This window comes from Mycolicibacterium phocaicum (assembly GCF_010731115.1).
Lineage (GTDB): Bacteria > Actinomycetota > Actinomycetes > Mycobacteriales > Mycobacteriaceae > Mycobacterium > Mycobacterium phocaicum.
Map to the genome: position 1 here is coordinate 2,280,723 of NZ_AP022616.1, position 115,343 is coordinate 2,396,065.

General features: G+C 64.0%; 95 protein-coding genes, 1 tRNA gene, 3 rRNA genes and 1 pseudogene (1 of these 100 only partly in view). 41 read left to right on the forward strand and 59 right to left on the reverse strand.

Features of this window, described 5'->3' with window-relative positions; all coding sequences use genetic code 11:
• Positions 1 to 15: the final stretch of an IS256 family transposase gene (locus tag G6N46_RS10945; RefSeq protein ID WP_163692717.1), read on the forward strand. 1,299 nt of this gene lie to the left of the window's left edge; the window shows 15 of its 1,314 coding nt (coding positions 1,300–1,314); its start codon lies off the left edge, out of view; the stop codon is at positions 13 to 15.
• Between the two features lie 225 nt (positions 16 to 240).
• On the opposite strand, the gene G6N46_RS10950 is transcribed toward G6N46_RS10945, so the two are convergent.
• Positions 241 to 1,254 (reverse strand): hypothetical protein, encoded by a 1,014-nt coding sequence (locus G6N46_RS10950; RefSeq protein WP_138251355.1) that lies wholly within the window; start codon positions 1,252 to 1,254, stop codon positions 241 to 243.
• A 38-nt stretch (positions 1,255 to 1,292) separates the two neighbouring features.
• Entirely contained in the window at positions 1,293 to 2,150 is an 858-nt protein-coding gene (locus G6N46_RS28655; protein ID WP_234880835.1) for a hypothetical protein, read from the reverse strand.
• 145 nt (positions 2,151 to 2,295) lie between these two features.
• On the opposite strand from G6N46_RS28655, the gene G6N46_RS10960 reads away from it, so the two are divergent.
• The 9 genes and pseudogenes from G6N46_RS10960 to G6N46_RS10995 all read left to right on the forward strand — a co-directional run bounded on the left by G6N46_RS10960 (position 2,296) and on the right by G6N46_RS10995 (position 7,134).
• Positions 2,296 to 2,679, forward strand: a complete 384-nt coding sequence (locus tag G6N46_RS10960; protein ID WP_138251356.1) for a vWA domain-containing protein — start codon at positions 2,296 to 2,298, stop codon at positions 2,677 to 2,679.
• 64 nt (positions 2,680 to 2,743) lie between these two features.
• Positions 2,744 to 3,887: pseudogene (locus tag G6N46_RS10965) on the forward strand (IS3 family transposase).
• Positions 3,888 to 3,963: 76 nt separating this feature from the next.
• Complete coding sequence (locus G6N46_RS10970; protein WP_138248291.1) at positions 3,964 to 4,212, forward strand: hypothetical protein; 249 nt, start codon at positions 3,964 to 3,966, stop codon at positions 4,210 to 4,212.
• 274 nt (positions 4,213 to 4,486) lie between these two features.
• On the forward strand, positions 4,487 to 4,774 hold the full coding sequence (locus G6N46_RS29065; RefSeq protein WP_407665191.1) for an SEC-C metal-binding domain-containing protein: 288 nt from the start codon (positions 4,487 to 4,489) through the stop codon (positions 4,772 to 4,774).
• Positions 4,710 to 5,114 carry a hypothetical protein gene (locus G6N46_RS10980; RefSeq protein WP_138248290.1) on the forward strand — a complete coding sequence of 135 codons (405 nt, stop codon included), beginning with the start codon at positions 4,710 to 4,712 and terminating at the stop codon, positions 5,112 to 5,114. The genes G6N46_RS29065 and G6N46_RS10980 overlap by 65 nt, the downstream gene beginning before the upstream one ends.
• Positions 5,115 to 5,161: 47 nt before the next feature.
• Entirely contained in the window at positions 5,162 to 5,821 is a 660-nt protein-coding gene (locus tag G6N46_RS10985; protein ID WP_167526407.1) for a hypothetical protein, read from the forward strand.
• Positions 5,822 to 5,837: 16 nt separating this feature from the next.
• Complete coding sequence (locus G6N46_RS28260; protein WP_167526408.1) at positions 5,838 to 6,092, forward strand: hypothetical protein; 255 nt, start codon at positions 5,838 to 5,840, stop codon at positions 6,090 to 6,092.
• A gap of 230 nt (positions 6,093 to 6,322) precedes the next feature.
• The gene (locus tag G6N46_RS10990) at positions 6,323 to 6,610 is read left to right on the forward strand and encodes a type II toxin-antitoxin system TacA family antitoxin (RefSeq protein WP_163692719.1); all 288 of its coding nucleotides are present in this window, start codon (positions 6,323 to 6,325) and stop codon (positions 6,608 to 6,610) included.
• Positions 6,607 to 7,134 (forward strand): GNAT family N-acetyltransferase, encoded by a 528-nt coding sequence (locus G6N46_RS10995; RefSeq protein WP_138248288.1) that lies wholly within the window; start codon positions 6,607 to 6,609, stop codon positions 7,132 to 7,134. The genes G6N46_RS10990 and G6N46_RS10995 overlap by 4 nt, the downstream gene beginning before the upstream one ends.
• Positions 7,135 to 7,381: 247 nt before the next feature.
• Here G6N46_RS10995 and G6N46_RS11000 read toward each other — a convergent pair whose 3' ends face one another.
• From G6N46_RS11000 to G6N46_RS11010, 3 genes are all read right to left on the reverse strand, one after another.
• Positions 7,382 to 9,139 carry a DUF6398 domain-containing protein gene (locus tag G6N46_RS11000; RefSeq protein ID WP_138248287.1) on the reverse strand — a complete coding sequence of 586 codons (1,758 nt, stop codon included), beginning with the start codon at positions 9,137 to 9,139 and terminating at the stop codon, positions 7,382 to 7,384.
• Positions 9,140 to 9,467: 328 nt separating this feature from the next.
• Positions 9,468 to 9,626, reverse strand: a complete 159-nt coding sequence (locus tag G6N46_RS11005; RefSeq protein ID WP_163692721.1) for a hypothetical protein — start codon at positions 9,624 to 9,626, stop codon at positions 9,468 to 9,470.
• Positions 9,610 to 10,221 carry a DUF4143 domain-containing protein gene (locus tag G6N46_RS11010; protein WP_138248286.1) on the reverse strand — a complete coding sequence of 204 codons (612 nt, stop codon included), beginning with the start codon at positions 10,219 to 10,221 and terminating at the stop codon, positions 9,610 to 9,612. The genes G6N46_RS11005 and G6N46_RS11010 overlap by 17 nt, the downstream gene beginning before the upstream one ends.
• 66 nt (positions 10,222 to 10,287) lie before the next feature.
• Here G6N46_RS11010 and G6N46_RS11015 point away from each other — a divergent pair, with 66 nt between their 5' ends.
• The gene (locus G6N46_RS11015; RefSeq protein ID WP_138248285.1) at positions 10,288 to 10,557 is read left to right on the forward strand and encodes a hypothetical protein; all 270 of its coding nucleotides are present in this window, start codon (positions 10,288 to 10,290) and stop codon (positions 10,555 to 10,557) included.
• Here G6N46_RS11015 and G6N46_RS11020 read toward each other — a convergent pair.
• The 4 genes from G6N46_RS11020 to G6N46_RS11035 form a co-directional block, all read right to left on the reverse strand.
• Complete coding sequence (locus tag G6N46_RS11020; RefSeq protein ID WP_138248284.1) at positions 10,554 to 11,057, reverse strand: hypothetical protein; 504 nt, start codon at positions 11,055 to 11,057, stop codon at positions 10,554 to 10,556. The two genes, G6N46_RS11015 and G6N46_RS11020, sit on opposite strands and share 4 nt — an antisense overlap.
• A 73-nt stretch (positions 11,058 to 11,130) precedes the next feature.
• Positions 11,131 to 12,096 carry a metallophosphoesterase gene (locus G6N46_RS11025; protein ID WP_138248283.1) on the reverse strand — a complete coding sequence of 322 codons (966 nt, stop codon included), beginning with the start codon at positions 12,094 to 12,096 and terminating at the stop codon, positions 11,131 to 11,133.
• A 40-nt stretch (positions 12,097 to 12,136) separates the two neighbouring features.
• A complete protein-coding gene (locus G6N46_RS11030; protein ID WP_138248282.1) occupies positions 12,137 to 12,736 on the reverse strand; it encodes a DUF2510 domain-containing protein in 600 nt (199 codons plus the stop codon).
• A 151-nt stretch (positions 12,737 to 12,887) separates the two neighbouring features.
• Positions 12,888 to 13,247, reverse strand: a complete 360-nt coding sequence (locus G6N46_RS11035) for a DUF732 domain-containing protein (protein ID WP_138248281.1) — start codon at positions 13,245 to 13,247, stop codon at positions 12,888 to 12,890.
• Positions 13,248 to 13,549: 302 nt separating this feature from the next.
• Between G6N46_RS11035 and G6N46_RS11040 the strand changes: the two genes are divergently transcribed.
• Positions 13,550 to 14,749, forward strand: a complete 1,200-nt coding sequence (locus G6N46_RS11040) for an IS110 family RNA-guided transposase (protein WP_138248280.1) — start codon at positions 13,550 to 13,552, stop codon at positions 14,747 to 14,749.
• Positions 14,750 to 14,858: 109 nt separating this feature from the next.
• On the forward strand, positions 14,859 to 15,965 hold the full coding sequence (locus G6N46_RS11045; RefSeq protein WP_138248279.1) for an HNH endonuclease: 1,107 nt from the start codon (positions 14,859 to 14,861) through the stop codon (positions 15,963 to 15,965).
• Here the strand turns inward: G6N46_RS11045 and G6N46_RS11050 are convergent.
• Together G6N46_RS11050 and G6N46_RS11055 are read right to left on the reverse strand one after the other, a co-directional pair.
• Entirely contained in the window at positions 15,916 to 16,260 is a 345-nt protein-coding gene (locus tag G6N46_RS11050) for a hypothetical protein (RefSeq protein ID WP_138248278.1), read from the reverse strand. The two genes, G6N46_RS11045 and G6N46_RS11050, sit on opposite strands and share 50 nt — an antisense overlap.
• Positions 16,257 to 18,674 carry an AAA family ATPase gene (locus G6N46_RS11055; RefSeq protein WP_138248277.1) on the reverse strand — a complete coding sequence of 806 codons (2,418 nt, stop codon included), beginning with the start codon at positions 18,672 to 18,674 and terminating at the stop codon, positions 16,257 to 16,259. Before G6N46_RS11055 ends, G6N46_RS11050 begins: the two co-directional genes overlap by 4 nt.
• Before the next feature lie 222 nt (positions 18,675 to 18,896).
• Between G6N46_RS11055 and G6N46_RS11060 the strand changes: the two genes are divergently transcribed.
• From G6N46_RS11060 to G6N46_RS11085, 6 genes are all read left to right on the forward strand, one after another.
• Positions 18,897 to 19,385, forward strand: a complete 489-nt coding sequence (locus G6N46_RS11060) for a hypothetical protein (protein ID WP_138248276.1) — start codon at positions 18,897 to 18,899, stop codon at positions 19,383 to 19,385.
• Positions 19,369 to 19,788, forward strand: coding sequence for a type II toxin-antitoxin system RelB family anti-toxin (locus G6N46_RS11065; RefSeq protein WP_138248275.1), 420 nt, complete (start codon positions 19,369 to 19,371; stop codon positions 19,786 to 19,788). The genes G6N46_RS11060 and G6N46_RS11065 overlap by 17 nt, the downstream gene beginning before the upstream one ends.
• Positions 19,781 to 20,782, forward strand: coding sequence for a hypothetical protein (locus tag G6N46_RS11070; RefSeq protein ID WP_138248274.1), 1,002 nt, complete (start codon positions 19,781 to 19,783; stop codon positions 20,780 to 20,782). Before G6N46_RS11065 ends, G6N46_RS11070 begins: the two co-directional genes overlap by 8 nt.
• Positions 20,783 to 21,139: 357 nt before the next feature.
• Complete coding sequence (locus tag G6N46_RS11075; protein ID WP_163692722.1) at positions 21,140 to 24,502, forward strand: helicase-related protein; 3,363 nt, start codon at positions 21,140 to 21,142, stop codon at positions 24,500 to 24,502.
• Positions 24,499 to 26,457 (forward strand): AAA family ATPase, encoded by a 1,959-nt coding sequence (locus G6N46_RS11080; RefSeq protein WP_163692724.1) that lies wholly within the window; start codon positions 24,499 to 24,501, stop codon positions 26,455 to 26,457. Before G6N46_RS11075 ends, G6N46_RS11080 begins: the two co-directional genes overlap by 4 nt.
• Complete coding sequence (locus tag G6N46_RS11085; protein ID WP_138248271.1) at positions 26,454 to 30,206, forward strand: AAA family ATPase; 3,753 nt, start codon at positions 26,454 to 26,456, stop codon at positions 30,204 to 30,206. Before G6N46_RS11080 ends, G6N46_RS11085 begins: the two co-directional genes overlap by 4 nt.
• A 367-nt stretch (positions 30,207 to 30,573) precedes the next feature.
• Here the strand turns inward: G6N46_RS11085 and G6N46_RS11090 are convergent, their stop codons facing one another.
• The 6 genes from G6N46_RS11090 to G6N46_RS11115 form a co-directional block, all read right to left on the reverse strand.
• A complete protein-coding gene (locus G6N46_RS11090) occupies positions 30,574 to 31,770 on the reverse strand; it encodes an McrC family protein (RefSeq protein ID WP_138248269.1) in 1,197 nt (398 codons plus the stop codon).
• Positions 31,742 to 34,015, reverse strand: coding sequence for an McrB family protein (locus G6N46_RS11095; protein WP_234880567.1), 2,274 nt, complete (start codon positions 34,013 to 34,015; stop codon positions 31,742 to 31,744). The genes G6N46_RS11090 and G6N46_RS11095 overlap by 29 nt, the downstream gene beginning before the upstream one ends.
• 22 nt (positions 34,016 to 34,037) lie before the next feature.
• Entirely contained in the window at positions 34,038 to 37,997 is a 3,960-nt protein-coding gene (locus tag G6N46_RS11100; protein ID WP_138248267.1) for an Eco57I restriction-modification methylase domain-containing protein, read from the reverse strand.
• The gene (locus G6N46_RS11105; protein ID WP_138248266.1) at positions 37,994 to 40,807 is read right to left on the reverse strand and encodes a DUF8741 domain-containing protein; all 2,814 of its coding nucleotides are present in this window, start codon (positions 40,805 to 40,807) and stop codon (positions 37,994 to 37,996) included. The genes G6N46_RS11100 and G6N46_RS11105 overlap by 4 nt, the downstream gene beginning before the upstream one ends.
• Before the next feature lie 4 nt (positions 40,808 to 40,811).
• Positions 40,812 to 45,962, reverse strand: a complete 5,151-nt coding sequence (locus G6N46_RS11110; RefSeq protein WP_138248265.1) for a DEAD/DEAH box helicase family protein — start codon at positions 45,960 to 45,962, stop codon at positions 40,812 to 40,814.
• A 450-nt stretch (positions 45,963 to 46,412) separates the two neighbouring features.
• A complete protein-coding gene (locus tag G6N46_RS11115; protein ID WP_138248264.1) occupies positions 46,413 to 46,727 on the reverse strand; it encodes a hypothetical protein in 315 nt (104 codons plus the stop codon).
• Positions 46,728 to 46,960: 233 nt separating this feature from the next.
• Between G6N46_RS11115 and G6N46_RS11120 the strand changes: the two genes are divergently transcribed.
• Positions 46,961 to 47,296, forward strand: a complete 336-nt coding sequence (locus G6N46_RS11120) for a hypothetical protein (protein ID WP_061007247.1) — start codon at positions 46,961 to 46,963, stop codon at positions 47,294 to 47,296.
• Positions 47,297 to 47,304: 8 nt separating this feature from the next.
• Positions 47,305 to 48,204 (forward strand): hypothetical protein, encoded by a 900-nt coding sequence (locus G6N46_RS11125; protein WP_138248263.1) that lies wholly within the window; start codon positions 47,305 to 47,307, stop codon positions 48,202 to 48,204.
• Positions 48,205 to 48,222: 18 nt separating this feature from the next.
• Here the strand turns inward: G6N46_RS11125 and G6N46_RS11130 are convergent, their stop codons facing one another.
• Positions 48,223 to 48,621 carry a DUF4267 domain-containing protein gene (locus tag G6N46_RS11130; RefSeq protein WP_138248262.1) on the reverse strand — a complete coding sequence of 133 codons (399 nt, stop codon included), beginning with the start codon at positions 48,619 to 48,621 and terminating at the stop codon, positions 48,223 to 48,225.
• Positions 48,622 to 48,833: 212 nt separating this feature from the next.
• On the opposite strand from G6N46_RS11130, the gene G6N46_RS11135 reads away from it, so the two are divergent.
• A complete protein-coding gene (locus G6N46_RS11135; RefSeq protein ID WP_138248261.1) occupies positions 48,834 to 50,123 on the forward strand; it encodes a DUF2786 domain-containing protein in 1,290 nt (429 codons plus the stop codon).
• A 25-nt stretch (positions 50,124 to 50,148) separates the two neighbouring features.
• Here G6N46_RS11135 and G6N46_RS11140 read toward each other — a convergent pair whose 3' ends face one another.
• Complete coding sequence (locus G6N46_RS11140) at positions 50,149 to 51,567, reverse strand: SDR family NAD(P)-dependent oxidoreductase (protein ID WP_138248260.1); 1,419 nt, start codon at positions 51,565 to 51,567, stop codon at positions 50,149 to 50,151.
• A 100-nt stretch (positions 51,568 to 51,667) separates the two neighbouring features.
• On the opposite strand from G6N46_RS11140, the gene G6N46_RS11145 reads away from it, so the two are divergent.
• The gene (locus G6N46_RS11145) at positions 51,668 to 52,258 is read left to right on the forward strand and encodes a TIGR03086 family metal-binding protein (protein ID WP_138248259.1); all 591 of its coding nucleotides are present in this window, start codon (positions 51,668 to 51,670) and stop codon (positions 52,256 to 52,258) included.
• Positions 52,259 to 52,356: 98 nt separating this feature from the next.
• Here the strand turns inward: G6N46_RS11145 and G6N46_RS11150 are convergent, their stop codons facing one another.
• The 12 genes from G6N46_RS11150 to G6N46_RS11205 form a co-directional block, all read right to left on the reverse strand.
• Positions 52,357 to 53,637 (reverse strand): type II toxin-antitoxin system HipA family toxin, encoded by a 1,281-nt coding sequence (locus G6N46_RS11150; RefSeq protein WP_138248258.1) that lies wholly within the window; start codon positions 53,635 to 53,637, stop codon positions 52,357 to 52,359.
• Complete coding sequence (locus G6N46_RS11155) at positions 53,637 to 53,930, reverse strand: helix-turn-helix domain-containing protein (RefSeq protein ID WP_138248257.1); 294 nt, start codon at positions 53,928 to 53,930, stop codon at positions 53,637 to 53,639. The genes G6N46_RS11150 and G6N46_RS11155 overlap by 1 nt, the downstream gene beginning before the upstream one ends.
• 154 nt (positions 53,931 to 54,084) lie before the next feature.
• Positions 54,085 to 55,254, reverse strand: a complete 1,170-nt coding sequence (locus G6N46_RS11160; protein ID WP_138248256.1) for a Wadjet anti-phage system protein JetD domain-containing protein — start codon at positions 55,252 to 55,254, stop codon at positions 54,085 to 54,087.
• Positions 55,251 to 58,634 carry an ATP-binding protein gene (locus G6N46_RS11165; protein ID WP_234880566.1) on the reverse strand — a complete coding sequence of 1,128 codons (3,384 nt, stop codon included), beginning with the start codon at positions 58,632 to 58,634 and terminating at the stop codon, positions 55,251 to 55,253. The genes G6N46_RS11160 and G6N46_RS11165 overlap by 4 nt, the downstream gene beginning before the upstream one ends.
• A complete protein-coding gene (locus G6N46_RS11170) occupies positions 58,627 to 59,220 on the reverse strand; it encodes a DUF4194 domain-containing protein (RefSeq protein WP_061007254.1) in 594 nt (197 codons plus the stop codon). The genes G6N46_RS11165 and G6N46_RS11170 overlap by 8 nt, the downstream gene beginning before the upstream one ends.
• The gene (locus G6N46_RS11175; protein WP_167526460.1) at positions 59,217 to 60,683 is read right to left on the reverse strand and encodes a DUF3375 domain-containing protein; all 1,467 of its coding nucleotides are present in this window, start codon (positions 60,681 to 60,683) and stop codon (positions 59,217 to 59,219) included. The genes G6N46_RS11170 and G6N46_RS11175 overlap by 4 nt, the downstream gene beginning before the upstream one ends.
• Before the next feature lie 188 nt (positions 60,684 to 60,871).
• Positions 60,872 to 61,072: a hypothetical protein gene (locus G6N46_RS11180; RefSeq protein ID WP_061007255.1), complete on the reverse strand. Its 201-nt coding sequence runs from the start codon at positions 61,070 to 61,072 to the stop codon at positions 60,872 to 60,874.
• 318 nt (positions 61,073 to 61,390) lie between these two features.
• A complete protein-coding gene (locus G6N46_RS11185; RefSeq protein ID WP_163693140.1) occupies positions 61,391 to 61,984 on the reverse strand; it encodes a DsbA family protein in 594 nt (197 codons plus the stop codon).
• A 96-nt stretch (positions 61,985 to 62,080) separates the two neighbouring features.
• Positions 62,081 to 63,547, reverse strand: coding sequence for a SulP family inorganic anion transporter (locus G6N46_RS11190; RefSeq protein ID WP_138248253.1), 1,467 nt, complete (start codon positions 63,545 to 63,547; stop codon positions 62,081 to 62,083).
• 29 nt (positions 63,548 to 63,576) lie between these two features.
• Positions 63,577 to 64,326 carry an ABC transporter ATP-binding protein gene (locus G6N46_RS11195; RefSeq protein ID WP_138248252.1) on the reverse strand — a complete coding sequence of 250 codons (750 nt, stop codon included), beginning with the start codon at positions 64,324 to 64,326 and terminating at the stop codon, positions 63,577 to 63,579.
• Entirely contained in the window at positions 64,323 to 65,210 is an 888-nt protein-coding gene (locus G6N46_RS11200) for an ABC transporter permease (RefSeq protein WP_138248251.1), read from the reverse strand. Before G6N46_RS11200 ends, G6N46_RS11195 begins: the two co-directional genes overlap by 4 nt.
• Before the next feature lie 28 nt (positions 65,211 to 65,238).
• Complete coding sequence (locus G6N46_RS11205) at positions 65,239 to 66,588, reverse strand: ABC transporter substrate-binding protein (RefSeq protein WP_234880565.1); 1,350 nt, start codon at positions 66,586 to 66,588, stop codon at positions 65,239 to 65,241.
• A 301-nt stretch (positions 66,589 to 66,889) separates the two neighbouring features.
• Between G6N46_RS11205 and G6N46_RS11210 the strand changes: the two genes are divergently transcribed.
• Both G6N46_RS11210 and G6N46_RS11215 read left to right on the forward strand, forming a co-directional pair.
• Positions 66,890 to 67,258: a YidH family protein gene (locus G6N46_RS11210; RefSeq protein WP_138248249.1), complete on the forward strand. Its 369-nt coding sequence runs from the start codon at positions 66,890 to 66,892 to the stop codon at positions 67,256 to 67,258.
• Positions 67,255 to 67,575, forward strand: a complete 321-nt coding sequence (locus tag G6N46_RS11215; RefSeq protein WP_138248248.1) for a DUF202 domain-containing protein — start codon at positions 67,255 to 67,257, stop codon at positions 67,573 to 67,575. Before G6N46_RS11210 ends, G6N46_RS11215 begins: the two co-directional genes overlap by 4 nt.
• 121 nt (positions 67,576 to 67,696) lie before the next feature.
• On the opposite strand, the gene gyrB is transcribed toward G6N46_RS11215, so the two are convergent.
• The 4 genes from gyrB to G6N46_RS11235 all read right to left on the reverse strand — a co-directional run bounded on the left by gyrB (position 67,697) and on the right by G6N46_RS11235 (position 72,895).
• The gene (gene gyrB / locus G6N46_RS11220) at positions 67,697 to 69,610 is read right to left on the reverse strand and encodes a DNA topoisomerase (ATP-hydrolyzing) subunit B (RefSeq protein WP_407665092.1); all 1,914 of its coding nucleotides are present in this window, start codon (positions 69,608 to 69,610) and stop codon (positions 67,697 to 67,699) included.
• Between the two features lie 62 nt (positions 69,611 to 69,672).
• On the reverse strand, positions 69,673 to 71,025 hold the full coding sequence (locus G6N46_RS11225; RefSeq protein WP_138248246.1) for an arylsulfatase: 1,353 nt from the start codon (positions 71,023 to 71,025) through the stop codon (positions 69,673 to 69,675).
• A gap of 70 nt (positions 71,026 to 71,095) precedes the next feature.
• Positions 71,096 to 71,800: a GntR family transcriptional regulator gene (locus G6N46_RS11230; RefSeq protein WP_138248294.1), complete on the reverse strand. Its 705-nt coding sequence runs from the start codon at positions 71,798 to 71,800 to the stop codon at positions 71,096 to 71,098.
• Positions 71,801 to 72,019: 219 nt separating this feature from the next.
• Positions 72,020 to 72,895, reverse strand: coding sequence for a formylglycine-generating enzyme family protein (locus tag G6N46_RS11235; protein WP_138248245.1), 876 nt, complete (start codon positions 72,893 to 72,895; stop codon positions 72,020 to 72,022).
• 82 nt (positions 72,896 to 72,977) lie between these two features.
• Here G6N46_RS11235 and G6N46_RS11240 point away from each other — a divergent pair, with 82 nt between their 5' ends.
• Positions 72,978 to 73,832, forward strand: coding sequence for an NYN domain-containing protein (locus tag G6N46_RS11240; RefSeq protein ID WP_138248244.1), 855 nt, complete (start codon positions 72,978 to 72,980; stop codon positions 73,830 to 73,832).
• Positions 73,833 to 73,845: 13 nt separating this feature from the next.
• Here G6N46_RS11240 and G6N46_RS11245 read toward each other — a convergent pair.
• A tRNA-Leu gene (locus G6N46_RS11245) sits at positions 73,846 to 73,930 on the reverse strand.
• A gap of 85 nt (positions 73,931 to 74,015) precedes the next feature.
• Between G6N46_RS11245 and G6N46_RS11250 the strand changes: the two genes are divergently transcribed.
• From G6N46_RS11250 to G6N46_RS11260, 3 genes are read left to right on the forward strand one after another with little or no spacing between them, the layout of a single operon-like run.
• The gene (locus tag G6N46_RS11250) at positions 74,016 to 74,792 is read left to right on the forward strand and encodes an LAGLIDADG family homing endonuclease (protein WP_138248243.1); all 777 of its coding nucleotides are present in this window, start codon (positions 74,016 to 74,018) and stop codon (positions 74,790 to 74,792) included.
• A 46-nt stretch (positions 74,793 to 74,838) separates the two neighbouring features.
• Entirely contained in the window at positions 74,839 to 75,210 is a 372-nt protein-coding gene (locus tag G6N46_RS11255) for a hypothetical protein (protein WP_138248242.1), read from the forward strand.
• The gene (locus G6N46_RS11260) at positions 75,207 to 75,548 is read left to right on the forward strand and encodes a DUF3817 domain-containing protein (RefSeq protein WP_138248241.1); all 342 of its coding nucleotides are present in this window, start codon (positions 75,207 to 75,209) and stop codon (positions 75,546 to 75,548) included. Before G6N46_RS11255 ends, G6N46_RS11260 begins: the two co-directional genes overlap by 4 nt.
• A gap of 96 nt (positions 75,549 to 75,644) precedes the next feature.
• Here G6N46_RS11260 and G6N46_RS11265 read toward each other — a convergent pair whose 3' ends face one another.
• A complete protein-coding gene (locus G6N46_RS11265) occupies positions 75,645 to 76,475 on the reverse strand; it encodes an endonuclease domain-containing protein (protein ID WP_174814040.1) in 831 nt (276 codons plus the stop codon).
• A 233-nt stretch (positions 76,476 to 76,708) separates the two neighbouring features.
• On the reverse strand, positions 76,709 to 77,602 hold the full coding sequence (locus G6N46_RS11270; protein WP_138248240.1) for a haloalkane dehalogenase: 894 nt from the start codon (positions 77,600 to 77,602) through the stop codon (positions 76,709 to 76,711).
• Positions 77,603 to 77,658: 56 nt separating this feature from the next.
• Here G6N46_RS11270 and G6N46_RS11275 point away from each other — a divergent pair, with 56 nt between their 5' ends.
• Positions 77,659 to 78,291, forward strand: a complete 633-nt coding sequence (locus tag G6N46_RS11275) for a TetR/AcrR family transcriptional regulator (protein ID WP_073695728.1) — start codon at positions 77,659 to 77,661, stop codon at positions 78,289 to 78,291.
• Positions 78,292 to 78,416: 125 nt separating this feature from the next.
• Here the strand turns inward: G6N46_RS11275 and rdgB are convergent, their stop codons facing one another.
• The 7 genes from rdgB to clpS all read right to left on the reverse strand — a co-directional run bounded on the left by rdgB (position 78,417) and on the right by clpS (position 83,382).
• Positions 78,417 to 79,025, reverse strand: coding sequence for an RdgB/HAM1 family non-canonical purine NTP pyrophosphatase (rdgB, locus tag G6N46_RS11280; protein WP_174814041.1), 609 nt, complete (start codon positions 79,023 to 79,025; stop codon positions 78,417 to 78,419).
• Positions 79,015 to 79,797: a ribonuclease PH gene (gene rph / locus G6N46_RS11285; RefSeq protein WP_073695726.1), complete on the reverse strand. Its 783-nt coding sequence runs from the start codon at positions 79,795 to 79,797 to the stop codon at positions 79,015 to 79,017. The genes rdgB and rph overlap by 11 nt, the downstream gene beginning before the upstream one ends.
• Before the next feature lie 81 nt (positions 79,798 to 79,878).
• Entirely contained in the window at positions 79,879 to 80,646 is a 768-nt protein-coding gene (locus G6N46_RS11290; protein ID WP_138248238.1) for a cyclic nucleotide-degrading phosphodiesterase, read from the reverse strand.
• A 138-nt stretch (positions 80,647 to 80,784) separates the two neighbouring features.
• Complete coding sequence (locus G6N46_RS11295; RefSeq protein ID WP_138248237.1) at positions 80,785 to 81,444, reverse strand: rhomboid family intramembrane serine protease; 660 nt, start codon at positions 81,442 to 81,444, stop codon at positions 80,785 to 80,787.
• Positions 81,445 to 81,469: 25 nt separating this feature from the next.
• The gene (locus G6N46_RS11300; RefSeq protein ID WP_138248236.1) at positions 81,470 to 82,489 is read right to left on the reverse strand and encodes a P1 family peptidase; all 1,020 of its coding nucleotides are present in this window, start codon (positions 82,487 to 82,489) and stop codon (positions 81,470 to 81,472) included.
• Positions 82,486 to 83,067, reverse strand: coding sequence for an oxidative stress transcriptional regulator AosR (aosR, locus tag G6N46_RS11305; RefSeq protein WP_138248235.1), 582 nt, complete (start codon positions 83,065 to 83,067; stop codon positions 82,486 to 82,488). Before aosR ends, G6N46_RS11300 begins: the two co-directional genes overlap by 4 nt.
• 3 nt (positions 83,068 to 83,070) lie before the next feature.
• A complete protein-coding gene (gene clpS / locus G6N46_RS11310) occupies positions 83,071 to 83,382 on the reverse strand; it encodes an ATP-dependent Clp protease adapter ClpS (RefSeq protein ID WP_174814042.1) in 312 nt (103 codons plus the stop codon).
• A 53-nt stretch (positions 83,383 to 83,435) separates the two neighbouring features.
• Here clpS and G6N46_RS11315 point away from each other — a divergent pair, with 53 nt between their 5' ends.
• Both G6N46_RS11315 and G6N46_RS11320 read left to right on the forward strand, forming a co-directional pair.
• The gene (locus G6N46_RS11315; RefSeq protein WP_234880563.1) at positions 83,436 to 84,713 is read left to right on the forward strand and encodes a nicotinate phosphoribosyltransferase; all 1,278 of its coding nucleotides are present in this window, start codon (positions 83,436 to 83,438) and stop codon (positions 84,711 to 84,713) included.
• The gene (locus G6N46_RS11320; RefSeq protein WP_138248233.1) at positions 84,710 to 86,707 is read left to right on the forward strand and encodes an ATP-dependent DNA helicase; all 1,998 of its coding nucleotides are present in this window, start codon (positions 84,710 to 84,712) and stop codon (positions 86,705 to 86,707) included. Before G6N46_RS11315 ends, G6N46_RS11320 begins: the two co-directional genes overlap by 4 nt.
• Before the next feature lie 14 nt (positions 86,708 to 86,721).
• Here the strand turns inward: G6N46_RS11320 and G6N46_RS11325 are convergent, their stop codons facing one another.
• Positions 86,722 to 87,189, reverse strand: a complete 468-nt coding sequence (locus G6N46_RS11325; RefSeq protein WP_235688636.1) for a MarR family transcriptional regulator — start codon at positions 87,187 to 87,189, stop codon at positions 86,722 to 86,724.
• Positions 87,190 to 87,273: 84 nt separating this feature from the next.
• On the opposite strand from G6N46_RS11325, the gene G6N46_RS11330 reads away from it, so the two are divergent.
• Positions 87,274 to 88,488: an FAD-dependent oxidoreductase gene (locus tag G6N46_RS11330; RefSeq protein WP_138248232.1), complete on the forward strand. Its 1,215-nt coding sequence runs from the start codon at positions 87,274 to 87,276 to the stop codon at positions 88,486 to 88,488.
• Here G6N46_RS11330 and G6N46_RS11335 read toward each other — a convergent pair.
• On the reverse strand, positions 88,485 to 89,330 hold the full coding sequence (locus G6N46_RS11335) for a virginiamycin B lyase family protein (RefSeq protein ID WP_138248231.1): 846 nt from the start codon (positions 89,328 to 89,330) through the stop codon (positions 88,485 to 88,487). The genes G6N46_RS11330 and G6N46_RS11335 overlap by 4 nt on opposite strands.
• Positions 89,327 to 91,945, reverse strand: coding sequence for an alpha-glucan family phosphorylase (glgP, locus tag G6N46_RS11340; protein ID WP_138248230.1), 2,619 nt, complete (start codon positions 91,943 to 91,945; stop codon positions 89,327 to 89,329). The genes G6N46_RS11335 and glgP overlap by 4 nt, the downstream gene beginning before the upstream one ends.
• 183 nt (positions 91,946 to 92,128) lie before the next feature.
• Here glgP and G6N46_RS11345 point away from each other — a divergent pair, with 183 nt between their 5' ends.
• Both G6N46_RS11345 and glgB read left to right on the forward strand, forming a co-directional pair.
• Positions 92,129 to 94,195: an alpha-1,4-glucan--maltose-1-phosphate maltosyltransferase gene (locus G6N46_RS11345; RefSeq protein WP_138248229.1), complete on the forward strand. Its 2,067-nt coding sequence runs from the start codon at positions 92,129 to 92,131 to the stop codon at positions 94,193 to 94,195.
• Positions 94,192 to 96,366 carry a 1,4-alpha-glucan branching protein GlgB gene (gene glgB / locus G6N46_RS11350; protein WP_138248228.1) on the forward strand — a complete coding sequence of 725 codons (2,175 nt, stop codon included), beginning with the start codon at positions 94,192 to 94,194 and terminating at the stop codon, positions 96,364 to 96,366. Before G6N46_RS11345 ends, glgB begins: the two co-directional genes overlap by 4 nt.
• Here the strand turns inward: glgB and G6N46_RS11355 are convergent.
• On the reverse strand, positions 96,353 to 96,952 hold the full coding sequence (locus G6N46_RS11355) for a TetR/AcrR family transcriptional regulator (RefSeq protein WP_138248227.1): 600 nt from the start codon (positions 96,950 to 96,952) through the stop codon (positions 96,353 to 96,355). The two genes, glgB and G6N46_RS11355, sit on opposite strands and share 14 nt — an antisense overlap.
• A gap of 43 nt (positions 96,953 to 96,995) precedes the next feature.
• Here G6N46_RS11355 and G6N46_RS11360 point away from each other — a divergent pair, with 43 nt between their 5' ends.
• On the forward strand, positions 96,996 to 97,856 hold the full coding sequence (locus G6N46_RS11360; RefSeq protein WP_234880562.1) for an alpha/beta fold hydrolase: 861 nt from the start codon (positions 96,996 to 96,998) through the stop codon (positions 97,854 to 97,856).
• A gap of 61 nt (positions 97,857 to 97,917) precedes the next feature.
• On the opposite strand, the gene G6N46_RS11365 is transcribed toward G6N46_RS11360, so the two are convergent.
• The 3 genes from G6N46_RS11365 to G6N46_RS11375 form a co-directional block, all read right to left on the reverse strand.
• The gene (locus G6N46_RS11365; RefSeq protein ID WP_138248225.1) at positions 97,918 to 98,805 is read right to left on the reverse strand and encodes a tetratricopeptide repeat protein; all 888 of its coding nucleotides are present in this window, start codon (positions 98,803 to 98,805) and stop codon (positions 97,918 to 97,920) included.
• Positions 98,806 to 98,818: 13 nt separating this feature from the next.
• Complete coding sequence (locus G6N46_RS11370; RefSeq protein ID WP_138248224.1) at positions 98,819 to 99,178, reverse strand: DUF3817 domain-containing protein; 360 nt, start codon at positions 99,176 to 99,178, stop codon at positions 98,819 to 98,821.
• Positions 99,179 to 99,241: 63 nt separating this feature from the next.
• Positions 99,242 to 100,423 carry an acetyl-CoA C-acetyltransferase gene (locus tag G6N46_RS11375; protein ID WP_138248223.1) on the reverse strand — a complete coding sequence of 394 codons (1,182 nt, stop codon included), beginning with the start codon at positions 100,421 to 100,423 and terminating at the stop codon, positions 99,242 to 99,244.
• Between the two features lie 83 nt (positions 100,424 to 100,506).
• Between G6N46_RS11375 and mce the strand changes: the two genes are divergently transcribed.
• Positions 100,507 to 100,983, forward strand: coding sequence for a methylmalonyl-CoA epimerase (gene mce / locus G6N46_RS11380; RefSeq protein WP_061007289.1), 477 nt, complete (start codon positions 100,507 to 100,509; stop codon positions 100,981 to 100,983).
• Positions 100,984 to 100,989: 6 nt separating this feature from the next.
• On the opposite strand, the gene G6N46_RS11385 is transcribed toward mce, so the two are convergent.
• Positions 100,990 to 101,280, reverse strand: a complete 291-nt coding sequence (locus G6N46_RS11385) for an Rv1322 family protein (RefSeq protein WP_374704309.1) — start codon at positions 101,278 to 101,280, stop codon at positions 100,990 to 100,992.
• Positions 101,277 to 101,957, reverse strand: coding sequence for an endonuclease NucS (gene nucS / locus G6N46_RS11390; protein WP_061005370.1), 681 nt, complete (start codon positions 101,955 to 101,957; stop codon positions 101,277 to 101,279). The genes G6N46_RS11385 and nucS overlap by 4 nt, the downstream gene beginning before the upstream one ends.
• A 64-nt stretch (positions 101,958 to 102,021) precedes the next feature.
• On the opposite strand from nucS, the gene G6N46_RS11395 reads away from it, so the two are divergent.
• Positions 102,022 to 103,623: an adenylate/guanylate cyclase domain-containing protein gene (locus tag G6N46_RS11395; RefSeq protein ID WP_138248222.1), complete on the forward strand. Its 1,602-nt coding sequence runs from the start codon at positions 102,022 to 102,024 to the stop codon at positions 103,621 to 103,623.
• Positions 103,624 to 103,666: 43 nt separating this feature from the next.
• A complete protein-coding gene (locus G6N46_RS11400) occupies positions 103,667 to 103,960 on the forward strand; it encodes a hypothetical protein (RefSeq protein WP_226521056.1) in 294 nt (97 codons plus the stop codon).
• A 1-nt stretch (position 103,961) separates the two neighbouring features.
• On the opposite strand, the gene G6N46_RS11405 is transcribed toward G6N46_RS11400, so the two are convergent.
• Entirely contained in the window at positions 103,962 to 106,073 is a 2,112-nt protein-coding gene (locus tag G6N46_RS11405) for a DUF1214 domain-containing protein (RefSeq protein WP_138248220.1), read from the reverse strand.
• A 160-nt stretch (positions 106,074 to 106,233) separates the two neighbouring features.
• On the opposite strand from G6N46_RS11405, the gene G6N46_RS11410 reads away from it, so the two are divergent.
• Together G6N46_RS11410 and G6N46_RS11415 are read left to right on the forward strand one after the other, a co-directional pair.
• Positions 106,234 to 107,754 (forward strand): DNA-3-methyladenine glycosylase 2 family protein, encoded by a 1,521-nt coding sequence (locus G6N46_RS11410; RefSeq protein WP_138248219.1) that lies wholly within the window; start codon positions 106,234 to 106,236, stop codon positions 107,752 to 107,754.
• Positions 107,751 to 108,260, forward strand: coding sequence for a methylated-DNA--[protein]-cysteine S-methyltransferase (locus G6N46_RS11415; RefSeq protein ID WP_138248218.1), 510 nt, complete (start codon positions 107,751 to 107,753; stop codon positions 108,258 to 108,260). Before G6N46_RS11410 ends, G6N46_RS11415 begins: the two co-directional genes overlap by 4 nt.
• Before the next feature lie 109 nt (positions 108,261 to 108,369).
• Here G6N46_RS11415 and rrf read toward each other — a convergent pair.
• From rrf to murA, 4 genes are all read right to left on the reverse strand, one after another.
• Positions 108,370 to 108,483 (reverse strand): 5S ribosomal RNA (gene rrf, locus G6N46_RS11420).
• A 153-nt stretch (positions 108,484 to 108,636) separates the two neighbouring features.
• Positions 108,637 to 111,736: ribosomal RNA gene (locus G6N46_RS11425) — 23S ribosomal RNA — on the reverse strand.
• A gap of 429 nt (positions 111,737 to 112,165) precedes the next feature.
• Positions 112,166 to 113,682 (reverse strand): 16S ribosomal RNA (locus G6N46_RS11430).
• The 16S, 23S and 5S rRNA genes sit together here, the layout of an rRNA operon.
• Positions 113,683 to 114,069: 387 nt before the next feature.
• Positions 114,070 to 115,323, reverse strand: coding sequence for a UDP-N-acetylglucosamine 1-carboxyvinyltransferase (gene murA, locus G6N46_RS11435; protein WP_060998843.1), 1,254 nt, complete (start codon positions 115,321 to 115,323; stop codon positions 114,070 to 114,072).
• Positions 115,324 to 115,343: the final 20 nt, after the last annotated feature.

A 115,343-nucleotide genomic window follows, 5' to 3' on the forward strand; every position in this document is an offset into this window, starting at 1 on the left:
ACGGAGGTCGCCTGAAACAAGCCGATCCACAGGTATTGACAATTCCTCCGATGTACGTTCAGCCCCCGTCGCGCGAACAAGAACTCCGAGCATACTGTTGGGCATGTGCCTCAGAAGGCGGGCTGACGGCGATGTCTGCTCGACGCGTACGCGCGTCTTATCCACCACACGCTGCATCTTCTGATCCCTAGTCAATGGTGATGCCACGAAACGCATTCCCTCCCTTAGCGATGTCTCACCCTAGGCCCACTTGTCGGCAACGGCACGCATATTCGGGTGGACGCTGCCGTAGCTCACCAGACGGACGTCGAGCCCAGCATGCTCCACAATGCTCAGTGCCCTGAGGATGGCGGTGTCGATCCACTCGTCGGCATTACCGAACACTCCCCCACCCAATCGCGTCAACAGCACGATGTTCGAGCCGCCGGCGTTGGCCGCGTCGACCGCCGCCAAAAGGGTTGCCTCGTAGGCGGATTCCAACACCAGCCGAGCGAAACCCTCCCAGTGTCGTTGTGGCACATTCGAATACGCCACGGGCAGCGCCGAGCAGTACGCCTGCGAGACGACCGGCCCTGGCACTCGCGATGCCTCGGTCACCTCGACGTCGAGGTGCAGCCCAATGGTCAGCTCGCCCGCCAGAGCATCGCGCACCTCCGGAGATGCTGCGGCAAGGAAGTCGTTGATCGCCGCCAGCCCGTCAGCGGTGCACAGCGCATAGCCATTTTCCATGCGCCACAACGACGAAACGGATAGGCCGAGGTGCTCGGACAGCGACAGCCCAACGCGTTCCAGCATGTTCAATTGGCGATCGGCCGTCTGGCCCGACTGCCCGTGCACCGACGCGAAGTAGTTCCGGTAGATGGTCCCGGCACCAGCCGCGATCGCACACGCGGGCCCCTGGGTGTGGTCATGGGCGTAGCGGGTCACCCCGTCTTCCGGAGTGACGGTGTAGTGCGTCATCTCCAGCAGGTTGAACTGCGACGCCACCTGGAACAACGCGCCCTCGAACTCGGGATCACTGTGCATCGCGCCAACGTCGCCGACCGTGCACGTGACAATGGTGCGGCCCCGATCGGGGACGGTGACAGCTCGCAGCTCCCCCAGGCTCGGCGTCCGCAACGTCCCGATGCCGTATCGCTTGCCATTCGCCGAGGAGACAAGCTCATCGCCTTCGACGCTCAGACGGGAACGAGTGGCTTCGTAGTCAGACTCAACGAACCCGGTGAGTCGTTCAAACCAAATGCTGGGCGGCATGGGGTCATCGTGGCATAACGCCATTCCGGGACGTCCGCTCATACCCATTCGTGCTCGCACAGCTCGCAGTGCCACTTCTCGTCGCGCACGCAACAACCCGCCTTGTGAAGCCACGGTGCCCAATCGGGACTGACCGGTTCGCCGTAGCCGATCGCCTGGGTCCGTTGCCCGCCGCACCTCGCGCATGCCGGGTGCTGAGCGAATCGAAAGTCGATGAATGATCTGAAGTTTCCGTCGTGCATCCGGTCACGGCACCGCCGGCACAAGACGGCCGGCCAATCTCGCGCGGAATGCCTCATAAGATAGCGATCGGGCCAGCGCTGGGCCGGGCCGTCATCGGTTCTGATCGGCGAAGGCGGTGCGGGGCGCGGCAGCGGGTCGGCGGTGTGGACGTGCACGTGGTCACGCGCATCGTCCTCCGTGAGATCGATCTCGTGGTCGCAACCGTCGCAACGGCCGTTGAACTGCAACAGGTTTCGTGCCGCGGCGACCGAAGAGTGCCCCCACCGATGGTGCATGCTGCCAGGCACCCGGCTCTCGTGCAACGCCAGGATCAGGCGCTCGGCATCGTCGTCATCGAAGCGCCAGGTGACGAACGGATCGTCCAGATCGCACATCATCGCCAACGTGGTCAGGTCAACCAACTTCTGAGACCATCGCCGCGAGCTGACCAGTGCACCACCAAACCCGCCGTCATGGTCGATGCGGCCCAGGGAGGTCAGCACCGACACCGGATCGGTCCCCAGCACCAGCAGAACGCAGTCGCCCGGGCGGGACTCCCCGAACGCGTAGCGCCAGGGGCGGTACGGCGAACGGGGCTCCAGCAGGGTGATGACGCCGTCCTTCCAATCGGCGGCCTCGAGGATGTGCAGGCGATGGTGGATCGTTTGCGGCATATGTCAATTATCTCAGGAGGGTACGACAATTCGGTGGCTCGATAGTTAGCTGAGTGGGCGGCCTCCTCGTTTTCTGTCGGTGGGCTGTGCCATTCTGACCGGCTCACCACAAGGGGGCGATCGAATACGTTGAAGGGAACCCGACATGACCAATCGCGACCTGACCTACATCGGCGTCTTGGTGGACCGCTCCGGCTCGATGGAGGACATGCGGTCCGAGATGGAATTCGCGCTCAACGCATACCTGAAGGGACAAGCCGCACAACCCGGGCCGGCGCGAGTCACTCTCGCGCAGTTCGACAACGCCTACGAAACTGTGTACCAGTGGCAGCCCATCGAGTCGGTCCCGCAGTACCGTCTGGAACCGCGCAATGCGACTGCGCTGTGTGACGCGCTCGGGCGGCTGATTGCCGAGTCTCGCGCCACGATCGCCCACATGGCTGAAGACGAGCGGCCGGGCACCGTGATCATCGTCGTCATCACCGACGGTTATGAGAACTCTTCGGTGGAGCTGGCGTGTTCCCTGTGAATGAGTCCAGCGTGTTTTAGAGTCCCGTGGCCCGGTTTCGGGCCGAGAAGGGACGATGAGATACATGGCTGGACGCAAGCGGCATTCCGCGGAGGACATCGTGCGCAAGTTGCGCCGCGCGGACGAGTTGGCTGCCGAGGGCAAGACTGGCGAGGAGATCGCCGCCGAGCTGGGCGTATCGCCGGCGACGTTGTACAACTGGCGCCGCCTACGGCGGATGGACACCGACGCCGCCCGCGAGCTCAGGAGCTGCGCGAGCAGAACGCCCGCCTCAAGCGGCTGTTGGCCGAGGCTGAGCTGGAGAAGGACGCGTTGCGGGAGGTTGCGAAGGGAAAATTCTGAGCCCAGCTGCCAAGCGCCGCGCCGTGGACATGCTCAAGGACACCTTGAGCATGTCGGAACGGTTGGCGTGCAAGGCCGTTGGGCTGGCCCGCTCCACTTACAGAAACCTGCCGATGGCGCTGACCCCGTCCGATCCGGACGCCGATATGCGGGTTTGGTTGCGCTCGTACGCCACCAAACACCCGTGTCATGGGTTCCGGCGTGCCTGGGCGGCGTTGCGGTACGACGAGCGCCGTGAGGTGAACAAGAAGAAGATCCACCGGCTTTGGCGCGAGGAAGGTCTGCAGGTGAAGGTCACCTCGCCGCGCAAGCGGTCGGGGGTGTCATCGTGCCCACCGGAGGTCATCGCGGATGCGCCGAAGGTGGTGTGGGCCATCGATTTTCAGTTCGACTCCACCGTCGACGGCAAGGCCATCAAGATCGCGTCGATGCTTGACGAGCACACCCGTGAGTCGCTGCTGAACATCGTCGAGCGGTCGATCACCGCGCAGCGACTGGTGGCCGAGTTGGAGAAGGTGTTCGCCGCGGCCGGCGGGCCGCCGATGGTGTTGCGGATGGACAACGGCCCTGAGTTCATTTCGGCTGCGCTGCAACAGTTTTGCGACGGCAAGGTCGGGTTGTCCTACATCCCGCCGGGCACGCCGTGGAACAACGGCTACATCGAATCGTTCAACAACCGACTACGCAAGGAGTGCCTCAACCGCAATCACTGGAACACCCTGATGGAGGCCCGAGTGGTGATCGGGGACTTCAAGGCTGACCACAACCTGCGGCACCGGCACTCGGCGCTGGGCTACCGAACACCCGCCGAGTACGCTGCCGTCTGTACGTGCAGTCACACCCCGATGGCCTGCGAAATCAACTGAATCTGGATCAACAAACCCGACTCTAATTCCGGGTGGACTCAGAATCGGGGACTCGCCAGAGCACACCCAGGGATCCGTGAAGGCGATGATCACGGAGCAACAGGACGAGCACTCGTGGCAATTCGTGTTTCTGGGCGCCAGCATCGATTCGGTGAAGGTCGCCGGAAGCTTGGGTATCAGCGCGGACGCGGCAATGGATTTCGTCGCCGAGGCGGCGCCGATGGCAATGGAGCGGCTAGGGGCCTACACCGCGAGCATGCGCAGTGTGGGACACGCACGGTTCAGCGACGAGGACCGCGCGGTGTCCCGAGGCGAGAGCAACTAGGACGGATGTCGTGCACCGCTCGATCGGGCGGTGCACGACATCACGTGGCGTGCGGCGACCAGTAGGGTTTGAGCATGTCGCGACCGATCGACCTGACGCACCCCGTCGTCCAGCTGCTGACTGAGCACGGACCGCTCAGTCACGACGAAGCACTGCAGAAGTTGCAGGCCAACGGCGTCAAGAACCCGCAGGCGGTATTCGGCGAGTTCGACTCCCACATCGACTGGCCGATGGGCTTTCTGCCCGACGACCGCGTGGTCTGGTTGCCAGCACAATTGACCGGCAAGGTCGCAATGAGCCGTGCTGGTGTGGCTCGGGCCGCAAGTACAAGAAGTGCCACCTCGGCAACGAGCAGGCGACGCTTCTCGAACGGTCAGATTGGTTGTACGCCAAGGCTGTTCAACATGTGATGCACAGCGACTGGGACGAGCTGCTGACCGACGTCCGGGTAACGCGCGCACGGGCCGCGCGGGACGAAGAAACGATGCTCCGTTCTCATGGACGATCCGATGGTGATCGACAGCGTGCTGGTCGAGGGCGGTGGATTCGCCGAATTCCTTGAGCAACGTGGCGCGCTCCTCCCCACGGACGAGTTGGAGCTACTCCGCATCTGGGCGGACGCGGAGCGGTCGGTGTATCAGATCGTGCAAGTCGACGACACCGTGACCGTTCGCGACCTGGTGCTCGACGAGACGTTGACGCTGCTGAGGGACATGGTGGGCGGGACGCTGAAACCGAGTCAGGTGGTCTGTGCCCGGGCCCTGCCGGTCGGTGACGGTGTGCAGTCCGTCGGAGCCCTGGTGGTGGTCAAGCCAGACGACGTCGACGATCTGATCGAGTTGTTGGACGATGAGCCGTCAGCGGTGGACGTGGTGGGGTTCTTCAGTCCACCTGTCGTGTGAAGCCGACGGTCCCGCGCGAATACTACGTCTCGCATTACTGTTGCTCTATGTCCGATCTCGATGTCGTATTGGAATCAGCTGCACGGCTGCAGCGGCTGGTTCCCGACGCCGTACCGGTCGGCAGATCTGCGGCGGCTTTTCATGCGCGGCATCGCGACTCCTTCGACCACGATCACGTCGTGCGGGATCTGGAGCAGCGATTCGGCGCGGTGCTGGACGCTCTCGAATCCGACCCCGAGTGGGTCTTCAACCGCTCGACACCCGGGAAGATCATCTTTGGCGAACTCGGCGGAATCGAAGCCGGTGTCCGACAAATGATCCGCACGGTTCCTCTTGAAGTGGAAGAGGTCTCGTTACCGTCAGGGCAGCGGATCAGAGTGCCTACGGCCGAAGAGGCGTTGCGGATCAAGGGTTGGCTCATCATTCGACGCAACCAGGTACGCGACTATCTTGACGTGGCAGCTCTATCTGGCGAGTTGGGAATTGCCTGGGCTGCATCAACTTTGCGTGATCTCGATACTTTCTATGCGGATGTAAACGCAGGGCCGGACAGCGTCGCTTCGCAGATTCTCCGGCAGCTCAGTGAGCCGCGCCCGAAAGATTCTCGTGTGACAACCCAGCTACCGGCCTACAAGGGACTTCGCGCGCCATGGACGGACTGGGATTGCGTAGTACAGCAGTGTCGCGCAATTGCAGATGCGATGTGACAGAAGGACTGTGAATATGCCTGAACTCAAGTTTCGCAATCTGAACGTGACCCCAGACGATCCCGTCGAGCAATGGGGCGTCGAAGGAATCCTTACTGCGATCGACCGCGGATCAATGAAGCATTGGAAGCGCATCATCGCGGCCGTCACCGCCGACCCTGATGGCGAGGTGGCCAAGGATCTGGCCCAGGCCATCGAGTTGGCCGAAGATGTTGGCGTGGCAGCGCTGATGCGCCGACTCTTGGAACGGGGATCGGGAGCGGCGGGGTAGCACTTCAACCGGTACCGCCCTTCAGAGCCCTAACCCCATGACGTCCAGCATCGCTCTATGCCGATAAAAGCAGGGCTTCTATGCCGATCTTTGCAGAGGCTCTGCACCGACTTTTGCAAGCGGGCTATGCCGATGCATGCAGGCCTGTGAGACACGCAGACAGTTGCGCCGCCGAGTTCGTGGCTCGCCCAATTCGTCCGGACTCTGTCCGGACACAGTGCGCTCGAGCTATGAGCGAACCCGCTGCCAAACCTCGCCGTCATCGGCTGGAAGTTCGCGTCACTGCGGAACAGGACGCACTCATCCGGCAGGCGGCCGACCTCGAGGCCACCACTGTCACCGCGTTCGTCCTGGACACCGTGACAACGCGAGCCAAGGGCGTCGTGAAACGACACCAGGATTTGATGCTGTCGAATCAGGCGTTCGATCGATTCATTGCCGAACTCGACGCACCGGCGCAAACGGTGCCCGAGCTGGTTGAGCTGTTCAAAGGCAACACGAAACTTCATGAGGCGTGAAGCGCACACAACTCGAACGACTCGATGCGCGCCACGACGTCACTGACTTCAATTCCGGAAACGCGACGCTCGACGAGTGGCTTCGTCGGCACGCGCTCGCCGCCCAACTGATGGACTCGGCCAGGACCTTCCTGGTCACCGCGGACGGTGGCATCGTGGGTTATTTCAGCCTCACAATGGGGTCGGTACTACGAGCCGATGCCCCTGACAAATTGGTTCGCGGTAAGCCGGGATATCCGGTCGGCATGGTGTTGTTGGCCCGTCTGGCTGTCGATCGCTCGATGCACCGCAAAGGTTTCGGCGCGTTACTCCTTGCGGAGGCGCTGCGTAAAGCGGTCGCCGCCGGCGAGGTGGCAGCAGCACGACTGGTCGTGGTCGACGCGATCGACGCGATCGACGCGATCGACGCGATCGACGACAGCGCCGCAACCTTCTACGAGCGATTCGGCTTCCTCCGCACACCCGAGCATCCACTCAGGCTGTACCGACGCATGAAGGACATCCGCGCCAGCCTCGGTAGATGATCTGGCCATCAATATCTCGGCGGCGCAGAACATACTCGACGACCGCGCCACGACTGCAAGCGGCGACGATCCAACCGATCTGGCGGCGTTTCTTGCAGCGGCCCAACAGGTCCGCGATGGGTGGAAACATGTGCTGGCCACGATCTCGTGGCCTGTTCACGAAACTGGCACTTGACGAAGTCGCGTCTTCGTCGCCTTGGCCGACTCCCATCTCGAAACGACTCGGTATCGCACTCGAACGCCCCCGTCACATCCCCATGCGGTCGCGGAAGGTGTCCCGGTGCTGCACAATCCATTCCCGGCATTCTGCGACCAGATAGTCAGGCGACCCGAGGTTCACTCCGTAGGCGCTGCCCGTAAGTCCCATGGCACGCAGCATGGTGACCCCGCGCTGAGCAGGGCTCCCGTTGCCGACGCCGAAATGCGCGGCAAGGTCTTTGACGCGCAGGCCCGAACTGTCTGTACCGTCGAACAGACCATTCGCTTGACCCACAATCCAGACCAACCCGGCGGCAGCGGTTTCCGCTCGCCCACGCCTACTGAACACTGCTGGGTCCGCCAAGGCGACACGAGCAAGTAGACGTCGGCAGGCGGTCCGGTACTCAACATCAAGAAGCTCGTTACAGCACGAATCAACCAGCGCGAGCACTTCAGTGACGCGCGGTGCAATATCCTCGGGTATGCCGCCCCATCGAAATACCTCATCTGGCAATGGCTTAACACCCAATCGATCCAGCTGGCGCCGCCCACCGACTGCCTGAGCCAAGTTATTGAGCGCCATCTCGCTGAGCATGTCGTGGTCGATCAATCCTGGAACGCCCGCAATATCAGCATTGCCGCTCAGAGCGGCCAACAATTCGGGTGGCCCCGGTGACGTCGCGGCCTGAATGCCTTGAATAAACCGCCGTCGACAATCATTTATCGCCGACAGCGTCTCGTCCGTCAGCACCTGCGGCATATCGACTTCGTCGTGTACGAAACAGACGAATGCCCGCAGCAGATCGGGCGCCAAGGACAGGAACCGCACGGGGGCAACAACTTTGCGCGGCAGCCAGTCGGTAAGCAGGATCTCGACCTTGACGCTGCTCCACCGCAGCGGGTCCCCAGGCCCGTAGTCAACGGCGTACCACATCAGCGACTCGAGAAGGCTCCGGTGGTCGGCATCATCAAGACGCCGGCCCCACACTGACGCGAAAAAGCGGTTGGCGAGATCGTCCCGCTGCTTCTGTTCCCACTGCGGCCGTTGGTAGCCCGTTCCCCCATCGGGAAGCCGCCGGACAACCCACTCCACCAATGGACGACATTCCGGCCATGATTCGGTCTCGAAAGGTGGAAAGGTTATGGCGCCCAGGCTGATTGCTTCGTCGATCCAGGCACGCGCATCGGCACCACTGAGTTCCTCCCACATCATGCCGGGTTCACCCGCAGTGGATTTCTCATACTCGGCCACGACCACGTCGATCGGTTCGGGCACCACGAAGGCGTCCTTGACCACCGTGCCCATGTTGTGGTCAACGTAAACGAGGAACGTGACCTCATACTCGCCCGCGAGTCGCACGCCCAGCATGACGTTGTCGCCGTCGCCAAAGACATGCCCCATCCGCAGAATCCGGTAGACGGTCGTCTCCGACAGACGGGTCAGCCACACCGGTTCGGCCGCGGCCCGGTCATCGAGAGTTCGGCGGATCCGAGCACGGAGTACCTCGTCGTCACCAGCCAGCTCGGCGATGACCGCCAGCAGCGCCGTGGTCTCGGGCACGTCCACCTCGATGAACGTCCCGGCCAGTTCCCCCAGTGTGGGGATCTCGAAGATAGGGAGGTCAGCCAGTGGCTGCTGGCCGCGAGGATCGAGCGCGGATGCCAGCGCACTGACCAGTGACAACATGTGCAGTGGGTCCGGTTCGGCGAGCGCGGCACGGACGTCGTCGAGCAGGTCGGGTTCAGCCTTATGACGCTTCGAGTGGCCGGACCGTCGCGCCGTGTGTGGTCGCTTCCTCTTCGACATGGCGACAACGCTACGTTGCGACCGGCCCGTCATTGCGCACCGTCACCCGCCGACACGGCCATCGTCGCTCTGAGGAGTCCAACCAAGTCACGAGGTTCGCCAACTCAGACAGCTGGCCAGCCCACTGAATGGTGAATACTCCCGTGAGTGATGGCAGGTACCCGACGATGCCCGCGATCTGCCGACACGGCATCCGGTCGACGATGACGCCTTGTTCCGGCGGGCCCGCGAAATCCCCTGGCGCTGGGATACAGCCTGGTGTTGGCGTGCCACAGATCCCGCTCCAACTGCGGACGATAGAGATCGGCCGCAGCGACGCCCGCACCCGTCACGGAGCCAGCGCGCCCAATGGGCTGGTCACAGTTCCGTCGTCGGCAGTCAGAATCGGGCCTGTGCCGGTGACAACCAAACGGAATGCCGGCTCAGCTACGGCGGTGGTGTCGATCTGGCCGATTGCGGCGCGCAGCGACTCAATACCCGTCTTCATCTGCGCGCCACCAAGTTTGATTTTCGACGGCACCCCATCTTCCGTCGGGCAAGGTTAGGACCGCGTCGATCTCCTTGCCGTTCGAGTCTCGGTAGTGGCGGACTTCACCGCCGTGTACTGAGGCGAGTGCAGTCAGATCGTGAACGACTGAGTTCTCGAAGAGACTGCCCAATGTCGCCAGATCGCGCTGCAACTGCCTCGGCCCGGCACCGAGCGCCGCGGCAGCGAGTGACGCATCCACGAGGTGGAGCTTGGGCGACGTCCGCAGCCGCGCACGGGATCGCAGTTTTGGGGTCCAAGCTGGTTGCGCCTCAATGATTAAGAGCCGCTGTAAGAGTCGGACGTAACCCGCGATGGTTTCGACGTTGATCGTCGGCGCAATCGCCCGTACGTCAGCAGTGAGGGTGCGATGCGTCACTTCCGTGGCGACAGACCGTGCCAGGCCGGCAATGAATTGCTTGATGACGTCTGGCTCATGTTGCACGTCTGCGAGGCGCGCGATATCGGTACGTGCAATGCTCGCCTCATCGACGACCCCCTGGTGATCGACAGCGTGCTGGTCGAAGGCGGTGGATTCGCCGAATTCCTCGAACAACGCGGCGAGCTGCTACCCGCCGACGAACGCGCGTTACTTCGCATCTGAGCGGAAGGGGAGCGCTCGATGTACGAAGTCGTGCGCGTCGCCGACACCGTGACCGTCCGCGACCTTCTGCTCGATGAGACGTTGACGCTGCTGAGCGACATGGTGGGCGGAACGCTGAAACCCGGCCAGGTGGTCTGCGCCCGGGCCCTCCCCGTCGGCGACGGCTTGCAGTTCGTCGGAGCCCTGGTGGTGGTCAAGCCAGACGACGTCGACGATCTGATCGAGCTGCTGGACGGCGAACCGTCAGCGGTGGACGTGGTGGAGTTCTTCAGCCCACCCAACGGCTAACTGGGAATACGCGGCGACACCAACTTGGCCAGCGCCAGCATGCTCTGCTCATCGGCGTCTCCCGTGAGGTTGGCAACCACTTGCACGTAGTTGTGTCGGTTGGACGCCGGAAACTCCAACTGTCCCGAGAAGGAGCGCAGGCCGTCCGGCCCGTCGTGGTAGTGGCTCTCAAACCCGGCTTTCGGGGACGGCAGCGTGTTGCCGGGCGCCGAATCCTCCGGGCCGACGTCGAGCGTCACCGATTTGTAGTTGTCAGGATTTTCCCAATTGCAGCTCGCCGCGTTGTCGACGCCGTTTCCCGTGGGCTTCTTCACGAACGGTTTCGGGATGTAGGCGGCGATCTCGTCGTCCGACAGCAGAGCGCAGGCGTCAATCGCCTCGGCGTGCTTGGCCTTCATGCTGTTGGTCGTCGACTCGATCTGCGCCTTACTACACCCGGCCAGGCTTGCCGTCAGGGTCAGGGCGGCGGCGGTGGCCAGCAGGACGGGCTTGAGGTGCATGGCAGGGTCCTTTGCTCGGGTGATCCGAGCTTAGGAAGGCGACGGCTCCGACGAATCGGGGATTTCCCTATGCTCAGGCCCGCACAGCACAATAATTCTCCACCCGCACAGTCGACTCCCCCGACCATCTGTATGCGGTCAAGGTCCCGCCCTTGACGGCGCTGAAGTCCACGCAGGCGGTGCGGTCGGTCCAATCGAGGCCATGCTCCGGCGTGCCCGTCCGCCAGTAGTGGCCGTAGACGACCGGCACGTCGCCGCGGTAGACGTGGTCGTCGTTGGCCACCTGGAGCGCCGGCAGTTCAGGATACGGCGCGCCGCCCGCGGTCGTGAAAGTGCTTGTCATCTCGGCTAATTCGCGCAGCGTCGAACCGGCGCTCCACCACCGCAGCCGCGCCTGGCTGCGGGCATGCCCGTCCTTGTCGAGGTACGGCAGCTGCCCGTGGTCGGTCAGACTCAGCTCGGGTCCTTTGATGAGCGTCTCGACCGCGTCGTACAGCGGATGACCTTCGGTCGAGGCGTCCGCGAACTGCTTGTCAGTGCTGAATCGATGCGAACCAAGCTCCCGCTCAACAACTTTCATCGACGGCTCGTGCCAGCACGCGTGGACGACCCGCAGTCCACCGAGGTCCAGCCACAGTGGGATGGTGCGGAACCAGTCGAGGTAGTGCTGCTGCTGCTCGTCCGTCAACTGTTCTAAGAACGCCTGGTGCTGTCGAGCGTTCTTATCCGAATGCCGGCGCAGATAGTCACCGTCGGCGCCGAGGGTGCCGTAGCAGACGGCGTTGAACTCGTGATTGCCCATGGTGATCTGCGCGCTGCCGGCGTCGACCATCGCCTTCACAGTCTCGAGCACGCGCAGCTGGTGCGGGCCGCGGTCGATCAGGTCGCCGACGAACACCGCCTGCCGGCTCGGGTGCCGATACGCCCCGTTGGTGTGCTGGTATCCCATTGCGTCCAACAGTGATTCCAATGGGTCAGCGCAACCGTGGATATCTCCGATGACGTCGTAACCGGTCACGGAGTGATCATCGCACTTCATGGCCTTGCCTTCCCGCCGCTCCCTGGCACCACGGCTTGGCTCACAGCGGGTCCGACGGAGGCATGTACCGTCCGTGCATCCCACGCGGATCGCCCTGCTGATAGAGCTGGTCCTCAAAGACGGCGCGATCGGCGAGCATGTCGCGCTGGAACTGCTCGTGGCGCAGCTGCTCCTCTCGCTGCTGTGCAGCTTTCACCGCCCAGAACACGAACCCCGCCAGCATCGCCAGCGCGACGAAAACACCGATGAGCCACGGATGTTTACTCACGGTGCCCAGCACGAACAGTCCGACGAAGACCGCGCCGATGACCTTCGCCCCGGGGTTCGTTGTTCGCACGAGAGCGCCGTTGCCGGCGACGGCCACCGCGGAGGACCCGCCACCGCCGAAGATGGCCGCGAGGATCCAGATCGGCAGCCACAGGCCGCACGTCAACACCGTCAGGACAAGATGCAGTGCATGGCTGGTGCCGCCGCCGGCTGATACCGCCACCGCGACGGCATGCGCGGGTGCCGGCGCGGGCGCAGTCGGTGGGGTCGGTACGAAGTGTGTCGTCCACCGACGACCGTCGTGGTAGCGCTGGCCGGGCTGACCACCGGGGTCCGGATACCAGCCGGGTGCGGGGGTTGAGGGTCTGGTCATTGATCGCTCCTATTCATCGCGGTCGGGGTGTCGTGCTCTCAACCGAGCCGAACAGAATGGCATGGGGCACCGACATTGATCGTTTGGTAGCAAGTGCGGTTCCGTTGCCATAGGCGCGTCCGCCACTGCACATCGCACCGCTCGGCCGACGTCACGCGCGGACGCCTTCACCCGTGGGTTGGTTCAGGAACGCATCGATCACCGGCTCAACGTCAGGGCACATGTTGTCGGCAGCAGCGACGACAATGGTGGCCGACTCATATCGCGCGTAACCCACCCGGCTCAGAAAGCCAAGCGCGCCGGGCACGCCGGCGCCCGAACGCAACAGCCGACAGGTCATCTTGCCGGCATCGATGACGCCCGAGATCGACGAGTAGTAGACGCCGTTGTTGTCCAGGTTCGAAACGAAGTCGTACTGGTCGGCCTCCGCAGGACCCGCCACGAAGAGCCCGACAAGCGCCGTGGCGGTAGCGGCGAGCAACACGCGTACGCGGCTGAGGTTGGTAGTCATCGGGGTCTCCGTCCTTCTGAGAAACGCCCGCTTCCCGCGAGCCCTATAGACTGACAGACCCCACCGACATTGATGATGGAAGAGCGTTACCGCGCTGGTCGTGACTCCTCCACCGACTGACGCCCTGCTGGGTTGTCCATCACTTGATCTGTCCGGCCTGCGTGGTAGCGCGTCTTGTTCACGCCGGACAGGACGGACATGACCTAATCAGGAGCCTGGCCGTTCCTTATCAATGTCTTGTCTGCCCGCCCTGGCCGGTGTGTGCCCCACCCGAATATCAGGTCAGAAGGGACACCATCATCTTGACAGAATCCCTCGATGTCGTCGCCGGCGCGGACACCCACGCCGACACCATCCACGTCGCTGCGATCTCCATGACCGGCGCCACGCTCGGCGATAAGGAGTTCCCGACCACCCGCGCCGGCTACGCGGCGGCCATCAGGTTCCTGATGACCCTGGGCCACATCGTGCGGATCGGGGTGGAAGGCACCGCCAGCTACGGCGCCGGATTCACCCGGGCACTGACCGCCGCCGGCATTGAGGTCGTCGAGGTGACCCGCGCGGTCAAGTCCACCCGCCGCCGCAAAGGGAAGTCCGATCCGCTCGATGCCTACAGCGCGGCCCGGACCGCGTTGGCCGGCGATCAGCTGGCCACCCCCAAAGACGATGCGACCGCGGGGCTGCGCGCCTTGCACATCGCGCGCCGATCAGCGGTCAAGCACCGCACCGCGGTGATCAACCAAATCAAGGCCATGCTGGTCTCAGCACCGGACACGGTGCGCGAAAAGTACAGTGGTTTAACAACATTGACGTTGATCGAGGCGATCGCCCGCTGCCGACCCGACACCCAGGCCGAGCCGTGGGCGCAGTCGCTGCTCGTCGCGGCCAAGATGCTCGCCCAGCGGGTGCAGTTCCTGCAAACCCAAGCCGATGCCCTCGAAGCGCAGATCGATGCGATCGTCACCGCCGCCAATCCCGGGTTGCGGGCGGCTTACGGCGTCGGTCCAGATACCGCCGCCCAACTGCTCATCACCGCCGGCGCCAACCCACACCGGCTGCACAGCGACGCCGCCTTCGCTGCCTTGTCCGGCGCCGCACCGGTGCCCGCGTCCTCGGGCAAAACCAACCGGCACCGCCTATCCCGCGGCGGGGACCGCGCCGCCAACAGCGCACTGCACCGCATCGCCCTGGTGCGCATGTCCAGTCACCAACCGACGAAAGACTACGTGCAGCGACAGAAATCAAAAGGCCACAGCAAGAAGGAGATCCTGCGCAAACTCAAACGCGCGATCGCCCGGGAAATGTTCAAACTGCTGACCCGACAAATCGACGTGCCCGAATACGCCGACCTGCGCCCCGCCCGGCAGGCCAAGAACATCACCGTCACAGCCGCCGCCAACCACTTCGGAGTCTGGCCCACCGTCATCTCCCGCATCGAACGCGGACTACAACGCGACGACGCCTTCGCCGACACCTACAGAAACTGGCTCAACGTGGCTTGACACCAATAGGAGCATCAAGTTCGGTTGTGTGCACGAAGGGCCCGGGTGGCCGGTTCGGACAAACCGAACGCTTTAGTACCGACGGTTCACGACGTGGTACCAAGATCAGATGCCGGACGCCATCGATCCCCTGCTGCTAGGCCAGCGCGTGGTGGCGATCCTGGAGACCGGCGTGCGGGTTGCGACGTACAAGCTCGCCACTCTCATGGCTCTCATCGACCATTGCATCGAGAATCTGCCAGAGCACCCGGCAGATCCGCTCACGGTGCCGATCCCCGATCTTGCGCACCGCGTGATGGAGTTGTACTGGCGACAAGTCCGTCCCTTCGAGGGTCAGCTTCTACGACAGTCGAGCGGCGAGCGCGAGCGAATTCCGCGCGCTGTCAGAGCATTACGCAGCGCGTCGGGCGCTTCATCCCTGAGCGTCGCGATGATTACAACACCGGACATCTATCGGGCAAGCATCGACGAAATCGGTCTGTGTCTCGCGCAGCAACCGCTCTATCGCCTTCAGCGACTACCCGGCTCCGAGGCCAGCGAACCGTTCCTGTACGACGACAGCTTTCTGCACTCCAACGTTTCTCGCCGTGCCCTACGTGACCACGGTGATGCGATCGTGCTGATGCCCGGCGTGGCAACGGGCCTCGCTCGGCTTGCGGGGCTGCTCAAACCTGCGCTGGAGATCATGTGGGTCGACGATGTGCGCCGGCTCAACACGTTCCTACAGGCCGACGTTCCTGACATCGCCGGGCACCTGTTCGGTCGCGACCGCACCGCGTTGACCGCGGTGCGCGGACCGTTCAAGGAGGCGTTCGGCCCGCACTGCTTCTACTGCGACACCCATCTGCCGGCCGACAACCCGATCGACCACGTACTGCCGTGGTCGCTGGTGGGTATCGACGGCCTGGCCAATCTGGTGCTGGCATGCACCCGATGCAACTCCGACAAGCGTCACGCACTGCCGGCGGTTGCCATCGTGAATCGAGTGCTGACGCGCGACCAGCAGGTGCTGGAGCAGATTGCCGAAGAAATCCGTTGGCCTACTGAATACAACAGGGTGGTCGCCGCGGCTCGAGGGATCTATCGCGGCCAGCCGCCGGGCATCGCGACATGGTCGGGCTACAAATCGAGTGTGCGGTTCGATGTCGGGTTCGCACCCGGGTGGATCACTGCGAAGCCGGCAACAGAGACGCGACCACCTCGCACAGATACCTGACTTCAGACGCTGAGGGCTGCAGTTCGAAGGCGTGGACATGGCACGCACTGCTCAGGCCGCTCCAGGCACGCGATGCCCAGTCAGCAGCCTCGGCGGTGTCCAAGGCCCGCAACACAATTAGCCGACTGCGGGCATTGGCCCACGGCACCGCAGCGTCCAGGCTCTCACAGCGCGCCGCGATGATCTCTTCGAGCGCCTGACGCGCCAGGAACGCTGCCATCCGCGGCGCCAAACCGTCGGCGCGCGACTTGGCCAGCATCTGCTGTGCCTGAGCGAGAAGAACAACCGCGCTCACCGCAGGGCCAGTAGATCGTCGACGGCGCGGTCCAGGTCGGTCGCGTCCTCCTTCGAAATCACATGCCCCGCACCGTGCATGCCGGCGTTACCGATGTTGAGGGCTCGCTTCCGCCAGGATTTGGCCTCAACCCATTCGGTGACATCTGCTTTGGAATCGCCTAGTACCGCCAGCGCCAACCTGCTCCGCGTTTTCTTGGCCGATTGCCAGTTGTCCTCTGACTCAACCCGTGAGCGTCCGGCCCGCGACTGCCGAGCGAAATACGCTTGCTTGGCGGCTTCTTCGAGCGCCATCCGGAAGAGGCTGGGTGCCACGCGCCTTTGGACGTCATCAGGTACGTCCTTGTCCCGGACCACTGCCAACGCATCATCGACCAACCGCCTCGCCGGGTTCATGTTGGTTCGTGTCTTGACCTGTGATTCGGTCGAGCGCACCACCTCGACAAGGCGAGCATCCACACCAGTCTCGCGGATCACCGAGGCCAACCGGTCGTCGTGCGAGAACACCACCACCTGATGGGTCGTGGCGATCTCCACCATCACCCGAACGAATCCATCGATCTTGGCTGGGTCCATGGCTTGGATCGGGTCATCGAGCACGATGAAACGGAAGGGACTCTTCCCCGAAGTCGCTCGCGGCAGGAACAGCGCCAAAGCAACGGCGTTCTGCTCCCCCTGGCTCATCACCGACAACGCCTGCGTCGGCTTGCCGTCCACCGAACCGCCAAGCATCACTCGGCGTTTGGTCGCGGTGCCGGCAAGCGTGATGTCGCCGAGTTCGACGTTGCTTTCCTGCCGCAGCAGACTCCATATATGTCGAGCCTGCTCGGCAATCGGTTTCAGCCGCATATTGCGAAATGCGGTGCCGTTGTCGGTGACCCATTTCTTGGCTGCCGTCGTCGCCCTTAGCACACCGTCGAGCTCGCAGGCCTTCTGCTCCAATGGAATCCATGCCGCGACTTGCGCGGCCAACGGCGCCCAGGCATCCTCACGCTCGGCCAACTGCTGCTCGGCCTGAGCCCGCAGCAGTTCCGCGGCGCCGACCACATCGACCAGCTTGGATTCCAGGTGGTCCGCAAGTGCCGCGTCACCGACGGGCAGCTGGCCCGCAGCGGCAACAGCGGTGTTGAACGCTTCCATCGCTGGGAGGTCGATGCCCGGGACTGCCTGCGCCGGCCGGAACCGCGAATTCAGCTCCGCCGCAGCCGTCGTCGCTGCCTTGAGCTCCGTTGTCGTCGCTCGATATTCAGCGAGGGCGGCTTCATCGTCGGAGATGGCCGACCGGGCGCTCTGGGCCCATGCTGCATCCAGCTGTCCGACGCCGCACACCGGGCAGTCGCCGTCGCCGGCCTCGTCGTGGAAATCTAGTGCAGCCTTCAAAACCGAAACTCGTTTGTCTGCAGCAGCGATCACACCCGCGCCGGCGGCTTCCACTGCCGCACTCGCGACCCGTAATCGTGTGGCACACGCCGAGATATCCTCCACCGAAACGACTTCGAGCTGAGTCAACGCGCGCAGCGCATGAATGACACTCTGCTCGGACGTGCCCGACCCAGTGACGATGGCTAAGATCTCATCGACCGGCCGGACGCGCTTGTTGAGCAGCGTCACCAAGCCTGGGGATCGATCGTCGTCAGAATCCGCCAGGGCCGCGAGCGCCTGTCTGCGCGCTGCATCAGCAGCGTCGCGAGCCGACTTGGTGTCTTTGAGGTTGGCAGCCAGCTTCTTCTCGACCTCCGCCAACACCTCCAAGCCCAACAGCTTCGCCAGCGCGTCATACAGTTTCGACGGTCCGCCGTCGAACAGCTGCCCCAGTTCCTCGTAAGACAACACGGGCCGGCATAGATCAAGCGGATGCGCCCAACCGAGCGAGTCAACGCCCGGCACCCGCTCCTGGCTCGGGACCTGGGTCCACATCTCGCAGTCGGCGAGCGCAGCGTCATCGGTCCAGTCGACACCGACGTCGATCGGCCCTGTGCCCTCCCTCGTGAATCCGACGCGCACGGTGGTGGGACTGGGCTTGTGCAGGTTTCGCCACGACTCAGCCCACAGCGCCTGCTTCTCTTTCCACCGATAGCTGGTCCCGGTCAGGGCCAGCTCCAGCGCTTCAGCGAAGCTCGATTTACCCGACCCATTGCGGCCGCTGACCACCGTCAGGCCAGGGGCCGGATGCAGGTCGAGTTTCGCGGTCGATCCGATGCCGCGGAAGCCGGACACTTTGATGCTGGTGAGAAACGTTGGCGACCAGTCTGTTTCGGCGTTCTCTCTGTCTCCGTCTCCGACGTCCGCGAGCGCGGCGAGCACGACCTCCTTGGCTGCTTCGTCGAGTTTCTCATCGTCCTCCAGCAGCCGGACGATGACATCCTGAACCGATTCCTCGCTGCCTGCCGGATTGCCCTGTGATTCTTGAGCCACGCATCGATTGAACTACGAGGCAATGACAGCCTGACCGGAACCCGCGATATTGTCGCTCCCGGCATGCAGGCAGCAGCCAGTCGGATGTCGGTGCACCGTGACACGATGACGCCCATCGTTGACAGCATCAGTTCCCGCGCATGCGCGCCCATCGCACAGGAGCTTGCGTGAACGGTTTAGCGTACGCTAAAGTGAGGGAGAGTCATGAAGAGGCGGTCTATCGTGAAGGGCCAGATGCATCAGGTCGACTGCGCGGTTCGCGAGGACGGACGCTCACCGGCTGGCGAGTTCCTTGACGCTCTGAAGAGCGGCGCATGGGGCCAGACCGGGGACACGGAACCGTTAGATGAGCAGATTGGCGACTATCACTGGTTTCTCAATGCGCTGCGACACTGGGCAAACACTGGCGAGCCGGTCTACCGGGACGCCGTTAAAGCGCTCGACGAAGGCGTGTGGGAGTTCCGCCACGGCGATAAACGCCTTACCTTCTTCGACACCGACGGGCGTGGTGGATACACGGCCAAGCTGCCGATACGCGACTACCGCGATGCCGAGGCGCCCGAAAGCGAGTTCTGGCAGATCCCGAACTTCGATCCGCTGATCCGCGTCGGCCACGCGTTTACCAAAGTCAGCCAGAAGACCCTGCCACACGATCTTTCAGAATCGGAGAAAGTCAGAGAGGAGGATCTCGCTCATGATCGACCCAACTGATCCGACGCTGATCGATGAGGAAGCGGCAACCGACAGCGGTGCTCAGGGTCTGGCGGCCGCCGACCTCGCCGGTCAGGCTATGCGACTTCTGCATCAGGCGCTTGATGTCTCCGACCTAGATCAGAAGGCCCTCGCAGAGAAGCTCGGTGTGACGCAGGGCCGTGTATCGCAGGTGCTGAACGGCGACGGAAATGTGCGGATTGCAGCGCTGGCGCGCTACCTCCGTGCGCTTGGTTACGAGACCCGGCTCTCGGCGACACCGGTAGACCCAGGCCAGCCCGCCCTGCCCCGGGCGTCGCGTCGTCGCCGAACGGAGCCAGAATCGCGACAGGCCGTCGACGAGAAACGCTACGTCGCCCGCCTGCAGAAGAAGCGCTCCCGCGTAAGGACGTCGAATGGGTGACGCGATCGAGACCACGGCGCAGCTCATCGAACTCGCAGATCTTCTCGAGGTCGTTTTCCACGAACTCGTTGCTAGCCGCGTCACCGAGGCGACGGCGCGCGAGCTGACCTTGCGTTCGGAGGAGTTGCATGCGCCCGGCGATCCCGAGTGCGAAGCTGAAGTGAGTTTTCGCACTCGCGTTGAGGACCATAGCCTCGCAGTGGGGGGCCGAGTTGAAACGTGCAACGCCTACGGCAGTTTCGTAGTCGATTGTGAGGCCGTCTTCGCTGTGCCGGTGCCGGTGTCGCGCAACAAGCCGGAGATTGTCCGAGAGTTCGTCGAGCAAGTCGGAGCGTTGGTGGTGTTTCCCTACGTCCGCGCTGCGGTGGCCTCACTCGCATCCCAGATATCAGTACCAGCGCCGCCGCTGCCGCTGCTTCGTGTGGGCGACGTGGTGCTCAGGCCCGACGAGGAGCCAATCGTCGAAGAGCCACCCTCAGACTTCTACATGCGCGGGACGATGTCGGAGACCAGCGACGACGGCAGCCAAGTACAGTTGGCCGAGTTTTTCCTCGACGACGACACCGGATTGGTTTCTCGGTTCGGCGGGGAGGGCGAGACGGCCGACCTCGACGAGCTGCTCAACGGTATCGCCGCGCTGCCACACCCCGACGAAATAACGGCAAAGTGGATGGTGCACCAGTACGGGGAGGAGTCAGCCCGCCAGTCTATGGAGGCACTGCGCGCGGCCCAAGGGGACGCGGCCACTGACGCCGCCTTGGCCGAAATCGACCAAGCTGTCGCAGAAATCGAAGCAGAAGACGCGCTCGTTGCGCTGAATGAGGCGGTCGAGCATCTAAGCGATGTACTCGCAGTGACGAGACAATTCGCCGGCGGCAACGAAGCCGGCGAAGACGTTGATGCACAACGTCTTCCAGCGGCACTATTGGCTGCCGCCGAGAACGTGGTAGATAGTTGGGCGCGCATTAATTCCATGCCGCACGGTGCGGGCTAGCCACTTGAACGCTTGCAATTGAAGTCGCCATAGGCAGATCAACAAGCTCGGAGGTTTGCAAGAACTAAGCCCAAGGCAATGAGGCGGAACGGTCGAACAGCAGGCGCCCAACACGGCCCATTCAGGTTCTCCCGGCAGCCGACTGCCCGGATTAAGGTGCGGCGGGAAACAAGATTGTGGCCGAAGTTTGCAAACTCCAGCGCGAACGCGGTTAGAGTCGATGACTGTGGTGACGGCACAACTTGCAGCAAACCAGGGCGGGGACGAAGGAACGAACATTATCGGGCCGACCGTGAGTCCGCCGGTGTTGGAGCGCCTCGTCTAACGCCGTTTGCATCGCAGGAAGCAGCTTCAGCCATGAGTTTCGTCCCTTCGTCGGCTACCGATAAAGTTCCGACTTTCGGATACCACCCTGACTATGAGCGCACAGACTTGCCGGCCGACGGCACGAGGTTCAGTCGCGCGCTGGTCTTAGATGCACCTGTCAGCAGTCTCGTCGACCGCGCCGATGAGTGCAGGGTGATGTGGAATCCTGACGTCCCACTACCCGAAGGCATTTACTGGTTCGACGGGATCGAGTCACCGATCCTCATGCAGGTCGCCATGGGCGCATCACAAGGTGATGCCACCGTGACGCCCACTGATTCGATCGACGACAGCCACCCGCTCGCCAATGCGTGGGCATGGGCAGAAGACCTCTGGAACAACGCAACCGTGGTCGCGCCGCCAAAATTCGCCATGAACGACACGGCGGTGACACATCCTGGCGACGTAGACGTCACGATCAGTGGCCGCCAGTTCTTTCCTACCGGATGGTCCTATTCGGTGATGGCCCAAGGCCGTTACATGAACATTGTCGAATCCAAGCTGAGACCACGTCCGCAAATGGACGGGCCGGCGATTTGGGTAACGCAGACTCCAACTCCAGCGAGCCGATTCGGCGCGACCCTGACCCGAGCCAAGCTACTTGGCAAGTTCACCAACACCCTGTTCTCCTTCCGCGCTACTCGAACCACCTTTCGCCCCTATCAGTTCAAGCCGGTTCTCAAGCTGCTGCAGACTGGCAAGGCTCGCCTCCTGATAGCCGACGAGGTCGGCCTCGGTAAGACGATCGAAGCCGGTCTCATCTGGACCGAACTGGAGGCGCGTCAGGAAGCAAACCGAGTCCTGATCGTCTGCCCGTCCAGCCTCCTCAACAAATGGCGGCAGGAAATGGCCGACAGGTTCGAGTTTGAGCTGACTGAGCTTGACACGAAAGGACTCGCCGAGTTTCTCGAGAAGCATCGGCAGAACCGCTTGCCCAGCAGGCAAGCACACATCTGCAGTCTCGAACGACTGCGTAGCTGGGATGGCCTCGACGAACTTAGAGAGATCCCACCAGAATTTGACTTGGTCATCGTCGACGAGGCGCATTCAATGCGGAACTCAGATACCAAATCCTACTCGCTGGGAACCGAACTCGCGGACTGGGCCGACAATCTGGTCTTTCTCACAGCAACTCCTATCAATCTCAAACAACAAGACCTCTTGAATCTTCTGGAACTACTCGCTCCTGAGGACTACGGCGACTTGGGGGACCTGGAGCTGCGCCTGGAACCCAACCGAATTACGAACGCCGTCGCAGCTCGACTGGGCGAAAAAGGAGTAAGAGGCCGAGAGCTCCTCAGCGACTTGGAGAAGTTGTCCTCCACTGCACTAGGCGGGCCTTTGATGCAGCGTCCCGACTTTGCTTTGTTGCAGCAGTTACTCGACACAGACGAACTGACTCCGCGCAATATCGTCGACGCGAAGCGATACCTGTCGGATCTGAACACGTTGTCCACAGTCATTACTCGTACAAAGAAGGTCGAAGTCGACGACCAGAAGGCCAAGCGCAAGGAAGACCGCCGAGAAGTCCATTGGACGGCCGCTGAAGAAGCGTTCTACGCCGAGTACCTCACGTGGTGCCGAGCACGCGCAGACGCCACAGGGCTTCCCTTGTACTTCTCAATGCAAATGCCATTGCGGCTAGCCAGCGCATGCCTGCCGATGGCTCGGCGTGCAGTGCTCGACCCCCTCGGATTCGGTGACATCGCAGATGCTGACTCAGATGCGCCGACCATGCGGATCGAGCCGCATAGCGAACTATTTGCAGCCGCACGCGACCTCCCTGAAGACGTCGATACGAAATTCGACGAGCTAAGCGCAGTCCTCTCCAACCTCTATGACGGCGGTCGCCGCGCATTGATCTTCACATTCTCAGTGCCGACGCTTGGCTATCTCAGTAGCAGGCTGAGTGCCGCTTATCGCGTCGCCGTCATGCACGGTGGCGTAAAGCGGGATGCTCGCCTGAAGATAATGGCCGACTTCCGCGGCGGTCTCTATGATTTTGTACTTGCTAACCGAGTTGCGAGCGAGGGCCTCGACTTCGAATTCTGCTCTGCTGTCATAAATTACGATCTCCCGTGGAATCCTATGGAGATCGAGCAGAGGATCGGCCGCATCGACCGCATTGGGCAGAAAGAAGAGACGATACTGGTCATCAACTTTGTCAATGAAAGCACAATCGACGAACGAATACTCGATCGGCTGCTATCCCGCATCGACATCTTCCAGTCATCGATCGGAGCCCTCGAACCAATTATCGCAGCGAGCGCGCCGAAAATCCTTCAGGCCGGGTTCGACTTTACGCTCACCGCCGATGAGCGGGATCAGAAGGTCCATGAAATGCTGACCGCGTTGGCAGAACAACAGGCCGGACTAGAGGATATTTCTGATGCCTCAAGCTCGCTGCTGGTAACCAATGACGTGGACGTCGCTGGCTTAGAGAAGGACCTTATTCGGACGGGGCAATACATCGGCCAACGCGAGTTGGCACTGCTTCTCGATGATTGGGCACGGACCGAGCGTGCCCCAGGGGTCACCTTCATCCAAGATGGCTCGACCATCGAATTCCGCGGAAACCCAGCGATGTCGGCTCAAATAAACGATCTTTCGCGAGCTGGCCAACGGACTCGTGCCGAGACAAGTTCGCTCGCCAGCTACTTGCGCAACGAACTTCCTATCTCCCTCGCGCTCGATCAAGAATTTGCGCGCACCAGCGGCGGAACGCTGCTAACCGCGACGAGTCCTCTCGCTATGGCGGCGGCCGCCGTTCCAGGCCACCGCCAAGCGCGATTCGCCTCGCTGAAGATCACGACATCCGACGATGTCGTACCCGGCGTCTACATTGTGGTGCTAGCTACAGCACTATCCGCCTCACAGGGAGGCGATGAAGTTTGGGGGTGCGCCGTGAATCGAACGGGACGCGATGAGGGTGAAGGGCCAGTGAACGCTTTGCTTGCCGCACTCGCTGACGGGAGGTTGGTGGACGCGCCACTCCCCGCTGTCGACCGCATCGACCGCTTAGCCGAACGCGCGCTGAATCAACTCCATGTCCGGCATGCCGCCGAACAAGCCAAACGAGACGTCGAGTTCGAAGCCCTGCGCGACGCAAAGCTCATCTCTCTCGAAGCACAACACGAACGCAAAAAGGCCGCGATTGAGAACCGCATCTCGACCGCCCGCAGCCGAGGACGGAACGAGCGGAGTATCGAACTCTTCCGCAATCAGCTTCGACGCTCGGAAGAAAGACATTTACAGCTGCACAGCGAAATCACGATGCAAGCTCAGCCCGAAATTCACCTGGAGCCTCTCGCCGCATGTGTAGTCGCCATTACAACGGAGGGAGCGTCGCAGTGACGACTGATGCCAAGAAAGCGTTGGAGCTGGCAGACGAGCAAACGGCCCAAAAGCAATACCGGAAACTCCTAATTGAAAAGGCAGCCGAGCCGGTAGTTTACAGCGGGCCGGCCAACGGGCGATGGACAGGCACAGGTATACCCACACCGCGAGCGGTGGGCGCTGGCGACTTGCTCGGACGTGTGGCTCTCGTGAAACCCGACCAAGATCTTCTCGACGGCGCGTCCGATTTCTACATCGGCGAGACGCACGCAATTATCAACGGAGTGAACGTATTCGGGTGGACCAGCCCGGTCGCTGCTACATTCTTCCGGGGTACTAACCAACATTACTTATGCAAGGAAGTCGCAGTCGTGCGCGCGCTTATCTCGCGCAGTGGCCATATAATTGATTTTGTCGACGAGACCGTGCGACCTGACGCCCCCGAAAGCCCGTTTCGCAAGCGTGGCCTGAAGATTCCCGCACCACCGACGAAACCAAAGCTGACAGCAACACCAGCATCGATGCCACGAATAATCGAGACCAGCTCGAACTCGAGCGCTCCTTCGCTGGCTCATCAGCCGCCACCCGTTTCAGTCTCGACGGACCCTGCTGACGGCCTTCCGCCACTGCGAGCTGAATCGCTGCTACGGCAGCAGCTAAAGGCACCACGCACAAGAAGCCTGGCACCGGTCTTGTCTACGCTCCAACCTGATCAATACGACCTGGTCACAAGGCCTGCGATGGACAGCATCATCATCGAGGGCCAACCTGGTACCGGTAAGACTATCGTCGCGTCACACCGAGCGGCATACCTGGTGAACGACGAGACCCCACCCGAAAACACGCTCGATGGCACGGTCCTCGTGGTTGGTCCGACGTCTGGTTACTCACGGCACGTCCGCGCTGTCATCACTCGTCTTGCTGGCCCGACTGACCGGATAAAGGTGCTGTCGTTGCCCGAGATAATTAACAAGTTGATCGGTATCAAGCGCGAGCCGCGCTCACACCAAACGCGAACTTGGCACGATGGCGACTGGCATCTGGCCCGGCTGACGCGGTCGGCACTTGCAAGGATCAAGAACGCCGATGGGCTCACACCGACGCCTGAAGCAGTCTATGAGTACCTCCGGACGAAAACTCGAAGCGTCACCACCGACCCAGAGTGGTCTCGATACCTACAGCTCCTGCCGCCGTACAAGGCCGCACTGCTGAATGAGCGCCATGCTCCGTTGATCGCATTCATCAAATGGGAGATTCTCGGCCCACGTGAATTCGCCGGTGTCGAGCACATCATTGTCGATGAGGCGCAAGACGTGACACCGTTAGAGTGGTATCTCCTGGATGAGATCAACGAGGCCGACACCTGGACGATCCTCGGCGATCTGAATCAGCGTCGGTCTGACCACACCCTCACCAGCTGGTCCAGTGTCCTGGAAGTTATTGCCATCGAAGAGGACACGCCAATCCGGAGGATGGAGCGGGGCTACCGCTCCACCAGACCGATCCTCGAGTTCGCAAACCGACTGCTGCCACGCCAGCACCGAAAGCTGGTTGCATTACAGGAAACTGGACCAAATCCGACGATCCTCAAGGTACCTGCCAAAGACCTCGCAACGCAGACTGTCGCTGAGATTAAGCGTCTGACTGACACGCATTCGGCCGGTACCGTTGCGGTTGTCTGCACGTCTCCGTCACTCATCACCAAGGCTCTCCGCGGGCACCATTGGAATAATGATCCACTCGAAGAAGCCCTGTGGCGGCACGACAGCCGCGAGGTGCGCGTGACCACCATCGACGAGGCTCGCGGCCTCGAATTCGATGCAGTGGTGGTCGTTGAGCCCGCAGACTTCCCTCTGAACATCGGCCGCCACGGTCCGCTCTACACAGCACTCACACGGGCGAATCGCGAACTCTCGGTGGTGTATTCACGTTCACTGCCGGATGCCCTTCGCAGCAGGCAGGTAGCAAGGTGATTAAACATCTGTCGATGCGCGTCCCCTGGCGCGACCAACCATGGGATCACAGGGTTTGCGCGCATCCGCTCGACAACTCGTCATGCCTACTGCTCAAGGGTATCGGCGACAAACGAAACGACGAGTACGAGGTCACAAACGCGTCGGGCGACATCGGCGCCCTGACGGGGATTCCATGCCTCAGTGAGCGCGGAACATTTATGTCCGCCAACGGATATCAGGTCACGAAACATCACCCCTATGCCTTCAACCAAGCACTGAAGGATCACCTTGAACCGACCGTGCTCAGCATGCCCGGGTTCTCATTCGAAGCGATCCCATATCGATGGCTGGGACGGGAGACATTCGAATCGGAGTTGTGGCAAGCCTGGCGCACCGACTACGACCCAGACGCTGAGGAAAGAGCTCTGCGCATCATGGGAATGAAGAAGAATGCCTGGATCATGGACGGGAAGAATCAGCAGTCCATCATCCGCTCGTTCTTCGAGCCGGTTCTTCCCCAATCCAGTCTGGTCTTCGTATACCTCAAACATTCACCGCTCCAGGAAGAGCGCACCGACCGGCTGCTAGTAGGTGCGGCAATCGTCGAATCGATCGCGCTCCCAGGATTCTGGACTCAGTCGGGCAATCAACCTTTCGATTCCTCGATGTGGGAGACCAAGGTTGTCCACTCTCTCCGCCCAGACCAGACGCACGGCATTCTGCTCCCTTACCAGCAACTCATCGAGAAGTTCGACGCCGGAGGTGACATATCCCGCGCGCTAGCGTGGGCACCGGAAGGCACAAACAGCGAATTCTCTTACGTCACAGAACATGTCAGCAGTGATGTAGCAATCGATGCACTTGGTTCGTTGCGCTCAGCGGCCGAGGGCATGCAGGAGCTCGGCATCGATGTGCCCGCTCACGCGATCAAGTGGGTTGACTCGCAAGTCCATAGGTTGTGGGACGAACGCGGTGCAACTCCAGGACTTCCCGCAGTACTAGCGCATCTGAAGGTTAAACAAGCGCACTTGATCGCCCGCGAGCTGGCAGGACTCAAATCAGACCCCTGGCAGGCGCTCGAAGAAGGATTCGCTGACGCCGCCGCGTGGCCTCAAGAATTGCAAGGCTTAATCCATCAGTCGGTCGGGCTGCAGTGGCGTCATTTGCCTCACGACGAGCGCACAGTGCTCAAACTCATGTCGACCATGGACCTTCGTCCGTCGCAGATCGAGCTCGTGATGTCAGGACGCGCAGCCGAGAAGCTGGATGCTGTTGAACTGCTGGATGATCCCTATCTAGCTGCTATCTGCACCGCGACCGACACAGAGCCCATCGACATTCGGACGGTCGACCGTGCGATGTTTCCTGCCGCACACGCTAAATGGAGTTCATTGGTTCCGGAGGAATGTCGGATCGCCGATCCGGGTGACCGCCGACGTTTACGTGCGTTCATGGCAGAGGGCTTGAGAGTGTCCGCGCGCGAGGGCAACACCATCGCAAGCGAGCGGACGCTCATCGAGTGGGCGAACGGTCTCAATCTCACCGAACCGCTAGGAATAACCCCCGCGCTCCTCGCCGGGCATAGCCTAGACACCGAATCACTCACCAACCCGTCGGATTGGGAACCAATCGTGGGCGCGCGCCTTGGCAATAATGAGCCGGCGTATAAGTTACCCGCGCTCGAGGACGCCAAACACACAATCCTTGACTGGGTGCTGCCGCGCATTGGCGCGCCGGCCTACGACGTCAAATTCGACGCCCGCGATCAAATCGACAACATCCTCCGAGCCAGCGGGCACGACTCCGCCGTAGACGAAGACGAGGAAGCCGCGAGACAAGAGAAGGCGGCAGGCCTCGCGGAGCTGTACCGATCACGACTATCCGTGCTCATCGGCCCTGCTGGTACCGGAAAGACTACCCTTCTCAAGGCCCTCGCCGACCTGCCTGACGTCGCCAACAAGGGAGTGCTGTTACTCGCTCCGACAGGCAAGGCGAGTGTCCAGCTGAGAACCAAGGTTGGGCGCGATGCTCGAACACTCGCCTCGTTCCTTGTGAAGAAACGTGGCTACGACCCGGACCGCGATGTCTATCGCCCCGTAGATGTAAGTCAGGCGGACGATTTCGGACTCGTCGTCATCGATGAAGCATCCATGCTGACTGAGGAAATGCTGGCGTCGACGCTGTCCGCTCTTGGCACGGTCCATCGCCTCATACTGGTCGGCGATCCGCAGCAGCTACCGCCGATCGGCGCGGGCCGGCCGTTCGTTGATCTCGTCAACCATCTCCGCCCCGAATCCTTCGAGTCAACATCCCGAGTCGGCCCTTCGTATGTCGAGTTGACTGTGTCGCGGCGCCAGGGCGGGAGTAGTCGTGACGATGTACTGCTCGCGCAATGGTTCGGCAACGGCGAGCTTGGCGCTGGCGCCGACGGCGTATGGGAGCGACTACGGGCCGGCACAACGTCAACGCATCTTGAGCACCGGCGATGGAGTGACGGCGGAGTGGTCGCTTCTATCGATAACGCGATCAACGACGTCGTCGACTGGTCTGCGCACGACGATCGCGAGTATGCGTTCAGCTTGAGCTACGGTGGCACGCTGTCCGATGACCGCAAGTACATGAACTGGCGGACCGGCAAAGGTGGAGCGGGCGATCGCGCCGAGAACTGGCAGATTTTGAGCCCATACCGATCCCGTGCCTTTGGCACCGTTGAAATAAACCGGCACATCAAGCGGACTCTGAGGACGAAGGACATCGACCTCGCATTCCGGCTCTACAGTTGGAGAAATCCGAAACCCATTGGACCAGAACAGATTGTTCGCGGCGACAAGGTGATGCAAACACGAAATGACTCGCGACAGAAGGCCTATCCAGAGGGCGCCGGACTTAATTACGTGGCAAACGGCGAGATCGGAGTGGTGATCGGTCGCTGGGGCAAGACGAACAGCTTGCCCGCCAACGTCGAATTTTCGTCTCAGATCGGAGCCACATATACGTACTGGCCCTCCGGCGCAGACGACCCGCCACTTGAACTAGCTTGGGCTGTAACAGTTCACAAGTCACAAGGATCGGAGTTTGGAACAACTATCCTGGTCCTGCCTAATCGAGTCAACGTGTCTCGAGAACTCCTCTACACTGCGCTCACCCGCCAACAAGACCGAGTGGTGATACTCCACGACGGCACTGTCGACGAGCTTGTTGAGTTGGCACACCCTCGATACTCAGAGACAGCCCGACGCCTCACCGACCTATTCGTCGCTTCTACGCCCACACTGATTGAGGTCGACGGCGTGCAGCAGCCGTTCGACAAAAACCTCGTCCATGTCGCAGTGGGCGGCGTAATGGTGCGAAGTAAGAACGAGGTGATCGTAGCGGGCATTCTCGACAAGGTCGTACCCGGCAGATGGCGATATGAGGTGCTGCTTGTTGGGGACGATGGCTCCCAACGACGCCCCGACTTCACCATCAGTCGCCCCTCTGGGACACCGGTATATTGGGAGCACCTCGGCATGATGAACCAACCGTCGTACGCACGGAGGTGGGCCGACAAGCTCGATTGGTACCGAGCTAACGGCGTTCTGCCGGCTCTCGACTCTGCAGGTCAGCCGTTGGAGATAATCGACGAAGGCGCCAACGGGATATTGATATGGACCGACGATTCCAATGGCGTTGACATACCTGCGTGGACTGAGATGGCCCAGGCGGTCTTCGGCTCGCGAACTAGGCGAGTCGAACGGCGTCGCGGAAGCCGCGGCGTTCGTGGGTAGTGAGCCGATTAGGGGTTGCTCGCCAGCGCCGTTCGTTCATATTCGACAACGTAGGAAACAGACACATGGCACGCATCCGAAAGCTCATCGCAGACGACGAACCGGCTCGGTCTCCGCGTACGGAAGTCGACTGCATTTACGGCGTAACTCACGCTGCAGACGGGACCAAACTTCTGAGGCTCGCTACCCTAGGTTCCGAAATGCGTAAGAGTGCTCCAAAACCTAGTCAGATCATCGAGATTGACGCTGACATCGCCCAGCAGCTCCTCGAGGTGATTCGGTCTACGTTTCCGGCAATTCGAGAGTGCTAGTCGCTCCAGTCGTCGTTCATCGAGACGACGACTGGGGCGATCTTCCCGCGGCACATTCACCTAACCATCGCCGATTCACTCGCGAGACTCCGCGCCATTTTATCAATCTGCATCAGCAGCTTGGCCGGAGACAGCGCTAAATCCAAAGCATGGCAATGGATCACCACATCAGACCCGCGCACCGAGTGAGCGCTGACGGGCTCGTTTCCCTTCGCGTACACAAGGTGCCCAACCGACAACCGCAGGACAGTGCAGTACGCCAGCATTTGATACAGGTCGGCATTCGGGTAACCATTGGGCTTTTCGGCCTTGTACTTGGCGTCGATGACCACGCGTGGCTCATCGCCGCGATACCAAACCAAGTCGGGCTGCATATCGATCTGATCCGCGTCGTCCAGGTGTAGCGGGTCCTGCGGAATACATCGTCCCCCTAATTGCCCGAAAGCCTCGCTCAGGGCAGTCGTCACGAAGTCTTCGAAGATTCTCCACATATCGAACAAGTAGCCGGTGACGCTCACGTCGCCGACCTGATGTTCGAAAGACTCTGCAGCAAGGATGATTTCGGCGAGTCGTAGCGCAGACTGATAGCGCGTGTTGAGCCGGCTCGGCTGCCAGCTGGGCAGCGCGGTCCCCCGAGGCAAGACAGCGACGTCGGCGAAAGAGCGGCGCAACCGCAGCAGCCGTCGCCGAGCCGTCTCGCTGAGGCGCGGCACGGTTAGTAGCAGCATAGTCGCCATGAGCAACAGCCGGTTCTCGGCGATGTCGACGGTGAAGTCGTCGTATTCAACGGCCAGCGGCACGGGCAGGCCGTACAGACGCGTCATCTGCTCCCCCGCCAGCATCCGCCCGCGCAGCACCGGTAATCGTTCGGAGATCGTTCGATATCCCTGCAACAGACCCTGCTCGACGGCTCGGGATGCGATACGTGCGAACGCTTCGGCGATCCCGGGAAGCAACTCGTCGGCGCCGGCCAGGTCTACCGGATCATCGCGCCAGATATCCGGATCACGTGCGTAGCCCAGCAGAAACAGCAGGCGATTCAGGTCAGCAATCTTCGGGTGGACCAGGATCTGCCGCTCACCCAAGGACACCGCACCGACCTTGCGGCCAGCGGCCAGCTCATAGATGCCCGTTTCCAGCGTAGGCGTGATGGAAACGAAGCCCACCCGCTGCAACGCCACGTATTCCGATGCGCAAAGCGCAAGACGCTCGGCATCACCGCCTTCAATCAGCGTCAGTGTTTGCGGTGTCATCAGTACCTGAACTCGTTGACGTGGGAGAATCGTCAGTGACGCTCCCAGCCGCCGCGGCCTTCGCTGTCACTGCCTTTCGGATTGCATCGAGCCCATATCGGCTTCGCACATCGATGGTGCGGTCACCGTAGTGGTGCTCTTCCAGCAGCGGCAGAATGTCAGTGCGCCACACCCGTTCTAGGCCCTTCCCACTGCTGGCGAAAACTGCCGGCCGCATGAAATAGGACGGCCCGATCTTGAAGTCGGTGTCAGCGATTCGCGAATTGAGTTCGTCGAGCAGGTCGGCGACCTCAGAGTTGTGTCCCTTGGCAGCCAGCCAACTGCGCAGGATTCCGCTGGTGGGTTGTTCCGATGGGTGCAGCGGTAGGAACGCGAACCGACGACGGATCGCAGCGTCGACGAGGGCGATCGAGCGGTCGGCAGTGTTCATAGTGCCGAGGATGATGATGTTCTTCGGCAGTGAGAAGGGTTCGGTGTTATCCGACGAGTACAGCAGATCGATGGATTCGTCGCGGTACTCCAGCAGGAAGTACAACTCTCCGAAGATCTTCGGCAAGTTCCCGCGATTGATCTCGTCGACGATGAGCACATAGACGGCGTCGGGGTTGTCGGTTGCCCGGTCAACTAGCGACCGTAGCGGGCCCGGAGTGAGCGCGAAGCCTACCTGTCCCCCGTTGCCACCTTGCGGCCGGTATCCCTCGAAGAAGTCCTCGTAGGAGTACGCGGGATGGAACTGCACGATGGTGACGTTGGCCGCATCGGTCAGGTATCGGGCGAGTTCCTTAGCGAGGTAGGTCTTTCCGGTTCCCGGCGGGCCGTAGAAGATGAGCTGAGGGCGGTCCCGGAGCAGGTCGATACATTCCTGCAGCCATTCCTTGGACACATGCAGGCGGGTGGCTAACTCGTCGGAGGCGTCGGGCAGGTTCAACGATGATGCACGAGGAGCCGGCGCGCGGCGGTCAGCGAGCGCAAGCAACGTATCGAGATGCTGGCTGAGATCGAGTACCTCACCTTGAGCGCTCATGCGCGCAGCGACTTCACTGGGCAATTCGACCCATGGCAGGGGCCGATCATGCCACCTCACGGTACGACGCAGGTTCGAGCGGCCGTCGTCGCTCTTCACGAACTCGGCATCGCCGGTGACACTTGCGAAGTACACCTGGCCCTGACTCACGGTGACAATCAAGTCTCCGGGGTGCATGCGCGCGAGGAAGGTGTAGAACTCATCGAACTTCTCTTGGCGGGCAGCATAGCCCGAGGAGCGATAATCCTCCTCCACAAATGCTTTGAGCTCTTCCCGACTTACATCGGAATCGACGGCCCGCAGCAGGCTGGCTGCTAGGGAGACGGTGCCCTTCCTACGCCAAATCGGCACCATGTCTTGGCCTTTGACGTTAGAGCCATGCACTTTCCACGCGTGCTGCACATCGGGAGTGGGAGGCGGAGTGATCTGCTGCCACCGTTCGACCCAAGGGGACGCGTAGAGGTCGACTGGCCCTCCTTCTTCGGCCATGATCGCCTCGTTGATGTCATACAGGTCGCTGTCGACATCGCCGACGGGACGGTCGAGGTACTGAGGGGCGAACGCGTCACGAATCGCGCGGCGTTGCGTCCCATTCACAATCGGCAAGAAAAACTTGGGGAATGCCAAGTACAAGAGTGACTGTCGTTGCGCGGCTTGGCCAGTCGACACGGCGTCGACTTCGGCGCGGAAGATCAAGGGGTCGGCGAGTGCGTCCACCAGACGCTGCTCGGGCAGGGCCTTGAAGTGCTGACCTACTTCGATGAGGTAGACCAGCTGCTTCCACCGGTAGTTCCCGAATGCCTGGCCGCCGTGGTAAACACCGCCAGCTGCGAGTACCTGTTCAACGTCGGCGGGTATCTCGATCGGTGGGGTCGCGAGGCTCAATACCCTCCGCACATGCGTTACCTTGAGCGGCCCGCCAAGATTGGTGAGAGGCAACATATTTGCAATCAGCAGTTCGGCAAACAGCTGGACCGCACCAGATGAGCACGGGGCGAGTTGGAATTTTAGTTTCTCAAAAAAGTCGTCGGGCCCTACGTCGGGCTGGTCAACGTAGTACTGCTTCAGCTCGGCCAGATGTTCGGCCGTCCAGACTGGCTGTCCGGGCGTAAGCAACGAATCATCATGTCCGAAGCCGGATTCGATCAGCCGGCGGCCGATCTTCTCGACTTGCGGTGCTGCTTTCCGGCCAAACGAAGCTACTTCTTCATCGACAGTCACGCTGCATCCTCCTCGTAAGCACTCAGCTATCGGCCGCAGCGTCGAACAGTGACGCATACGGCACCCCGGTCCGTTCCGCTTCAGCCATCGCGTCATAGATCTCTAGAATCATCCGCCTGGTGCGATACTCGCCGTGCTGAGCCATGTCCTTACGCATGACGCCTGTAAAGGATTCCAGGATGTAGTCCACGTCATCACGTTTGATCCCGTACAGGTGAAAGAAGGCGGCATCGAGCTCAGCTCGCCGTACCTCTCGTCTGACTGGATCCCAACAGAACGGCTCTAGGCCGAGGTCATATTCGCTCGCAAAAGCGACCATATCTACCGCCGTGTACACCAATTCGGCGACTCGTTGCATCACCCACGCGTCGACAGATCGTCGGGCATCCCAAGGCGTTGGCCCGTTTAGCAATTCCGGTGACAAGACAGGCAGTTGCCGAACATACGTGTAAGTGATATTTACGCCGCCTAGTTTTTGTCGTAGGACATAGTCGAGTGGAAAGCTCGATAACATCGCCAGCAAGGGTGCGCCATTGCATCCAAGTAACAATGGCGAGCTGTTTCCAACAGCGGTTCTCGGGAGCGGATAGGAAATCATGGTGCGCTCGTTGGTTGGACTAGTCACCCACGAATAGCCAACAAACCAGGACGGAAGACCTCCTGGGAGTTCTGCTTCCCGAACCCAGGAGGCGGGTACCGCGAGCCGATTGGGATCGGCCAACTCCGCATCGTCGAGGTACCGAGGCTGATTTTGGCGTTTGGTCGCAGTTGCGCTGCGAACGATATCTGCTGCCCGGTGGTTATAGAAGTCCGCCATCATCCCTTGGTAGAGCGGAAGCATCCGCTGTGTGCCCTGCTCAAATATGTTGCCGTTGAGCACCCATCCGTCGGCTTCCAGTTCAACGCGAGTATGGAACAGATGCGAATCGTTTGAGATGTCAAACATCCGCATAAATTTGATTCCCCAGGGATTTTCGTCGGGATCACCCTCCCTGATAAGTATGGGAACACGACGGTGGATATCGAGGATGATTTCAGCATCACGTCGACTACGGGGAACTGGGCTCGTTTGTGTGTTGGGGTTGAGAATCGCGATTTCGTCTGGCGTCAGCACAAAACGTGCTCCAGGACGTTGCAGGTCAGTCGGATCGTGAGCGAAGAACGCGAAATCCGGTGCTATCTCACGGCTGTGCCGCCCCACTAGAGTCAGCAGGCAGAATTTCTGGCTGCGATGCACACCGCTTTGAAAGAGCGGTTTCGAGTTCTCGAAATCGTAAAGACTGGCGATCGAGGCGTGCTCAACGAGGGCCTTGAAAAAGTACTGAGTCGTCGCGTCCGTGGCGATGCCGGTCGGCACGATTATCCCGAGTCGTCCCGCGCCAGCCAACAGGTTGACATCGGTTTCGGAAAACACCGCATATACGTTGATGTCACCACGCCCCGTCAGCGGGTACCGTCCGGAGTTACGCATGAAGTGCGAAACACCCCCGGCACGACGTTTCTCTGCAATGAAGGCCGCGTACAGGCTGGGGTTGGTGCTCGGTAACTCTTTGATCATTTTCTTGCGCGCTGCGGCGCTAGGTGCGGTCGCGATCTCCGCGTCGCGCGCCGCGAAGAACTCCTGTTCCTGCAATTTCACCCGCTCCCACGGCGGGTTTCCCAGTACGACCGAAAAGCCGCCCGCCCACCCCGTGACCGGGTTGACCGTGTCGCCACCGGCCGCCACGGTTGGGAAGAGATGTGGAAATTCCAAGTGCCAGTGAAAGAACCGGTATTCAGCGGCCAGCCGATCAACTTCGGCCCGAGTTTCTTCGTTCAGCGGGTGCTCACCCTCGGCCAAGGCCGTGATGCTGCTGTGGGTTATCGCCTTGGGTGCATTGGCATACTTGGGCCACACAAAGGCCGCGCACCACGCGTCGGCAGCGAGGCGCTGGCTACGGTAATCCGCCGAATCGGCATAGGCGCGCAGCCGCTGCCGCTGCACATGCACGTCGGCCAACGACAGTGCCGGTGCCGCGACTACCTTGTGGACCTGTTGGCCTAGTTTGGCGTTAGCCGCCACCATGTCAACGTCGAACAAACTGCCCTGCGCGTTGCGTTCAGCCTTGTTCTGCCTGGCCAGCGTCGAGGTGACCCTCCTGTCGTCGCCCTCGATCGGCTTGAACGCGTCGTCGGGCAGGCCATCGGCGAGCAGTTTCGGGGTAACGCCCACCAGCGCGTTGCCCACCTTGATCTGGGCGTCGAGGAACGTCAGAGGACGGCCAGGGTCAAGGGCTTCCATCCACAGCGACACCTTGGCAAGTTCGGCCGCCAGCGGGTTAACGTCGACACCGTAGATGCAGCGGGCCGTCACCTCGCGCATCGCGGCACGCACCGCCTCGGGGGCGGGCTCGGGATCGCCGGTGCGAATCCCGGCCACCCGCTTGGCAATTCGGCGGGCTGCGCCGACCAGGAAATGTCCGCTGCCACACGCTGGGTCGCACACGGTGACGCCCAGCAACGCCTCTTCGGGATTAGCTGACTTCTGGGCGTCATCGAGCACCGGGTCCAGCGCGGTGTCCAGCAGCGACTCGACCAAAGAGGTCGGGGTATAATACGAGCCGGTGTCCTTGCGCTGGTTGCCCGACGCGATGGACAGGCCGTAGGTTTTAGTCGCCGAATCCCAGCGCGGCACGAACTCCAACAACGCCTCGTAGATGCTGCCGAGCTCCTCAGCTCCGAGGTTGCGGTAGTCGACCACCCGCAGCACATGCGAGCCGGGCTCGCGCACCAGCGACAGCGAGCGCACCGCCGACTGCAGTGCCTCGTTGCTCACCGCGCAGTCGAGGAGAAAATCCAACTCGCCGGCCTCGAACAGTCCGCCGATGCCGGGCAGCGCCAGCTCAGGTAGCCCGTTCTCGTCACCCAGCCCCCGCCATACCAGGGTCAGCGCCTGCCATTTGTCGCTGTAGCGGCCGCCGCGGCGGCGACGAGAAGTGCGCCGCAGCCGCTCGGTGGAGAAGTAATCCCGGTAGCGTTGCTGGGCTTGAGGATCGGCCGCCGGGTCCAGCAGCGCGCCGCGGTCCTCGGCGACGAAGGTAAACAGCAACCGGTAGACGACCCGCAACAGCGCGTGGTGCACATCATGCACCGACACCGTGCCTTCAACGAGATTCTTCCGCAGCGCGGCATTGTCCGGGTGGGTAAGGAACCCGGCGCCAAGGGTCTGCAGCGCGTCGATGACTCCGTCGCGCAGCAGATTCAGTGCGCGCGAACCGGATTCGACCGCGCCTTGCCGCCACTCCTCCAACCAGCATGATGCAGGTCCGATCTCGGGGTCACGCACCTCGACCCGCGATACCTGACACATCGTGTACAGCAGCAGAAAGTCGGCGAAGAGGGCGCCGTCGAAAATCGCCTCCAGGTCGAATTCGACATAGGCCGACCCGACCAGCGAGGTGGAATCCCGCAGCAGCCGCATTGTCGAGCCGTTGGCCAGGATCGCCCACAGGTGCTCATCGGAGCGGTTGAGCAGTTCCTGCATCATCGACTGCGGCGAGGCGCCCGCTGCACCGGCGACCCCCTTGGTGCGGGTGTCCAGCGCCACCCGGCCAAGCAGGTGTATCGGCACTGCACCCCAGCGGTGCGACACCGGGAAACTGTGCTGCCCAACGGTAATGCCACCCTTGCCGGTGGTGGGGACACGGCCGTATCCGAGTTGGTCCAACAACACGAGGGTAAACCGTTCGCGCGTCAGCGATGTCGCGGTGTCGTCTTCCGGCAGTGCGGCCAACGCGTCGCGGTATCCGGTCCATGCGCCGCGGAGATAGGCCCACACCCGGTTGGCGGCGTCGCGCACCGATTCCCCGGTGGCCAGGTGAAAGTCCTTGGACGACAATCCCGGAACGTCGACTCCAGCCACCAGTTTTGCCAGCAGGTCTGCCGGCAGCAACCCGCCCTGGACTCGAACACCGATGAAGGTCGCAGTGGCCTCGCTGCTCATTTGGTGGCTCCTCCTGCCGGCGGGACGAACACGAATACCCCGAGCACATCGGCGCCGGGCTCGACAGTGACCTTGAGGCCGCGGACGATCTCGGCGGACGCTTGCCGCACCCGGCGGTGCGCGTCGAGCAGCTGATCGGCCAGGTCTCGGCCGTACTGCTCGAGGTGCCCGACGATGTCGGGAAGGCCGTCGAGGCTGCGGCTGAGGAACTGGGTGGCCTGCGGTCCCGGCACATTCCCGGCGGGGCGAGCGTGCAGCAGCGGCGTCACCGATTCCATTGGCAGCCAACGGGCCTGGGCGGGCGCCCCCTCGAACGCGAGGGTGGCCACATCCTCGGCAACCAGTTGTTTGGCACCCGAACGCGACGGCAGTTCCAGATGGAAGCGGTAGCGCGCCACCATCAGGGTGGTGCGGGTGGAGACCGCGTCGGTGCGTACGACTGCGCAGCGCCGGGCCGGGCGCTGCTCTGCAGGCAGCTGCGGGTCGAGTGCGGATTCGAGGACATACTGTGCGACAGCCTCCACCGTTGCGTCGGTGCGGGTGAGCACCGCATCGCCGCGACGCACCGGCAGATCCGTGGCGAAGTGCAGGGGGTCATTGCGCAGGGGTGGCAGCGCGTCGCGCAGGCCCAATGGCAGCGGCCCGAGCGTGGCCGTGTATCCCGAGTCGGCGGCCGTCACCGTCGATCGCAGTGACCGTATCGCCTGCTCCACGAACTCGGCCACCTCGGCGTTGGTGCCGAGCGCTTCACGCGCTGCACGCAGTTCGGCGCCGACCTCTTCGGGTTTGATGCCGTGCTGGGCGTACTTTGTCTGCGCGACGCGTTCACGTTCGGCGGCCGAATCCCATTGGTTATAGAGGTCCAACTGCTTTTCCTGCACGCCAAGATCGAGGCTGAGCTGTTCGGCGTCCTGGCCGCGCAGCAGCAGACCTTCCATCAGTGCTTCGACAACTGCTTCGGTGTTGTCTGGGACGGGCACCGACACGCCAGTGGCCTTGCGGATGGCTTGATGTTTGCGCAGCAGGACCTCCAGCACGATGCCATCGATCTGATTGTCCCTGCCGTACATGGTGACGGCGCGGACGACGTCGGCCCGCTGCCCGAACCGGTCCACGCGGCCCTCGCGCTGTTCGTGCCGAGTCGGATTCCAGGCCAGGTCGTAATGCACCACCGCCTGAAAGTTCTCCTGCAGATTCACCCCCTCGGAAAGACAGTCGGTGGCCACCAGCACATGCCGGCCCGGCACGGCGGACAACTCTTCGATCCGGGCGACACGTTCGTCGGGTGGCAAGGTACCCGTCACCGCCCGAACCGTCACAGTCTTGCCCAATGCACCGGTGAGCTGTTCGGCGACGTACTCGGCGGTCTCGATGAACCGGCAGAACACGATCGGGTCGCAGCCTTCGGCCTGCAGTTCCTTGACGGTTTTGACCAACGCGGCGATCTTCTTGTCCGGCTTGCCTTCCAGTTTGACCGCCTCGGCGAGGAATCCACGCAGCCGCCGGGTCGTCGGGTCGCTGTCGCCGCTATCGGCACCCGGGGTGGTGTCGGCGGCTTCCAGAGCCTCGTCGTCGGACTGGTCGAGCACGATGGCGCGTCCGATGGCGTCGGCCTCCTCCGGCGTCCCGGCGGCCGCCGAGGCGGCGCGTGTGCGCAAGGTTTGGGCAGCGGCGCGCGGTGAGGAGGCCAGCGCGCGCAGCAGCGCCAGCGCCGACCACCAGTTGACCCGCCGTGCCAGCCCGCCGTCGCCGGTGCGCACCGTTTCTCGGGCGTAGTCAAGGACTTTGGTGAACAGCGCGTGGTACTCGCGGCTCAAGGCGTAAGGCACCTCGGCGGTCAGCCGGTCCGCGGGAAACGGGGTGTCCTCATCGAGGTAGCGGCGGATGTCGGCGCGGCGCCGTTGAACCATGTGCTTGGCCAGCTGTTCGCGCCCGCGACGGTCCTCCAAGTCGACCGTCGCGAGCGCGGGGTCGAGAAGTCCCAGGAGGTTGCGGAAGGCACCTTCATTCCCGCTGTGCGGTGTCGCGCTAGCAAGAATGAGGTGCCGTGAGCGATCACCGGCCAGGTCGCGGATCAGCTCATAGCGTTGGGTGCGCGCCGAGCTGGCGCCCGTGGTGTCGGCGACACAGGTGTGCACTTCATCGACAATCACCAAATCCGGGCAGGTGCGCAGGAATTCGTAGCGTCGCCGTGGGCTCTTGATGAAATCGGTGGAGACCACGGTGATCGGATAGCGCTCGAAAATCGACTCCGCGCCGATCCGTCCACGTTCCAGGCGGCGCACCGTGCTCGGTAGCACCAACTCGGCTTCCAGCCCGAACTTCCCGCGGAGCTCCCCTTGCCATTGCTCGGCCAGTGCCGGGCTGCACAGCACGGTGAGCCCACGCGCGTCGCCGACCTTGAGCAGCTCGACAGCGATCAGCCCGGCTTCGATCGTCTTGCCGATACCGACGTCGTCGGCGATCAGCAGCCGCACCACGTCCTGGCGCAGCGCCATCATCAGCGGCACTAGCTGATAGGCCCGCGGCTCCACCGCAATCGAGGCCAGGCTGCGAAATGGCCCGGCGGTGGAACGGAATCCGATCCTCAGGGCGCTGCGCAGCAGTGAGGCGCTGAGGTGGTCGCCGAGATCGTCGGGTAGCGGCGCCGGGAACGTGGCGGCGCTGACCCCCTCGCTGACCAGAACGCCGGCGATGTCGTCGTCTACCCCACCGAGCGGGCGCAGCACCAGAAAATCATCGGTGCTGTCGGGCAGAACCACCCATTCGCGGCCGCGTGCAGTTACCAAGTTTCCGGGGGCGAATCCCACCGTGTCACACCCTTCCTTCACCAAATGCATAGGAGTGCTCACGCACCTTCGCGAGCCAGTCCTCGCCGGGATGCAGCCGCAGCACTGACCACCCGGCGTCGATCAGTTGATCCTCCACCTCGGCGGCGTCGTGCGGTGCCGCCTGTTCGACGAAGACCGCCAACCCGGCGCCCTCACCGTGAAACACGAAATCGGGGCGAATCTGTGCTGCCCCGGCGGGTTGGCGGACACCATCGGGCAGCGCCAGCTCGTGCTTGACGAGCAACTCGACGAAATCGCGTTCCAACTCCGATTCGCACTGGCGGCGGATCTCGTTGGCCCGGTCATCGCGCGGCTGCTCCTGGATCACCGGCGCGGTCACGGCAGAGGCCAATGCGAGCAACAGGTCTCGCACCACATGGCGATCGATGTTCGCGTGGTCGCCCTGATTCCCATACGATAAAAGGCAGTCATAGCAAGCCTTTTCACAGCGTTCGCGCGCACCTTCGGCATGCCCACGATCTGTTCCGTCAGGGGCGAAATGAGCAATGTCAAGCGCCTGGCGCGCCGCTCGAGCCAGCGCATCGGGTTCGGCGTAAAGCCGCCGCAGCACCCCGGCGCCGCCTTCAGCCGATTCGGTCAACAGCATCCGGCCCCGGCCCTCCTTGTCAGGAAGGGCCTCACTGGCCAACTCGGAGTCCTCTAGCTGGAACTCAGCTTCGATTCCCCGTTCCAAGGCGTATCGCAAGGTGGTCGACACCTCGTCAGGAAGCGAATTGGCGAGCCGCAGCACCATGATGTTGCGGGTGTCCTCCACATACGGAATCACCTTCTGCTTGGTCGGCACATCGGCGGCGTCTTCCAAGGATTCATCCTCGGGTGTCGCGTCTCCAGCCGCACTCTCGCTGAGCCAGTTTCCCTTGACGGTGTCCAGGTAATACCCGAGCTCATTGGGTCGCTTGCGTCGCCTCCGCCCGACATTGGTCACCCGCACCGTGGCGGTGTCGCCGTAGCTCAGGGCCGCCAGGTCGTGGGTTTCACCGTTCTCGTCCGTCCTCACGATCGCGTCGGAGCGTCCCGTCCGCGGCCCGTGCTGGCTAAACCGGTACGAGGTGCGCAGCTCGAATCCAGCCCGGCGCCGTTCCTCTTCGTCACTTGAAATGCGCTCTCGCCGTTGGGCGAATACGGTCTGCATGCGCATCAAACCGTACTGTGGCGTGCCCAGCGCATCACCGCAGTGTTCGCATACGTCGAGGCCGGGCCGGCGCACATGGTGATAGCCGCAAGACTCGCAGCGGTAGGCATCCTGGAGCTCGACCGTGCCGATGCCGCCGGCGGTCATCGGCACCTGGATGCGCTTTACCTCGTAGCGAGCGCCCTCGTGGTAGATGATCGCGCCGGGACCGAACTCGCTGATTGCCAGAAACCGCGGCCGCTGCAGATAGTCGCCACCATCACGAACACCGGCGCCAGTCCTAATTCCCGGAATGTAGGCCGCCAGAGGCAATCTCGGGAAACTGTATCCCGGCAGGAACCCTTCGGATGCAAAGTAGCGATAGGTGTAAAAGTCGGAGAACATGCGGTCGGTGTCTTCATTGCGCAACAGCCGCAGTTGACCTTCGGCGTCGCGTCGGCGAGCCTCCGCAGCGTCGCGGGCTCGCTTGGTCACCGATATATCCAAAACGACACGGTTCTGCTCTTGCTGGTCATCCAGTGCCGCGCGATATAGATCCCGCCAGCGATCGCAGGATCGGTCGAATCCCTCGGGGGCACCCCCGATCACGCTGTCCACCCAGGCGTCGTGCCACCACGAGGTGCGTTGCAGTTCGTCCATCAGCGGTGCGATCAGATGGCTGGCGCGGTCGGTGGAACGCCTGACCGCATCGGGATCCGACAGCACCCGTTGCAAGTCCGGCGCCAGGGGCATGTCTTTTGCTTCGAGGTCGAGGAGCTGCGGCATGCGGGAATGTAGGTTGGCGCCGGTCTCGGACAGCCACAACGCATGCAGGTGCGACGCCAGCAGCGATTCGTTGGTGAGGTCCAGCCGGGGTGCGGCCACCGAGCCGGCGACCATGTCGGCCGGTCTCCGGAAGTAATACTGGTCGTGCGCATTACCCGTCGCGCAATAGGTCGTGACCAACGCGGGTTGGCCTGAGCGCCCCGCTCGGCCGCTCCGCTGCGCATAGTTCGCCGGAGTCGGCGGCACATTGCGCAGGCCGACCGCGTTGAGGCTGGCGATATCAACACCCAGCTCCATCGTCGGCGAGCAGTACATGACCTTCAATTCGCCCTTGCGGAAAGCCTTCTCGCGATCTTCCCGATCGATAGTGGAGACCTGCGCAGTGTGTTCTCGCGCCTGCATCCCAGCAAGCTCCGGCGCGATGCGCCGGTATAGATCGAGGAAGAATGGGTTGACCCGGGTACCTTGCTCAGGGTCAAACCCCTTGCGCAACGGATCGGGGGCACCCAATGTGCCGTCACCGGGCGTCCAGATCACAGCAGACGCCTTGAGTCGATAGTTCGGACCAGGAATACCTTGAATCTCGATCTTCGTCAACAACCCAGCCCGTTCAAGGACGGTAAGCAGATCTTCAATGACCTTCTGCGCGTCCCCCGTATCGAGAGGCCCGGTTGGCATGCGCAGCCCGCTCGCCTCACGGATGTAGCGGCCAAGCGCTGAGCGCCCGGTCAACCGCACCTCGGCGCGCGGGCGGCCGGGCGCACCGGACTGAGTGGACACCACGCCCGGCTGGGGCCGAGGCTCGCGGGGGGGTACTGACCACAGACCGGTGAGGTGTTGATCCGACTGGCGCTTGATCCGATCGAAACCGTCATCGGTGAGGCAATCGACGTCGACGGCCAACTCGCGGCGAAACTCGTCAAGCACAATGCGGCACAACTCTTCCCGCTGACCTGTACTCGCGTCACGCAGTGGTAGATAGGTCGAGCCCCACAGGCCTGTGTCGGCGGCGATCTCAGGCAGCGACTCGTACTTGATCCGTAGTAGCCCAGTTTGCTCCAGGTTCGGCATGGTGATCCGCCAGCCGCGCTGGAGATCGGAGTACAGCCGGTATTCGATGAACTCCTTGAACGCCCGCTCAGCAGCGCTACGCGCCCCGTACACCGCCTCCGGGTTAGCGGCATAGTCCTCGAACCGGATGCCGAGAGTCTGCACAACCCGCTGCGCGACGTCGTCGTGCCGTAGCGCGCCCTGTTGGGTTGCCCGGTGCACCGCCCCGCGCAACTGTGTCATCTGCACGAAGTCGTTGAAATGCCCGGCCTGCAGGCTCGCGTCCTGACGGTTGTCGACGAACGTCAGCAGCTTGCGCGACTCCGGGCTGAGCTCCTCATTAGGAATCTTGTTCAGCGACCGCACAATTGAGGTGCTCAGCATGGACACCGCCGAGCTGCGACCCTCCATATCGAGCGTCGCCAGCTTGGCAAAATCGCTGCCGCGGGACTGTTCGTAGGACACCTTACAACGCAAACAAAAGCGGAACGGCGCCGGCACGAACGCCGCCTCGACGCCGCCTGCGGTTACCTCATTGCCTCCGACGTCAACCTTGATGCGCCGCGGAAGGTATGGACGCCGCCGCTCGGCCACGACTCCGTCAACCAGCCATGAGTCGGGTAGGCGCCCTTCGGGCAGCGGATCGACCGGCCACGGTTGGACAGTCGAGATGTACAGGTAGCCATTGGCTTGGTCGCCGCCGCTGGCGTCGCGATCGCGACGAGGGCGATAGATCACGTCTGAACCTTCAGTCGATCTGGCGACGACGAGGTATTCCTGACCGCACTCACGACAGAACGCCAACGGCATGAGCAAGTGGTCGGGCCGATCCGGAACCGTCACCTGATAGTGCGAAGTGATGTGGCGGTTCGGCTCGTCTTCGATCGACACATAGACCGTGTCGCCTTTGGACAAAAACTGATGCAGCCGAAAAGCGAACAATGGTCGTCGCGTCGTTGGGTGCTGCACGGCCGACCCCGCCAGCAACGTCGCGCGGATGGCCTCCGCACACTGATCGAGGGTGCAGCCCGTAATGTCGGCAAGGCGCGCAGCCTCCTCTCGAACCCGGGTTGGGCTGCGCCGAATCACCCGCCCTGTTTCAGGCTCGGTGAAAAGTCCAAATCGTTTCTCGATCCACGCGGCCAGCGCGGAACCAGCCAACGCACCATAGTCACCTTGCGCACCACCTTGGTCGCTGTCGCGGGTCAGGGCGTCGGCGTCATTCGGGTCGCCAGTGGTGGCACGGTCGAGGGTCTCGCCGAGCACACGGTCAGGTGTCACCTCTGTCCCGAATAGACCAGAGGCGACTTCGGCGACGACGCGGCGCTGGTCGGCTTCCGTACCAGCGCTGGCCATCGTGGCCGACGTACCCACGCACTGCAGGCCGGGTGACTGACAAGCGTCGCGAACCCGGCGGACCAGCATCGCCACGTCGGCGCCTTGGCGGCCGCGGTAGGTATGCAATTCGTCCAGAACCAGGAACTGCAAGCCCTGCGCGGCGCCAACGAGTTTGCGGCGCTCCTCGGGCCGGGTGAGCATCAGCTCGAGCATCACGTAGTTGGTCAGCAAGATGTCCGGTGGGTCACGGAGGATGGCTTCTCGTTTTTCGCCTTGTTCTTGGCCTGTGTAGCGAGCGAACGTCACCAGTTCGTGGCCCTCGCCGTAGCCGTAACGCAGGAACTTCTCGAGCTCGCCCACTTGGCTGTTGGCCAGGGCATTCATCGGATAAACGATGATCGCCTTGACACCAGGGGTTCGCTCTTGCCGCAACACCCAGTCAACGACCGGGATGATGTATGCGAGGGACTTGCCGGACCCGGTTCCAGTGGTGAGCACATAGCTCTTGCCTGAACGCGCCGCTTCAATGGCTTCGCGCTGGTGGCGGTGCAGTGTAATCGGTGCAGTGCCTGGGTCATTCAAATGCCGCTTAGGGCGGAATATATTCGAGCATTCCGGGTGCAACAGGCCCTCGGCCACCAGCTGGTCAATCGAGCCGCCGGAGGCGAACATTGGGTTGAGAGACAAATACGGCTCAGGCCATTGCTTGCCATCGGCAAGTTCGTCGGTCACATGTTGGTTGATCCTCGGGTCGCGCGGCGCGACGGCGCTGGTTGTGAATGACTTGTAGTCGTCGATCAGGTTCTTGTGTACCCGGAAAATGTCCATTGCTGTTCCCGCCCGCTAAATCAAGCCCGGTTTCGTACATCCCCTCAACCGGCACTCCCGCCAACAACTTACTGTTTGGCCACCCGCCTCAATCAGCCAATTGCCAATTAGCCACAGTCAGCCAGCGAAACCACCCTGCGAAGTGCGCAAACTGCTGTTCGTCGGCACTTGTGTGGACGATAGCGACAACCCGCAGGGTTTGGTGCGACAGCGCTAGCACGCGCGTCCCACCACGCGGCAATAGTGCCTGCTTACGTGTCGCCCCACGGTCCCGAGTACACCGCAGCGGGCGTTCGCCGCTGCAATCGTCATGTAATTGGCCGCCCTCTTCGTGCAACGATTCATCCCGACTGCGGCTTCTACGAACGAGAGGAGAATGGTGTGCCCGAGTAACATTCGATCGACTTCGTGTTCGACGTTGCCGCTCAACCCTCAGCCGAGCCGGCTCGACTACGGACACTTCTCCGTATCCCGCACCACTCCGAACCTGATCGATGTCGTCGTCGTTATCGTCGCCCCCGCCGCCGGCGTGGACGTGCACACCTGCCAGTTGCGATCGATGATCTGCGCCCGACCCTTGCCGGTCAAGTCCGTCGACCCGCTGAACCACACCGCGCCCCCGGTCAGCGACTGGATCGCATCCTGAGCACCCTGCAGATCCATGCCGACCAGGTTCGGCATCGTCCACGACGGCTCGGCCGCGGCCACCGGGCTCAACGCCACAACCGCTCCGACGGTCATTGCGGCCACCAACAGTTTCTTCATGTCTTCCTCCTGATTTGAGTGAGCCGCACATCGTCGCACCGCCCCCCGACAAGTTCGACGGCCTATCAATCCGGGCCTACTGTGGGAATTGGACGACCTAGTCAAATAAGGCGGACGATGGCGATACACGAGGCGGCACAACAGGTCCCGGGTTCAATGCCCGGCGACTGTCAGCCATTCGTACCGCTAAACCTCTCGCCAACGAGGCGCAATACCGATCAGGAGGCCCCCCCATGGCTGATGCACAATCGCTCCAGACCGACATCTCCGGCGTCACTGCCAACGGCATGCCCGAACCGTGGCGTGCCGTCCTGGCCCGTCACCCCCGCAACATCGGCGACATCGTCGACGACCCCAACCGCGGCCCGTGGAACTCCGTCCACAACGGCCAGAACTACCAGGGCACCTTCGACGCCTTCGAACAGCAGGTGACCACCGCCGAGCAGATCGCCTGGGTACACACCTTCAGCGACGGCATCACCCGCGACAGCGGCGATGTCCTCATCGAACTGATGGAGTTCGCCATCCAGTGGCGCAAAGCAAACGGGCTACCCACCACAGCGAAATGAGCTGAGCGATGACCACTTTCAGTGATATCGCGGCCAACATCTCCGGAGTCTTCCACGTCCGCCACGCCGTCCTGACCTTCGCCGGCACCTGGGCCGCCCCCGGCACCGGCTACCCGTCCGACGTCGTTCGCGACGCCGATCCCGACCTCGTCTTCGAAGTCCCCATCCAGGCCCCCTGGACGTTCGGCCCCATCCCACCCGGCGCGCCACTCTCCCCCAGCTACGCCGAGTCGGTGCAGATCGCGGTCACCAACGCGATCGGCTGGATCAACAACTACCCGAAGCAGACCTTCGCGCTCGGCGGCTACAGCCAGGGCGCCGAGGCCGCGTCGCGGGTGTTGGCCGAGATCATGACCGGCAGCCTGCAATGGGCCCAGCCCAACCTGATCGGCGGCTACACCTTCGGCAACCCCTGGCGGATGAAAGGCCACACCTTCCCCGGCGGCACCGACCCGGGCGGTCGCGGCATCGCCACGACCAACCTGACTGCTGCACAAATCCCCAAGGACAGCAACGGCATTGACACCTGGTGGGACTTCGCCAACCCCGGCGATCTCTACACCACCACGCCCACCAACCAGGCCGGCGCCGACATCAGCGCCGTCTACAAGGCCGCCGTCCAACTCGGGATCAGCATCAACGCGGCCCTCGCGCTGATCGCCGGTCTGACCGGCCAGGGCAGCCTGGCCCAGCAGGTCCTGGCGTTCGTCACCGACCCGATCGTGGGCGGCCCCGCCCTCGTCGAAGCCATCGACCGGGCCGTCGCGTTCTACGCGACCAACCCGCCGACCCTGCCGCACATCACCTACGAGTTCGTCGACGCGCTCCCCCACCAGAGCTCGGTGCAGGTGGCCACCAACCACCTCAACCAGATCGCCGCGGCCACCGCAGCGCGCATGGCGGCATAAACACGCGCCAAACGCCGGTTAGGGAGTACCGGCAGGCCCCGCACCGACAGACCGACGCCGCGTCGCACCCCACAACCCCACACCGATCCCGACGATGGCGCCGCCGAGGCCGATGTACTTCTGCGACGGCTTCATCTCATGATGAACACCCATGCCGCCCAACAGATCTGCCGCATCGGCACCACCCGAGGCCAGGAACCAACCGCGGGTGTCCCGCCCACGCAACGCCGCCGCGGCGAGCAGCCCGCCGATCAGCGCATCGCGGTAACCCATCGAGTGCAGCAGCAACCACGTGGATCCCGTCGGCTTCTCGGGGTCACCCCACAGCCGATTCGCCCGAGCCGGGGCGACCAGAAACGACACCCCCGACGCCAGCCGGAGGCCACCGACGACGAGCCCGACACGATCGATCGACATGGTTCGCAGCGTAGGGCGTCAGGCCGCCGCGTGCGGGCACGTTGCTCCGGTCGTGTCCGTCCGTACACGCGCTCAGCAAGATCTACCAGCTCCAGCGTTTCACCGCGTACGTGCGCCGCGCCGGCGACGCGGCCCGGTTGCACTGAACCACACTGCGGCGGTGTGCGCGGTAGTCGCGGCCACTTGTCAGACCGTTGCGCCAGACTCCCGGCATGAGCCGCCGTAACCGCCAGAAGCGCACCGCCAAGCACCACGACCGCCGCCGCACATCGCCCCGACGAGAACGCCGGAGCACCGATCCCGGGTACGACCGGGCCGCGATCCTCGACCACCTCACCGCGGCGCTGTACAACTCTGCGCACTGCCCCGCCCACGACGCGGACTTCCACGCCGCCGAGCTACTGAACGAATTCCCCAGTCGAGCAGATGATCTCGACATTGCCGCCGAAGCGGCGCTCACCAACGCGATCGCCGTCGCGTGGCGGGTGGGTTGGTCACCGAACGATCTGCACGAGTTCGCCCGCCGCCGCCTCGACACGTCAGCAGTTGGCTATTTGGCCGAGGCCGTCGTGCGCGAGTCCCGGCAGTATCCCGTCTCCACCCTGCACCCGCGATGGCGCGCCGAACTCGCTGCATTGCCCGCGACCATCGAGAACAGCGCTCGGCAGCTGTGGGACTGGGCGGACAGGAACGCCGTCGACCGTCACGCGGCGTTGAGCGCCGTACTCAAGGTGCTTCGGTTCTTGGGGACCCTGCCGAAACTCCAACCGTTGCTGCCGTTGCCCGGCGAGAACCAGCATGCTGCGGTCCAGCCGAATGCGGCCGACGCCAAAGCGCTCAGCCGGGTGCGCGCGCTGCTGGCCAAGGCTGAGGCCACCAACTTTCCTGACGAAGCCGACACCCTGTCAGCCAAGGCGCAAGAACTGATGAGCAGATACTCGCTGCACCACGCGATCCGCGACCACGAGCGCGGTCGCGCAGCCGAGGCGAATGCCCGAAGGATCTGGATCGACAATCCCTACGTCATCGCCAAGGCAGCACTGGCGCAGGCCGTTGCTACGGCCAACCGGTGTCGCATCGTGTGCGCGGAGAAGCTCGGATTCGTCGCCGTCATCGGTGCCGACTGCGACGTGGAATTCGTTGAGCTGCTTTCTACTTCGCTCTTGGTTCAGGCCAACCGCGCGATGCTGGCGGTGGGCCGCACGACCGCCGGCGCGCAGGCCCGGACCCGCTCGTTTCGCCAGTCATTTCTGCTCTCGTACGCCGCACGCATTGGTGAACGCCTTACTGCCACCTCTACGACGGCGGCCACCGAACTGGACGTCGACAGGCTCCTTCCGGTATTGGCAGCGCGCAGCCAGGCAACCGATGACCTCACCGACAGGCTCTTCCCATCGACGATCCCCCGCATGATGTCGGCGTCCGACGGCGCCGGATGGTCAGCCGGGCGTATCGCCGCCGACCTTGCCCAGCTGGATGTGCGCCGCCCAATCGCGGGGTGAGCGGTGCTCGGCCCGACGGGTCCCGCTACCAGGGACTCTTCGCGTAATCCTTCAAGAAGCACCCGTAGAGGTCCTCGCCCCGTTCCCCGCGCACAATCGGGTCATACACGCGCGCAGCACCATCCACCAGATCCAGCGGTGCATGGAAGCCTTCCTCGGCCAGCCGCAGCTTGGTGGGATGCGGGCGTTCGTCGGTGATCCAGCCGGTGTCGACGGCGGTCATGAGAATGCCGTCCTGCTCCAGCATCTCCCCGGCGCTCGTGCGGGTCAGCATGTTCAGCGCGGCCTTGGCCATGTTGGTGTGCGGATGCCCGGGCCCCTTGTAGCCGCGGCTGAACTGGCCTTCCATCGCGGACACGTTCACCACGTACTTGCGCCGCGCGGACGAGGCGGCCATCGCCGGGCGCAGTCGGCTGACCAGGATGAACGGCGCCGTCTGGTTGCACAGCTGCACCTCGAGGAGCTCCATCGCGTCGACCTCGTGCACCCGTTGGGTCCAGCTGTTGATCGACGCGGTGTCCGGCAGTAGCCCGCCGGCGTCGATCGCGAGGCCGGCGGCAATCCGCTCCGGCGACGCGCTACGGGCTTGCAGCGCAAGCGATGTCAGGGCGTGCGCCGTCGGGTGCTCACCGAGACTGCCGGCCAGGGCATGCGGGTGCGCGTCACTGACGTGGTCGAAGGTGATGACGTCGACTAACTCCGGCGGTGGGGTGCGCTCGGCCTCGACCAGCGCGGCGTACGAGCCCGGCGGGCGTCGCACCGTCTGCGCCGCGTTGTTGATCAGGATGTCCAGCGGCCCCTGCGCGGCGACCTCGTCGGCCAGCGCGACCACCTGGGCCGGGTCACGCAGGTCGATCCCCACCACCCGCAGCCGGTGCAACCAGTCGGCGCTGTCCTCCATCGCGGCGAAGCGGCGCACCGCGTCGTTGGGGAACCGGGTGGTGATCGTGGTGTGCGCGCCGTCGCGCAACAGCCGCAGCGCGATGTACATGCCGATCTTGGCGCGTCCACCCGTGAGCAGCGCGGTACGACCGGTCAGGTCGGTGCGGGCATCCCGCTTGGCCCGGTTGAAGGCGGCGCAATCGGGACACAGCTGGTGGTAGAAGGCGTCGACCACCGTGAAGTGGTTCTTGCAGATGTAGCAGTGCTGTGAGCGCAGCAGCGTGCCTGCCGTGGCCCCGACCGCGGTGGACACCAGGGGCAGGCCCTGCGTCTCGTCGTCGATGCGTCCCGGCGCGCCCGTGGCGGTCGCGGCGATGACAGCGCGATCAGCGGCCGCGATCTTGTCGCGGGCGGCGGCCCGGCGCTCCTTCTTCAGCTCCTTGAACATCTTCGCGGTGGCCTGGCGGACAGCAATGGCGTCGGGGTGCTCGGGCGGCAGCGCGCTCACCTCAGCCAGCACCTTCAGGCAGGTGCTGAGCTGGTCAGGATCGATCGCGGTCACCGTCGAAGGGTACGGGGACGGGGCCGCGGCAGGCCAATTAGCGAACCGGCTCGCTCGATTCTTTGGATCGATGTCGGTGCCTGCTCGTACGGTGGCCTTTATGAGCGAAGACACGACTCCCGAGCTTGGCGTGTTGGCTGTCGAGGCCCTCGACCTGCTCACCGCCGCCGTCCGTGACGTTCCTGCCGAACGCTGGGATGATCCGTCGATCCTGCAGGACTGGACGGTGCGCGAACTGGTCGCGCACGCGACCGGCAGCGCCACCCGAATCATCGTGCTCGCCGAAGACGGCGAGCTCTGGGACGGCCCGTCCGAACCGTCGGACTGGATGTATGGCAACCCCGCCGATCAGTTGAGCGCGTTGGCAATTCGGCTCCGTGACGCCCTACCCACGGCGGATCTCGATGCCCCGCGCAAGTCCCCGCAGGGCGAGGTTCCGCTGCGCCGCGCGCTGCTGTTCCCGATTGCCGACCTGGCGCTGCACACCTGGGATCTGCGCCAGTCGCTGGGCGAGTCGATCGAGCTGCCCGACGACCTGCTCACCCTGTCCGAAGGGCTGGTCCACTCGGTGCCGGAACAGCTGCTCCGACGCCCCGGGGCGTTCGGTCCGGAGCAACCCGCGCCGGCGGGTTGTTCGCGCACCACCAAGCTGCTGGCGTTCCTCGGCAGGCCTGTCAGCCCCAGTGCGTAAGGGCTCACCAGAGCCCTGGCGCATGAGTCGAGCGGTACCCGCGCCACAGACTGCGCAGGCAGGGTCCAAACTTGTCCGGCCTGTCGAGGACGTCGCACTCAACTACTCAAGCTCGGCCTCCAGGTTCCAGCAATATGCTCAACAATCCGGTCCCCCATGCGTTTTGCCTCTGCCTGCGCACTCACCGGCAGCGAAGCAACCGCCCGCTCGAACGCACCAGGAAGTTGCTTTCGAAGTTCATCAACCCAAGCCACGGCCCGGTCCCCGGAGAGCCCGAGTCGACGGCCTACCGTGCGCCAATCAGAATTCGTAACGTCAAGCATCTTCCAGTGGTCACCGATTTTCATCGATGACAGCAGCCGCTGATGCTGGTCGTACGGTGCCGCCGACGCTACGTCATACAGGGGCGATACCTGCGCCCGCGCGCCAATGAGGACCAGCGAGTAGTTCTTAGCGTGAGCGTCCGTTCCGCCGATCAGCACGTTGTATGCCAGAGCTTTGAAGAAGCGCTCGGCATTGACCTCGCGGTCCTCGATCGGGAGCCTGGCGAGTAGATCCGCGATCTTGCCCACGCCCGGCCCTCCGTCGGACTGGTACTTCAAGCTGGGGTGTACCGACAATGCCTGGCACATGTCCTCTTGATGGACCCGGCGCCACGCGGTCCCGTCATGAAGCCGGTCGTAGCGCATCGAGATCAGTACCTGAACGTCAGCGATCTCGACTACCTCGGATCCAGCCGCAAGTAGACCAGCCTCACCGGCGGCGCTCAGACACAGCGCCTCGTTGATGTGGTGACGGGCATAACCAGCGATCGCAGGCTTGACGATCGCGGTCGTCGGCGTGGCGTCACGCGGGATACCGAATCGCCCTGACGCCGGGTCACGGAACAGCGCTGCTTTTGGTTGGGCGCCGGCAAGACTCCAGCGCCCCCCGAATCTCCCTGGGTCCCAGTCGGATTGATGGGTAGCGAGGTCACGCACCAGCTCGGCGAAGTCGGTATCTCTGAGCCAGTCGATGTCACCGGTTCGATCACGCGCATCGGCCGGGTCGAGATCAGACGGAAGAATCTGAACTGCGCCGGCCGCATCGCGACCGACATGAGCGAGCAGCGAAAACGGATTGTTCGGCGACACGTTGTATTCGCGTCCCCATCGCTGTCGCGCTCCTTCGCTGTCAGGCAGCAGGCCCTCAAGATATGCGCGGACCGCCTTGTCCCGGTGCCGCTTTGACAGGACCGGCAACGACAACGACAACGGCGTCGGATCACCTTGTTCGAGGTACTCGTCGTCGTAGCTGAAACTCAGCGCGCCCTGCGACGATTGCGCGGCCGTTCCGATAGGAGTTCCGTCAAGGTAGACGCGTAACGTTCGAGTCGCCACTACGCCTTCTTCGGGCCGAAGAGCGCGTCAAACGGGTCACGGGGAACTCGCCGTTGTGATTTCGAAGGAGCTTTCAACGGTGTCCCGGAAACAGCGGCGTGGAGGTCAATACCAACGACACGCAGAGCGTCGAGAACCCGTTGCGCTTCGAGCCGCGGGTGCCCTTTCTCCAAACGAATTACCCAATCTCGGCTCGTGTGCAGTTGCGCCGCAAGATCGGCCTGCGTCATCCCGCGGGCGGTACGCGCCGAACGAACGAGCGCACCAAGATCACCCATCGTCTTGACTTGCATTTCGACACCTCATGTAGTCGTTCGACAACATCACAGATTGTAGCCGTTCGACAACATTCGCGAAAGATGCCGTTCGACAACTCTTCGCACTTCAGAAGCAGTGCGACTCGGCCACTCACGCACCAGCGGTGCACTGTAGGTCCCAGCTTCGAGCCTACGACTCTGCAGTGCGCTCCTGCGTGAGACGCAACCGCTGCTCGACCCAAGACCAGTCCACCCGCTCTTGCTCGAGGCGCACGCCGACCCCCAACCCCCCTTCGACCAACTCGGAGTACAGGCGGTACTCGTCAGCAGTCAGTCGAGTGAGTAGCGATCTTGCCGGACGATCCTCACTCACCCAACGATCGCGGTGCGTCAGCAGGGTCTCCCGGTCCATCAGCACCGAGCGCGCGCTTGGCAGCCAGGCCCGCAGACGATCGAGTATCGCGAATCCATGCGTGTCGATGTCACCCCAGTAAATGACGTCTGCACCGGCCAGCCACTGCAGCTTCCCGGCATTGTCGACATCGAAACCCTTGCCCCAGATCACCACACCATTTGGAGGTACCGCAGCGCTGAGATAACTGATCTCGTTCTCGATGATCAGCGCAACATGCGGTTGCACGTCCAACTGCGCCAGTTCGTCGGTCCGTGCTGCAACCTCAGTCAGCGGTACCGGAAGGCCCAACGACGACGAAGGGCGCAACCGCAGAAGACTGGGCTTGGCCCGCAGGCCCAAATCAACCAGAAATCCGCCAGGCGATGACGAAACACCAAGCATTCCAGCCAGATCGGACCGATAACGCTCGGCGAACTTGGTATCGACCCCGGGGGCGCTGAGCTCCCGCAGATATCGCTGTGAGTGCCTGTGACCGTCCAGCCACTCGTACGCTGCGACCAAGCGCGGCATCTCCGATACCAGTGACAGAGCACGGTGCGGGTACGAAGCAATCCAGTCACGGACAGGCTTATGCTGCGCCGTCAGCGTCAGCAGTCTATCGAAACGGCGGACTGTCGCCACCACGCCAAGCAACGTCCAGGCCTGTTCGTACGAAGAAACCACCGCGCGGATAGGTACTGCATTGCGACCAATCTGTCTGCCGCCGACGGTCTTCCATTCCAGCGCGTAACGGACGTCGTTGCCGCGACCACCGTCCAAGGCCACGACCCAATCACGCGCGGCAGCGATGTCGTCACCGATCTGAGCAAGCGTGGGGCCGCGCAGCGGCACCTCGATCGGCGCGAACGGCTCGGCGTTGGCGTAGCTCCGCAGTAGCGACCCGTCATCCCACCGACGCCTGACCCGTGCGGCTACATCCTCAGCCGAGGTCCAAGCAGCGTTCATACCGAGGATCCGTCACGACGGCTGCGGTACTCCTCGATTGTCATGGTCTGTAGCCGGGAGTATGTACCGCCCGGATTATCCACGATCCCAATGGCTTTCACATACGGCTCGATCACGTGCACCTTCTGCAGCGGCGTAACAATCAACAGCTGCAGCCCCAGCGTCGCGAACAACTCCAGCGCATATCGCGTGGAGACATCCGAACCGCGTCCGAACGCCTCGTCGATCACCGCGAATCGGAAGTCACGCGACCGTGAGACTCCCCATTCGAGGCCGAATTGGTAGGCCAGTGAGGCCGCCAGAATCGTGTAGGCAAGCTTCTCTTTCTGCCCCCCGGACTTGCCGTCCGAGTCGCTGTAGTGCTCCCACTCGACGTCTGTTTCCACGTCGCGTTCGGAGGCCGAGAAGACGAACCAGTTGCGCACGTCGGTTACCCGGCGGGTCCAGTTCTTGTCCGATTCAGCGTAACCGTCCCGCCCACGGAACCGCTCGATGATCCTCTTCACATCCAGGAACCGCTGCTCCGAGTACTGGTCGCCGTCGACAGCCAGCATGTCGTTGGTCAGGCTACGCAGATCCGAACGGAACTGTGCGACATCCTGATTAGTGGTGGGTTCCTTCTCCAACCGAATGAAGCGGCCCGGGTTGTATGGCACTGCGCCGAGCGCATCGTTGATCCGGTCGACTCGCTCATCGATGGCTGACGCCTGCCGCCCCAGCCAGTTATTGAACCCGGCGAGTTCTTGGATGGCGTTCTTATTCAGCTGTTCTTTGAATTCGCTCTCGAAACGCGGCAAGTCGTCGGTAGCGACGCGGTCACGAAACGCGAGGAAGTCGCCGCGAGCAGCGACAGTTGCGTCCATATCGGCGCGCTGCTCGGGCCACCGACGCAGCACCTCGCTCATGTACTGAGTCAGGTTCAGCGCGTGGCCACTTAGTTGACCAGAAAGCCGCTCGATGCGTCGATGCAGGTCCGCTGACAGTGTCGTCTCGATTTCGGCACATTGCGCTGCCTGTTTGGGCCGGCGTTCCCCGAGGCGTTCGTCGAGTGCGTGGTACGACGCCCGGGCGGTTTCCAGTTGACGCTCCGGCTGAGCAGCGACGAAATCGTCGTCCCGCGCACGGTCTTGCTTCGCGCGCTGCACGGACGCCGCCGTGGTGGCGAGCCGCCCGGTGATCTCCCTGCTCAGTTTCGTTGCGGCAGAGGATTGCTCAGCATTGTGTTCCAGCGCCAGGGTGATCTCTTCCAACCGCGACGAACCGGACTGCAAACGGACACGTTCGGCGTCATGTGCCGCGGCACGCGACGCAGCCTCGTCGACATCAAGGTCGGCCCACGAGCGGAACCCCTCAACGCGCAGGAACGCATCGAGCCGTTGCTGCAGCGCCTCCCTCTGCTCGCCCAACTGCGTAGCAACATCGGTTGCCTCCGAATGCTCCTGTTGCAGCTCGGTCAACTCGTTGCGCAGTGCGGCAATCTTGCGTTCATTGATCCAGCCCAGCACCCAGCGCCGCGGATCGTCGACGCGGTGTCGATCGTCCTTTTCGTGCCGGTCACCCGAGCGCACTTGTCCCTCACGGGTGACGGCGCGGGGATGATTGCGGAACTCATCGAGTGTCGCCGCGCAACGAAAGTTGGCCCGCTTCATCAGCTCGTGGCGGAGGTATTCCGTGAATGGCCCTTCCCGCACATCGATGCAGTCAGCCAGCAGCAGCCCATCCTCGACCGTCGGCTGCAGCCGTACCCGGTGCGCCGGTACTCGCTCGTAGACCAACTTGGCTCCCCGCCCCGCAACTGTGAGACTGCGTCCATTCACCCATGCGGCGACAGCGTCATAATGTCGTTGCGGCACCAGCAGGGACAGCGCAAACCCCCGGAGCACGCGTTCGGCAGCGCCTCGCCATTGCGAGTGCTCGTCGTCTACGTCGAGAAGCTCCCCGGCATAAGGTAATTCCCCCGGCGTCAGATTCAGCGCGGAACACAATTCGGCCCGGATGGCCACTTGTTCATGCGGCAGGTTGTTGGTGCGCTGTTCCAGGCTGCCGATCTCCCCTGTAAGGACCTCGCACTTTCGTCGAATTTCTCGCTCCCGTCCGATCGCGTCGACAACGGCCGTGTCCATATCGCGCTTCCGATTGGTCAAGCGGGGACGTTCGGCGCCAACCAACGTTGACAGCGCGGCGAACGCCCGCTCGTCGGAGACCGAGTCCAGGCCAGCGTCAGAGACGGCGGCATCAAATAGGACGCTGGTCTGTTGGCGTGCTTCTGTTTGAGCGCGTGCCTCGGCGGCCAGTCGTTCCAGCTCTCCGATCCGATCCCCACCCGCCTTCGCGCGCTGTTCGATCAGGGATTCACGTTCGTGGTTTAGCCGTCGCTGCTCCGATTCGGCCGCATCCTGCTGCGCCCACAGGGCCGCGCCCTCTGCCTCGAGCCGCGTGATCTCCGCAAAGAGCAGACCGGACCGAAGTTCTGCGATGTACGACCTGACTGCGGACCGTTCATGATCGAGTCCGTCGCGTTCGGCAAGTGCAGCGTCGTACTTGGCCGCCGTTTCCACGATAGGTTGGAGAGCCTCGAGCTGCTCGCGGGCCCGCTTGACGGCGTCGTGAGCCTTGGATAGGTCGTCGAAGTGTCCGATGATGTCACGAACCCGGTCAGTCGAGTCACTCGGTTCCAACATGTGATCACGGACGAAATCATTGAGGTTGCCAACGGATTTCATCGACACTGTCTGATGGAACAGCTCTAGTGCCTGGTCCGATCGGATACCGAGCAGACGACGCAACGAAGTCGCGTACTTGGGAAACTCGTCGAAAATTTCCGCGCCTGCCGCCCTCAGGCGTCGGCGCAGCGCGCGCAAGTCAGTACCAAAATCAGCGAAATCACCGGCGACCGACAGCTCTTTGATCGCGGTCACGAAGAACCGATACGGCTGACCGGTACTCTCGCGTTGCTGAAACACTTGGGCCAGCGTGACCGTCTCGTCGTAGCCGTGATTGTGGAAGACACCGAGAATCACCGAGTAGGTGCGCTTGTTCTCACGCAAGCCTTTTGGGCGGGATTTGCCAGTGGTCTCGTTGCGCTCGGACTTGTAGTGACCCTCGACGTAGGAGCGCAGCGTACGTTCCTTGGCGTCTGCACCGGCGGCCTTGTTGTAGGCGGCCTTGTGCGAGGGAACAAGTAAGGTCGTGAGCGCGTCGACTATCGTTGACTTGCCTGAGCCGATGTCACCGGTCAACAGCGCCGTATCGGTACCGGGCGTGAAGCGCCATACGTGGTCGTCGAAGGTTCCCCAGTTATAGACTTCGGCGTATTGCAGCCGGTATCCGGCTCGCTGTCCATCAACGAGTTCCACTGCGTCGGAGAGAGTTTCACTCACGGTTCGCTCGCTCATCGCCGACAGGAAGCCCTGCGTACTCGCGCAGCTTGCCGGCGAAGTCGGCTAGGGTCTGTGCATCGACGTAGGCCTTGAGGATGCGCCGCACCTCCCAATGATCGCGCTGACCGCGGAGCTGTCGCAGGAACCCGAGCTCGGCAGCCTTCTTGATTGTGGCCTCTGCTTGGTCGACAACACGGGCATCGTTCGTGGATTCCGCTTGGAACAGTCGCAGCAGTTCAACGATCTGGTCAGTGCTGAGAACCAATCTTCCCTCACCACCACTGGTTTCGAATTCAACCAGGCGTTTGCGCAACAGGACTAACAGCAGGCTGACGTTGTAGGTGAGCGCCCGCCGGCGCACCAGACGCGGTAGCGCCTCCACACCTTCTTCCTCCGACCGCGAACGCAGGTATGCGTAACCCTCGGCCTCATCAGTAACGACGTCGACGCCAATGGTGGCGAAATGGTCACGCACACCGGCACCCTGACGTTCTAGGACCAGCCAGGTGTCCTCGTCGGAGGTGCGGTAGACGACACCCTGCATTAGCCGGATGATGGTGGCCGCGACATCACGGTCCGTACTCATCGCCGTCGCACCGTCACTTTAGGTAGTCTGGCGCGCTTGATGAGGTCGGAATCGGCAACGTCCACGTATTCCAGAATGGTCTCCTCGGTCTCATCCATGTCGATGCTCACATCCTCATCGTTCAGCGCAAGGTAGCCGACGATCTCGGCCGCACCCTGTTCAATCGGGTGAGCAGCGATCACATCGGATAGCAGTGCTGATGTATTGCGAGGTAGCACAGCGCGGATAGTCTCGGCCAGTCGTACCTGGTCGATGTACGTCTGGTCGAACAATAGTGCGGCGTCGACCTGCTCGGTGGCTTCGCTTATGTGACTCTCGACAGCAACCGCCACCGGCGGCTGATACAGCGGACGCTCGAAGGGCAGTGCGATTTCGATGCCCGGCTCGTCGACCTCGAGACCGAAGGACGGCGGGTTCCTGCGCACCTCAAGGGCGGCCGTCTCCACTGCCCGGACGAGGTCCAACACACGGCGGTTCTCCAGCCAGACTTGATCGTCGAGAAAACGTCGCAGCTGTTCGGAGATCTGCCGGACCGTGCGCTGCGCCCTGTCGGCGGCCTCCGACCAGTCATGGTGGATTCCCTTGACGCTGTTGTTCCGCTGATCGGGTTCGATCGCGTCGAGAGCGGTAACCTTGGCCAGCAGATCGGCCAGCTCTGTCTGGCGTTGTTCGGAGAGCAAGAAGTCATAGAACGCTTGAAAGCTGCGTCCTTGATCCGAGCCGGCGATCTCCGAGCGGCTACCAACCAACTCCGCGAGCAATTCGCCCTTAGCTCCTTCCCAAGCCGCGATCTTCTCGCGCGCGGCTCGATCCAACAACCGGAAATTGTCTTCGACTTCGCGGAAATCCGCCAGCAGTTCGCGGGCCGTTGCCGACAACTGCTGATAGCGGTCACGTACGCCGGTGGCGTCCAACATGGGAACGTTGCCCGCTTCAATCGAGGCGATCTCCGCATCGAGTTCAGCTCTGCGCCGACGCAATTCAGCCGTCCGCACTTCGGGTTGAACTTCGGTTCCGTGCACAATCTGACGCAGTAGTTCGACAACGGTGTGCAATCTCGATTCGGTGCCGACGAAGGACCGTCCCCGCAGATTGAGAACCCAGGAATAGGACTTCTCGAATGCCGGTGTCACCTCGTAGTGAACCTCGTCGTCGCCTGGCGGGTAGAACCGCCGCAGGTATCCAGCCTCCGTAGCCGCCCAATCTTCCAGATAGGCGCGCGGCTCCTTGGGGTACCGGACCTCGTCGGCATTCAGCGCATAAAGATGCTCATCGAGCGCACCGGCGACCTCGCTGGCAGAGCACGCGCCACGATTGCCCTCGACGAAGAACTCCCCTAGGAAGGACAGGATGAGCGTGGCATTGCCTGCACGCAGCAGCCGCCAGGCAGGATGCCGCTCCCGCAACGCACTGACCTCTTGATAGTCCACGCTATCGAGGGTAGGCAGGCGCACCGACAGCATCACACCGTTGCCCAAAATCTACGCTCGGTAGCCCGCACACATCAGGCCGGAATCGACCCATACCTTCCGTTGACACCGAGGTGTTCATCGCGAAGTAGCCGACCTGCACCCTGTGCACACACCACCACTCAAGCTGCGTAAGGCCGCCCCGTCGATGACAGGGGCGGCCTCAGCAGGGACAGAAAGTCTCAGCGGTGGTTGTGCTGGTGGTGGTGATGCACCGGGCTGCCAGGCTGCGGGGCGTTCTGCTGGTGCGGGAACGCGTGGTGCGTGCCGACAGGGCTGCTGGCGGTCGTGACGTCGGCGTGCGCGGTGGCGGCACCGAGAAAGATGACGGCCGGCGCGGCGGCGAGGGCGAATCCGGCGGCGATGCGGCGGGTGATGTTCATGTCGACTCCTTTGGCGGATAAGGCTTTTCAAGTTCTTTCCGGTGTGTTCCGGTGTTGAACTAAGAATGCCGCGCACAGCAGTCGAGCTGTATCCGCCGACCGGCCCCTCCGTCGGGTGAAAGTCCTGTCCCCCGATCAGGGGACAAGAACCGGCGCCAAGACGACCTGGTCGGATCGGCAGGCTCTACGCCGAACGTGGCGCGTGCTGAGGCGCCACGCCGCGACGGACCATGCCAAGCGCCACACTCGACATAGGAAGCCAGGACAACCACTGTCCCAGACGAGCCCTCCGCGCGCGTCGGAGCCGTCCTCTACCGGTCAGGCCGGCAACCGGCTCAGCCACTCCTCGTCGTTGACGACCTGCCCATCGATGACGACGAGCGGCACGCCCGGCTCCGGGAACTCGTGCAGGAGCTTGAGGTTGTTGGCGGCGATGACTTTGGAGTCATAGCCGACGGGCAGGCCGAGCCGGATCAGGTCCTGCGCCGACTGCGGCGCACCCGCGCTACCCGCCAGCTCGGCCAACTGGTCGTTGCTCAGGTCCGTGTCGCCGCCTTCACGCGGCTGGTTCTCTTTCGCGAAAATCTGCTGGATGAAACGCCACGCGACATCGCTCGACTTCGACTCGCCGGCCGCGACGAAGGCCGCGTAGATCGCACGCTGGTCGTATGTGCCACTGGCCGAATACTTTTCGAGGAAGTTCACGAATCGCACGTTCACCCGCAGCGCGCCGTTGTCGATGCGCCGCCCCAGTTCCTCGCCGTCGGACCGGATCAGCTTGCCGCTGAACGGGCAGATGGGGTCGAGGTAGAGGTCGATCTGCCCGAGCGCGTGCGGGTCACCGATGGAGATGACGTCCCCGGCGGGTGCGGCAACGGCGGCGTGCGCCTGGCCGGCTGCAGGGCCGCCCATGAGCAACCCGATGAGCAGCCCCACAACGACGCTGAGGACGCCACGCCAGTTCACGTTCACGCCTCCATCATGGCGCAACGTTGCAGGCCCGCGCCGCTAAATGCCTAGGCGTCCCGACAACCGGAAAAGCCGGTCGGAACTCGCGTCATCAAGCCCGACGAATCGCACCGTCTTTCCTCGCGACGAGTACTTCATCCGGATCGCATCAAGGACGGCCACCGACGAGGCGTCCCACACCGCGGTGCCCGACAAGTCCACCACGACGTCGGCGGGGTCGCCCGCGTAGTCGAACTGATGCACCAGGTCGTTGCTGGATACGAAGAACAGATCGCCGCACACCCGGTACATCCCCGGTTCCACCAAGGACACCGAGGTGGAATGCGCGACGCGGCGCGCGAACGCGATCATTGCGGCCAACACCCCGAGCGCGACGCCGATCGCCAGGTTACCGGTGCCGACCGTCGCGCAGACCGTGATCGCCATAACCAGAGTTTCACTGCGCGGCAACACCTTCAGCGTCCGCGGCGCCACGCTGTGCCAGTCGAAGGTTGCTACCGAGACGACGATCATCACGGCGACCAGCGCCGCCATCGGTATCCGCCCGACCAGGTCGCCGAGGGCCAGCACCAGGATCAGCACGAACACCCCGGTCAGTAGCGTCGAGAGCCGGGTCCGGGCGCCGGCGATCTTGACGTTCATCATCGTCTGCCCCACCACGGCGCAACCACCCATGCCACCGAACAGCGCGGTCACCACGTTGGCCATGCCCTGCCCGCACGCCTCGCGGGTCTTGTTCGACGGCGTGTCTGTGATGTCGTCGACGAGCTTGGCCGTCATCAATAATTCGAGCAGCCCGACCAGCGCGGCTCCCACCGCGTACGGTGCGATGACCTGCAGCGTGTGCAGGGTGAACGGCACGTCTGGAATGCCGGGCATCGGCAACGAATTCGGCAGCGCCCCTTGATCTCCCACGTTAGGCACGTGCCAGCCGAAGGCCACCACCGCCACGGTCAGCACCAGCACCACGACCAGTGGCGGCGGCACCGCAGTGGTCAGTTTGGGCAGCAGCACCATCAACGCGATGCCGGCCGCGGTGAGCGGATACACCAGCCACGGCACGTCGATCAGATGCCGAAGCTGGGCGACGAACACCAGAATCGCGAGTGCGTTGACGAAGCCGACCATCACGCTGCGCGGAATGAACCGCATCAACTTGGCCACCCCGAGAAACGCCAGCAGCATCTGAATCACGCCCGCCAACGCGATGGTGGTCACCAGGTAGCCGACGCCGTGCTCGTGGGCCACCGGCGCCACCACGAGTGCCACCGCCGCCGTCGCCGCCGACACCATGGCCGGGCGTCCCCCGGCGAACGCGATGGTGATTGCCATGGTCACCGAGGAGAACAGCCCAACGCGGGGATCGACGCCCGCAATGACGGAGAAGGCGATGGCTTCCGGGATCAGCGCCAGCCCGACGACCGGCCCGGCCAGCACCTCGGTGCGTAGCACGGCGGGTGACAGATCGGTACGGGGCGCGCGGAACCCCGGCAGGGTGATGCTCATCGAAACTCCTTGGCGGAAAGCCAGTTTGGTCAGGCGGCCGGGCGCTGACCGAGGAAGTCCAGGATCGCGCGGCGGCGCCGCTGGTAGGACTCCTCGAATTGCGCCTCGGGGGTGCGGGGCTGCTCGATGGTGATGACCTCGGCGACGGTGGCGGGCCGGTGGCTCAGCAGCACGACGCGGTCGGCCAACAGCAGCGCCTCGTCGACGTCGTGGGTGACGAACAGCAGCGTCATCTTGTGGTCCTCCCACACCGACATCAGCAGCTGCTGCATCTCCAGCCGGGTCTGCGCGTCGAGGGCGCCGAACGGCTCGTCCATCAGCATCACCCGCGGCTTGCAGGCCAGGGTCCGGGCCAGCTGCACCCGCTGGCGCATGCCGCCCGAGAGCTGGCTCGGCAGGTGGTGCAGATACGCCCCGAGCCCGACCTGCTCGAGCCGCGCCGTCGCCGTCTCCTTCAGCTCCTTGCCGCGCACACCCCGCAGCTTGAGCGGGAACTCGACGTTCTTGAGCGCACTGCGCCACGGGAACAGCGCGTCCTCCTGGAACACCATGGCGCACTGGGCCGCATTGCCAGCGACCGGTGCCCCGTCGACTGTGGCGGTGCCACCCATGGGCTTGAGCAGCCCGGCCAACGCCCGCAGAATGGTCGACTTGCCGCAGCCGGACGGGCCGAGGAAGACGACCACTTCGCCACCCTCGATGGCCAGGCTGATGTTGGCAGCGACCACACCGTTGAAGCCCAGCTGCAGCTGCTGGAGATTGACGGCGCCGGCGCTCATCGGGCGGCCCTCGGCAGCCAGCGGTTGACCCGCCGTCCGATCCGTTCCACCAACCACGCGGTACCAAGTCCCAGCGCGCCGATGGAAATCATGCCGACCACCACTCCGGCGTAGTCGAGCAATCCGTAGGCCTGCCAGGTGTAGTACCCGATGCCGTATTGGCCCGAGATCATCTCCGCACTGACCACGCAGATCCAGGCCACGCCCATCGCGACCGAGAGGCCGGCGAAAATCCCCGGTAGCGCACCTGGGATTATCACGTGGAGCAACAACGACATTCGTCCGGCACCCATGGTCTGCGCGGCTTCCTCCCACACTTTCGGCATCGAGTCCATGGCGTGGATGGTGCTGACCACCACCGGGAAGAACGCGGCGAAGAACGTGATGAACACGATGCCCTGCTCGCTGGACGGGAACAGCAGGATGGTGAGCGGCACCAGCGCGATGGCCGGGATGGGGCGGATCAGTTCGATGAACGGCCGCAACGTCATTCGGGCGATCTCCGAGCGACCGATCAGCACACCCAACCCGATACCGATCACAGCCGCCAGACCGAAGCCCAGCAGGATGCGTTGCAGGCTGGCCAGCAGGTCGTCGTAGAAAGCAGCTGAACTGGCCCGTGTCATCAGAGTGTGGAACACGGCCTCCGGTGCCGGCATCCGGTTGAACCGCAGCCACGCGACGACGTTGTGCGCCGTCAGCAGATGCCACAGCGTCAGGAAGACGGCGATCGGGATGAGCGGCAGCAGGAAGGCCGGGAGACGCCGTGCGGCCGGCGCCGACAGCAGATCAACCACCTTGTGCCGCATCGGTTTTCCGGTCCGCTTCGCCGGTGACCACAGGCGAGGGACCGCCAGCGTGGGTCTGGTCATGAGCTCGGTCATGCGTTTCCTTTCTCTCCTGTTGGTGTGACTAGCCCGCGACGCGGGATTGACCGATGGCGGCGGCGTAGCCGACGGCTGCCGCTTGGGGGTGCTTGGTCCGGTACGTGTCGGCACCGGCGGACGTAGCGAAGGGCTTGTACCGCTGAGTGGGTAGGGCCTCCGGATCCTGAAGCCAGACAGCGTGATCGGCGAAGATCCGCAGGCCGGTCAAGGCGTCAGGCACGTAGGCGGCCCGGATGTGCGGTGTCGCGGCAAGCCGGCGCAGTAGGCAACTCGGGGTGGCGGAGACTTCAGTGGCCGCACCGGATGCCCACAGTTCAGAGGCCTGCGCCGGGTCGTTGACCGGCAGTCCGCACACCTCGTCGAAACCGGTCAGCGTCATCGGATTCGCGGTGTTCGCCTGACGCTGCGGGTAGTCGGGTCCGAACAACTGCTTCAGATATCCGTCGTTGATGAAATGAGAGACGTCGAAATCCTTTGTCACCGCGCCGCGCCCGACCAGGTAGGTCTTGATCGGCTTGAACGCCGCGAGCACCCGATCCTTGAGCGTCATATCGAAACTCACGAAGCCGTTCGGACCGTTGTACAGATAGATCACTTCGGGTTCGATCCCGGTCAGGGCACTGACCCGCAGGGCCGACTTGAGCGGATGCGCGACGATCTCGTCGGTGGTGCTCTTCATGGCCCGCAGGAACGCCGCCATCACCTCGGGATGGCCGTCGACGAACTGCCGGCGCGCGACAACGCCGTGAAAGGTGGGCACATTGTTGTCGCCGCCGTCGTATAGCAGCCGCCCCTGGTTGCGGTAGATCACCAGCTGCGGCCATGGCACGAACTGCGCCAGGGCGTCGACCTGGCCACCGTCGATCGACGACGCTCCGACCGACGGATCCTGATTGACGACGTGCAGCGAGTCCTTGCTGATGCCAACGGTTTTCACGGCGGTGGACAACATGCCGTCGCCGGCCGATCCGAGGCTGGTGGACACCTTCTTGCCGGTCAGGTCAGCGAGCGTGCGCGCCGACGAGTCCGACCGCACCACCACCTGATTCAGCGATCCGCGCAGGTTGTAGCCGGTGGTGGCGACCAATTCCGTTGCCGCGTCATCGTATTTGTGGGTCTTGGAGCCGTTGGTCAGCAGCGGATAGTCGCCCATCGATCCGATGTCGACGTGCGTGGCGATCATCTGCGCCGTCAGCGGAGCGCCCGAAGCGAAGTCCTGCCACACAACCCGGTACTTCGTGTTGGTGGTCGCGCCCAATTGCTTGAGCTGGTTCTCGAAGTCACCACGATCGCGCAGCAGCGTGCCGGCGTTGACGGTGTTGATGGTCTTGGATTGATAGCCGACGTTGACGACGACGGTCGGTTCCGACAGCACGCCGCACCCCGTCAGCAGTTGGGCCCCACCAACCGTGAGCGGTCAGCAGAGCAACCGAGCGGGCCTGCCGAGGGCTGCCAGTGCGCTGTTGCTTGTCCATGTCCACAAGGGTCAACCGTTTCTGTTACCTCGCTGTCATCTGAGGTTGCGCGGTAGTTACGCCATCTGCGCGGGCTGAAACCGCAGGTCAGATGGGGAATCGCCGCGATTGCGCCGCACCGCCGACACCGTGAATTAACACCCTGTTACGCCACCTCCGGTGCCCTGGCATGACACAGATTTATCGGAAAGTCTTGTAGCCATGGACATTTCGAGCGTGACGACTCCGCGTACCCCGATCGAGCCCGACTACCGGTTCACCCTCGCCAATGAGCGCACGTTCCTGGCCTGGCAGCGCACGTCACTGGGGCTGATGGCCGCCGCTGTCGCTGTCGTCCAGTTCATGCCGGAGCTCGCGATCCCGGGCGTTCGGCACGTTCTGGGCGTCGGCGTCGGCGCCATGGCGGTCCTGACCTCCGTCGCGGGACTACGACGCTGGAGCCAGGTGGACCGGGCCATCCGCAACGACGAACCGCTGCCGCAGGCCTCCGCTCCCACCTTCCTCACCACGGGCCTGGCGCTGATCGGACTGATCACCGTCGTCCTCGCGCTCAGCGCCACGGTGCGATGACGCTCACCCACGATCGCGGGCTACAGGCCGAACGCACGGCGCTGGCCTGGAACCGCACGGGGCTGGCGATCGCCACCTCGGGTGTTCTGGTGTTGCTACGCAACGCCGATACATTCAACGGCGGTCACGACGCGACGCGGCTCATCCTTGTCGCCACCGTCGCGGTACTCGCCGCTGTCGTGTGTGGGTTCGGCGTGAACCGGCGACGGCAGCTGGCCCGCGGACATTATTCCGCGATGCGGTATCTACCGGCCGTCGGACTCGCAGTGATCGCTGAGGGCGTGCTGGTGCTGACGTACCTCATGCCGCTCGGCTAGCGGCATTCACACCCGTCACTGCAGCCACTGGCTCGCTAGGCCCACATGACTTCGGAACCCGATACCGCCGGTGATATCGGGTTCCGAAGTCGTGTCGACCACCTCAGACGGGTACCTCTGATCAGACGTCCAGAAAACGAATGTCCCTGGCGTTGCGCACGATAAAGCTCCGGCGCGCTTCGACGTCCTCACCCATGAGGATCGAGAACAGTTCGTCGGCTGTGGCCGCATCGTCGAGGGTGACCTGACGGAGGACCCGGACCGACGGGTCCATGGTGGTCTCCCACAGTTCCTTGGCGTCCATCTCCCCCAGACCCTTGTAGCGCTGGATGCCGTCGTCCTTGTTGATCCGCTTTCCCGCTGCGAGTCCCGCGTCCAGGAGCGCGTCGCGGTGACGGTCGGAGTACGCGAATTCCGGTTCGCTGCGTTGCCATTTCAGCTTGTACAGCGGCGGCTGCGCCAGGAAGATGTGGCCATTTTCCACCAGCGGCTTCATGAACCGGAACAGCAGCGTCAGCAGCAGCGTCGAGATGTGCTGGCCGTCGACGTCGGCGTCGGCCATCAGCACGATCTTGTGATACCGCAGCTTCGAGATGTCGAACTCGTCGTGGATACCGGTGCCCAGCGCGGTGATGATGGCCTGAACTTCGTTGTTCTTCAGCACGCGGTCGATGCGTGCCTTCTCGACGTTGATGATCTTGCCGCGCAGCGGCAGGATCGCCTGGAACATCGAGTCCCGGCCACTCTTGGCCGAACCACCGGCCGAATCGCCCTCCACCACATACAGTTCCGACTTGCTCGGGTCGGTGGAACGGCAATCGGCCAGCTTGCCCGGCAGGCCACCGATATCGGTCGCGCTCTTGCGCCGCACCAGCTCCCGCGCCTTACGCGCAGCCACCCGAGCCTGCGCCGAGGATGCCACCTTGGTGACGATGACCTTCGCCTCCGCCGGATTCGCCTCGAACCAGTGCGTCAGCTCCTCATGGCAGACCTTCTGCACGAACGAGCGGATGGCCGCGTTCCCGAGCTTCGTCTTGGTCTGCCCTTCGAATTGCGGCTCAGCCACTTTCACGGAGATGATCGCGGCCAACCCCTCCCGGATGTCGTCACCGGTGAGGTTCGGGTCTTTGTCCTTGAGCAGCTTCTTGTCTTTGGCATACCGGTTCACCACGCCAGTCAGCGCCGCGCGGAAGCCCTCCTCATGAGTACCGCCCTCATGCGTGTTGATGGTGTTCGCAAAGGTGTGCACCGACTCCGAGTACCCGGCGTTCCACTGCATTGCGATCTCGACCTCACAGCCGGCCCCCGTGCCGTCGAACGCGATGATGCTCGGCTGAATGGGCTCTTTCACGCGGTTGATGTGGCGGACGTAGTCGATCAACCCGCCAGGGTGATGGAAGACGCGGGTCTCCGCGCCGGGTTGGCGGTGGTCCGTCAGCGACAGCACCAGCCCCTTGCTCAGGAATGCCATCTCCTGAAGCCGGCGCGCAATGGTCTCGGCGTTGTACTCGGTGGTCTCGAATATCTCTGGGTCCGAACAGAATCGGACGGTGGTGCCGGTCCGGGTGGACGGCGGCCCCTTCTGCAGGGTGCCGGGCACCGAGCGGTTGTAGTGCTGGAACCATTCGTACCCATCCCGGTGGATGCACACCTCGAGCCGCGTCGACAACGCGTTGACCACCGAGACGCCGACGCCGTGCAGGCCGCCCGACACCTGGTAGGACTCTCCGTCGAACTTGCCGCCCGCGTGCAGCTGGGTCATCACCACGTCGACGGTCGGAATCCCTGTGGCGTGCATGGCAACCGGGATACCGCGACCGTCATCGCTGACCTCGACGCCGCCGTCGACCAGCAGCGTGACGTCGACGCGGCTGGCGTGGCCGGCCATGGCCTCGTCGACGCCGTTGTCGACCACCTCCCACACCATGTGGTGCAGGCCGCGCTCGCTGGTCGACCCGATGTACATACCCGGACGCTTCCGGACGACGTCGAGTCCTTCGAGAATCGTGATCGATTGGGCGCCATAGCTGGACACGGCTGCACTCCTCTCACAGTCGAGCACGGCCCCCGATGTGCAGGGGCCGTGCTCCGCTGGTGTTACTGGTTCCGTGCGGGGACGAAATCGATGGGCGCCCCGGCCGGGATGAGTTGTTCGGTCTCGACGCTGGCGTCGAACTCCTGGATGAACCGGTAGGCGTGTTGCATCACCCACCACCGCACCCACGTCTGGTTGACGGCCTCGCGTTCCTTCGGGTCCTCGAGGAGGTTGGTGATGCGGGCGAAGCCGAGTGGAATTTCCGGGTCATGGAAGTGCTGCTGACGCTTGAAGTTGATCTTGAACTGCGACCACTTCACCGCATGCAGCTCCTCATTGAGCCAGACCATGCAGCCTTCGCGCTTGGATTCCTCTGCCCCACCGAAGAATTCACGCTGATCGATGCCGTCGATGATCCGGTCGTCAGGCACGTCGCAGCCCACCCAGCGCAGCAAGGTCGGGAACATGTCGGTGACGTGCACCATCTCGTTGCTCTCCCGCACCGGCACATGACCGGGCCAGCGGATCAGGCACGGCGTCCGGATGCCGCCCTCGGCCGAGCTGAAGTACGAGCCGTCGAAGAAGCCCGCGGTACCCCGGCCGGCCAGATGGTCCTCGGCACCGTTGTCCCCGGCCATGATCACGATGGTGTTGTCCTCGATGCCCAGCTCGGTCAGGTAGTCGAGGATGCTGCCGAAGTCGTGGTCGAGCATCAGCAGCGAGTCACCCCAGTTGCCATTGGTGCTCTTGCCCTTGAACTCCGGGCGTACCTCCATCGGGAAGTGCATCAGCGAGTGATTGTGGTAGAGGTAGAACGGCTTTCCCGCGTCCACGCTGCGCTTCATGAAAGCCTTTGCCCGACGGTCGTATTCGCCGTCCACCTCACCCTTGAGCTTCACGGTCAGCTGCTGGTCGGTGGTCTTGACACCGCCTTCTTTGGTGCCGTCGTACATGTAGGAGTAGCCGTCGCGCTCGGCCTTGTACCAGGGATCGTCGGGCCACAGGCACTCGTCGTAGGTGCGGGCCGGGCCGTACCACTCGTCAAAACCGTGGTCGGTCGGCCAGCGGCCGTCCTCGGCGCCGATGTGCCACTTGCCGAAACACGCTGTGGCGTAGCCGGCTTCGGACAGGATGTCGCCCATGGTGCGTTCCCACGCCACGATGCCGCCGCCGTTGCCGCCGAGCGCGATGGTGTGGTTGCCGGACCGGATCGGGTAGCGCCCGGTCATCAGAGCCGAGCGGGTGGGGGTGCACTGCGGTTCGACGACGAAGTGCGACAGCTTCAGCGATTCGGCGGCGAAGGCGTCCATGCGGACCGTGTCGGCCCCGCGCAGGATGCCGCCGCCGTAACAGCCGAGCTCCCCCATGCCGAGATTGTCGACGTGAAAATAGACGATGTTGGGTTGTTCGGGCATGGTTGTACTACCTCTCTATCGATTGTGTTAATCGGTAAGGGGATTGGGTGATTGACTGCTGAAGTGCCGGCTACGGTGGCGGCGGCGCGGAGTCTCGTGCGGCGGTGGTGATCAACGAACAGCGGTCGCCGCGGTAGCGCACCGTCTCGAGGTCGAAGGGGGTGCCGTCTTCGAGGTGGGTCAGCCGGTGCAGCAGCAAAAGCGGTGCGCCGGGACGGATTTGCAGGAGCTTGGCAGTGTCGGCATCAGCTGAGACCGATTCGACGGTGATCTCGGCCCACCCCAGGCGCATCCCGAGTTCGGTCTCGATCAGCGAGAAGACGTCCTGGTCGGCCAGGTTGGCGTCGACCGGGATGGCCCCGATCCGCAACGACGTGGTGTCCAGGGACAGCGGCACCCCGCCCACCGACCGCAGGCGCTCGATGAAGAGTATCGGCGCGCCTTCGGGCACTTGGAGTTTCGCCGCGACGAACGGGGAGGCGACCGACTCACGCGCCGACATCACGGTGTTCTCCACCGGAAGTTGATGCCCGGCAAGCGATTCGGCGAGACCTTCCAATCGGTCGATCCGCTGGCTGAGCTTCGCGCCCGTGACGAACGTCCCGGCGCCCTGCACCCGGGTGATCAGTCCCTCGCCGCGCAGGAGCTCCAGCGCCTCACGAATTGCGTTGCGGCTCACGCCCAATTCGGCGGCCAGCTCGTTCTCCGGTGGCAGCAGTAGGCGCGCTGCGGCCAGGCCGCCGTACACGCCGTCGAGGATCTGGCCACGCAGCACGTCGCGCGCCCACCGGGCCGCGTCGGCGCGGGTGCCCGCATACTCCCGGGCCGCAGGACGGGGAAAGTCCTTCGGCGGGATGTGCGGGCGGCGGGTCATGACCTCACTGTGCCACCGATGACCACGGGTGGCGATACGTAGCGTGTTACGCCACCTGATCTCAGGTAAAGCCCTAGGCCAGGGACTATGCGGCGGCGTTTGGCCGCCGCTTTCGCCACCTCAATCGGCGATACACCGGAAGCCGATGTGCGATGTCGCGCTGTCCTGCGACTGCGACGACCGCGCCGCCGGCCGGTAACGGTGGCAGTACTCCGGCGCGCACAGGTGCGAACCGCCCTTGAGCGTCTGCATCACCGACGGATCCCCACCGGGCGGCGGACAGCAGCCGGATACTTCCGGAGCGCCGCTGTGCCGCGGCGTGTACCGGGTGGTGGTCCACTCCCACACGTTGCCGATCATGTCGACGAGGCCAAAACCGTTGGGCGGGAACAGACCGACGGGTGTCGTGCCCACCCAGCCCAGCGCACCGGTGTTGTGATACGGGAACTGGCCCTGCCAGGTGTTGGCCATCAACTGCCCGTCCGGCCGAACGTCGTCACCCCAGGCGTAGGCCGTGGTCGCGCCCGCGCGGGCGGCGTACTCCCACTGCTCTTCGGTGGGCAGCCGCCGGCCCGCCCAGGCCGCGTACGCCGCGGCGTCCGGGTAGGCGACCTGCACCACCGGATGGTCGAGGCGGTCGGCGATCGACGACTCAGGCCCGAACGGATGCTGCCAACTTGCCCCGGGCACCCACGCCCACCATTGCCGCCAATTACGCAGATCGACTGGGCCAGCCGTGGGGTGGAACACCAACGCCCCGGGAACGAGCTCATCAGTGGGGACGCCGGGGAAGGCAGCCGGGTCCAGCTCCTGCTCGGCGACGGTGACATACCCGGTGTCCGCGACGAATTCGGCGAACTGACCGATGGTGACCGGGTGCCGTTCGATCGAGAACGGCGCGACGGTCACCTCATGCACCGGCGCTTCCTCCGGGTAGAAGTCATGCGATCCCATGCGGTACGACCCGCCGGGGAGGGCGGTCAATTCCGTGAGCATCCCGACAGGTTATGCACATCGCCCCCGCATGCGCGTGGCGAGTTCCGCGTCATTCGTCGCGCCGATAGACCACACTGGGCCCATGACGGACACCGCCGCGACGCGTGTCGCGGTCTACCTCGACTTCGACAACATCGTCATCTCCCGCTACGACCAGGTCCACGGCCGCAACTCGTTTCAGAAGGACAAGGCCAAGGGTCTCGAACCGGACAAACTCACGCAGGCCACCATCGACGTCGGCGCGGTGCTCGACTTCGCTTCGTCCTTCGGCACTTTGGTGCTCACCCGGGCGTATGCGGACTGGTCCGCCGACGTCAACGCGGGCTACCGGCAGCAGCTCGTCGGCCGCGCCGTCGACCTCGTGCAGCTGTTCCCCGCCGCGGCGTACGGCAAGAACGGCGCCGATATCCGGCTGGCGGTCGACGCCGTCGAGGACATGTTCCGGCTGCCCGACCTCACCCACGTCGTGATCGCCGCCGGCGACTCCGACTACATCCCGCTGGCCCAGCGCTGCAAACGCCTCGGCCGCTATGTGGTGGGCATCGGGGTGGCCGGGTCATCGAGCCGGGCGCTTGCCGCGGCGTGCGACGAGTTCGTCACCTACGACGCGCTGCCCGGCGTGCCCGTCCTCGAGCCCGCCGCCGAACCGCCCAAACGGACCCGTCGCGGCACGAAGACCGAAACCGAGACGCATGACCCACAGGCCTCCGCCACCGCCCTCCTGACCCGCGCGCTGCAGATCGGGTTGGAGAAGGACGACGTCGAATGGCTGCACAACTCCGCGGTCAAGGCGCAGATGAAGCGCATGGATCCGTCGTTCAGCGAAAAGGCTTTGGGATTCAAGTCTTTCAGTGATTTCCTGCGCTCCCGCACCGACGTGGTGGAGTTGGACGAAAGCTCAACGACACGGATGGTGCGGCTAAAGAGCGCACAGTAACCGACGAAAAAAGTGCGGGCGGTGGGACTCGAACCCACACGTTCTTTCGAACACGGGCACCTAAAGCCCGCGCGTATCGCCAATTTCGCCACGCCCGCGACCCTATGAGGATAGCGGTACAGCACCGCCCAGAACTTGTCGGATGGCCGTCATAAGTTGGCAGCAACGCTTGATGGAGGGCCGATGCGCAACCTCGATGACTTCGATCATGTTCAATCCCTCATCGCGACGGGTATGAATGACTGCGCCATCGCACGCGAGACGGGTATCCCGCGTACGACTGTCCGCGACTGGCGGCGACGCCCACCGACGAAGCTTGTGAAGCTGGATCGCTCGTCGCCTTGTGGGGTTCTGCACGATTTCGGCATGCTGCCGGCCGGACCCTACGCCTACCTGCTCGGTCTCTACCTCGGCGACGGCAACATCTCACGCGCCCGGAAGATCTGGCGGCTCCGAATCACGCTCGACAGGAAGTACCCCGCGATCGTGCAACGCTGCCGCGAAGCGATGGCAGCGGTAATGCCCGGTCAACAGGCGGGAATCGTGGGGAGGGTGGGCTGCGTAGATGTCTCGATGCACTCGAAACACTGGCCTTGCCTCTTCCCGCAGCACGGTCCGGGCAGGAAGCACAGTCGCGTCATTGCACTCGAACCGTGGCAGCAGAACCTCGTCGACCAAGCCACCGAAGAATTCGTCCTCGGCCTCATCCACAGCGACGGCTGCCGCGTTGTCGCCAACGACCGAGGCGTCATGAGCATCCGCTATCACTTCACCAACCTGTCCGAGGACATCATCAATCTATTCACCGGCGCGCTGGACCAACTCGGCATCCACTGGCGGCGTTCTGCGCGCAAGCACGTTTCGATCTACCGCAAGGCAGACACCGCTCGCCTCGATGAATTCATCGGCCCGAAGTCGCGTCCAGTGCCGTGGCCATGCATCGACCGTCCGGCGTCCTAGCAGGCATGAATCGCAAACCCAAACCCCCGCGCGGTACCGTTGCCCTATGTCCACTACACGGCGTAGGAGGCCGGCGCTCATCGTGCTGGTGACCGTCGCTGCCCTGGGCTGCATGGCCCTGGCCTGGTGGCAGTGGTCGCGGTTCCAGTCCAGCGCCGGCACCTTCCAGAACCTGGGCTATGCCCTGCAGTGGCCGATGTTCGGCGCGTTCTGCTTCTACGGCTACTACAAGTTCGTCCGCTACGAAGACGAGGGCCCCGCCGCACCAGCAGCCAATGAGCCCACCGAAATCCCCGAGGGCCTGCTCCCTGAGCGCCCCAAGGCCGCCAAAGACACCATCGACCCCGACACCGCGAGATACAACGCCTACCTGGCCGAACTGGCCGAGAACGACAAACAGGACAGGACCACCACATGACCGAGTCGCAGCCGACCACCCTGTCGAAAGACACCATCCGCAAGGCACTGACCGCCTACCGCGTGATGGCCTGGGCGACCGGTCTCTGGCTCATCGCCCTCTGCTACGAACTGGTCGCGCACTACATCTTCAACGACGCCAGCTTGAACTGGATCGGCATCGTCCACGGCTGGGTCTACTTCGCCTACCTGCTCTGCACGTTCAACCTGGCGGTCAAGGTCCGCTGGCCGCTCGGCCAGACCATCGGTGTCCTGTTCGCCGGCACCGTCCCGCTGGTCGGCATCATCGTCGAGCACTTCCGCACCGAAGATGTGAAGAAGCGCTTCGACCTCGCCTGATCCATACTGGAGGCGGGTCGCGACTGTAACCACAGGGCGGAAATCTGCGCCGGAAACCGCCGTGGCGTTACGGTCGCGGGTCCGCTGAACCAGCCGTCACGAGGCCAGCAGCCCATTGGGCCATACCGCGTCACTCAGGTCGCGCGAGAGACGGATCGTCACGCCCTCGACCGCACCACGGGATGCCCTCGCAGACGCGATCCTGCGCAGCACGACGCCGCTGGGATCGCGCGAGGTAACTCGAATGACCAGCCAACCCATCTCGATCATCTCTTCGATCCGCGCAATGTCCTTGCGAACCTGGTCGGGGTCCATGTGGTGCCGCCCCTCGTACTCGACCGCGACCTTCAGCCCCGGCCAAGCGAGATCAACCACGCCGATCAGCACACCGAATTCGTTGTAGATGGGGTGCTGGCTTACCGGCTGAGGGAAGCCCGCTTTCACGATCAATAGCCGCAACCGCGTCTCACCCGGCGAATCGGCGCCAGGATCGACCAGCCCAATCGTCAACCTGGCTTGTTTCAGTCCTCGCTGCCCAGGACGGCGTTCGATCGCGGCCTGCATGTCTGCGACGGTCAAGCGCGCCGCGTGTGCCAGCGCGTCGATGGCGGCGACCGCGACGTCTTCTCGGCACCTGCGGGCCAGATCGACGGCCGTGCGCAATGGAGTGGTCAGTCGCATCTCGCCGATCGTGCACACCTCGTCACCATCCAAAGTGTCCGCCCACACCACAATGCCGCGCGCGGGCCGGCGATTACTGTGAATGATGTTGGCCGGCAACGCCGAATCGATGTACCGAGCCCCGTGGAGCGCGGCTGCCGAGAAGCCTGCGAGCACACCCGTGCGTCGGGAACGCAGCCATGCCGCTTTCGCGCGAATGATCGCGTTCGGGCGAGTACCCCGGGGCACATACACGTCTTGATGCACGGCAACGAAATTCGTTCGCAATTGGTGGCGCGTCAGTGTCCCGGCGCCAACGCCTCGCTGCCGATGAATGGCTCCCCCATGATGGCAGTGTGCCCACTCGTCGGCCGCTGACCAAGGCCTGTCGGCGTAGCCCTGTGGATAAACGAGCCACGGCGGCCGCGAGCGTAACGCCAAGGCGGAAATCGAGCCCGGAACCCGCCCTGGCGTTACGATCACGGCGGCAACTGACGGCCTCAGCCCAGGTGCTTGAGGACCTCGGCTGCCAGCTGCTCTCCCCTGTCCTCCTGCAAGAAGTGCGACGCGCCTTCGATCCGTACCTGCTCGGTGACGGTCGGGATCAGGTCGACGAAGGCCTCACCCGCGCGCGGGTACGGGAACACGGGGTCCTGGTCGGAGAACGCGACGAGCGTGGGCTTCTCCCAGCGCGATAGCACGTCGGTGACCGCGCGCATTTCCGTTGCACCCGGGGCGTCGTCGGTGATCGGAACCAACAGCGGGAACTGTGCGGCGCCGGCCTTGGACTCCGCGGTCGGGAACGGCGCGTCGTAGGCGGCGACGACCTCGGGCGACAGCTCGGTCGTCGTCGCGCCCTGGATCACGAAGCCGACGGGTAGGTCGGGGTTGGCCTCCGCGAAATCACGCCACGCCATGAAGCCCTTGGACACCCGGCCGGTGAACAGCCCGGTGTTGAAAATCGCCAGTGCGCCAACCTGATCCGCATTCTCCGTGGCCCAGCGCAAGCCGATCGGCCCACCCCAGTCCTGCACGATGGCGGTGGCGTCCTGCAGATCCAAGCCGCCCAGCAGTCGGGTGACGAGGTCGACGTGCCGGTCGTAGCTGTACCAGCGCCGGTCGGTGGGCTTGTCCGAGCGGCCGAAGCCCGCATAGTCCGGCACGATCACGCGGTGCCCGGCCTCGACCAACGGGACGATCATCTTGCGGTACAGGAACGCCCACGTCGGCTCGCCGTGGAAACACACGATGGGCTTGCCGTCGCGCGGGCCCTCGTCGAGGTAGTGCAGCCGCAACCCGTCGATATCGACGTAGTTGGGGGCGAAGTCATAACCCGGCAGATTCGCGAAGCGCTCGTCCGGGGTGCGGAAAATCTCAGTGGTGGTGGCAGTCATGTCGTCAAGTTAGGCCATAGTTGACCGACCGGTCAACTATTACTTACGATTCACACGTGCCCCGAAGTTCAGACGCCCGCGAACGCCTGGTCTCCACCGCAGCCCGGCTCTTCCTCGAACGCAGCTACCAAGCCGTCGGAGTCGAGGAGCTCTGCCGCGCGACCGACATCAAGAAGGGCAGCTTCTACCACTACTTCCCGTCGAAATCAGAACTCGGCAAGGCCGTTATCGACTTGCACGCCAAGGCGTTTCAGCGTCAGCTGACCGGCTCCCCCACTGCTACACCGGCCGAAAAACTGCACGCGGTTCCCGATGCCATCGGCACCATCCAGTCCACCCTCGAAGCCCAATTCGGGCGCGCGGTGGGCTGCCCCTTCGGCAACTTCGCCGCCGAACTCTCCACCACCGACGACGATCTGCGCAAACACCTCGCACGCACCCTCGCCGCCATGCAGCACCACATGGCGCTCATCTGCCAGGAAGCCCTGGCCGACGGAACCCTGCGCCCGGGCACCGATCCCGAACAGCTCGCCCACGCGCTACTGGCGCAATATCAGGGCATCATCCTGCTGGCCAAGCTCAACGATTCCGGCGTCGCGCACCTCGCGCCAGCGCTGCACGATTTCCTCGACGGCTACCTGACCGACGCAACATCACGGCAACCAGGTCGCGTGCCGTCACCCGAATAACGAGCCAACGCACGTGCGTTCGCAAAGTGATACCGTCGGCGATACCGGGTTCCGAAGTCGTGTGGGCACAGACAGCCAGTGACTGAAGTGACAGATGTTAAAAGCGCCTGACAGCGAGGCCGTCCTCAGGAACCAGCCAACTCCCGCAGCGCCGGCACCAGCTGCGCCAACGCCCGCCCGCGGTGCGACGCTGCGTCCTTCTCAGCCGCACTCAGCTCAGCAGCAGACCGAGAACCGCCGGCAGGGACGAACACTGGGTCATACCCAAATCCACCCGAACCTCGCGGCTCCCGTGCAATGACACCGGGCCACTCTCCGCGCACCACAACAGAACCCGCAGCCGACACCAACGCGCAGCACGACACGAACGCCGCCCCGCGACGCGAATCCGGCACATCCTCGAGCTGGCCCAACAGCAGCGACAAGTTCGCCTGATCATCCCCGTGCCGCCCAGCCCACCGGGCTGACAGCACGCCCGGCATGCCGTTCAACGCGTCGACCGACACCCCGGAATCATCTGCGACACAAGGGATTCCGGTGGCCTTAAACCCGTCACTAGCCTTGGCCAACGCGTTCTCTTCAAACGTCGCCCCAGTCTCGGGCGCCTCCGGATACTCGGGCACGTCAGCCAACGACAACAACGTCAGGCCGACGACCCCGGCAGCGTCCAACACCCGCTGCAACTCCAGAAGCTTCTTCGCATTGCGCGAAGCGACGAGCAGCTCAGGCACCAAACGCCTTCTTGGCCGGCGTAGCAGACTCCGGCAGCACGCCCGGGTACGGCAGCTCCAAAGCCTCGCGCTGCAATGCGAACAACTGATCGCAGGCAGCCAAAGCCGCGTCCAAAAGCTTGTCCAGCGTCGAGCGCGGGAACGTCGCGCCCTCGCCGGTGCCCTGCACCTCGACCAAAGTCCCGGTGTCGGTGGCGACAACATTCATGTCGACCTCGGCGCGCGAGTCCTCGGTGTAGGGCAGGTCCGTGCGGACCCGGCCGTCGACCACACCGACCGACACGGCGGCGATGGCGCACGACAGCGGCCGCGGATCCTTCAACCGTCCGGCGGCAGCGAGGTAGGTGACGGCGTCGGACAACGCCACATACGCGCCCGTGATCGCCGCGGTGCGGGTACCGCCGTCGGCCTGCAGCACATCGCAGTCGATGGCGATGGTGTTCTCACCCAGCGCGCTGAGGTCGATGCACGCGCGCAGCGAGCGGCCGATCAACCGGCTGATCTCCTGGGTCCGCCCGCCGACGCGGCCCTTCACCGACTCACGATCAGAGCGGTCATGCGTCGCGGCCGGCAGCATCGCGTATTCAGCGGTCAGCCAGCCCAATCCGGAACCCTTGCGCCAGCGCGGCACGCCCTCGGAGACCGAGGCCGTGCACATGACCCGCGTCTCGCCGAACTCCACCAATACCGACCCTGCCGGGTGCTTGGTGAATCCTCGGGTGATCTTTACCGGGCGGAGCTCGTCGTCAAGGCGACCGTCTTCACGTCTGGACACCCGACAACCCTATCGGGGCGAGCGGAGCGACGGGTTGAAAGGGCAGTGCCGCCGAAAGCGGGGCCCCGACTTGCCCAAGTCTTACCGGCGGGTGATGTCGAACGACTCGTTGCACACGACGCCGTGCACGGGTCCGTCGAACTCGGCCTTGGCCTCGCTGATGACATCCTCACGGGACGTCCACGGCGGGATGTGCGTCAGCAGCAGTTCCTTCACCCCGGCCTCGCGGGCGGCGCGGCCGGCCTCGGCACCGGACAGGTGCAGCTTCGGCGGACGGTCCGGCGAGTCGGTCCACGACGCCTCGCACAGGAACACGTCGGCACCGCGAGCGAGATCGATCAACGCGTCGCAATAGCCGGTGTCAGCCGAGTAGACGAGCGTCGCGCCGGACGGATCGGTGAACCGCATGCCGTACGACTCGGTCGGGTGACACACCAGTCGCGGCGTCACGGTCAGCGCGCCGATCTCGACGTCCTGACCGTCAACCCAGACCTTGATGTCGAAGATGTCGGTGATGTCGTCGATCTCGCCGCCCTCAGGCGACGACGCCGCGCCGAGCCGGTGCCAGGTGGCCGCCGGACCGAACATCAACGCGCGACCGACCGGAGGATTCGGGTGGTACCGCCGCCAGACAAACAGCCCGGGCAAGTCCAAACAATGGTCGGCATGCAGATGTGACAGCAATATATTTACGGCGCCCGGATCAGCATGCCGCTGCAATGCGCCGAGTACCCCGCCACCGAAGTCGATAACCATCGGTGTGGTGTCCGGAGCGGTCAGCAGATAGCCCGAGGCCGGAGAATCCGGCCCACCCACGCTGCCGGAGCAACCGAGAATGGTGAGGCGCACACCCCTAGCTTGCCACGTCAACACGTCCTACGACCAAAAGACGGCACCTTTGGGCGGCCAGTTTCTCGATTGCTTCAGAAAGCGTTACCGATCACGCGGCCGTCATCGCGGCGTGCGGCGAATTTCAAATTCAGCAAATTAGGTCGGAAACGACGGCAGTGCTGAACCTTTACGCCGATCGCGCGCTTCCCTTTCCGGACTGCTCAGCAAATACGCAGCAAGCACGCCGGCGATGCCACCGCACAGATGGCCCTGCCACGACACGCCGAATGTGCCCGGCAGCGCGCCCCACAGCACACCGCCGTAGACAAACAGCACGACGATGCCGACGACAATCTGCCAGGCGTGGCGAGTGAAGAACCCGAACACGATGAGGAACGTCAGCCAACCGAAGATCAGGCCAGACGCCCCGATGTGCACGGACTCCACGCCGCGCGGCGCGCCGATGTTCCCGATGAGCCACGTCCCGAAGCCACCAAGAATCCAGATGATCAGAGTGGCCGCGAGGAAGCGCCCCATCCCGGCGAGCGTCACCAGGAACCCGAGCACGAGGGCCGGGCCGGTGTTCGCGATCAGGTGCGCCCAATCGGCGTGCAGCAGCGGCGCCCACAAGATGCCCCAGAGCCCATCGGTCTCCAGCGGCCGGATGCCGTCCTGATTGAGCTCCTGGTTGTGCAGCGCATCCCAGCCTTCGATGAGCCACAGCAGGGCGACGAAGCTGACGATCGTGACGCCGCCGACCTTCCACGTCGCAGGCGGCTTCGGCTTCGGCGGAGTCGTCGACAACTCGTAGCTCATGTGCCCAGGCTACCGGCGCAGAGCCTCAGGCGAAGGCTCCCGGCAGCAGGTCGCGATAGGTCGGAATGTCGGCTATCGACTCGGCGGCCAGCACCCCGACCATCACAGCGGTGGCGAGCGCGTCGGCCGCGGCCGCGCCGATCTCGGAGATGAGCCGCGTCTCGGGGTTCATCTGCTCGGGCGTCGCGGGATCCGGCTCGATGTGAACCTGTCCGGTCGCGAGCGCGAAGACGGTGTCGCCGTCGACGGCGGTGTGCGCCGGACGGATGGTGTGGGCCAGCCCGTTGTGCGCGGCGACGGCCACCTTCTTACAGCCGGCCGGGCTGAGCGCGGCGTCGGTCGCGACGACGGCGATGGTCGTGTTGAGCGGCTTCGGGTCCTGCACGCGGGTGCGGTAGGCCTCGAGCTGTTCGACCGGCGGCGCCTGCAGCCCGAACCGGGCGATCTGGTCGGCCGACCACGGCAGCCCGGTCTGCGGGTCGACGACGTGGCCGGCCGCGTTGACGATGACGAGCGCGCCGACGGTGACGCCGTTGTCGAGCGTCACCGACGCCGTCCCGAGCCCGCCCTTGAGCGCGCCGGCCCGCGCACCGGCGCCCGCGCCGACGTTGCCGGTCGGCACCTTGGTGCCGGCATGGTCGACGGCCTGGTAGCCGAACTCGGCCGTCGGCCGGTTGGCCCATGCGCCCACCGGCAGATCGAAGATCACCGCACCGGGAACGATCGGCACCCGTCCGCCGGGCATCTTCACGCCGCGGTCGTGTTCCTCCAGCCAGGTCATGACGCCGTCGGCCGCGGCGAGGCCGTACGCGCTACCGCCGGTGAGGACGATCGCGTCGACGTGCTGCACGCTGTTGGATGGGTCGAGCAGGTCGGTCTCACGGGTGCCGGGCGCTCCCCCGCGGACGTCGACCGCGCCGATGGTCCCGGGCGGAGCCAGGACGACGGTGGTGCCGGTGGCCCAGCCGCTGCCCAGGGTTGCGTCTTCGATGCGGTGGTGATTGCCGACCAGGATGCCGGCGACGTCGGTGATGGAGCCCGTCACCGCTCGTCCAGCAGGCTCAGCACCAGGTACTCCTGCAGATACGTCAGCCACTGGTACACCTCCAGATGCCCCGCCATCGGATGGTCCGGTGAAAGTCGTTGCGGCCCATCGGGTCCGATGTCAAGCATGGCGCCAAGAGCCAGCCGGACGTCGTTGATCGCGGCCGCCCAGGCCTCGGCCTGTTCCTCGGTCAGCTCGAATTTTCCGGCCGGGTCCGGCAGGGTGTCCAGAAGCCTTTGGGCGGCTTGCCGTTTGGCGTCGACGATGGTCGGCTCGTGCAGGCTCCGCAGGGCGCCGTTGAGGCTCTCGCCGGCGGCGCGGCCGTCCGGATGCGTGGCTGGATCGTGGTAAAAGTCCGGCAGCAGCCGACGCATGGTGTCGTCGTCGGGGGCCTGCGACGGACCGATCTTCATGCCGGTCAGTTCGGCGAGTTCGTCACGCGGTGAGGCGGATTCGCGATCGTCGAGCATCTCGATCAGCGAGCCGACCAGGTTGCGCAGCATCGTGACCTCGTGCGCCTCCAGCCCGGACTTGATACGCACGCCCGACGACGTGTTGACCCGCTTCCACTTGCGCACCGGTCAGTGGTCCTGCTGCATGGTTGCCCACAGTCCGGCTGCGTGCAGTTTGGTGACGTCGACTTCCATCGACTCCCGGCTGCCCGCCGAGACGACGGCCTTGCCCTCGGTGTGCACCTGCATCATCAGCTCGGTGGCGCGCACCTCGCTGTAACCGAACAGCTTCTGGAAAACGTACGTCACGTAGGTCATCAGATTCACCGGGTCGTCCCAGACGATGGTCACCCAGGGACTGTCGAGGGCAGCCACCTCGTCGACATCCGTCGCCGGGCTTGTCCGCGCGACTACCGTCGACGAGCTGGCACCCAGAACCATGAGCCCAGAATAGCCGGGTGGTTGCCGGTCGTAGAACCAGTACGGTGAGCTCTGTGACCGCCGCGTTGCTGACCGACAAATACGAGCTCACCATGCTCGCTGCTGCCCTGCGCGACGGCACGGCACACCGCCGCGCGTCGTTCGAGGTGTTTGCCAGGAGGCTGCCCTTCGGACGCAGGTACGGGGTGGTCGCCGGGACGGCACGGTTCCTCTCGGCGCTCGCCGACTTCCGGTTCGACGATGCGGCGCTGGCCTCGCTGGACTTCCTGGATGCCGAGACGCTGCGCTGGCTGGCCGACTACGAGTTCCGCGGCGACATCGACGGCTACCCCGAGGGCGAGCTCTACTTTCCCGATTCACCGGTGCTCTCGATCCACGGCACCTTCGCCGAGTGCGTCATCCTCGAAACGCTCGTGCTGTCGATCTTCAATCACGACACCGCCATCGCGTCGGCTGCGGCCCGCATGGTCAGCGCCGCTGTGGGCCGGCCGCTGATCGAGATGGGCTCGCGGCGCACGCACGAGCAGGCGGCGGTCGCCTCCGCGCGGGCGGCATACATTGCCGGATTCACCGGCACCTCGAACCTGGAGGCGCAGCGGACGTACGGCGTCCCGGCGCTGGGGACCAGCGCGCACGCGTTCACCCTGGTGCACACCGCGGCGTCCGGGCCTGACGAGGTGGCCGCGTTCCGCGCGCAGGTCGACGCGTTGGGTGTCGGGACGACGCTGCTGGTGGACACCTACGACATCACCCAGGGCGTGGCCAACGCCGTCGCCGTGGCCGGACCCGAGCTCGGCGCGGTCCGCATCGACTCCGGCGACCTGGGCGTCATGGCCCGCCAGGTGCGCGACCAGCTCGACGGGTTGGGTGCGACCAAGACCCGCATCGTGGTGTCGGGCGACCTCGACGAGTACTCGATCTCCGGGCTCGCCGCCGCACCCGTCGATGTCTACGGCGTCGGCACGTCGCTGGTGACCGGATCGGGCGCACCGACCGCGTCCATGGTCTACAAACTGGTCGAGGTCGACGGCATGCCCGTCGCAAAACGCAGCAGCCACAAGGAATCTCACGGCGGCCGGAAGGCCGCACTGCGCGTGGCGAAGGAGTCGGGAACCATCGTCGAAGAGGTGGTGCACCCCGCAGACTCGGTCCCCTCGGATGAGGGCCGGGTGCTGACGGTGCCGCTGGTCCGTTCGGGTTCCGTCATCTGTGACGCATCACTGGCCGACGCCCGCGCGCGCGTCGCCGCCGGCCTGCACAGCCTGCCGTGGGACGGACTCAAGCTCTCCCGCGGTGAGCCGGCCATCCCGACCCGACTGGTGGGTGCATGAGCCGAAAGACCGATCCGACGGACGTGTCGGCACTGCTTTCCATCGCGGTCTCCGCCCTCGGCGGCGCCGAGCGCAGCGGCCAGATCGAGATGGCCAAGGCCGTCGGCAACGCCTTCGACAAGGGTGAGCACCTGGCCGTCCAGGCCGGGACCGGCACCGGCAAGTCGTTGGCGTACCTGGTCCCGTCCATCGCGCACGCCGTCGCATCGAACCAGCCGGTGGTGGTGTCAACGGCGACCATCGCGCTGCAGCGCCAGCTGGTGGACCGCGACCTGCCCCGCCTGGCCGATGCCCTCGCCCCGCACCTGCCCCGGCGTCCCGAGTTCGCGTTGCTCAAGGGCCGCGGAAATTACCTGTGCCTGAACAAGGTTCACAGCGGCGCGCAGGCCGAGGAAGACCTCCCTCAGGAGGAACTGTTCAACCCCGTCGCGGCCTCGGCTTTGGGCCGCGACGTCAAGCGACTCATCGAATGGTCGTCGGACACCGAAAGCGGTGACCGCGACGAGGTGGTGCCGGGTGTGCTGGACCGGGCCTGGTCACAGGTCAGCGTGGGCGCGCGCGAGTGCATCGGCGCCACCCGATGCCCTTACGGCACAGACTGTTTCGCCGAGAAGGCTCGCGCCAAGGCCGGAGCCGTCGATGTCATCGTGACCAACCACGCGCTGCTGGCCATCGATGCCATCTCCGAGGTCAACGTCCTGCCCGAGCACCAGCTGCTGGTGGTCGACGAGGCCCACGAGCTGGTGGACCGCGTGACCAGCGTCGCCACCGGCGAGCTGTCCGCCACCTCCATGGCCGTCGCGCACCGACGGGCCGCCCGGTTGGTGGAACCTGAACTGGCAGAACGCCTCGAGGCCTCGATCGCGACCCTGTCGTCGGCCATCCACGACATGGAAGCCGGCCGCATCGACGTGCTCGACGACGAGCTCGCCACCTACCTGACCGTGGTCCGCGATTCGACCGACAAGGTGAAGATGGCGATCGACACCGCACCGTCGGACCCCACCGCCGCAGCGGCCCGCAGCGAAGCCGTTACGTCACTGACCGACCTGAGCGACACCGCGTCGCGCATCATCGACTCGTTCGTCCCGGCCATCCCCGACCGCTACGACGTGGTGTGGCTGGACCGCGAAGAGTCACGGGGCTCGGTGCGTCACATCCTGCGGGTCGCGCCGTTGTCGGTGGCGGGGCTACTGCGCGGGCGGTTGTTCGGTGAGGTGACGGCAGTCCTGACGTCGGCGACGCTGACCATCGGTGGGCGCTTCGAGTCGATGGCGCGGGCGTGGGGGTTGTCGATTCCGGAAGACAGCACCGCGACGCCGCCCAAGTGGAAGGGCATGGACGTGGGATCGCCCTTCTCCCATGCCAAGTCGGGCATCCTGTACGTCGCCAAGCACCTGCCGCCGCCTGGCCGCGACGCCGCCGCACCGGAACAGATGGACGAGATCTACGAGCTGATCACCGCCGCCGGCGGCCGCACCCTCGGACTGTTCTCGTCGATGCGGGCCGCCAAGGCCGCCGCCGAGATCATGCGCGAACGGCTCGACACCCCGGTGCTGTGCCAGGGCGACGACTCCACGTCAACACTGGTGCGGCAGTTCACCGAAGACGCCGAGACGTCGCTGTTCGGCACGCTGTCGCTGTGGCAGGGCGTCGACGTGCCAGGGCCGTCGTTGTCGCTGGTGATCATCGACCGCATCCCGTTCCCCCGCCCCGACGATCCGCTGCTGACCGCGCGTCAGCGCGCCATCGCGGCCCGCGGCGGCAACGGGTTCATGGCGGTGGCCGCATCGCATGCAGCGTTGTTGTTGGCGCAGGGCGCCGGACGACTGCTCCGCAGCGTCAACGACCGCGGCGTCATCGCAATCCTCGATTCCCGGATGGCGACGGCCCGCTACGGCGGCTTCCTGCAGTCATCGCTGCCGCCCTACTGGTCGACCACCGACCCGGTCCGGGTGCGCAACGCCTTGGAACGGTTGGCCGCGTCGAGCTGACACGCCCGAGTCGCTCACATCCCCCGCAGCCTTGCGACATGCTCGCGCTGCAGTTCCGCTGCGCGCGTGAGGAATTCAGTGATCAGCTCGAGTTGCTTGGCGCTGTAGCGGCTGAGCAGGGTGCGCTCCCCCTCGGCCACCAGCGGGCCGATCAACTCGAAGGCCCGCTCTCGCGCGGTGTCGGTCGCGTGGACCAGGAGCTTGCGCCGGTCGCTGGGATGCGCTGAGCGGGTGATGTACCCGACCTTCTCCAGACGGTCGAGCATCGTCGTGGCACTGCCGGTCGTCAGACCCAACCCGTCAGCCAACTCCCGCGGGGTCAGACCGTCCGGTGTTTCCTCGATCAGGATCTCCAGGCACCGCGCATCCGTCGCATTGATGCCGAGCAGCCGCGCGACCTCGCGGTCGAAGTCATCGACGGCCGCCTGATACGCCTGCACGGCCGCGCCCAGTCGGCCGGACAACGATTTTTCGCTTGACAATCGAGCGATCCACCTTTCAAGATATTGCTTGATTATCAAGCTATCTGATCTTCGAGCCATCCGGCGACAAACCGAGGGACCCGCATGACCGAAGCACTCATCATCGGCGCCGGCGTCGCAGGCCCGGTCCTGGCCATCGCGCTGCGGCGTGTGGGTATCGACGCCCACATCTTCGAACGCTCCCCGTCCGGCGCCGACCTGCGCGGGGCCTGGCTGAATTTTCAGGCCAACGGCATGGATGCGCTACGTGCCGTCGACGCGGCGGGGCCACTCGAGAACTTGGGTTACCCGAACGACACCATCAGCTTCATCACCGGCAGCGGCAAGAAGCTCGGTCGCATCCCGATGGCCGCGCCGCGTCCGGACCGCCAACTGTCGGTCATGATGCGCCGCGCCGACCTCTACCGCGAACTCAACGCCCTGGCAACAGCGCGCGGTGCCCACTACCACTACGGCAAGGACTTCGTCTCCGCGACAACGGCTTCCGACGGCCGTGTGCGGGCACAGTTCGCCGATGGCAGCACCGCGTCCGGCGATCTGTTGATCGGCTGCGACGGCATCCATTCCGCCGTCCGCCGCGGGATCGATCCGCGCGCACGGGCGCCCCGATACGTGCCGGTGCTCAATGTCGGCGGCTACATCCCGGACTTCACCGTCGACGTGCCGCCACGAGAATTCCGGATGCAGTTCGGCACCCGCTGCTTCTTCGCCTGGTTTCCCACCCCGGACGGCGGCACGGTGTGGTTCGCCAACCCACCGATGGCCCGTGAACCCGAACACGGGGTGTTGTCCGACATGTCCGACACCGGCTGGCGAAACTGGCTGCACCAGTTGATGTCCGGCGATGTCGGGCCCGCCCACGACATCATCGACGCCGCGCCCGGCCCGATGATCGGGTGGGCCACCTACGACCTGCCGGTGGTGACGCGGTGGCACAACCGCCGGAACCAGATCATCATCGGTGACGCCGCCCACGCCACCGCACCGTCGGCAGGGCAGGGTGCCTCGATGTCCGTCGAGGACGCCGTGATCCTCGCGCAGTGCCTGCGCGATTGCCCCGATATCCCCACGGCATTCACGACGTTCGAGTCATTGCGCCGCCGCCGGGTGGAGAGGATCGTCCGGCACGGACACCGGTCGTCCAACAGCAAGGCCGCGGGCCCGATCGGTCGCGTGCTGCGGGACCTGATTCTGCCCGTGATGTTTCGGCAGGCGGCGAAAGACGATGGCCGCTCGATGATGTGGCTACAGGGCCACCACATCGACTTCGACAGCAGCATCCAACCGGTGCCGGTCTAAACGGGCAACCGCACCACGAACCCGGACTCGAGCGCCACCCACAGCGCCCCGTCGCGATCGACCGCCAACCCGTGCGGTTCGCTGCCCGGCGGCAGGTCGAACGTCGACACCTCGCCGTCGGCCGTGACCCGCGCGATTCCATCTGCGCCCCACAGGCTCACCCACACGCCGTCGGCCTCATCGGCGACCACCGCATGCGGCTTGCCCGGCAGGTCCAGTTCCTGGATGGCGTCGTTCAGCGGGATGCGGCCCAGCTTGTCGGCGCCAATTGCGGTGAACCACACCGCGTCATCGTGGGTCGCGCAGATGCCGACCGGACCCGCGGACGGTGTCGGTGTCGGCCGGATCGACAGGTCACCGGCGACGGTCAGTCGCCCGATGGCGGACTTCTGATTCAGCGTGAACCACAGCGCGCCGTCGCCGCCGGCGGTGATCATCGACGGCATCCCGCGCGGCACGGCAACCACCTCTGCCGCGCCATCCGCACCGACGCGGCCCACGGTGCCGCCGTCCATCGTGGTGAACCACACGGCGTCGTCGGGCCCGGCGGCGATGCCGAACGGTGCACTGCCCGTGTCCAACTCGACGAACGTCAGCGCACCGTCACCGGAGATTCGGCCCAGCCGATCGGTGCCGGAACAGGTGAACCACACGGCCCCGTCGGGACCGGCGCAGATCTGCATCGGCCGGCTGTCGGCGCCGATCTCGAACAGCCGCACGTCGCCACCCGCGTCGATCCGGCCCACCGAACCCGCCGACACCAACGTCACCCACATCGCGCCATCCGGGCCGGCCGCCAGCGCGTACGGTCCACCATCGACCGCAACAGTCAGAGCACTCACGCCAGCGTGACCAGCCCCAGCTCGTTGTCGGCAGCCAGTAAGGCGTTGTGCGGCAACACCCGAACGGTGTACCCGACCGGCCCGGCCACCGGCAGCGGCGTGGTCGCCGAGAACACCTCGACACCGCCCTCACCGGAGCCCGTGTGCGCCATCGGCACCGTCACCGGGTCCACCAGTTGGTCACCGGCATCGACCCGGCCCAGAACCGCCTGCACCACAACCTCATCGGTGCGCAGGCCGGCCAACTGCACGGTGGCGGTCAGCGATAGCTCCGAACCCAGCAGCGGCGTGTCGGGCAGCCCGTAGCTGTCAACGTCGGTGATCTGAATCTTGGGCCACGCCTCGGTCACCCGCTGCCGGTAGGCCGCAAGCGAGCGGGCCGCGCCGAACGGCACGCCGTCGATGGGCTCCACCGTGCGCCGGAACGACTGTGCCGCAGGGGCGTAGTACTTCTCGGTGTAGTCGCGCACCATGCGCGACGCCAACACCTTGGGCCCGAGCGACTGCAACGTGTGCCGCACCATCTCCACCCAGCGCATCGGGACACCGTGCTCGTTGCGCTCGTAGAACTTGGGTGCCACCGAGTTCTGCATCAGGTCGTACAGCGCGGCGGCTTCGAGGTCGTCACGCCGGGCCTCGTCCGTGACACCGTCGGCAGTCGGGATTTCCCAACCGTTTTCGCCGTCGTACCACTCGTCCCACCAACCGTCACGGATCGAGAGGTTGAGCCCGCCGTTCAGCGCGCTCTTCATGCCCGACGTGCCGCATGCCTCCAACGGACGCAGCGGATTGTTCAGCCAGACATCACAACCCCAGTACAGCAGCCGCGCCATCGACATGTCGTAGTCCGGCAGGAACGCGATCCGGTGCCGCACCTCCGGCCGGTCGGCGAACTTCACCACCTGCTGAATCAGCGCCTTGCCGCCGTCGTCGGCCGGATGCGACTTGCCCGCGACGATCAGCTGCACCGGCCGCGACTCATCGAGCAGCAGCTGCTCCAGCCGTTCCGGGTCGCGCAGCATCAGCGTCAACCGCTTGTAGGTCGGCACGCGCCGGGCGAACCCGATGGTCAGCACCGAGGGGTCGAAAGCCTTTGCGATCCAGCCGAGTTCGGCCTCGGTGGCGCCGCGCTCGAGCCACGAACGCCGCAGCCGGGCCCGCACATCGGCGATGAGCATCTCGCGCAGTTGGGACCGGATCCACCACAGGTGACCGGGGTCGACGTCGTGCAACCGCTGCCACAGCTCAGGTTCCCCGGCGGCCTGGTCGACGGCCGTCATGCCCTCGACGCCGACGAGCTCGCGGCCCAGCTCCAGCCATTTCGGCGCCGCCCAGGTCGGTGCGTGCACGCCGTTGGTGATGGACCCGATGGGCACCTCGGCCTGGTCGAAGCCCGGCCACAGTTCGTTGAACATGCCGCGGCTGACCCGGCCGTGCAGCAGCGATACGCCGTTGGCCCGCTGCGCCAGCCGTAAACCCATGTGTGCCATGTTGAATTTGCCCGGATCGTCTTCGGCGCCGAACGCCACCACCCGGTACAACGGCACGTCGGGCAGCAGCGGCGCGGCGACGGTGTCGTCGAAGTAGCGCCGCACCATCTCCAACGGGAAGCGGTCGATACCCGCCGGCACCGGGGTGTGGGTGGTGAACACCGTCGACGACCGGACCACTGTCAGCGCGGTCTCGAAATCCAGTCCCGAACCGCTGATGTACTCCCGAATACGTTCCACACCAAGGAAACCCGCGTGACCCTCGTTCATGTGGTACACCTCGGGCGCTTCGATGCCCTCGATCTCGGTGAACGCCCGGATCGCGCGGATGCCACCGATACCGGCAAGCAGCTCCTGCTTGATGCGGTGTTCCTGATCGCCGCCGTACAGCCGGTCGGTCACCGAGCGCAGCTCGTGGTCGTTCTCGGGGATGTCGGAATCGAGCAGCAGCAACGGAACTCGCCCGACCTGGGCCACCCACACCCGCGCCCGCAGCACCTGCGATTCGGGAAGATTCAGCGACACCAGTGTCGGCTGACCGTCGGCTCCGGTCAGCAGCCGCAGCGGCAGGCCCTGCGGATCGAATGACGGATAGTTCTCGTTCTGCCAGCCGTCGGCCGTCAGCGACTGCTTGAAGTAGCCGGACCGGTAGTACAACCCCACCGCGATGAGCGGCAGGCCGAGGTCCGATGCCGACTTGAGGTGATCACCCGCGAGGATGCCCAGGCCACCGGAGTAGTTCGGCAGCACCTCGGCAACGCCGAACTCCATGGAGAAGTACGCGATACCCTTCGGCATCGCGGGGCCGCCGTCCGCGGCGTGGTCGGCCTGCTCCTGGTACCACAGGGGCCGGCTCAGATAGTCGTCCAGATCGGCGGCCCGGTGGTTCACCCGGCCGACGAAATCGTCGTCCGCCGCCAGTTCATCCAGACGTGCCGGGCTGACCGCCCCGAGCAACGCCACCGGGTCGGCGCCGACCTGGTCCCACAGCACCGGATCGATCTCCGCGAACAGCTCCTGCGTGGGCGTGTGCCAGGACCAGCGCAGATTGATGGACAGCCGCTCCAGGGCAGCGAGGCGTTCGGGCAGGTGGGCACGGACGGTGAACCGACGGAGGGCTTTCACACGAAAGAACCTTACTGACATTTTTTGCTCGTGCAGGGTCAGTTCCATGCAGGCTCAGCCACCCAACCAACTGGTCACCGCCCATCTGGTGTCATCGACTACTACGGTGGGTATCAGAGCACGGACGGGCCGTACGGCCACTACGGTGCGTAGTGGCGTGTGCCCGGGTGAGGAGTGGTTTGGGTGGCCGGTCGGATCGAGATCGACGACGTCGCACCAGTGGTGTCCGCAGGCCGGTATCCCGCCAAGGCCGTGGTCGGCGAAGTGGTTCCGATCAGCGCGACCGTCTGGCGCGAAGGGCATGACGCCGTTGCCGCGACGCTGGTGGTGCGCTACCACGGCCCCGTCTACCCGCAGCTCGCCGAAACCCCGCCGGGTGCGACTCCGGTTCCGGCGCCCCCACGGGCGAAGGTCAAGCCGACCCGCATGCCCATGGCCCCTGGCTACACGCCCGACGTGTTCCACGGCCAACTCACGCCCGACGCGGTGGGACTGTGGACGTTCCGGGTCGACGGTTGGGGCGACCCGATCGCGACGTGGCGGCACGCCGTCACCGCCAAGCTCGACGCCGGCCAGAGCGAAGCCGAGCTGTCCAACGACCTACTTGTCGGTGCGACGCTGCTGGAGCGCGCCGCCACCGCCGTACCGCAGGACGACCGCGCCCCGCTGCTCGCTGCCGCACGGCGGCTCCGGGAGGAGGGCGACCCGTTCCTCCGCGCCGGCGCAGCACTGGCGCCCGACGTCACCGACCTGCTGCGCAAGTACCCGCTGCGTGAATTGGTCACGCGCGGAGAGCAACACGGCATCTGGGTCGACCGGCCGCGGGCCCGGTTCAGTGCCTGGTACGAGCTTTTCCCCCGCTCGACGGGGGGCTGGGATTCCGACGGGCAGCCGAGGCACGGCACGTTCGCGACGACAGCCAAGGCCATTCCGCGCGTTGCCGCAATGGGTTTCGACGTGCTGTACCTGCCGCCGGTGCATCCGATCGGCAAAGTGCACCGCAAGGGCCCGAACAACAACGTGACCGCGGCACCCGGGGACGTCGGCTCCCCCTGGGCCATCGGCAGTGACGAGGGCGGCCATGATGCCGTGCACCCCGACCTGGGCACCATCGCCGATTTCGACGACATGGTCGCCGCGGCGCGCGACAACGGCCTGGAGATCGCGCTCGATCTGGCGCTGCAGTGCGCGCCCGACCACCCGTGGGCCAAGGACCATCCGGAGTGGTTCACCGTGCTGCCCGACGGCACCATCGCGTACGCCGAGAACCCGCCGAAGAAGTACCAGGACATCTACCCGCTGAACTTCGACAACGACCCGGCCGGCCTGTACCACGAGGTCCTGCGCGTGGTCAAGTTCTGGATATCGCACGGCATCAAGATCTTCCGCGTCGACAATCCGCACACCAAGCCGGCGAACTTCTGGGCCTGGTTGATCGCCCAGGCCAAGAACATCGACCCCGACGTGCTGTTCCTGTCGGAGGCGTTCACCCGCCCCGCCCGGCTGTACGGGCTCGCGAAACTCGGCTTCACCCAGTCGTACACGTATTTCACCTGGCGCAATTACAAGTGGGAGATCACGGAATTCGGCCAGGAGATCGCCGCGTACGCCGACTTCTACCGGCCCAACCTGTTCGTCAACACCCCGGACATCCTGCACGCCAGCCTGCAGCATTGCGGCCCGGGCATGTTCGCGATCCGCGCGGTGCTGGCCTCCACCCTGAGCTCGTCCTGGGGTGTCTATTCCGGCTACGAGTTGTTCGAGCACCAGGCGGTCCGCGAGGGCAGCGAGGAGTACCTGGACTCCGAGAAATACCAGCTGCGGCCAAGGGATTTCGAAGCCGCGCTGACCGGCGGCCGGTCGCTGGAGCCGCTACTGACCCGACTCAACGAGATTCGGCGCGTGCACCCGGCGCTCAGCCAATTGCGGACCATCAAGTTCCATCACGTCGACAACGACTCGATGTTGGCGTACAGCAAGTTCGACCCGGTAACCGGCGACACCGTCCTTGTGGTGTTGACGCTCAACGCATTCGGCCCCGAGCAGGCAACACTGTGGCTGGACATGGGGGCCCTCGGGATGGAGGACCACGATCGGTTCTGGGTACGCGACGAGATCACCGGTGAGGAATATCAATGGGGCGCATCGAATTACGTACGACTGGACCCGAGCAGAGCAGTGGCCCACGTACTGAACATGCCACAAATCCCGTACGACAAGCGACTGAATCTCCTGCGGAGGCTACCGTGACCAGTCACCTCCGCCCGCCGGTCGCCGACCTGGCCCGCCTGCTGGCCGGCGAGCACCACGACCCGCATTCGATCCTGGGTGCGCACGAATACGGCAAGCGCACCGTCCTCCGGGCGCTGCGTCCGCACGCCACCGGCGTGACGGCGGTGATCGGCACGAAGCGGTACCCGATGGAGGCCATCGAGGGTGGCCTCTTCGCTGTCGCGGTGCCGTTCACCAAGCTGGCCGACTACCGGTTCGAGGTCGACTATCCCGGTGACGTCATCTATACGACGGCCGACCCCTACCGCTTCCTGCCCACGCTCGGCGACATGGACCTGCACCTGCTGGCCGAGGGACGGCACGAACGGCTGTGGGAAATCCTTGGCGCACAACCCCGTTCGTTCACCACGCCGGACGGTGTGGTCGAGGGATTCTCGTTCGCGGTGTGGGCGCCGAACGCCAAGGGCGTCAACCTGATCGGCGACTTCAACCACTGGGACGGCACCGAGGCGCCGATGCGGGCGCTGGGCTCGTCCGGGGTGTGGGAGCTGTTCTGGCCCGGCTTCGAAGCCGGCAGTTTGTACAAGTTCCGTATCCGGACCAGCACCGGCTCCATCAGCGACCGCGCCGACCCGATGGCCTTCAGCACCGAGGTGCCGCCGCTGACGGCGTCGAAAACCTTTGTCAGCAACTATGTCTGGCATGACGACGAGTGGATGACCGCCCGCGCCGAGCGGAACCCGATCTTCGAGCCGATGAGCACCTACGAGGTGCACCTGATGTCGTGGCGCCCCGGCCTGAGCTACCGCGAGTTGGCGGTCGAACTCACCGAATACGTGGTGGCGCAGGGCTTCACGCACGTCGAGCTCCTCCCGGTGGCCGAGCACCCCTTCGGTGGGTCCTGGGGATATCAGGTGACGTCGTACTACGCGCCGACGTCACGGCTCGGCACCCCCGACGACTTCCGGTACCTGGTCGACACGCTGCACCAGGCCGGTATCGGCGTGATCGTCGACTGGGTGCCCGCCCACTTCCCCAAGGACTCGTGGGCACTGGGGCGCTTCGACGGCACGCCACTGTATGAGCACGCCGACCCCCGGCGCGGCGAGCAACTCGACTGGGGCACCTACGTTTTCGACTTCGGTCGCAACGAAGTCCGCAACTTCCTGGTGGCCAACGCGCTGTACTGGCTGATGGAGTTCCACGTCGACGGTCTCCGTGTCGACGCCGTCGCCTCCATGCTGTACCTGGACTACTCGCGTCCCGAAGGCGGTTGGACGCCCAACATCTACGGCGGCCGGGAGAACCTGGAGGCGGTGCAGTTCCTGCAGGAGATGAACGCGACTGTTCACAAGCTGGTTCCCGGCATCGTCACCGTCGCCGAGGAATCCACCTCGTGGCCCGGTGTCACCAGGCCGACAAACCTTGGCGGCCTTGGCTTCTCGATGAAGTGGAACATGGGGTGGATGAACGACACCCTGGACTACATCAGCCACAACCCGGTCCACCGCAGCTACCACCACCATGAGATGACGTTCTCGATGTTGTACGCCTACAGCGAGAACTACGTACTGCCGATCAGCCACGACGAAGTCGTACACGGCAAGGGCACCCTGTGGACCCGGATGCCCGGTGACGATCACGCCAAGGCCGCCGGTCTGCGACAGCTGCTGGCCTACCAGTGGGCACATCCGGGGAAGCAATTGCTGTTCATGGGACAGGAATTCGGCCAGCGCGCCGAATGGTCCGAGGAGCGCGGGCTGGACTGGTTCCAACTCGGCGAGCACAGCTTCTCCACCGGGGTCCAACATCTGGTCCGCGACATCAACGGCATCTACCGCGAAAACCGCGCGCTGTGGTCGCGCGACAGTAATCCCGAGGGTTACTCGTGGATCGACGCCAACGACTCGAACAACAACGTGCTGAGCTTTTTGCGGTTCGGCGACGACGGGTCGGCCATCGCCTGTGTCTTCAACTTCTCCGGCAGTGAGCACTCGCAGTACCGGCTGGGCCTGCCGCACTCCGGGACCTGGCAGGAGCTGCTGAACACCGACGCCACGGTCTACAACGGTGCGGGCGCGGGCAACATGGGCGCGGTCGAGGCCACCGACGAGCCCTGGCACGGCCGTCCCGCCTCCGCCGTCCTGGTCCTCCCACCGCTGTCGGCGCTCTGGCTCAAGCCCGCCTAGAGTCCCGCAGCCCGTCGAGGAGACGGCGCACCGCGGCACCGGTGTCGCGACGCGCGCGAACGGGATCGGATGCGCCGGCGATCGCGGCGACGGCTTGATTGCTGAGCCCCATCAGCAGCACAGCCAGCGGTGAAATCGGCTGCGGCGCAAGCACACCCTGCTCCAGCAGGCTGACGAGGCCGGCCTCGATATTGGCCAGGGTGTACCGCGCGTTGCGCTCCTGCCATTTCTGCCAGCCGAGCACCGCGGGCGCGTCGACCACCCGGATGCGTTGCAGCGGCGCGTCAACCGCGCTGTCCAGCACGGCATCCCAGCCGGCGAGGAACACCGACCACGCGTCCTCGCCGCGTTCAGCGGCCGCCGCGGCAGCCTCCCGAACCCGGGTGCTGACGATCTGGTCGGCGCGGTCGAAGACCTCTTCGAAGAGCGCTTCCTTGTCCGCGAAATGGTGATACAGCGAGCCCCGGGTCACGCCGCTGCGGCGGACGATCTCCTCCGTACCGGTCTGGTGATAGCCGTGCTCGCCGAACAACTCGGTCGCGACTGCGACGAGCCGCTCCCGCGAATCCCCCTTGACCGTGACCATACAAGCTGTATGGTACCAGCATACAGCTTGTATGGAGGTCGCCATGACGACACCCGACGCCCACGTCCCCACCTGCCTCGGCGACCTGCACGTACGTCGCACCGGAACGGGACCTCCCGTCGTCCTGTGGCACAGTCTCTGGGTCGACTCACGCAGTTGGGGTCCGCTCGTCGACACCCTCGGGACTCAGCGACAGGTCGTGGCCATCGACGGGCCGGGCTACGGCACCAGCAGCCCTATCCGCCGCGACTTCACACTCGACGAATGCGCCTACGCCGCAGGCGAAGTGCTCGATGCCCTGGGCCTCGATGTGGTCGACTGGATCGGCAACGCCTGGGGCGGCCACGTCGGCATCACGCTGGCCGTCACCGAGCCGCAGCGGCTGCGCAGCCTCATCACCATCGCCGCACCGATCACGCCGGTCAGTCGGACGCAACGCTGGACCCAGACCTACCCGCTGGCCGCGGCCTACCGACTGCTCGGACCCAATCCCCTGCTCACCAAAATCCTGTTCGACGTGCTTCTCGGCGGCGCCGATATCGCGCGGACGCAGCACGCGGCTGAACTCAAAGCCGCTTTCCGCGCCATGGACCACGAATCCGCCAGGCGCACAATCCGATACATGCACAGCTGGCAGTCACTCGCCGGCCAGCTCGCCACCGTCACCGTCCCGACGCTGCTGATGACCGGCGATCTCGGCGATCAGCACTGGAGTCCCGCCGACGCCCGCGCCGCGGCCGACACCATGCCGCACGCGCGCGTCGTGCCCCTCACCGGCTCCGGACATGTCGGCCCGCTGCTCGTCGACACCGACGCGATCGCTGCGGCCGTCACGGACTTCTGGCAGTCACCGCCGGTGGTGCCGCGCGACCCGGGGGCGCTTCCCACCCGCGAGCAGACGTAAAACTGTCAATTTCAGCGGGAAATCGACAGTTTTACGTCTGTTCGCGAAGAAAGGGCGACCCCTAGTACAGGGCGTTGGCGAGGTTGCGCCGGCCCGCGATGACCTCGGGGTCGGCCGGGTCGAACAGGTCGAACAACTCGATGAGCCGGGTGCGCACGCGGGTGCGGTCGTCACCCGACGTCTTCTTGACGAGTGCGATGAGCCGGTTGAACGCGCCGTCGACGTCGCGCTGGAAGAGCTGCACGTCGGCGGCGGCGAAGGCCAGGTCGATGTCGTCGGGTGAGGCGTCGGCGAGGCGCACGGCCTCCGGGCGCTGCGCGGACGCGCGCTGCAGGAACGCGATCTGCTGCACGGCGCCCTTGGCCTCGACGTGCGCCGGGTCGGCCTCGAGGATCGCCTGGTACGCCGCCAACGCGCCGTCGAAGTCTCCGTTGTCGAGGAAGTCCCGGGCTTGCGCGAGAGCGGGGTCGACCTGTTCCTCTTCGCCCTCGGCGCCGCCACCGAGCTTGCCGGCCGTCGCCTGCAGCAGCGAGTCCACCCAGCGCCGTAGCTGGTCTGCCGGTTGACCGCCCTCGAACGACGTGATCGGCTGCCCGCCGGCGAGCGCGACGACCGTCGGCACGCCCTGGATGCCGAACATCTGGGCGATGCGCGGTGACGTGTCGACATTGACCGTGCCGAACGACCACTTGCCACCGTCCTCGGCGGCCAGCGCGGACAGCGTCTGCCCGAGCTGGACACTCGAGTCACTGCGCGGCGACCACAGCAGCACGACGACCGGCACCTCACCGGAGCGGATCAGCACCTCGGCTTCGAGATTGGCCTCGGTGATCTCGATGCCACCAGGCGCGCCACCGGCAGCGGCAGCACCTTCAGCGGGACGGTTTTTGAGCGCGGAGAGGTCCACCGCGCCAGCCAGCGCGGGACCGATAGGACGCGGACGAGTCACGCTGTCCAGTCTGTCACGCGACGGCCGACGGCTCCGGTTCACCCTCGGCAGCACGGGCCCCGACTGCCAGCGCGCCGCTTCGTTCGGCCCAGCGCAGGAAGGCCACGCTGGCCAGCGGCACGATGCTGGACACCGCCGCCAGCACCCAGGTGACCAGCGACCACCGCGCGGCCCAACCGACGATCAGTCCGGTGGCCACGAAACCCAGAAACACCACGCCGTGGACCATGCCGAAGATCTGCACACCGATCTCGGTGCGAGGCGTGCCGAGGTACTTGAAGTACATGCCGGTCAGCAGTCCGACCCAGCTGACCGCCTCGGCCAGAGCGATCAAACGAAACCAGCCCGCCACCCGGGGCACAACAGCGTTCATGGCGCCATTGTGCCCGAGTGACGGGCTGACTACTACGAGGTGTAGTTCACACCTCGCGGAAAACTACGGACGACGCAGGATCAGGGCGTCGCCCTGACCGCCGGCGCCGCACAGTGCCGCGACGGCATAACCCGAACCCTTGCGGGCCAGCTCCAGCGCCGCGTGCAGCGTGATGCGCGCGCCGGACATGCCGATCGGGTGGCCGATGGCGATGGCACCACCGTTGACGTTCACCTTGTCGCCGTCGACGCCCAGCTCCTTGGTCGAGGCCAGCGACACCGCCGCGAAGGCCTCGTTGATCTCGATGACGTCCAGCTGGTCGACGGTGATGCCCTCACGCTCGACGGCCTTCTTGATGGCGTTGGCCGGCTGGCTCTGCAGCGTCGAATCCGGACCGGCGACGACGCCGTGCGCGCCGATCTCGCACAGCCAGGTCAGGCCCAGCGACTCGGCCTTCTCCTTGCTCATCACCACGACGGCACACGCGCCGTCGGAGATCTGCGACGACGAACCGGCGGTGATGGTGCCGTCCTTGCGGAATGCCGGCCGCAGCCCGCCCAGCGACTCGGCGGTGGTGTTGCCGCGGATGCCCTCGTCCTCGGCGAACTCGATCGGGTCGCCCTTGCGCTGCGGGATGGACACCGGAACCACCTCGTCGGCAAAGACACCGTCCTTCCACGCGGCCGCGGCCTTCTGGTGCGACTTCGCGGCGAACTCGTCCTGCTCGGCGCGGGTGAAGTTGTCCTGGTCGTTGCGCTGCTCGGTCAGGGCGCCCATCGGCTGGTCGGTGAAGACGTCGTGCAGACCGTCGTACGCGAGGTGGTCCAGCGCGGTGACGTTGCCGTACTTGTAGCCCTCACGGCTCTTGGGCAGCAGGTGCGGGGCCTGGCTCATGGACTCCTGGCCGCCGGCCACCACGACCTCGAACTCGCCGGCGCGAATCAGCTGGTCAGCCAGGGCGATGGCGTCGATGCCCGACAGGCACATCTTGTTGATGGTCAGCGACGCCACGTCCCACGGGATGCCAGCAGCGACGGCTGCCTGCCGCGCCGGCATCTGCCCGGCGCCGGCGGTCAGCACCTGGCCCATGATCACGTAATCGACCGCAGAGGGCTCGACGCCGGCCTTCTCCAGCGCACCCTTGATGGCGACGGCACCCAGGTCGCTACCCGAGAAGTCCTTCAGCGAACCCATCAACTTGCCCACCGGCGTACGGGCTCCAGCAACAATTACCGAGGTCGTCATTTCCATCCTCCAACAAATCTGTAACGGCTAATGTGGCCGATCACACAGGCGCAAATTCGGTCGTATCAGGTTACCTTTACGTTATGACCACCGAACACGTCGATGCCCGTCCGGCGCTGGCCAGCGCCCTCGTGACCGCTATTGATCACGTCGGTATCGCCGTGCCGGATCTGGACGCCGCGATTCGCTGGTACCACGACCACCTCGGCATGATCGTCCTGCACGAAGAGGTCAACGAGGACCAGGGCGTCCGCGAGGCCATGCTCTCCGTCCGTGGCGCGCCGGTCGGCAGCGCCCAGATCCAGCTGCTGGCCCCGCTCGACGAGAAGTCGACCATCGCCAAGTTCATCGACACCCGCGGCCCGGGCCTGCAGCAGCTGGCCTACCGCACCAGCGACATCGAGGCCCTGTCCGAGCGCCTGCGCGCCGACGGCGTCCGCCTGCTGTACGAAGCCCCGCGCCGCGGCACCGCCGACTCGCGCATCAACTTCATCCACCCGAAGGATGCCGGCGGCGTGCTGATCGAGCTCGTCGAGCCCGCCAAGGATGCCGCCCACTAAAGCGGTCTAGGACCACCGCCGGGTCGGTCCCCTGTTCCCCCGATTCGCCCAGCACGGTGTGTGCCAATGCCTGCGGTCTTCGGCGTCATCGACCCGCAGCACCACCACATGCGCTGTGCCCGGGCGGATTTCGTGATCGCATCCGGGGCACCGATAGGTTTTGACGGCGCGGGATCCGGCCACGGGCCGCACCTCGTAGTCGTATCCGTCGGGTCCGGTCTCCACCCGGCGCGACGACAGCCCGAGCAGTGGCGGCGGATCGCGCCGAGGCCGCTCCGGACGTCGCCGAGGCATCAGAACAACCGGAACTCGTCGTTGTCCATGCCGCGCATCTTGTCGTAGTCCAAAGTCACGCAACGGATTCCACGGTCTGTGGCCAGCGTGCGCGCCTGCGGCTTGATCTGCTGGGCGGCGAACACCCCGGCGACCGGCGCCAGGACGCTGTCCCGGTTGAGCAGATCGAGGTACCGCGTCAGCTGCTCGACGCCGTCGATCTCCCCGCGCCGCTTGATCTCCACCGCGACCGACGCCCCGGTCTCGTCACGGCACAACAGGTCCACCGGACCGATCGGCGTCGGGTACTCGCGTCGCACCAGCGTGTAACCGACGCCCAGAAGCTCGACGTGCTCGGCGAGCAGTTCCTGCAGGTGCGCCTCCACACCGTCCTTCACCAGACCGGGATCGACCCCGAGCTCATGACTGGAGTCGTGCTCGATGTCCTCGACGGTGATCCGCAGTTGCTCACCGGCCTTGTTCTCGACGACCCAGACCAGAGCCGAAACGCCGTCCACTGCCGCCTCCTCGACGGTCCAGCAGGGCGGCGTCATCCAGTTCAGCGGCTTGTAGGCGCGGTCGTCGGCATGCACACTCACCGATCCGTCCGCCTTGAACAGCAGCAGGCGACGGGCCGACGGCAGATGTGCGGTCAGACGTCCGACGTAGTCAACGGTGCACTGGGCGATCACGAGACGCACCCGACCCACCTTAGGGGTAGTGAATCCCGGTCCGGACCCGCCCCACGAACTAGGCTGACGGCCAATGACTGCGGACCAGACCGGGACGACGCGCCTGGCGCGGATACGGGAAGCCATCACGCCGCGGGCCAGCTTGCAGGCCACGCCCGAGTACGGATCGTGGATTCTGGGACGGGTTTCCGAGACCCAGCGCCGTCGCCGCATCCGCATTCAGCTGATCCTGACCACGTTCGTGATCGTCGCGAACATGATCGGCGTCGGCGTCTCGATCCTCATCGAGACGGTGCTGTTCCCGACCCCCAACGTCTTCCGGGCCGACGTCTGGTGGATCACCACGATCGTGGCACCCGCCTACATCCTGTTCGCCTTCCTTATCGGCGTGGTGTGGGCGACCAACAGGGTGATCCAGAGCGTGCGCTGGGCCATCGAGGAACGCACTCCGACGGTCGAGGACCAGCGCAACACGTTCCGTGCGCCCGGCCAGCTCACGCGGGTGCTGCTGTCCCTGTGGGGCCTCGGCGCCGTACTGCTGACGACACTCTACGCATTGCACGACACCCAGTTCATTCCCAAACTGCTACTGGGCGTCACGTTCCCCGGCATCGTCGTGTCCACCAGCTGCAATCTGTACACCGAATTCGCGCTGCGCCCGGTCGCCGCCGAAGCGCTCCAGGCCGGACGACCGCCGTCCCGGCTCGCCCCGGGCATCATGGGCCGAACCATGGTCGTATGGGCGTTCGGCTCCGGCGTCCCGATGCTCGGCGTGCTGTTGGCCGCGGTGTTCGCGCTGACGCAAAGCACCCTCACCCCAACCCAATTCGCGTTCGCGGTGCTGGTGCTCGCGGTGTTCGCGTTGGTCTTCGGCGCGTTGCTGATGGGCATCGTGGCGTGGCTGACCGCCAGCCCGATCCGCATCGTGCGGCAAGCGCTCAGCCGAGTCGAGCAGGGCGACCTGACCACCGATCTCGTGGTCTTCGACGGCACCGAATTGGGCCAGCTGCAGCGCGGATTCAACTCCATGGTCCACGGGCTGCGGGAACGCGAACGGGTCCGCGACCTGTTCGGCCGGCACGTCGGACGTGAGGTCGCGGCGCTCGCCGAGCAGGAGAAGCCGCAACTGGGCGGCGAAGAGCGGCACGCGGCGGTGATCTTCGTCGACGTCATCGGCTCGACCCAACTGGTGACCAGCCGCCCGGCCGTCGAGGTCGTCGACCTCCTGAACCGCTTCTTCGCCGTCATCGTCGACGAGGTGGACCGGCACCACGGATTCGTCAACAAGTTCGAGGGCGACGCGGTGCTGGCGGTATTCGGGGCGCCGGTCTCGTTGCAGTGCACCGAAGGTGACGCTCTGGCCGCCGCCCGGGCCATCGCGTCGCGACTGCGTGACGAAGTGCCCGAACTGCAGGCGGGCCTCGGCGTCGCGGCCGGCACCGTGGTGGCGGGCAACGTCGGGGCCAAAGAGCGGTTCGAGTACACGGTGATCGGCGAGCCCGTCAACGAGGCGGCTCGACTGTGCGAACTCGCCAAGTCCGTGCCGGGCCATCTGGCGGCCGCCGCGAGCATGCTCCACGCCGTCAGCGAATCCGAAAGTGCGCACTGGGCTTTGGGTGACACCGTGACGCTGCGTGGGATGTCCGAGCCGACACAGCTTGCCATCCTGGCCTGAGATTCACATCTGCTTCACACAGATCCGGAGGATCATGGTGAGTATGAAGCGACATCTCGCCATGGCTGGTGCCGCCGGCACGCTTGCCATGTCGTTGACGCTTGCGCCGCTCGCCGCAGCCGACGTCTACGACACCGGCGGTTCGGCGGCCGACGTCATCAACAATCTTCAGGCCGAGGGCTACCTCGTCCACATCAACTGGACCAACGGTTTCGACGTCAAACCGCTCGACGTCTGCTGGGTCACCGGCGTGAACAACCCGGGCAATTTCAAACCGGGCGGTACGGTGGCGGCGACCGTCTACGTCGACGTCCAGTGCCCCAATCACGAGTACTGAGTCACAACTGCGGGTAGGGCGCGAAGCGCTTGTCGAACCCGGCCTTCCGCGCATCGAGTGCCGCCTGCCGTTGTGCCGCAGTGACATACACCGTCCCGGCGGGCAGCACTGTGCCGAGGTCTCTGAGCGCCACCACCTGTGAACTCACCTTCGGCAGGTTGGTGTCAGTGGTGTCCAGGTCCTGGAAGCGGATCGAGATGGTCCCCTGATTGAGACCACCGGTGGACACCCAGTTCGCCACACCGGGGTCGGTCGGCGACACCACGATGGTGTAGCTGCCGTCCGCGTTGGCCACCGACTGCGCGATGTTCAGGCTGGTCTGCTGATCCCAGTAGTTCTTGGTGATGGTCCAGTCGTTGGTCACCGGTACGACGAAATAGCCGGCGTCGCCGGGCTTGATCGTGAGCACCAGCGCTTGGTCATCAGCCAGCTGGAAGTACCCCGGGCTCTGCACCTGCGTCGACAGGAACGTCGCGTTACTTTCCGGATCGGTGAAGACGTTGGGCGGCTTCGTCTTTCCCGACGAATCCTTGGTCGCCACGTCCATGTACTGCGGTTCCATCCGCAGCCCGAGTGCGAGAATCACCGACGCCTCCAAGCCCTGCAGGAACCGCGGCATCACCGGCAGCGGTGGGACCAGCGACACCAGATTGGTCAGGAACGGGTTGCCCGAGACGGCCGGTCCCAGACCGGGGATGTCGAAGCCGCCGATCTGCGCGAACAGGCTGTTTCGGGGGCCGCTGACGCGCTCGATGGACAAGCTCATCGGATCCTGAGTGTTCCAGTCCGACAGCGTGTTCCGCGCGACGATCAACGTGGTGTCGGTCGGGATCTGCAGATGGTTGGTCTGGCCCGGCTCGGCCGGGCGCGAACTCACCGTGACCGTGAAAGTGCCGTCCGGGTTGATCTGCATGTCCTTGGCATTGAGCACCGCGGCCGTCTTGCCGCCGAGTCCCGTCAGCACGCTGAAGGTCGTCTCCGCGGGCCTCTCCCCCGGACCGAACTTCCCGCTGATCACGTACGTCGACGTCGAGTTGACCGCCATCATCCGGTAGATGGTGTCCGGGTTGTCGTACAGGATGCGCGTGCCGGTGATCGACTGGCCGAACCAATCATGCGGCGGCATGACCATTTCCAGCACCGTCGGCCGCATCGGGTTGAGCAGCTGGTACTCCATGGCGGCCTGCTGGGCGTACTCGTCGACCGCCTGGTTCAGCTGGTCCAGGTTCTCCTGGTCGGGTCCGCCGACCTGGGAGTACTGCTGCCTGGCATTCAGCTGGAACGCGAACTTGAGGATCGCCTTCATGATCTGCATCGGCAGCGTGTTCACGATGGCGTTGGCTTTCCGCTCACCGGCCAGCTGCTGCGACGTGCCGAGCACCGTGGTGGCGCTCTGCAGCGACGTCGGCGCGGCCGCCAATGACGTTGTCGCCGAGGTGGATGCGGTTTCGCGGCGGGTGACGCCGAGCAGCGCGGACAGCGCGGCGTTCTGCAGCGGCGCGACGGGGTTCCCGGACGCATTCGCCGCCCCATTCAGGCCCACCGCCGAGAGCGCATGCGACACCGCCGCGGTAGCCGCGGCAACCGGTGCACCGAGCGCGGCCACGGGCACGACAGCATGCACCCGCGGTACAGCGTTCGCCGGACCGTCAGCCTTCGCCGTCGCGGACACCTGCGCCTTCGCGGGCTTCTGGGCAGGCGTCACGATGGTCGTGGAGGCGACCTTCCTGGTCGGCTTCGCGTCGGACTCGGACGCTGTGCCGGCGTCGGCCGCATCCTTCGCAGCCGACGGCTTCCCCACGTCCGCCTTACCTGCGGGCCGCTTCGACGACTTCTTCCCCGGATTCACGATGCCGGCGCGCTTGACGCCCTTGTCCTTCTTCGGCTTGTCCGCGTCAGCCTTGTCGCCGTCGCCCTTGGCCGCAGTCTCACCCTTCGCACCCTTCGCATGACTGTCCGAGGACGCGCCCGCGGCATCACTCGGTACGGCGAAAGCGATGCCCGGGCTGCTCGCCACCGACACGCCGATCCCCAGGGCGACCGCCAACGCACCGACCCGGCCGACGAATCTGGCTGCGCCAGTTGGCAACTGCTCACGACTGTTGATCGGCATGCGACTCCCCTATACCCCGACTAGAACGCGTTCCAGTTATAACAGGGCCGCACGCGCGCGTCAGCCATTTACGAGACAAATGATTAAATATGTCTCGCCCGCCACGTTGATGTCGATTTTCCGCTAGTACTCGGGTCTACCGCATGCCATTGTCGAAGACATGTACGACGACTTCGACCGCTGCTATCGGGCAGTCCAATCCAAGGACGCCCGGTTCGACGGTTGGTTCGTCACGGCCGTCCTCACCACCGGCATCTACTGCCGCCCCAGTTGCCCTGTCCGGCCTCCGTTCGCGCGCAACGTCCGCTTCTACCCAACCGCCGCGGCAGCGCAGCGGGCCGGCTTCCGGGCCTGCAAGCGCTGCCGGCCCGACGCATCGCCGGGGTCACCGGAATGGAACATCCGCACCGACGTCGTGGCCCGCGCCATGCGCCTGATCGCCGACGGCACCGTCGACCGCGAGGGAGTGACGGGGCTGGCGGCCAGGCTCGGCTACACCACCCGGCAACTCGAGCGGCTGCTCCAGGCCGAGGTCGGCGCGAACCCCTTGGCGCTGGCCCGAGCCCAGCGGAGCCAGACCGCGCGGGTACTCATCGAGACCACGAAACTGCCATTCGGTGATGTCGCGTTCGCCGCCGGATTTTCCAGCATCCGCCAGTTCAACGACACCATTCGCGAAGTGTGCGCACTGACGCCGACCGAACTCCGGCTACGGGCGCAGGCGCGCTTCGAACCCAACGAAAACCCGGGCACGGGAACACTTTCCGTCCGGCTGCCGGTACGTACGCCCTTCGCCTATGAGGGGGTGTTCGGCCACCTGGCGGCCGGCGCGGTGCCCGGCGTCGAAGAGGTACGCGACGGCACGTTCCGACGCACCCTGCGGCTCCCCAACGGCACCGGCATCGTCGGGCTCTCACCGAGCGTGGACCATGTGCAGTGCACGCTGATCCTCGATGACTTCCGCGACCTGGCCACCGCCATCGCCCGGTGCCGGCGGCTCCTCGACCTCGATGCCGACCCCGAGGCGGTCATCGACGTCCTCAACACCGACCAGCACCTGGCGCCCATCGTCGCCAAGGCGCCCGGGCAACGCATCCCCCGCACGGTGGACGAGAACGAGCTGGCGCTGCGGGTGGTGATCGGCCAGCAGGTGTCCATGAAGGCCGCCGCGACGCACACGCGCCGGTTGGCGCTGGCGTACGGCACGCCCATCAACGACCCGGCGGGAGCCTTGACCCATGTCTTCCCGTCCGTCACGCAACTGGCCGAGATCGATCCGAGCCACCTGGCTTTCCCTGAGTCTCGCCGACGCACGGTCGTCGCACTGATCGACGCCCTCGCCGCCGGCACCCTCGAGCTCGACGCCGGGTCGGACTGGCTGCAGGCCAGAACTCAACTGGCCGAACTGCCTGGCATCGGGCCATGGACCGCCGAGGTGATCGCGATGCGCGGCCTCGGCGACCCCGATGCCTTTCCCGCCAGCGACCTCGGCGTCCGGGCGGCCGCCAAACAAGCTGGGCTGCCAGCCAATTCACGGCAATTGATCGAGCACAGTGCACACTGGCGCCCATGGCGTGCCTACGCCACCCAACACCTGTGGACCTCTCTGGATCATGCGGTCAACCAGTGGCCGCCCCTGACCATCAACCCATCGCAATCACCACAACAGGAGCAGGCATGACCGCCACGTTGCAGACCCGGACCATGCACAGTCCGGTCGGAACCATCACGATCGCCGGTCGCGACGGGCGTATCCGACATCTGCGGATGGACGATCAGACATATGAGCCAAGCCATGACGGTTGGGAGCCCGACGAGACGGCATTTCCGGAGGCCGTCGACCAACTCACCGCCTACTTCGCCGGCGACCTCCAGGAGTTCGATCTGGAACTCGACCTCATCGGCACCGAATTCCAGCGCCGCGTCTGGGGTGCGTTGCTGACCATTCCGTACGGCGAAACACGTTCGTACGGCGAGATCGCGTTGCAGGTCGGATCACCGGGCGCGTCCCGTGCTGTCGGACTGGCCAACGGCCACAATCCCGTCGGGATCATCGTGCCCTGCCATCGAGTCATCGGGGCCAACGGCAGCCTGACCGGATATGGCGGTGGATTGGACCGCAAGAAGCTCCTGCTTGACCTGGAGAAAAGCCGGTCAGGAACCGAAGAGCCGACGCTATTCGATTGAGAAATGGCATTTCGGCGCCGCGCATCACCGCGGCGCCGAAATGCAGAAACATCTTGAACGCAAAATGCCTCAGCCCCCCGATTTTCATCGGGGGGCTGAGGTAATTTGTGTTCGGCGGTGTCCTACTTTTCCGCCCGTGCAGGGCAGTATCATCGGCGCTGGCAGGCTTAGCTTCCGGGTTCGGGATGGGACCGGGCGTTTCCCTGCCGCTGTTGCCGCCGTAACTCTATTTAATTACGCCTCCACCGGTCCTGTTCAACCCGTGGGTTGTTTGGTGGTGGGGTGTGGTCTGTTCGACTCATACGTGGGTTGTGGTTGCGAGGCACTGATGTGCAATGTTTGTCGTCTTGGTTTACACACGATTGGTTTTTTGGGTGTGTGTAAGTTTTCGGCCGGTTAGTGCCAGTTCCCTAAACCCATTGCTGGGTGTGCAGGTCTGGTCTATCGATCCCGTGGTCTGCGGGGGGCCTTATCCCTCTAAAAGGGTGAGAAACCTGGTCTTGGAAGAGGTTTCCCGCTTAGATGCTTTCAGCGGTTATCCTGTCCGAACGTAGCTATCCAGCGGTGCCCCTGGTGGGACAACTGGTAGACCAGAGGTTCGTCCGTCCCGGTCCTCTCGTACTAGGGACAGGTTTCCTCAAGTTTCTGACGCGCGCGGCGGATAGAGACCGAACTGTCTCACGACGTTCTAAACCCAGCTCGCGTGCCGCTTTAATGGGCGAACAGCCCAACCCTTGGGACCTGCTCCAGCCCCAGGATGCGACGAGCCGACATCGAGGTGCCAAACCATCCCGTCGATATGGACTCTTGGGAAGATCAGCCTGTTATCCCCGGGGTACCTTTTATCCGTTGAGCGACACCCCTTCCACTCGGGGGTGCCGGATCACTAGTCCCGACTTTCGTCCCTGCTCGACTTGTAGGTCTCGCAGTCAAGCTCCCTTGTGCACTTACACTCAACACCTGATTGCCGTCCAGGTTGAGGGAACCTTTGGGCGCCTCCGTTACATTTTAGGAGGCAACCGCCCCAGTTAAACTACCCACCAGGCACTGTCCCTGGACCGGATAGACGGTCCGAGGTTAGAAGCCCAATACGATCAGAGTGGTATTTCAACAACGACTCCACACACACTGGCGTGTGCGCTTCACAGTCTCCCACCTATCCTACACAAACCGTACCGAACTCCAATACCAAGTTGTAGTGAAGGTCCGGGTCTTTTCGTCCTGCCGCGCGTAACGAGCATCTTTACTCGTAGTGCAATTTCGCCGAGTCTATGGTTGAGACAGTTGAGAAGTCGTTACGCCATTCGTGCAGGTCGGAACTTACCCGACAAGGAATTTCGCTACCTTAGGATGGTTATAGTTACCACCGCCGTTTACTGGGGCTTAAATTCTCCGCTTCACCCCCGAAGGAGTTAACAGGTCCTCTTAACCTTCCAGCACCGGGCAGGCGTCAGTCCGTATACATCGTCTTGCGACTTCGCACGGACCTGTGTTTTTAGTAAACAGTCGCTTCTCACTGGTTTGTGCCACCCACTCACGCTTGGGCCGCAAGGGCTTACACGCCATGTGGGTCCCCCTTCTCCCGAAGTTACGGGGGCATTTTGCCGAGTTCCTTAACCATAGTTAACTCGTACGCCTTAGTATTCTCTACCTGACCACCTGTGTTGGTTTGGGGTACGGGCCATGTGTGCACTCGCTAGAGGCTTTTCTTGGCAGCATAGGATCACCGAATTCGCCTCACTCGGCTATGCATCACCTCTCAGACTATGTGAACGACGGATTTGCCTATCGTTCGTCCTACAGGCTTACCCCGGTATTACCACTGACCGGTACGGCTACCTTCCTGCGTCACCCCATCGCTTGACTACTACCCACCAGGGTCCCACGCAGCCGGCAACACGTGATCCCCGAAAGGATCATCACGTGCCATTTGGATGGTTAGCACAATGGATTCATCACGGACGCACACACACGGGTACGGGAATATCAACCCGTTGTCCATCGACTACGCCTGTCGGCCTCGCCTTAGGTCCCGACTCACCCTGGGCGGACTGGCCTGCCCCAGGAACCCTTGGTCTTTCGGCGGGCAAGGTTCTCACTTGCCTATTCGCTACTCATGCCTGCATTCTCACTCCCACACCCTCCACAACTCGATCACTCGGCTGCTTCACCGGATGCAGGACGCTCCCCTACCCATCCTTGCGGATGCCGCGACTTCGGCGGTGTGCTTGAGCCCCGCTACATTATCGGCGCACAATCACTTGACCAGTGAGCTATTACGCACTCTTTCAAGGGTGGCTGCTTCTAAGCCAACCTCCTGGTTGTCTTCGCGACTGCACATCCTTTTCCACTTAGCACACGCTTAGGGGCCTTAGTCGGCGATCTGGGCTGTTTCCCTCTCGACGCACGGAGCTTATCCCCCGCCGTCTCACTGCCACGCTTTTGTCTTACCGGCATTCGGAGTTTGGCTGACGTCAGTAACCTGGTGAGGCCCATCGGCCATCCAGTAGCTCTACCTCCGGCAAGAAACACGCAACGCTGCACCTAAATGCATTTCGGGGAGAACCAGCTATCACGGAGTTTGATTGGCCTTTCACCCCTACCCACAGCTCATCCCCTCAGTCTTCAACCTAAGTGGGTTCGGGCCTCCACGCGGTCTTACCCGCGCTTCACCCTGGCCATGGGTAGATCACTCCGCTTCGGGTCCAGAACATGCCACTACACCACTTACGTGGATACGCCCTATTCAGACTCGCTTTCGCTACGGCTACCCCCCACGGGTTAACCTCGCGACATGTCCCTGACTCGCAGGCTCATTCTTCAAAAGGCACGCCATCACCCCACGTAAACGAGGGCTCTGACGGATTGTAGGCACACGGTTTCAGGTACTATTTCACTCCCTCCCGGGTACTTTTCACCATTCCCTCACGGTACTAATCCGCTATCGGTCATCAGAAGGTATTTAGGCTTACCGAGTGGTCTCGGCAGATTCACAGCAGATTTCACGGGCCCGCTGCTACTCGGGAACACCATCAAGGCAGACATCGGGTTTTCACGTACGGGACTCTCACCCTCTACGGCAGGCCATCCCAAGCCACTTCCGTTAACCACGACATTTTCTTACTGCCCTCCAGCTGAGTAGAACTGGAAAGATAGGTCCCACAACCCCGCACACACAACCCCTACCCGGTATCACATGCATACGGTTTAGCCTCATCCGCTTTCGCTCGCCACTACTCACGGAATCACAATTGTTTTCTCTACGGGTACTGAGATGTTTCACTTCCCCGCGTTACCTCCCACAACCTATATATTCAGCAGTGGGTAACACGACATAACTCGTGCTGGGTTTCCCCATTCGGACATCCTCGGATCAACGCTCGGTTGGCAACTCCCCGAGGCTTATCGCAGCCTCCTACGTCCTTCATCGGCCTCTGATGCCAAGGCATCCACCATGCGCCCTTAAACACTTACGACACAAAAAACCAATTGAAAACAAGAATCAAAATTGCACATCAACACCCACAGACACATACACCCACGACCGAAGCCGTAGGCGACACATTCTGCGCGCGTTAGATGCTCGCAACCACTATCCACGAATCAAACACCACACCCCACCACCAAAACCGGTGAGGCAACAACAACCCCCACCCCGCAACCGGGGCGTCTCCCACCCCCACATCAGGAGGGGAGCGAACGGGCCTGTTGTCTCAGGACCCAACAGTGTGTCTGGCAATTCATTCGATCAACGTGTCATCCCAGCTGATCAGCGTTTGTTGTCATATGCACCCGCCGAAGCAGCCCACTACAGGCGCCGGCGACAATCCCAACCACCTTCATCCCGCAATTTGTACGGGGATGGGGGAAACCCTGGATCAGGGCATGTAAATGGTGCTCCTTAGAAAGGAGGTGATCCAGCCGCACCTTCCGGTACGGCTACCTTGTTACGACTTCGTCCCAATCGCCGATCCCACCTTCGACGGCTCCCTCCACAAGGGTTAGGCCACCGGCTTCGGGTGTTACCGACTTTCATGACGTGACGGGCGGTGTGTACAAGGCCCGGGAACGTATTCACCGCAGCGTTGCTGATCTGCGATTACTAGCGACTCCGACTTCACGGGGTCGAGTTGCAGACCCCGATCCGAACTGAGACCGGCTTTGAAAGGATTCGCTCCACCTCACGGCATCGCAGCCCTTTGTACCGGCCATTGTAGCATGTGTGAAGCCCTGGACATAAGGGGCATGATGACTTGACGTCATCCCCACCTTCCTCCGAGTTGACCCCGGCAGTCTCCTACGAGTCCCCGGCATAACCCGCTGGCAACATAGGACAAGGGTTGCGCTCGTTGCGGGACTTAACCCAACATCTCACGACACGAGCTGACGACAGCCATGCACCACCTGCACACAGGCCACAAGGGAACCGACATCTCTGCCGGCGTCCTGTGCATGTCAAACCCAGGTAAGGTTCTTCGCGTTGCATCGAATTAATCCACATGCTCCGCCGCTTGTGCGGGCCCCCGTCAATTCCTTTGAGTTTTAGCCTTGCGGCCGTACTCCCCAGGCGGGGTACTTAATGCGTTAGCTACGGCACGGATCCCAAGGAAGGAACCCACACCTAGTACCCACCGTTTACGGCGTGGACTACCAGGGTATCTAATCCTGTTCGCTCCCCACGCTTTCGCTCCTCAGCGTCAGTTACTGCCCAGAGACCCGCCTTCGCCACCGGTGTTCCTCCTGATATCTGCGCATTCCACCGCTACACCAGGAATTCCAGTCTCCCCTGCAGTACTCTAGTCTGCCCGTATCGCCCGCACGCCCACAGTTAAGCTGTGAGTTTTCACGAACAACGCGACAAACCACCTACGAGCTCTTTACGCCCAGTAATTCCGGACAACGCTCGCACCCTACGTATTACCGCGGCTGCTGGCACGTAGTTGGCCGGTGCTTCTTCTATAGGTACCGTCACTTGCGCTTCGTCCCTATTGAAAGAGGTTTACAACCCGAAGGCCGTCATCCCTCACGCGGCGTCGCTGCATCAGGCTTGCGCCCATTGTGCAATATTCCCCACTGCTGCCTCCCGTAGGAGTCTGGGCCGTATCTCAGTCCCAGTGTGGCCGGTCACCCTCTCAGGCCGGCTACCCGTCGTCGCCTTGGTAGGCCATTACCCCACCAACAAGCTGATAGGCCGCGGGCCCATCCCACACCGCAAAAGCTTTCCACCACACACCATGAAGCGCGTGGTCCTATTCGGTATTAGACCCAGTTTCCCAGGCTTATCCCAAAGTGCAGGGCAGATCACCCACGTGTTACTCACCCGTTCGCCACTCGAGTACCCCGAAGGGCCTTTCCGTTCGACTTGCATGTGTTAAGCACGCCGCCAGCGTTCGTCCTGAGCCAGGATCAAACTCTCCAAACAAAAACCCCTCGCAAAACGAGGCAGAATTTACAGTTCAGAACAATCTGACCTAAACAAAAGACACCAAAAACTGGCATCAAAAAAACAACCACACCCCACAAACGGGAAAACACGAGGCATGGTCAAAAAACAACAAACAAAAACCACCAAACACACTATTGAGTTCTCAAACAACACGCCGTTTTCGGGCAACCCCACCAACCTACTATCTCTTGGTCGGGCTGTCAAGCTCTTGCTCTGGGCTTTTTCGGCCCCGCTCGCTGCTGACTTGGAATACATTAGCGGGCCGATCTTGATTTTACAAAACGCCTGCATATGGCCGGTTTTTCGACCGAAACGCGTCGCACAGCGTCCGTCGGAACGGTCAATGCGACACGCCAATGGCCGTCAACTGACCCGTTCGACCTCCGCGCCCAGACTCACGAGGTTCTCCACGAACAACGGGTACCCGCGATCGATGTGGAAAACGTCGTGAACCTCGGTGTCGCCATCGGCGACCAATCCCGCCAACACCAGGCCGGCGCCGGCGCGAATATCCGACGCCCATACCGGCGCACTCGACAACTGCGGAATTCCGCGTACCACCGCGTGGTGTCCGTCGGTCCGGGCATCGGCGCCCAGGCGAATCATCTCCTCGACGAACCGGAACCTGGCTTCGAACACGTTCTCGGTGATCATCGAGGTGCCCTCGGCGATACACGCCAGACCGATGGCCATCGGTTGCAGGTCGGTCGGGAATCCCGGGTACGGCAGCGTCGCGACGTTGACGGCCTTCGGCCGTTCGTACTGCACGACGCGGAAACCGTTGTCGTGCTGGGTCACGGTCGCGCCGGCATCGTGGAGTTTGTGCAGCACCAGCTGCAGGTGTTGCGGGTCCACCCCCGTCACGGCGACATCACCGCGCGTCATCGCCGCGGCAATCCCCCAGGTCGCGGCCACAATCCGGTCACCGATCACCCGGTGCTCGGTCGGATGCAGCTTGTCCACTCCGGTGATGGTCAGCGTCGAGGTTCCTCCCCCACTGACCTTGGCACCCATCTGGTTCAACATGTCGCAGATATCGACGATGTCGGGTTCGCGCGCCGCGTTGTGGATGACCGTCACACCCTCGGCGAGCACCGCCGCCATCAGGATGTTCTCGGTCGCACCCACCGACGGGAATTCGAGCTGGATCTCCGCACCGCGTAGGTGATCCGCCTCAGCGACCACGCAACCGTGCTCGATGTTGCATCGCGCTCCGAGCTGGCGCAGACCCGATTGGTGCATGTCCAGCGGCCGCGAACCGATCGCGTCGCCACCAGGTAATGCGACTTTCGCCTTCTTGCAGCGGCCCACCAGCGGACCGAGCACACACACCGAAGCGCGGAACTGCCGGACCGCGGCGAAGTCCGCGTCGTACTTGGGCTCGTCAGGTGATGTGATGCGGGCAACATCGCCTTCGAGCTCGACGGTCGCCCCGAGACCGCGGAGCACCTCCGCCATCAATGGCACATCCAGGATGTCCGGGCAGTTGGTGATCGTGGTCGTGCCCTCGGCCAACAACGCCGCGGCCATCAGCTTGAGCACGCTGTTCTTCGCGCCCCCCACGGCAACTTCGCCGGACAACCGGCTACCCCCGGTCACCACGAAACGCTCGCTCACGCGGCTAAGTGTAAACAGCG

Coding starts and splice junctions, on each gene's coding strand:
- G6N46_RS11405 (WP_138248220.1), bottom strand. CDS start 106,073: ATGCCGATCAACAGTCGTGAGCAGTTGCCAACTGGCGCAGCCAGATTC.
- G6N46_RS10960 (WP_138251356.1), top strand. CDS start 2,296: ATGACCAATCGCGACCTGACCTACATCGGCGTCTTGGTGGACCGCTCC.
- G6N46_RS11075 (WP_163692722.1), top strand. CDS start 21,140: ATGAGTTTCGTCCCTTCGTCGGCTACCGATAAAGTTCCGACTTTCGGA.
- G6N46_RS28655 (WP_234880835.1), bottom strand. CDS start 2,150: ATGCCGCAAACGATCCACCATCGCCTGCACATCCTCGAGGCCGCCGAT.
- G6N46_RS11070 (WP_138248274.1), top strand. CDS start 19,781: ATGGGTGACGCGATCGAGACCACGGCGCAGCTCATCGAACTCGCAGAT.
- G6N46_RS10990 (WP_163692719.1), top strand. CDS start 6,323: ATGAGCGAACCCGCTGCCAAACCTCGCCGTCATCGGCTGGAAGTTCGC.
- G6N46_RS11005 (WP_163692721.1), bottom strand. CDS start 9,626: ATGAAGACGGGTATTGAGTCGCTGCGCGCCGCAATCGGCCAGATCGAC.
- G6N46_RS10980 (WP_138248290.1), top strand. CDS start 4,710: ATGGACGATCCGATGGTGATCGACAGCGTGCTGGTCGAGGGCGGTGGA.
- G6N46_RS11400 (WP_226521056.1), top strand. CDS start 103,667: ATGAAGCGACATCTCGCCATGGCTGGTGCCGCCGGCACGCTTGCCATG.
- G6N46_RS11130 (WP_138248262.1), bottom strand. CDS start 48,621: ATGTCGATCGATCGTGTCGGGCTCGTCGTCGGTGGCCTCCGGCTGGCG.
- G6N46_RS11065 (WP_138248275.1), top strand. CDS start 19,369: ATGATCGACCCAACTGATCCGACGCTGATCGATGAGGAAGCGGCAACC.
- G6N46_RS28260 (WP_167526408.1), top strand. CDS start 5,838: ATGCCTGAACTCAAGTTTCGCAATCTGAACGTGACCCCAGACGATCCC.
- G6N46_RS11115 (WP_138248264.1), bottom strand. CDS start 46,727: ATGAAGAAACTGTTGGTGGCCGCAATGACCGTCGGAGCGGTTGTGGCG.
- G6N46_RS11370 (WP_138248224.1), bottom strand. CDS start 99,178: ATGAACGCTGTTGTGCCCCGGGTGGCGGGCTGGTTTCGTTTGATCGCT.
- G6N46_RS11195 (WP_138248252.1), bottom strand. CDS start 64,326: ATGAGCGCCGGCGCCGTCAATCTCCAGCAGCTGCAGCTGGGCTTCAAC.
- G6N46_RS11145 (WP_138248259.1), top strand. CDS start 51,668: ATGAGCGAAGACACGACTCCCGAGCTTGGCGTGTTGGCTGTCGAGGCC.
- G6N46_RS11135 (WP_138248261.1), top strand. CDS start 48,834: ATGAGCCGCCGTAACCGCCAGAAGCGCACCGCCAAGCACCACGACCGC.
- G6N46_RS10950 (WP_138251355.1), bottom strand. CDS start 1,254: ATGCCGCCCAGCATTTGGTTTGAACGACTCACCGGGTTCGTTGAGTCT.
- G6N46_RS11180 (WP_061007255.1), bottom strand. CDS start 61,072: ATGAACATCACCCGCCGCATCGCCGCCGGATTCGCCCTCGCCGCCGCG.
- mce (WP_061007289.1), top strand. CDS start 100,507: ATGACCACCGAACACGTCGATGCCCGTCCGGCGCTGGCCAGCGCCCTC.
- G6N46_RS11045 (WP_138248279.1), top strand. CDS start 14,859: ATGCCGGACGCCATCGATCCCCTGCTGCTAGGCCAGCGCGTGGTGGCG.
- G6N46_RS11225 (WP_138248246.1), bottom strand. CDS start 71,025: ATGCCCGAACAACCCAACATCGTCTATTTTCACGTCGACAATCTCGGC.
- G6N46_RS11000 (WP_138248287.1), bottom strand. CDS start 9,139: ATGTCGAAGAGGAAGCGACCACACACGGCGCGACGGTCCGGCCACTCG.
- G6N46_RS11270 (WP_138248240.1), bottom strand. CDS start 77,602: ATGACTGCCACCACCACTGAGATTTTCCGCACCCCGGACGAGCGCTTC.
- G6N46_RS11355 (WP_138248227.1), bottom strand. CDS start 96,952: ATGGTCACGGTCAAGGGGGATTCGCGGGAGCGGCTCGTCGCAGTCGCG.
- G6N46_RS11025 (WP_138248283.1), bottom strand. CDS start 12,096: ATGAAGTGCGATGATCACTCCGTGACCGGTTACGACGTCATCGGAGAT.
- G6N46_RS11295 (WP_138248237.1), bottom strand. CDS start 81,444: ATGAGCTACGAGTTGTCGACGACTCCGCCGAAGCCGAAGCCGCCTGCG.
- G6N46_RS11030 (WP_138248282.1), bottom strand. CDS start 12,736: ATGACCAGACCCTCAACCCCCGCACCCGGCTGGTATCCGGACCCCGGT.
- G6N46_RS11110 (WP_138248265.1), bottom strand. CDS start 45,962: ATGGACATTTTCCGGGTACACAAGAACCTGATCGACGACTACAAGTCA.
- G6N46_RS11190 (WP_138248253.1), bottom strand. CDS start 63,547: ATGAGCATCACCCTGCCGGGGTTCCGCGCGCCCCGTACCGATCTGTCA.
- G6N46_RS11410 (WP_138248219.1), top strand. CDS start 106,234: ATGTACGACGACTTCGACCGCTGCTATCGGGCAGTCCAATCCAAGGAC.
- G6N46_RS11020 (WP_138248284.1), bottom strand. CDS start 11,057: ATGCACCTCAAGCCCGTCCTGCTGGCCACCGCCGCCGCCCTGACCCTG.
- G6N46_RS11375 (WP_138248223.1), bottom strand. CDS start 100,423: ATGACGACCTCGGTAATTGTTGCTGGAGCCCGTACGCCGGTGGGCAAG.
- G6N46_RS11320 (WP_138248233.1), top strand. CDS start 84,710: ATGAGCCGAAAGACCGATCCGACGGACGTGTCGGCACTGCTTTCCATC.
- G6N46_RS11170 (WP_061007254.1), bottom strand. CDS start 59,220: ATGAGTACGGACCGTGATGTCGCGGCCACCATCATCCGGCTAATGCAG.
- G6N46_RS11250 (WP_138248243.1), top strand. CDS start 74,016: ATGCGCAACCTCGATGACTTCGATCATGTTCAATCCCTCATCGCGACG.
- G6N46_RS10985 (WP_167526407.1), top strand. CDS start 5,162: ATGTCCGATCTCGATGTCGTATTGGAATCAGCTGCACGGCTGCAGCGG.
- G6N46_RS11120 (WP_061007247.1), top strand. CDS start 46,961: ATGGCTGATGCACAATCGCTCCAGACCGACATCTCCGGCGTCACTGCC.
- G6N46_RS11125 (WP_138248263.1), top strand. CDS start 47,305: ATGACCACTTTCAGTGATATCGCGGCCAACATCTCCGGAGTCTTCCAC.
- G6N46_RS11260 (WP_138248241.1), top strand. CDS start 75,207: ATGACCGAGTCGCAGCCGACCACCCTGTCGAAAGACACCATCCGCAAG.
- G6N46_RS11215 (WP_138248248.1), top strand. CDS start 67,255: ATGACGCTCACCCACGATCGCGGGCTACAGGCCGAACGCACGGCGCTG.
- G6N46_RS11360 (WP_234880562.1), top strand. CDS start 96,996: ATGACGACACCCGACGCCCACGTCCCCACCTGCCTCGGCGACCTGCAC.
- G6N46_RS11155 (WP_138248257.1), bottom strand. CDS start 53,930: ATGCAAGTCAAGACGATGGGTGATCTTGGTGCGCTCGTTCGTTCGGCG.
- G6N46_RS11100 (WP_138248267.1), bottom strand. CDS start 37,997: ATGAGCAGCGAGGCCACTGCGACCTTCATCGGTGTTCGAGTCCAGGGC.
- G6N46_RS11090 (WP_138248269.1), bottom strand. CDS start 31,770: ATGACACCGCAAACACTGACGCTGATTGAAGGCGGTGATGCCGAGCGT.
- G6N46_RS11255 (WP_138248242.1), top strand. CDS start 74,839: ATGTCCACTACACGGCGTAGGAGGCCGGCGCTCATCGTGCTGGTGACC.
- G6N46_RS11330 (WP_138248232.1), top strand. CDS start 87,274: ATGACCGAAGCACTCATCATCGGCGCCGGCGTCGCAGGCCCGGTCCTG.
- clpS (WP_174814042.1), bottom strand. CDS start 83,382: ATGGTTCTGGGTGCCAGCTCGTCGACGGTAGTCGCGCGGACAAGCCCG.
- G6N46_RS11235 (WP_138248245.1), bottom strand. CDS start 72,895: ATGCTCACGGAATTGACCGCCCTCCCCGGCGGGTCGTACCGCATGGGA.
- G6N46_RS11200 (WP_138248251.1), bottom strand. CDS start 65,210: ATGACCGAGCTCATGACCAGACCCACGCTGGCGGTCCCTCGCCTGTGG.
- G6N46_RS11185 (WP_163693140.1), bottom strand. CDS start 61,984: ATGGGCGGCCCTGCAGCCGGCCAGGCGCACGCCGCCGTTGCCGCACCC.
- G6N46_RS11175 (WP_167526460.1), bottom strand. CDS start 60,683: ATGCTGTCGGTGCGCCTGCCTACCCTCGATAGCGTGGACTATCAAGAG.
- G6N46_RS11395 (WP_138248222.1), top strand. CDS start 102,022: ATGACTGCGGACCAGACCGGGACGACGCGCCTGGCGCGGATACGGGAA.
- G6N46_RS11415 (WP_138248218.1), top strand. CDS start 107,751: ATGACCGCCACGTTGCAGACCCGGACCATGCACAGTCCGGTCGGAACC.
- G6N46_RS11015 (WP_138248285.1), top strand. CDS start 10,288: ATGTACGAAGTCGTGCGCGTCGCCGACACCGTGACCGTCCGCGACCTT.
- G6N46_RS11240 (WP_138248244.1), top strand. CDS start 72,978: ATGACGGACACCGCCGCGACGCGTGTCGCGGTCTACCTCGACTTCGAC.
- G6N46_RS11210 (WP_138248249.1), top strand. CDS start 66,890: ATGGACATTTCGAGCGTGACGACTCCGCGTACCCCGATCGAGCCCGAC.
- G6N46_RS11160 (WP_138248256.1), bottom strand. CDS start 55,254: ATGAACGCTGCTTGGACCTCGGCTGAGGATGTAGCCGCACGGGTCAGG.
- G6N46_RS11035 (WP_138248281.1), bottom strand. CDS start 13,247: ATGACTACCAACCTCAGCCGCGTACGCGTGTTGCTCGCCGCTACCGCC.